Source organism: bacterium, from assembly GCA_013360215.1.
Lineage (GTDB): Bacteria > CLD3 > CLD3 > SB21 > SB21 > JABWCP01.
Map to the genome: position 1 here is coordinate 1 of JABWCP010000005.1, position 115,343 is coordinate 115,343.

101 protein-coding genes (1 of these 101 running past the window's edge) are annotated in these 115,343 nt (G+C 44.7%); 55 read left to right on the forward strand and 46 right to left on the reverse strand.

Going from position 1 to position 115,343, the window contains the following annotated elements:
- The 9 genes from thiL to HUU58_04590 form a co-directional block, all read right to left on the reverse strand.
- Window positions 1-620: thiamine-phosphate kinase (gene thiL, locus HUU58_04550; GenBank protein ID NUN44932.1), on the reverse strand; the 620-nt coding region annotated here is incomplete at its 3' end.
- A gap of 183 nt (window positions 621-803) precedes the next feature.
- Window positions 804-1,418 carry a hypothetical protein gene (locus HUU58_04555; GenBank protein ID NUN44933.1) on the reverse strand — a complete coding sequence of 205 codons (615 nt, stop codon included), beginning with the start codon at window positions 1,416-1,418 and terminating at the stop codon, window positions 804-806.
- Between the two features lie 78 nt (window positions 1,419-1,496).
- Window positions 1,497-2,609, reverse strand: a complete 1,113-nt coding sequence (locus HUU58_04560) for an ABC transporter permease (GenBank protein ID NUN44934.1) — start codon at window positions 2,607-2,609, stop codon at window positions 1,497-1,499.
- Window positions 2,610-2,611: 2 nt separating this feature from the next.
- On the reverse strand, window positions 2,612-3,712 hold the full coding sequence (locus tag HUU58_04565) for an ABC transporter permease (protein ID NUN44935.1): 1,101 nt from the start codon (window positions 3,710-3,712) through the stop codon (window positions 2,612-2,614).
- Window positions 3,709-4,464, reverse strand: a complete 756-nt coding sequence (locus HUU58_04570; GenBank protein ID NUN44936.1) for an ABC transporter ATP-binding protein — start codon at window positions 4,462-4,464, stop codon at window positions 3,709-3,711. The genes HUU58_04565 and HUU58_04570 overlap by 4 nt, the downstream gene beginning before the upstream one ends.
- A complete protein-coding gene (locus HUU58_04575) occupies window positions 4,451-5,371 on the reverse strand; it encodes an ABC transporter ATP-binding protein (protein NUN44937.1) in 921 nt (306 codons plus the stop codon). The genes HUU58_04570 and HUU58_04575 overlap by 14 nt, the downstream gene beginning before the upstream one ends.
- Window positions 5,368-5,766, reverse strand: a complete 399-nt coding sequence (locus tag HUU58_04580) for a hypothetical protein (protein ID NUN44938.1) — start codon at window positions 5,764-5,766, stop codon at window positions 5,368-5,370. Before HUU58_04580 ends, HUU58_04575 begins: the two co-directional genes overlap by 4 nt.
- Before the next feature lie 30 nt (window positions 5,767-5,796).
- On the reverse strand, window positions 5,797-6,684 hold the full coding sequence (locus HUU58_04585) for an HlyD family efflux transporter periplasmic adaptor subunit (GenBank protein NUN44939.1): 888 nt from the start codon (window positions 6,682-6,684) through the stop codon (window positions 5,797-5,799).
- A gap of 3 nt (window positions 6,685-6,687) precedes the next feature.
- Window positions 6,688-7,311, reverse strand: a complete 624-nt coding sequence (locus tag HUU58_04590) for a TetR/AcrR family transcriptional regulator (protein ID NUN44940.1) — start codon at window positions 7,309-7,311, stop codon at window positions 6,688-6,690.
- Between the two features lie 256 nt (window positions 7,312-7,567).
- Between HUU58_04590 and HUU58_04595 the strand changes: the two genes are divergently transcribed.
- From HUU58_04595 to queA, 6 genes are all read left to right on the forward strand, one after another.
- Entirely contained in the window at window positions 7,568-10,819 is a 3,252-nt protein-coding gene (locus HUU58_04595) for a hypothetical protein (protein ID NUN44941.1), read from the forward strand.
- A gap of 131 nt (window positions 10,820-10,950) precedes the next feature.
- Complete coding sequence (gene mqnC / locus HUU58_04600) at window positions 10,951-12,036, forward strand: dehypoxanthine futalosine cyclase (protein NUN44942.1); 1,086 nt, start codon at window positions 10,951-10,953, stop codon at window positions 12,034-12,036.
- Between the two features lie 100 nt (window positions 12,037-12,136).
- A complete protein-coding gene (locus tag HUU58_04605; GenBank protein ID NUN44943.1) occupies window positions 12,137-12,595 on the forward strand; it encodes a cupin domain-containing protein in 459 nt (152 codons plus the stop codon).
- An 11-nt stretch (window positions 12,596-12,606) separates the two neighbouring features.
- Window positions 12,607-13,569, forward strand: coding sequence for a CPBP family intramembrane metalloprotease (locus HUU58_04610; GenBank protein NUN44944.1), 963 nt, complete (start codon window positions 12,607-12,609; stop codon window positions 13,567-13,569).
- 137 nt (window positions 13,570-13,706) lie between these two features.
- Complete coding sequence (locus tag HUU58_04615) at window positions 13,707-14,807, forward strand: MBL fold metallo-hydrolase (GenBank protein NUN44945.1); 1,101 nt, start codon at window positions 13,707-13,709, stop codon at window positions 14,805-14,807.
- Between the two features lie 381 nt (window positions 14,808-15,188).
- A complete protein-coding gene (gene queA, locus HUU58_04620) occupies window positions 15,189-16,217 on the forward strand; it encodes a tRNA preQ1(34) S-adenosylmethionine ribosyltransferase-isomerase QueA (GenBank protein NUN44946.1) in 1,029 nt (342 codons plus the stop codon).
- Window positions 16,218-16,294: 77 nt separating this feature from the next.
- Here queA and HUU58_04625 read toward each other — a convergent pair whose 3' ends face one another.
- The 6 genes from HUU58_04625 to HUU58_04650 all read right to left on the reverse strand — a co-directional run bounded on the left by HUU58_04625 (window position 16,295) and on the right by HUU58_04650 (window position 20,772).
- The gene (locus HUU58_04625) at window positions 16,295-16,717 is read right to left on the reverse strand and encodes an SRPBCC domain-containing protein (GenBank protein ID NUN44947.1); all 423 of its coding nucleotides are present in this window, start codon (window positions 16,715-16,717) and stop codon (window positions 16,295-16,297) included.
- A gap of 72 nt (window positions 16,718-16,789) precedes the next feature.
- Window positions 16,790-17,434: an NAD(P)-binding domain-containing protein gene (locus tag HUU58_04630; protein NUN44948.1), complete on the reverse strand. Its 645-nt coding sequence runs from the start codon at window positions 17,432-17,434 to the stop codon at window positions 16,790-16,792.
- Between the two features lie 97 nt (window positions 17,435-17,531).
- Window positions 17,532-19,325: an ABC transporter ATP-binding protein gene (locus tag HUU58_04635; protein NUN44949.1), complete on the reverse strand. Its 1,794-nt coding sequence runs from the start codon at window positions 19,323-19,325 to the stop codon at window positions 17,532-17,534.
- Between the two features lie 34 nt (window positions 19,326-19,359).
- Window positions 19,360-19,584, reverse strand: a complete 225-nt coding sequence (locus HUU58_04640; protein ID NUN44950.1) for a DUF2798 domain-containing protein — start codon at window positions 19,582-19,584, stop codon at window positions 19,360-19,362.
- 15 nt (window positions 19,585-19,599) lie between these two features.
- Window positions 19,600-19,896, reverse strand: coding sequence for a hypothetical protein (locus HUU58_04645; protein NUN44951.1), 297 nt, complete (start codon window positions 19,894-19,896; stop codon window positions 19,600-19,602).
- Between the two features lie 21 nt (window positions 19,897-19,917).
- The gene (locus HUU58_04650) at window positions 19,918-20,772 is read right to left on the reverse strand and encodes an SDR family oxidoreductase (protein NUN44952.1); all 855 of its coding nucleotides are present in this window, start codon (window positions 20,770-20,772) and stop codon (window positions 19,918-19,920) included.
- Between the two features lie 134 nt (window positions 20,773-20,906).
- On the opposite strand from HUU58_04650, the gene HUU58_04655 reads away from it, so the two are divergent.
- Both HUU58_04655 and HUU58_04660 read left to right on the forward strand, forming a co-directional pair.
- Window positions 20,907-21,266, forward strand: a complete 360-nt coding sequence (locus HUU58_04655) for a helix-turn-helix transcriptional regulator (GenBank protein NUN44953.1) — start codon at window positions 20,907-20,909, stop codon at window positions 21,264-21,266.
- Between the two features lie 5 nt (window positions 21,267-21,271).
- Window positions 21,272-21,775, forward strand: a complete 504-nt coding sequence (locus tag HUU58_04660; protein ID NUN44954.1) for a GNAT family N-acetyltransferase — start codon at window positions 21,272-21,274, stop codon at window positions 21,773-21,775.
- A gap of 195 nt (window positions 21,776-21,970) precedes the next feature.
- Here the strand turns inward: HUU58_04660 and HUU58_04665 are convergent, their stop codons facing one another.
- The 5 genes from HUU58_04665 to pepE all read right to left on the reverse strand — a co-directional run bounded on the left by HUU58_04665 (window position 21,971) and on the right by pepE (window position 28,779).
- Window positions 21,971-22,834 (reverse strand): universal stress protein, encoded by an 864-nt coding sequence (locus HUU58_04665; protein ID NUN44955.1) that lies wholly within the window; start codon window positions 22,832-22,834, stop codon window positions 21,971-21,973.
- A gap of 85 nt (window positions 22,835-22,919) precedes the next feature.
- Window positions 22,920-24,404 (reverse strand): ammonia-forming cytochrome c nitrite reductase, encoded by a 1,485-nt coding sequence (gene nrfA / locus HUU58_04670; protein NUN44956.1) that lies wholly within the window; start codon window positions 24,402-24,404, stop codon window positions 22,920-22,922.
- 15 nt (window positions 24,405-24,419) lie between these two features.
- Window positions 24,420-25,046, reverse strand: coding sequence for a cytochrome c nitrite reductase small subunit (gene nrfH, locus HUU58_04675; GenBank protein NUN44957.1), 627 nt, complete (start codon window positions 25,044-25,046; stop codon window positions 24,420-24,422).
- A 610-nt stretch (window positions 25,047-25,656) separates the two neighbouring features.
- Window positions 25,657-27,696 (reverse strand): S9 family peptidase, encoded by a 2,040-nt coding sequence (locus HUU58_04680; GenBank protein NUN44958.1) that lies wholly within the window; start codon window positions 27,694-27,696, stop codon window positions 25,657-25,659.
- Window positions 27,697-28,077: 381 nt separating this feature from the next.
- The gene (gene pepE / locus HUU58_04685; protein NUN44959.1) at window positions 28,078-28,779 is read right to left on the reverse strand and encodes a dipeptidase PepE; all 702 of its coding nucleotides are present in this window, start codon (window positions 28,777-28,779) and stop codon (window positions 28,078-28,080) included.
- 119 nt (window positions 28,780-28,898) lie between these two features.
- Here pepE and HUU58_04690 point away from each other — a divergent pair, with 119 nt between their 5' ends.
- From HUU58_04690 to HUU58_04725, 8 genes are all read left to right on the forward strand, one after another.
- Window positions 28,899-30,452, forward strand: coding sequence for a hypothetical protein (locus HUU58_04690; GenBank protein ID NUN44960.1), 1,554 nt, complete (start codon window positions 28,899-28,901; stop codon window positions 30,450-30,452).
- Window positions 30,453-30,591: 139 nt separating this feature from the next.
- On the forward strand, window positions 30,592-31,128 hold the full coding sequence (locus tag HUU58_04695) for an RNA polymerase sigma-70 factor (protein ID NUN44961.1): 537 nt from the start codon (window positions 30,592-30,594) through the stop codon (window positions 31,126-31,128).
- Window positions 31,129-31,254: 126 nt separating this feature from the next.
- On the forward strand, window positions 31,255-31,680 hold the full coding sequence (locus HUU58_04700) for a hypothetical protein (GenBank protein NUN44962.1): 426 nt from the start codon (window positions 31,255-31,257) through the stop codon (window positions 31,678-31,680).
- 2 nt (window positions 31,681-31,682) lie between these two features.
- Window positions 31,683-32,639, forward strand: coding sequence for a FecR domain-containing protein (locus tag HUU58_04705; GenBank protein NUN44963.1), 957 nt, complete (start codon window positions 31,683-31,685; stop codon window positions 32,637-32,639).
- Between the two features lie 157 nt (window positions 32,640-32,796).
- Window positions 32,797-35,367 (forward strand): TonB-dependent receptor, encoded by a 2,571-nt coding sequence (locus HUU58_04710; protein NUN44964.1) that lies wholly within the window; start codon window positions 32,797-32,799, stop codon window positions 35,365-35,367.
- Between the two features lie 2 nt (window positions 35,368-35,369).
- On the forward strand, window positions 35,370-36,302 hold the full coding sequence (locus tag HUU58_04715; GenBank protein NUN44965.1) for a DUF4249 family protein: 933 nt from the start codon (window positions 35,370-35,372) through the stop codon (window positions 36,300-36,302).
- Window positions 36,299-37,411 (forward strand): hypothetical protein, encoded by a 1,113-nt coding sequence (locus HUU58_04720; GenBank protein NUN44966.1) that lies wholly within the window; start codon window positions 36,299-36,301, stop codon window positions 37,409-37,411. Before HUU58_04715 ends, HUU58_04720 begins: the two co-directional genes overlap by 4 nt.
- Before the next feature lie 107 nt (window positions 37,412-37,518).
- Window positions 37,519-39,702 (forward strand): RNA-binding transcriptional accessory protein, encoded by a 2,184-nt coding sequence (locus tag HUU58_04725; GenBank protein ID NUN44967.1) that lies wholly within the window; start codon window positions 37,519-37,521, stop codon window positions 39,700-39,702.
- A gap of 72 nt (window positions 39,703-39,774) precedes the next feature.
- Here HUU58_04725 and HUU58_04730 read toward each other — a convergent pair whose 3' ends face one another.
- From HUU58_04730 to HUU58_04740, 3 genes are all read right to left on the reverse strand, one after another.
- Window positions 39,775-40,347 (reverse strand): NADH-quinone oxidoreductase subunit B, encoded by a 573-nt coding sequence (locus HUU58_04730; GenBank protein ID NUN44968.1) that lies wholly within the window; start codon window positions 40,345-40,347, stop codon window positions 39,775-39,777.
- Window positions 40,348-40,380: 33 nt separating this feature from the next.
- On the reverse strand, window positions 40,381-40,986 hold the full coding sequence (locus HUU58_04735; GenBank protein NUN44969.1) for a superoxide dismutase: 606 nt from the start codon (window positions 40,984-40,986) through the stop codon (window positions 40,381-40,383).
- A gap of 79 nt (window positions 40,987-41,065) precedes the next feature.
- Window positions 41,066-41,479: a YjbQ family protein gene (locus tag HUU58_04740; protein NUN44970.1), complete on the reverse strand. Its 414-nt coding sequence runs from the start codon at window positions 41,477-41,479 to the stop codon at window positions 41,066-41,068.
- Window positions 41,480-41,567: 88 nt separating this feature from the next.
- Here HUU58_04740 and HUU58_04745 point away from each other — a divergent pair, with 88 nt between their 5' ends.
- Window positions 41,568-42,455 (forward strand): DNA-3-methyladenine glycosylase 2 family protein, encoded by an 888-nt coding sequence (locus HUU58_04745; protein ID NUN44971.1) that lies wholly within the window; start codon window positions 41,568-41,570, stop codon window positions 42,453-42,455.
- Window positions 42,456-42,461: 6 nt separating this feature from the next.
- On the opposite strand, the gene lepB (HUU58_04750) is transcribed toward HUU58_04745, so the two are convergent.
- From lepB (HUU58_04750) to HUU58_04840, 19 genes are all read right to left on the reverse strand, one after another.
- Window positions 42,462-43,214, reverse strand: a complete 753-nt coding sequence (gene lepB / locus HUU58_04750; protein ID NUN44972.1) for a signal peptidase I — start codon at window positions 43,212-43,214, stop codon at window positions 42,462-42,464.
- Between the two features lie 25 nt (window positions 43,215-43,239).
- The gene (gene lepB, locus HUU58_04755; protein ID NUN44973.1) at window positions 43,240-44,175 is read right to left on the reverse strand and encodes a signal peptidase I; all 936 of its coding nucleotides are present in this window, start codon (window positions 44,173-44,175) and stop codon (window positions 43,240-43,242) included.
- Between the two features lies 1 nt (window position 44,176).
- Window positions 44,177-44,662 (reverse strand): pantetheine-phosphate adenylyltransferase, encoded by a 486-nt coding sequence (gene coaD / locus HUU58_04760; protein ID NUN44974.1) that lies wholly within the window; start codon window positions 44,660-44,662, stop codon window positions 44,177-44,179.
- Window positions 44,659-45,228, reverse strand: a complete 570-nt coding sequence (rsmD, locus tag HUU58_04765; protein NUN44975.1) for a 16S rRNA (guanine(966)-N(2))-methyltransferase RsmD — start codon at window positions 45,226-45,228, stop codon at window positions 44,659-44,661. Before rsmD ends, coaD begins: the two co-directional genes overlap by 4 nt.
- A 62-nt stretch (window positions 45,229-45,290) precedes the next feature.
- The gene (locus HUU58_04770; GenBank protein NUN44976.1) at window positions 45,291-46,277 is read right to left on the reverse strand and encodes a hypothetical protein; all 987 of its coding nucleotides are present in this window, start codon (window positions 46,275-46,277) and stop codon (window positions 45,291-45,293) included.
- Between the two features lies 1 nt (window position 46,278).
- A complete protein-coding gene (locus tag HUU58_04775; GenBank protein ID NUN44977.1) occupies window positions 46,279-47,358 on the reverse strand; it encodes a hypothetical protein in 1,080 nt (359 codons plus the stop codon).
- Between the two features lie 24 nt (window positions 47,359-47,382).
- Window positions 47,383-47,922 (reverse strand): hypothetical protein, encoded by a 540-nt coding sequence (locus tag HUU58_04780; GenBank protein NUN44978.1) that lies wholly within the window; start codon window positions 47,920-47,922, stop codon window positions 47,383-47,385.
- A 3-nt stretch (window positions 47,923-47,925) separates the two neighbouring features.
- On the reverse strand, window positions 47,926-48,456 hold the full coding sequence (locus HUU58_04785) for a ComEA family DNA-binding protein (GenBank protein NUN44979.1): 531 nt from the start codon (window positions 48,454-48,456) through the stop codon (window positions 47,926-47,928).
- Between the two features lie 27 nt (window positions 48,457-48,483).
- The gene (dnaJ, locus tag HUU58_04790; protein NUN44980.1) at window positions 48,484-49,620 is read right to left on the reverse strand and encodes a molecular chaperone DnaJ; all 1,137 of its coding nucleotides are present in this window, start codon (window positions 49,618-49,620) and stop codon (window positions 48,484-48,486) included.
- Window positions 49,621-49,775: 155 nt separating this feature from the next.
- Window positions 49,776-50,309, reverse strand: coding sequence for a hypothetical protein (locus HUU58_04795; GenBank protein NUN44981.1), 534 nt, complete (start codon window positions 50,307-50,309; stop codon window positions 49,776-49,778).
- Between the two features lie 40 nt (window positions 50,310-50,349).
- On the reverse strand, window positions 50,350-52,800 hold the full coding sequence (locus HUU58_04800) for an ATP-dependent Clp protease ATP-binding subunit (protein NUN44982.1): 2,451 nt from the start codon (window positions 52,798-52,800) through the stop codon (window positions 50,350-50,352).
- Between the two features lie 219 nt (window positions 52,801-53,019).
- Window positions 53,020-53,865 (reverse strand): sigma-70 family RNA polymerase sigma factor, encoded by an 846-nt coding sequence (locus HUU58_04805; protein ID NUN44983.1) that lies wholly within the window; start codon window positions 53,863-53,865, stop codon window positions 53,020-53,022.
- Between the two features lie 32 nt (window positions 53,866-53,897).
- Window positions 53,898-54,161 (reverse strand): EutN/CcmL family microcompartment protein, encoded by a 264-nt coding sequence (locus HUU58_04810; GenBank protein NUN44984.1) that lies wholly within the window; start codon window positions 54,159-54,161, stop codon window positions 53,898-53,900.
- On the reverse strand, window positions 54,158-54,520 hold the full coding sequence (locus HUU58_04815; GenBank protein NUN44985.1) for a cupin domain-containing protein: 363 nt from the start codon (window positions 54,518-54,520) through the stop codon (window positions 54,158-54,160). Before HUU58_04815 ends, HUU58_04810 begins: the two co-directional genes overlap by 4 nt.
- Window positions 54,520-54,789, reverse strand: coding sequence for a EutN/CcmL family microcompartment protein (locus HUU58_04820; protein NUN44986.1), 270 nt, complete (start codon window positions 54,787-54,789; stop codon window positions 54,520-54,522). The genes HUU58_04815 and HUU58_04820 overlap by 1 nt, the downstream gene beginning before the upstream one ends.
- A gap of 6 nt (window positions 54,790-54,795) precedes the next feature.
- Entirely contained in the window at window positions 54,796-56,547 is a 1,752-nt protein-coding gene (locus HUU58_04825; GenBank protein NUN44987.1) for a diguanylate cyclase, read from the reverse strand.
- A gap of 116 nt (window positions 56,548-56,663) precedes the next feature.
- A complete protein-coding gene (gene ptsP / locus HUU58_04830; GenBank protein NUN44988.1) occupies window positions 56,664-58,442 on the reverse strand; it encodes a phosphoenolpyruvate--protein phosphotransferase in 1,779 nt (592 codons plus the stop codon).
- On the reverse strand, window positions 58,443-58,709 hold the full coding sequence (locus HUU58_04835; protein ID NUN44989.1) for an HPr family phosphocarrier protein: 267 nt from the start codon (window positions 58,707-58,709) through the stop codon (window positions 58,443-58,445).
- A gap of 34 nt (window positions 58,710-58,743) precedes the next feature.
- The gene (locus HUU58_04840; protein NUN44990.1) at window positions 58,744-59,724 is read right to left on the reverse strand and encodes a polyprenyl synthetase family protein; all 981 of its coding nucleotides are present in this window, start codon (window positions 59,722-59,724) and stop codon (window positions 58,744-58,746) included.
- 340 nt (window positions 59,725-60,064) lie between these two features.
- On the opposite strand from HUU58_04840, the gene HUU58_04845 reads away from it, so the two are divergent.
- Genes HUU58_04845 through HUU58_04855 form a run of 3 tightly spaced genes read left to right on the forward strand, consistent with a single transcriptional unit; the run spans window position 60,065 to window position 61,896 of the window.
- Window positions 60,065-60,589: a dihydrofolate reductase gene (locus HUU58_04845; protein ID NUN44991.1), complete on the forward strand. Its 525-nt coding sequence runs from the start codon at window positions 60,065-60,067 to the stop codon at window positions 60,587-60,589.
- A 56-nt stretch (window positions 60,590-60,645) separates the two neighbouring features.
- Window positions 60,646-61,134, forward strand: a complete 489-nt coding sequence (locus HUU58_04850; protein NUN44992.1) for a DinB family protein — start codon at window positions 60,646-60,648, stop codon at window positions 61,132-61,134.
- An 18-nt stretch (window positions 61,135-61,152) separates the two neighbouring features.
- Entirely contained in the window at window positions 61,153-61,896 is a 744-nt protein-coding gene (locus HUU58_04855) for an enoyl-CoA hydratase/isomerase family protein (protein ID NUN44993.1), read from the forward strand.
- Between the two features lie 131 nt (window positions 61,897-62,027).
- Here HUU58_04855 and HUU58_04860 read toward each other — a convergent pair whose 3' ends face one another.
- Window positions 62,028-63,689, reverse strand: a complete 1,662-nt coding sequence (locus HUU58_04860) for a hypothetical protein (protein ID NUN44994.1) — start codon at window positions 63,687-63,689, stop codon at window positions 62,028-62,030.
- Window positions 63,690-64,097: 408 nt separating this feature from the next.
- Between HUU58_04860 and HUU58_04865 the strand changes: the two genes are divergently transcribed.
- The 14 genes from HUU58_04865 (at window position 64,098) to HUU58_04930 (ending at window position 89,623) form a co-directional block, all read left to right on the forward strand.
- Window positions 64,098-66,977 (forward strand): hypothetical protein, encoded by a 2,880-nt coding sequence (locus HUU58_04865; GenBank protein NUN44995.1) that lies wholly within the window; start codon window positions 64,098-64,100, stop codon window positions 66,975-66,977.
- A gap of 14 nt (window positions 66,978-66,991) precedes the next feature.
- Window positions 66,992-70,519: a caspase family protein gene (locus tag HUU58_04870; protein ID NUN44996.1), complete on the forward strand. Its 3,528-nt coding sequence runs from the start codon at window positions 66,992-66,994 to the stop codon at window positions 70,517-70,519.
- A gap of 128 nt (window positions 70,520-70,647) precedes the next feature.
- Complete coding sequence (gene ettA, locus HUU58_04875; protein NUN44997.1) at window positions 70,648-72,321, forward strand: energy-dependent translational throttle protein EttA; 1,674 nt, start codon at window positions 70,648-70,650, stop codon at window positions 72,319-72,321.
- A gap of 299 nt (window positions 72,322-72,620) precedes the next feature.
- Window positions 72,621-75,089, forward strand: a complete 2,469-nt coding sequence (locus HUU58_04880) for a T9SS type A sorting domain-containing protein (GenBank protein NUN44998.1) — start codon at window positions 72,621-72,623, stop codon at window positions 75,087-75,089.
- 144 nt (window positions 75,090-75,233) lie between these two features.
- Window positions 75,234-76,748, forward strand: a complete 1,515-nt coding sequence (locus HUU58_04885) for a polysaccharide biosynthesis C-terminal domain-containing protein (GenBank protein NUN44999.1) — start codon at window positions 75,234-75,236, stop codon at window positions 76,746-76,748.
- Between the two features lie 29 nt (window positions 76,749-76,777).
- Window positions 76,778-77,677, forward strand: coding sequence for a hypothetical protein (locus HUU58_04890; GenBank protein ID NUN45000.1), 900 nt, complete (start codon window positions 76,778-76,780; stop codon window positions 77,675-77,677).
- Between the two features lie 34 nt (window positions 77,678-77,711).
- Window positions 77,712-80,519, forward strand: a complete 2,808-nt coding sequence (locus tag HUU58_04895) for an insulinase family protein (protein ID NUN45001.1) — start codon at window positions 77,712-77,714, stop codon at window positions 80,517-80,519.
- A gap of 186 nt (window positions 80,520-80,705) precedes the next feature.
- The gene (locus HUU58_04900) at window positions 80,706-81,845 is read left to right on the forward strand and encodes a hypothetical protein (GenBank protein NUN45002.1); all 1,140 of its coding nucleotides are present in this window, start codon (window positions 80,706-80,708) and stop codon (window positions 81,843-81,845) included.
- Between the two features lie 47 nt (window positions 81,846-81,892).
- On the forward strand, window positions 81,893-82,882 hold the full coding sequence (locus tag HUU58_04905; protein NUN45003.1) for a hypothetical protein: 990 nt from the start codon (window positions 81,893-81,895) through the stop codon (window positions 82,880-82,882).
- Between the two features lie 27 nt (window positions 82,883-82,909).
- Entirely contained in the window at window positions 82,910-84,496 is a 1,587-nt protein-coding gene (gene pckA / locus HUU58_04910) for a phosphoenolpyruvate carboxykinase (ATP) (GenBank protein NUN45004.1), read from the forward strand.
- A 117-nt stretch (window positions 84,497-84,613) separates the two neighbouring features.
- The gene (locus tag HUU58_04915) at window positions 84,614-85,516 is read left to right on the forward strand and encodes an MBL fold metallo-hydrolase (GenBank protein NUN45005.1); all 903 of its coding nucleotides are present in this window, start codon (window positions 84,614-84,616) and stop codon (window positions 85,514-85,516) included.
- On the forward strand, window positions 85,507-86,322 hold the full coding sequence (locus tag HUU58_04920) for an MBL fold metallo-hydrolase (GenBank protein ID NUN45006.1): 816 nt from the start codon (window positions 85,507-85,509) through the stop codon (window positions 86,320-86,322). The genes HUU58_04915 and HUU58_04920 overlap by 10 nt, the downstream gene beginning before the upstream one ends.
- A 42-nt stretch (window positions 86,323-86,364) precedes the next feature.
- On the forward strand, window positions 86,365-88,497 hold the full coding sequence (gene metG / locus HUU58_04925) for a methionine--tRNA ligase (GenBank protein ID NUN45007.1): 2,133 nt from the start codon (window positions 86,365-86,367) through the stop codon (window positions 88,495-88,497).
- A gap of 4 nt (window positions 88,498-88,501) precedes the next feature.
- Complete coding sequence (locus HUU58_04930; protein NUN45008.1) at window positions 88,502-89,623, forward strand: hybrid sensor histidine kinase/response regulator; 1,122 nt, start codon at window positions 88,502-88,504, stop codon at window positions 89,621-89,623.
- 66 nt (window positions 89,624-89,689) lie between these two features.
- Here HUU58_04930 and HUU58_04935 read toward each other — a convergent pair whose 3' ends face one another.
- Window positions 89,690-92,848, reverse strand: coding sequence for a hypothetical protein (locus HUU58_04935; protein NUN45009.1), 3,159 nt, complete (start codon window positions 92,846-92,848; stop codon window positions 89,690-89,692).
- 176 nt (window positions 92,849-93,024) lie between these two features.
- Between HUU58_04935 and HUU58_04940 the strand changes: the two genes are divergently transcribed.
- From HUU58_04940 to HUU58_05015, 16 genes are all read left to right on the forward strand, one after another.
- Window positions 93,025-93,849 (forward strand): DUF3473 domain-containing protein, encoded by an 825-nt coding sequence (locus tag HUU58_04940; GenBank protein ID NUN45010.1) that lies wholly within the window; start codon window positions 93,025-93,027, stop codon window positions 93,847-93,849.
- An 80-nt stretch (window positions 93,850-93,929) separates the two neighbouring features.
- Entirely contained in the window at window positions 93,930-94,229 is a 300-nt protein-coding gene (locus HUU58_04945; protein NUN45011.1) for a hypothetical protein, read from the forward strand.
- A 4-nt stretch (window positions 94,230-94,233) separates the two neighbouring features.
- Window positions 94,234-94,938, forward strand: a complete 705-nt coding sequence (locus tag HUU58_04950; protein ID NUN45012.1) for an SDR family oxidoreductase — start codon at window positions 94,234-94,236, stop codon at window positions 94,936-94,938.
- On the forward strand, window positions 94,877-95,659 hold the full coding sequence (locus HUU58_04955; GenBank protein NUN45013.1) for an MBL fold metallo-hydrolase: 783 nt from the start codon (window positions 94,877-94,879) through the stop codon (window positions 95,657-95,659). Before HUU58_04950 ends, HUU58_04955 begins: the two co-directional genes overlap by 62 nt.
- Window positions 95,660-95,679: 20 nt before the next feature.
- On the forward strand, window positions 95,680-96,663 hold the full coding sequence (locus HUU58_04960) for a ketoacyl-ACP synthase III (protein ID NUN45014.1): 984 nt from the start codon (window positions 95,680-95,682) through the stop codon (window positions 96,661-96,663).
- Between the two features lie 50 nt (window positions 96,664-96,713).
- Complete coding sequence (locus HUU58_04965; GenBank protein NUN45015.1) at window positions 96,714-97,901, forward strand: SDR family oxidoreductase; 1,188 nt, start codon at window positions 96,714-96,716, stop codon at window positions 97,899-97,901.
- Window positions 97,898-99,679, forward strand: coding sequence for an HAD-IIIC family phosphatase (locus HUU58_04970; GenBank protein ID NUN45016.1), 1,782 nt, complete (start codon window positions 97,898-97,900; stop codon window positions 99,677-99,679). The genes HUU58_04965 and HUU58_04970 overlap by 4 nt, the downstream gene beginning before the upstream one ends.
- A gap of 1 nt (window position 99,680) precedes the next feature.
- Window positions 99,681-99,926: an acyl carrier protein gene (locus HUU58_04975; protein NUN45017.1), complete on the forward strand. Its 246-nt coding sequence runs from the start codon at window positions 99,681-99,683 to the stop codon at window positions 99,924-99,926.
- A 4-nt stretch (window positions 99,927-99,930) separates the two neighbouring features.
- On the forward strand, window positions 99,931-101,292 hold the full coding sequence (locus tag HUU58_04980; protein NUN45018.1) for an AMP-binding protein: 1,362 nt from the start codon (window positions 99,931-99,933) through the stop codon (window positions 101,290-101,292).
- Window positions 101,292-101,813, forward strand: coding sequence for a GNAT family N-acetyltransferase (locus HUU58_04985; GenBank protein ID NUN45019.1), 522 nt, complete (start codon window positions 101,292-101,294; stop codon window positions 101,811-101,813). Before HUU58_04980 ends, HUU58_04985 begins: the two co-directional genes overlap by 1 nt.
- Before the next feature lie 6 nt (window positions 101,814-101,819).
- Window positions 101,820-102,866 (forward strand): alkaline phosphatase family protein, encoded by a 1,047-nt coding sequence (locus HUU58_04990; GenBank protein NUN45020.1) that lies wholly within the window; start codon window positions 101,820-101,822, stop codon window positions 102,864-102,866.
- Between the two features lie 19 nt (window positions 102,867-102,885).
- Entirely contained in the window at window positions 102,886-104,601 is a 1,716-nt protein-coding gene (gene sulP, locus HUU58_04995; protein ID NUN45021.1) for a sulfate permease, read from the forward strand.
- Between the two features lie 259 nt (window positions 104,602-104,860).
- Window positions 104,861-106,930 (forward strand): DnaJ domain-containing protein, encoded by a 2,070-nt coding sequence (locus HUU58_05000; GenBank protein NUN45022.1) that lies wholly within the window; start codon window positions 104,861-104,863, stop codon window positions 106,928-106,930.
- Between the two features lie 139 nt (window positions 106,931-107,069).
- Window positions 107,070-107,912 carry a DUF3078 domain-containing protein gene (locus HUU58_05005; protein ID NUN45023.1) on the forward strand — a complete coding sequence of 281 codons (843 nt, stop codon included), beginning with the start codon at window positions 107,070-107,072 and terminating at the stop codon, window positions 107,910-107,912.
- Between the two features lie 38 nt (window positions 107,913-107,950).
- Window positions 107,951-108,346, forward strand: coding sequence for a large-conductance mechanosensitive channel protein MscL (gene mscL, locus HUU58_05010; GenBank protein NUN45024.1), 396 nt, complete (start codon window positions 107,951-107,953; stop codon window positions 108,344-108,346).
- A 70-nt stretch (window positions 108,347-108,416) separates the two neighbouring features.
- The gene (locus tag HUU58_05015; protein NUN45025.1) at window positions 108,417-109,028 is read left to right on the forward strand and encodes a hypothetical protein; all 612 of its coding nucleotides are present in this window, start codon (window positions 108,417-108,419) and stop codon (window positions 109,026-109,028) included.
- A gap of 2 nt (window positions 109,029-109,030) precedes the next feature.
- Here HUU58_05015 and HUU58_05020 read toward each other — a convergent pair whose 3' ends face one another.
- Window positions 109,031-109,459 carry a hypothetical protein gene (locus HUU58_05020; GenBank protein ID NUN45026.1) on the reverse strand — a complete coding sequence of 143 codons (429 nt, stop codon included), beginning with the start codon at window positions 109,457-109,459 and terminating at the stop codon, window positions 109,031-109,033.
- Window positions 109,460-109,615: 156 nt separating this feature from the next.
- Between HUU58_05020 and HUU58_05025 the strand changes: the two genes are divergently transcribed.
- Genes HUU58_05025 through HUU58_05035 form a run of 3 tightly spaced genes read left to right on the forward strand, consistent with a single transcriptional unit; the run spans window position 109,616 to window position 112,186 of the window.
- Window positions 109,616-110,086 (forward strand): PaaI family thioesterase, encoded by a 471-nt coding sequence (locus HUU58_05025; GenBank protein ID NUN45027.1) that lies wholly within the window; start codon window positions 109,616-109,618, stop codon window positions 110,084-110,086.
- 2 nt (window positions 110,087-110,088) lie between these two features.
- Entirely contained in the window at window positions 110,089-111,099 is a 1,011-nt protein-coding gene (locus HUU58_05030; GenBank protein ID NUN45028.1) for a prenyltransferase, read from the forward strand.
- Window positions 111,089-112,186 (forward strand): VWA domain-containing protein, encoded by a 1,098-nt coding sequence (locus HUU58_05035; GenBank protein NUN45029.1) that lies wholly within the window; start codon window positions 111,089-111,091, stop codon window positions 112,184-112,186. Before HUU58_05030 ends, HUU58_05035 begins: the two co-directional genes overlap by 11 nt.
- A 34-nt stretch (window positions 112,187-112,220) precedes the next feature.
- Here the strand turns inward: HUU58_05035 and HUU58_05040 are convergent, their stop codons facing one another.
- Window positions 112,221-113,777: a DUF4384 domain-containing protein gene (locus tag HUU58_05040; protein NUN45030.1), complete on the reverse strand. Its 1,557-nt coding sequence runs from the start codon at window positions 113,775-113,777 to the stop codon at window positions 112,221-112,223.
- A gap of 158 nt (window positions 113,778-113,935) precedes the next feature.
- Between HUU58_05040 and HUU58_05045 the strand changes: the two genes are divergently transcribed.
- Complete coding sequence (locus HUU58_05045) at window positions 113,936-115,261, forward strand: TolC family protein (GenBank protein ID NUN45031.1); 1,326 nt, start codon at window positions 113,936-113,938, stop codon at window positions 115,259-115,261.
- A 17-nt stretch (window positions 115,262-115,278) separates the two neighbouring features.
- A protein-coding gene (locus HUU58_05050; GenBank protein NUN45032.1) for an efflux RND transporter periplasmic adaptor subunit crosses the window boundary here: on the forward strand, window positions 115,279-115,343 show its 5' portion. Its footprint extends 1,018 nt past the window's final position; 65 of the gene's 1,083 nt are visible here — the first part of the coding sequence; the start codon lies at window positions 115,279-115,281; its stop codon lies off the right edge, out of view.

Below are 115,343 nucleotides of genomic sequence, written 5' to 3' on the forward strand. Positions count from 1 at the left end.
ATTTGCGCCCATTCCAGTCGCGCATCCGGTCTGCAGTGCCGTTGCCAGGCATACGCCGGTTTTTTCTTTAAACGATCATAAAACATCAACCCGGCAGCCGATCCTCCAAGATCGCCGGTTACCGCGATCACGTCCCCGATACGGGCATCGCTGCGAAGCCATGGTCTATTTCTTTCAGCAACGTTTCCGATTAAAGTAACCGTTATCGAAAACGCAGAACTGCGCGAAATGTTTCCGCCGACAATTTGTACATTATAATTCCGGCATGCTTTTGTTATCCCGCGATACAACGCATGTATACTTTTAGTACGCGTCTGCGAATCCATTTGAAGCGCGATCACTGCAAATGAAGGGTCTGCACCCATGGCCGCGATATCACTGACATTGACGGAAATACTTTTATAGCCAATATCTTCAAACGTCATATATCGCCGGTCAAAATGAATCCCTTCGACCATTGCATCCGTCGTGATAACTTGTTGTTTTGCCGATGACCGCACCCATGCCGCATCATCGCCTATGCCGCAAAGAACATTTTTTCCGGCCGGATAGCCCGACTCCAGAATCGCGTGTAACTGACGAATCAGGCTAAATTCGTCGCCCGTTTTTTTTGATTTCATCAGGCGGCAATATACGGGTAGGGGCTTTTTATAGCAATTATTTTATGCGTTTTAAAGCAATAAAACCGATTAAAAATCAACCCGTTAAAAGTCGTGATTTCCCATAAAAAAACGCGGGCTCGCCTGAAATGATGGGTGAGCCCGCGTACGTATTCTCGAGATGGGATCCGAGTTCAGTAAAAATTAATCAAGGATATAATCTATCGTACCGATAAGCTGTTCAAACTCCTTACTGTATTTGTCCATCGTGGTTTGAGGGCCGACCGCTTTGAGAAACCAAGGACCATTGGGCGCCTCGACGATAGCGGCCCACATCGCATAACCCGGCGTTTCATCCACCGGGCCGCCCATTTGACCGGCCACACGCGGTTTCATATAATTACCGCTCACACGAACAATCGTTATTTTGAGTTTGTTGTTTTCTGTATTTTTGATTACGGCTTTACTTTGAGTATCGCTGCCGTCCGGTTGTTTAAACTGCCCGTACCAACGCGAAAGATTGGCATCAACGGATCCGCCGGCACCGGGAAAATAAGACAGTACAAGTTCCGCGTCATCTTCCGGTTTACTGCCGGGAAGACGGTACTGCTCCTTACGCATCGAATTGGTCGGCGTTTCAGACTTCCAAACTTCAGGGGCTTTAAAAACTACATGGCCCGGCGCATTCATATCAATATTTGCATGCGGATTTCCGGCATGGGGATTACCTGCGGGCGCATTTTCGGGAGCCGGTTTCGGCCCGGGTTTGCAACTCACTATCGTCATTACGAATACAACAAAAATCACTATGTACTTCATAAGCTAACTCCAAAATCATTTTTCTTTGTGTGCATTGAGAGTATAAACAAAATTGAGGATTGGAAACAAGTATTATCGTTAATCACTGGTTTTACGATAACGAATGACAGCCAATGTAAACATAGTGAAAGCTAAACCTATCAACGCGGAAACATAAGGAATTATATCCTGCAGCGGCGCGCCTTTGAGCAACACCTGCCGCAGTATGCGAATAAACAACGCTACCGGATTGATCCACATGGTCTGTTGCGCCCATAGCGGCATACTGTCAAGCGGCGTAAAAAGCCCGCCCATCAACATAAAAATCACCATAAAGAACCATGCGATAAACATCGCCTGCTGCTGCGTTTCTGTAACCGTCGAAATAAAAAGACCCAGCCCCAAAACCAATATCAGATAGATAATCGTGATGCCAAAAACCAGCGGTAATCCGCCGAGCATCGGCAAATCAAACACTAAGCGGCCAATAACCAACCCCATAGCCAATTCAAATAATCCGATGATGAGAAACGGTAGCAGTTTTCCTATGATGAATTGATGTTTTTTTATCGGCGTTACGTTGATTTGTTCGATCGTACCGATTTCTTTTTCTCGCACAACGTTCATGCCTGACAAAAACAGACCGATCATCGTTACCAATGCCACAAGTATGCCGGGTATCATATAATGTTTATAATTCAATTCCGGATTATACCAATTTCTGGCGATTATTTCGATGCGCTGCGTCGTGCCCTGAGTCGGCTGAAAAGGCACGGTCTGTCTCGTAAAATCCTGAATGATCTGAGCCGCATACGACTGAATCACGCCGGCCGTACTTCCGTCTTCGGAATTGATCACCAGTTGCAATTTCGCCGTCGCTCCCGTGATCACATCCTTTTCGAAAAAAGCTGGAATTTCAACGATCAAACTGGCTTCGTTTTTTAAAACGGATCCTTCCGCTTGCGCATAATTGGTCGGCATGTCCGTGAGAATAAAATGATGCGTTGACGTAAAACGCTCGATCAGTTGCCTTGACAAATCCGATCGGTCGCGATCGACGATTTGAAATTTTACATTCTTCACATCGAATGTCGCCGCATTGGAAAGTATCAACAGCTGAATGAAAGGCATAACGAAAATAATAGGCAACATACCTTTGTTCCGAAAAATCTGAAGAAACTCTTTACGCAAAATAAATCGAATCGTCCGCATCGTCACTCCAATCGGATTTTAAATTTTCGCGCACTGATGGTCATGAGTAAGAGTGTCATACCCGCGAGCACCAGGGTTTCTTTCCACAGATATTCGATACCAACGCCTTTGAGCATGATACCTTTGACGATAATGAGAAACCATTTAGCCGGAACAATATTGCTAAAAATCTGAAGTGGCACCGGCATACTCGAAACCGGAAAAATAAACCCGGAAAGAATAATAACGGGCAGCATCAGTCCGGCCAACGATGCCATCATAGCTACCTGTTGTGTACGGGCAATCGTAGAAATCAGTAACCCAAGCGATAAAGCCGTCATGATAAAAAGTAACGCCTCCGCGTAAAAAAGCGCGTAACTGCCGCGAAACGGCACTTCGAAAACAAATCGTGCCAGCAAAAGAACTGTTGAAGTATTGACCAAGGACAACAATAAATAAGGCAATACTTTTCCGACGATGATCTGTATCGGTCGCAGCGGGGAAACCAATAAAATCTCCATCGTTCCGAGTTCCTTTTCGCGAGTGATGGTGATGGAAGTCATCAGTGCGGATATCAGCATCAGCAAAAGCGCAATAAGCCCCGGGACAAAAAGATATACGCTGCGCATCTCCGGATTGAAAAGCATTTTTACTTCAGTGACTATCGGCGTCAAGGCATGCGGATTAAGATTCGCCGAATAATCCCGGATAATGGAAGTCGCGTAGGCCGTCAACGTCGTAGCCATATTGGGTTCCGTCGCATCGGTGATCAGTTGTATATTCGCTACACCTTCGTGATACAAACGCGCGGTAAATTGCGGTTCAAAAACCACAGCCATCTTTACGTCGCCGGTTTCAAATGCCGGCGCTATTTGATCGTCGTGCGTCAGTGTTTGAACATTTTGAAAATAACCGGATGATAAAATTTTTTGAGTGATTTCCTGTGAACGCGCATCGTGGGCATGATCCAGTATGGCAATGCGCGCATCATTGATTTCATTACGAATGGCAAAGCCGAATAAAATCATTTGAATGACAGGCATACCAAAAAGAATCAATACCGTTCGTTTGTCGCGAAGGATGTGAAAGAATTCTTTGACGATAAATGCGCGAAAGCTTTTCATAATTCTTTACTTTGCTGCGGTCTTGCAAGGCGGATAAACACGTCGTTCATAGATTTTGCCTCAAACGTTTGCTTCAATCCGCGCGGCGTGTCCAGCGCAGCCATGCGCCCGTCCACCATGATCGACACGCGATCACAGTACTCCGCTTCGTCCATATAGTGCGTGGTTACAAATACGGTGACACCGCGATGCGCCGCTTCGTAGATCATATCCCAAAACTGACGCCGTGTGATCGGATCCACACCACCGGTCGGTTCGTCTAAAAAAACGATGGCCGGATCGTGTAATAATGCCACCGAGAAAGCCAGCTTTTGTTTCCATCCCAAAGGCAACTCGCGCAGCATAGTCCTGGCTACATCATGCATGCGCAGACGATCCAGTAGCATTTCGCTTTTGGTACGTATCGCCGCGTCGGATAAACCGTAAATACCGCCGTAAAAGGTGATATTTTCCTGCACGGTCATATCTTCATACAGCGAAAACCGTTGACTCATGTAGCCGATATTTTTTTTAATGCTCTCTGTTTGCGTATAAACATCATACCCGGCGACTTGTGCCGTACCCGACGTAGGCGCCAATAATCCGATGAGCATTCGCATCGCGGTGGTTTTACCGGCCCCATTGGCGCCCAAAAAACCGAAAATTTCACCGCGACCGACATCAAACGTAATCGCATTGACAGCGATAAACGAACCAAAGCGTTTAGTCAAATCACGAACCGTAATTGCCGCATCGGATTTATTGGGTTTCATGTTGCTCCATCAATGCCATAAACGAATCTTCGATGGTCGGTTCGGTGCGCATCACTTCGACATCATCAAATCCCTCCGTCCTCAGTTCATCACGTAATTGCTGTTCGGAAACCCCGGGACGCCGATCCGTGTAATGCAAAAATTCGCCGAACGGAAAAATAGATTGTGTTTCCGCAGATCCGCGCAAATGCTCCATCAAAAGATAGGTCTTACGACTTTTGATCGCATACAGCGGCGAACGAAATTTTCCCACCACATCGGCCGGTGTGTCGATATCCAAAATTTTACCGCTTTGAATCAATGCGATACGATCACAAAGCCCGGCTTCATCCATGTAAGGCGTGGATACGATGATGGTAATACCTTTGGTCTGGAGCCGTTTGAGCATGTGCCAAAACTCTTGCCTTGAAACAGCGTCAACACCCGTGGTCGGCTCATCCAAAAAAAGAACTTCCGGCTTGTGTATCAACGCGCAACTCAAGGCCAGTTTTTGTTTCATGCCGCCGGACAGCTGGCCTGCGCGGCGTTTTTTGAACGGTTCGATCTGAACATAGATGTCGCGAATGAGATCGTAGTTTTCCTGAATAGAGGTGCCAAAAACCGATGCAAAAAATTGTAGATTTTCTTCTACACTGAGATCCTGATACAACGAAAAGCGACCCGGCATATAACCTAATCGTTTGCGCAATTCCCTGAAGTCGCGAACAACGTCCAATCCGCTCACGGTGGCGCGGCCTTCGTCGGGTATCATCAGTGTTGTCAGAATGCGAAATAACGTACTTTTTCCTGCGCCATCCGGTCCGATAAAACCAAAAAGTTCTCCGGCTTTGACCTGAAAACTCAGGCTTGTAATCGCTGACGTTTTGCCAAATCGTTTCGTGAGATGATCCGCTTCGACCGATATCATAGTTTGGTATTATCCGCTTGGTTTTTCACAAAAACATAATACCCGATCAGAGAAATAATGCCCCACACTATCCATCGGAAGCCCATCGCTGCAACGGTTCTTTTTTCGTAGGCCAAACCCGATGCGATATGTATTCCTAATAAAACAAAAATCACACTCGTCGTAATAAAGATGTAAACGCTTAGTTTGTAGGCTACGCGCGGATCAATCCACACATACAGACTTGCTGCGACATAGATAAAACCTGAAAAAAAATTAAACCAGACAACCCAAGGTATGACTGTTCCGAAAACACCCGCATTAAAAAAAATGGCAGCGCCGCCCGCCGTGATGGTCGCCAGTCCAAAGATGGCCGCCGACAACGAAATAAGTAATTTTGTTATTAACGGTTTCATTTTAAAAAACTTCTAATCATTCACCTGACTTTATTGAAAATACATTTCGCCCGGCATCCCGATTTTCAAACTGCCATCGTTTTGAACTTTTACTTTGATGGCGTACACCATATTGACGCGTTCCTCTTTGGTCTGAATAATCTTCGGTGTAAATTCCGCCTTAGAGGCAATCCAAATCACTTCGCCTTCGAGCGAGCGATTGTCCGTAGCGTTGTCATCTATCGCGACTCGCACTTTTTGACCTATTTTTACATGCGGCAGCTGATCACCGCTGATGTACGCGCGCAAATGCATCACACGGATGTCGGCAATTTTATAAAGCGGTTTGCCAAAGGATACGATCTCATACGATTGTACATATTTAGCCAATACGGTTCCCGATATCGGATTGATAATGAGACTTTTTTGTATTTGATCGTTGATCTGACGTATCTGCGCATCCAACCCGGCCAGTTCCGACAATACGCCGGCATTTTGTGCTTCCGTGGAAGCGATTTGTTTTTCGATCACACGCACCTGGCCTGTGATGTCATCCATTTGTTTCTGCGTCGCTACTTTTTCACGATAGAGATTCTCAATACGCGTTTTTTCCGTCATGGCCACACGGCGCTGCTCCTGCAGTACTTCCATTTGCGCAAGGACGTTATCTGATCGGGCGGCTACACTTTGTTTGGACGCGACCAATTGTATCCGCTTCAGCGCCAGTTGTGTGGTATCAATACATCCGACGCGTTGTTGTTCGGTCAAAGTGATCCCCTCTTCGACATCAAAAAAAAGCAGCTTTCCGCCGGCTTCAGCAGCAATCAAAGTTTCGACTGCTTCAAAATTACCGTACGCATCGGCCATGTTGTTTTTTTTGGAACACGCCGTCAGGGTTATTAAAAATAATGTGATCGTTATAAAGGTTTTCACATGCATCTCCTAAACCCGTAAACCATTGAGCACCAGCATGGTGACCTGCGCTTTACGGCGTTCTATAAATTCATTGAATTGTTTTTCGTCCATACTGAAAAAAAACTCGACCATCGGTTTGGCAACAAAAGGAAAAACACATTGGCTTAAAATACTAAGAAGCAATTGCTCCGGCTCGATCGGGATATAGCGTCCATCTTCGATGCCTTCGCGTATTTGACGTTTGATGACATCTAGCTTAGGTACTATACCGCGTTCCTCAAATATGCGCCGCATACGCTCGGGGTTGGTCGTCATTTCATGTAAAACGAAACCGGGAATGAAGCGATTGTTTTTTATAAAGTCGATATAGGTGTGAATCAGTTTTTCGATTTTTTGCTCCAGTGGTGCTTCGGAATTGATCATATGTAAAACGAGAGGAAAAAAACGTGAGATCGCCTCTTCAAAAACAGCTTGAAACAAACGGTCTTTGCTGCGGTAATAATAATGCAAAAGTGCTTTATTGATGCCGGCTTCGTCGGCTATTTCCTGCATCCGGGCGCCGTCAAAGCCTCGACGATGAAATATGGAACGAGCGGCTTTGATGATCTTGTTTTCTGCTGAATCTTGTTCTGTTTTTATGTTTTGATCCATTTTAAATATTGATAATAATAAACTTAAATTATTAATTAGATAGTTTAACTAAACAGTTAAATATATATTATAAACACAGCTGTGTCAAGTTTTTTATGTAGCAAACGCTAAAAAACTGTCTTTAGTGTTTATGTTTAATAAAACAATTTAGAAAATTCTATGAATCGGTCTTTCAAGTATAAAACATAAATTTTTATGGAAAATGAGGGATATAAATTATTATAATACCCCTATCCAAACCACTTTAAAACTTCTCATGACAAAATACGTTTGGCGGAGCCTGCTTTTTTTTGAAATTACCCTAATATCGCTGATTTGCAGCGTAACGGCACAGGTGCGTTTTGTTGATCTGGACCGGCTTTCCCTCGAAGAAGGGCTCTCTCAAAGCTCCGCTATCTGCATGCTACAAGACAGGCAAGGTTTTCTTTGGATTGGCACCGAAGACGGACTTAATCGCTACGATGGGTATTCCATTAAGATTTTCAAAGCCGATCCGGCAGATTCCGGTGCGTTACAAAATGCTTGGATAACTTCACTTTTTGAAGATCATACCGGTAATTTATGGGTAGGAACCCGCGGCGGGCTGCACCGCTACGATGCGGCACGAAACAAGTTTATTTCTATACCGCTGGATAATACCTCATTGTCTGTCTTTGCAATTACGGAAGATTTGCAACACCATCTTTGGGTTGGCACACAGCAAGCCGGGTTATTCAGAAAATCTGCATCAACGGCCGATTGGCGACAGTATCGTTTTGACCCTGCGGATCCCCGGTCTGTGAGCAGCAATGATATTTTTGTTTTATACACGGATGATATCGGCCGTGTTTGGATTGGAACACGAGACAATGGTCTCAATCGCTACGATGCGATGGCGGATAATTTTATTCGTTACCAACCCACTACAGGAAATCCCTATAGCATCAGCGGCTTATCCATTCGCAGCATCCGTCAGTATAAAACGGAAATCTGGATTGGCACACTCAATAACGGGGTCAATCGTCTTGATCCGCTTACCGGACGATTCAATTCGTATCAACCCGATGCTTCCAAACCCGGCTCAATAGCTCATAACAGTATTTGGTCCTTATTTGCAGACAGTAAAGGCATTTTGTGGGTAGGCACATTTGGCAATGGTGTTATGCAATATGATCCTGCCGGGGATAGCTTTGTTCAAATTCAGTCCAAACCTTCCTCAACACCGCGCAATGATCAAGTCGTAGTTTCTATTCTGGAAGACCGCAGTGGCATGATGTGGTTTGGCACTATCGGTGATGGGTTACGCAAATACCTTCGTATCAAAGACCGCTTTCAATTTATCAATGCACACCCCAATCCTAAACGCGGTTTACCGGATAATATGATCTGGTCACTGCACGAAGATCGGCAATCCAACATATGGATCAGTACTCAAAAAGGCATCACGGTCTATAACCCCAAAAAAGAGGTTTTTTCTCAATATACCAACCCGCGAAGGGAAGCGTGGAAGCTCGGCGAAACAGCCTACGCAATGGCACAGGACAGCAATGGTGTGATTTGGTTTGCGACGTTCGGAGACGGTCTCAAACGGTTTGATCCGCGCACACAGCGCATTTCAGCGTTTCAAGTTAATAAATTTTCGCCGGGCGGAATTCCTACAAATAATATTTTAGCACTATACGTTGACCACGAAAACGTACTTTGGGTTGGTACGTATGACGCCGGGCTTCTCCGATTAGAACCCGGAAACAGAACTTTCAAAGTTTTTAAGAAAAAAGAAAAAGATTCAACTTCTCTGCAAGACAATCAGGTGCGTACTGTTTTCGAAGACGCGCGCGGCGTTTTATGGGTAGGCACGGCGCAAGGCGGGTTACATCGTTTCGACAGAAATTCGTCTACGTTTAAAGTATATTCGACGCAAAGTCCGGGACTGAAACGTCTTCAAAATAATTTTGTCAGCGCCGTATCCGAAGACAAAGACGGTAGTCTGTGGGTGGCCACCTACGGAGGATTGCACCGGATGAACCGCGAGACAGAAACATTTATTTGTTACTCCGAAAAAAACGGACTCGCAAGTAACCAAATATACGCCTTGATCAAAGATCAGCGTGGCCGTTTTTGGATGACCACCAGCCACGGATTATCCGTACTGGATCCGCACGATGCCGTACCTGTATTTCGAAACTATACATCGCACCACGGCCTGCAAAGTGATGAGTTTAATATGGGCGCGGCGATTCGCAATGTATCCGGAACGATCATGGCCGGCGGTGTGAGCGGCGTGGTGATTTTTCATCCGGATAGCCTCGAAAGTAAAAAATACGATGTCCCGGTGGCTATCACGGCCGTGCGTGTTGCCAATCGCATGTTGGAGCACGAACCTTGGGATGACAAATATACGACGCTTCGGCATGATCAATCTACCTTGGCTTTTGAGTTTGCATCGTTTGATTTTTCTTTTCCAGAACAGAATAAATACGCCTATCGCCTTGAAGGATTTGAAACGGAGTGGTCCGATGCTGATGCATCACGACGTACGGTCAATTATACCAATCTTGATCCGGGAAAATATGTTTTTCAGGTACGCGGCACCAATAGCGACGGCCATTGGAGTGATAAAACGGCCGCATTTCGTTTTGAAATTCTGCCGCCATTTTATAAAACATGGTGGTTCGTCGGCAGCAGTATTTTTCTGATTGTGTTTTTAGCTATTCTATTTTATCGAATACGCATCCGCCGCATCGAAAATCAAAAGAACGAATTGGCACGCCAGATAACGGAGCGCACAAGAGAGTTGCGTGAAAAAAACAGCGAATTGGAACGCGTCAATGCGATACGAAACGAACTTCTGGGCATGGCTGTACACGACTTGCGTAGTCCTATCTCTGCGATACGAAATCTGGTTCAGTTTCACTTGGAAGCTTTAAAAAATCAAATTAACGATCGTGAAACAGATATGCATGATATGGAACGTGCGCTAAGTTTATCCGATCGCATCAGTTCGACATTAAATGATCTGTTGGATATTTCCGCTATCGAATCGGGCAAATTATCCATAAACAAACTCCCCGAGAATATCGAAACCATTATTCATGATGCGTTCGAGCTCAATCTTCGTGCAGCCGAGCGCAAAGGTACTACGTTAAAATCCGATATCGCACCCAACCTCCCCAAGATTCTTGTGGATCGTATTCGGATCGCCGACGTACTCAACAACCTCATCAGTAACGCCGTCAAATACACACCTAAAAATGGCCGCATCCGTGTCTATGCCGAAGTATCGGGCATGTTTATGCATATTCATGTCGAAGACAATGGCCAGGGCCTAACGCAGGAAGATTTATCCAGCGCTTTCAAAACATTCACGCGATTGAGCGCCACACCTACCGATGGTGAAACCAGCACCGGGTTAGGGCTGGCCATCGTAAAAAAAATAGTCGAACTCCACGGCGGTTCGGTCTGGGTGCGATCAGAAAAAAATAAAGGCTCGACATTTAGTTTTTCCGTTTCGCTCGAAGGACACCATTAATCCGTTCGGGTCGGCCTCTTTTCTGCGCGCCGCGTTACTTTGAAATCCTCCTTGCAATCCATTTCGGTTTTTTCTAATATGGCGCGTTCCAAGTTTCAAAAATAATTGAAACTTTAAATGAAAGCGAATTTATGCTGCAGAAGATTTTTGATAAAATCGAAAACAACGAACGCCTGACGTTTGAAGACGGGATGACGCTGTACGCTTGCAAAGAGCTACCGCTGCTCGGTTTCCTCGCCAACCATGTTCGCCAAAAAAAGCGTCCGGGCAATCAAGTCACGTATATCATTGATCGTAATATCAACTATACCAACGTCTGCGTTGATCTGTGCAGTTTTTGTGCTTTTTATCGCCCGATAGGTCACGACGAAGGTTACGTCCTTCCTACGGAAGTTATTGATGAAAAAATTGACGAACTTATCGCACTGGAAGGCATTCAGATCCTTATGCAAGGCGGACTGAATCCAAAACTCAAAATCACTTATTACGAAGATTTATTTCGTCATCTGCGCTCCAAATACCCTCAGATTTGGCTGCACTGCCTGAGCGCCCCGGAAATCCGCTACATCGCCAAAGTTTCGGGACTTACGCTGGATGAAACGGTTGCGCGACTCAAAGCCGCCGGACTTCAGTCTGTGCCCGGTGCCGGCGCAGAGATCCTTGTAGATCGTGTTCGCTCGGAAATTTCACGCGGAAAATGCGACACCCAAGAGTGGCTGGATGCGCATAGTATATTTCACAAACACGGCTTGACATCCACGGCGACGATGATGTACGGCCATGTGGAAACCCGCGAAGAGCGCATCGAGCATATTCTTAAAATCCGCGATCTTCAGGATAACAGTTTAAAAAACTACGGCCTCGGTTTTACCGCATTTATCCCGTGGAATTTCCAGCCGGATAATGTACCTCTCGGCAAAAACCAAAACCTGCGTACCACCACGACAGTAGAGTATCTCCAGACATTAGCCATTTCTCGCCTTTTGCTTGATAATATTGATAATTTTCAGGTGTCTTGGGTTACACAAGGGCAAGACATCGGCCAATTAGGCCTCAATTATGGCGCCAACGACTTTGGCAGTCTCATGATCGAAGAAAATGTTGTAAGCCAAAACGGTACCTCTTTTAACGTAACGGTGAAAGACATAGAAAAAATGATCCGTGATGCCGGTTATGAACCCAAACGCCGAAATAATCAATACACTTTTGTGAATTGATTGATCATAGCCTCTTCGCAATAGCATGTCACGTAACAAGCGGATTGTTTTTTGATTCCTAAATTAATTTAAAACCGGATTCACGGTTTATTTCCTTTCTATGACAAAACTCTCATCCGAAGATGTCCTCCGCATATTAGACTTGCAGCCGCACCCCGAAGGCGGCGCTTATCGCGAAACTTACCGTTCAAAAAATCAGGCAAATGTGGATCCGCAACGATCGGTATGTACGGCGATTTATTTTTTAGTACAAGCACATCAAAAAACAGAGTGGCATCGTGTCACATATGATGAAATGTATCATCACTACGCCGGCACAATATTGGATGTCCTCCTCATTAGCCCCGACGGTGTTTTTGAAAAACATAAACTTGGCGATGATTTAGAGACGGGTGCGCGACCGCAACTGTTGATTCCCGGTGGTTATTGGCAATCGGTACAAGCGCATGATTTTTGGGTTTTGGTAGGATGTACGGTCTCTCCGGGGTTCGATTTTTCAGATTTTGAATTATCCAATGAAGCCGCTTTAAAAAAGCAATTTCCTCACCTATCCTTTTGAAAGGTACACGTATGACCACGCAGGAAGTTTTTATCAACAAAAATTATCAGATGCGTGCAGGATGGCGCGTACTTATTTTCATTGTCGCTTTTATCCTGATCAGCATGCCATCCGTTTATCTGGGATTATTATTTACTAAGTTTCTTGAGTTCCCCAAAGAATACAATGAAATTATCGTAAAATTTTTAACCACTATTATCCCTTTAGGTTTATCATTTTTCCTCTTGAAAAAACTCGATAACCGCTCTACCGACTATCTTGGATTAAAAACGGATCGTGCCGGATTTATAGAGTTGGCGTGGGGACTTCTGATCGGTTTTGTAATGTTGACGATTGCGGTTCTAATACCGTACGCGATGGGTTACGTGACGCTTCAGTTCGCAGCGGAACCGCCTTCGTATTTTTTTAGCGGTCTGGCATTCAATCTTTTACTTTTCATCGTCGTAGGTTTTAACGAAGAAATTTTATTCAGGGGTTATATCTTTCAAGCTACCGGTGAGGGACTTGGGTTCATCAGCGCCACGCTGCTTTATTCTCTGCTTTTTGGTGCCGCTCATCTCGGAAATCCGAATGTCTCTGTATTTGGCATTATTAATATCGTGTTGGCCGGAGTCTTATTATCGCTCGCGTATATCAAAACACGTGCACTTTGGATGCCGATCGGCATTCACATCGCGTGGAATTTTACGCAGGGATATATTTGGGGGTTACCGGTGAGCGGGACGACGGTCATTCAACCAATGATCATCGCTCAGGAGATCGGACCGGACGAAATCACCGGTGGATCATTTGGTCCTGAAGGCGGCATCATGTGCTCGATCGTATGCATCGGCGCTTGTTTATTGATATGGAAATATTTCACCCCATCCGATGCGATGAAGCAGGTCATACAAGAGGCCAAAGCCGCTCAACCATTCAAACCCGATATCAGCAAATCCGCCAGTAATACTAACCCGGATAGCGAAGTTTCATAAATATTTTCAAGAAAACTATCCCCAAAAACCGCAGATGGGGCGACTAACCACCGTATTTACGTTAGATTGATAGGGAATTTTTTGTTTTACCGTTAAAAACAAAATGTACCCATAAGCTAACTTAAAGAGAGGTGGATATGAATCGAATTATCTTTTTTTTGGGAGTTTTATCTTTTTCGTCTTTTCTTTTTGCACATGACGGAGATATACACAAAGATTCTTCCAGTACGACCGTTCGTACGATAACCCATGTTGCTCCCAATATCTATATGATACGCCATCCGGACGCCCCGGACGGGTTTCCGCAAGGTAATACTACGGTTATCATCGGTGATCGCGAAGTATTGGTAGTGGATGCCTGCTACTTGCCTTCTTCAGCCAAACAAGATATCGAACAAATTCAAAAATGGACTTCCAAACCGGTACGTTATCTCGTTAACACCCACTGGCACTACGATCACACGATGGGCAACGGGACATACGCCGAGGCTTTTCCGGGTATTTCCATCATCGCGCATCACGAAACAAAAAAAATTATTCAGGGTTATAACCCGGGTTGGTTTGCCCGTTTTCCCAATCGTTCAGCGATTTTTAAAAGTGCCATCGAATCCGGAAAAGACGCCAATGGTAGCAAATTATCCGAAAGTGATATACGCGACTACAAAAAGTATCTTGACGGATTGACACCGGTACAAGAAGAATTTAGTAAGATCAAAGATCGCGCGCCCAATCTTTCGTTTGATCATGAGTTGACAATAGATCTCGGTAATCGTGAAGTGCAAATAAAACATCTGGGACGTGGAAATTCAGCCGGCGATATAATCCTTTATTTACCCAAAGAAAAAATCATCGTCATCGGCGATTTGATGGATCACCCTGTACCGTATCTGGGCAGCGGGTTCCCCGGCGAACAAGTCGAAACGCTCAACAAAATTGCGCAGCTTGATGCGGATACATTTATACCGGGTCACGGGAATATCCTCACCGGTAAATCCTATCTTTTCTTATTACGAGACTTTATCGCCGAAGTCGTCGCGGCGGTACGCACTGAAATCGAAAAAGTCGGAAACAACCCTCGGCTTATAGAGCAAGTCCGTGAGTCTGTTCACAAACGGGTTGATTTTACGGCATGGAAAAAGAGATTTGTCGGTGACAATAAAGAAGACGGCGATTTTTTTGACAGCTTCTCTGTTCAAGGCGTTTTTAACTGCGCTTTCAATGAGCTTGTGAGAAAATAATTTTTGGCACTCGTTTTATAAACCGGCTTATTCATACTCCGTAGAGGTTATGCGGTTAAGATATTAAACTCTGGACATTTCATGTTCATGGTTGTCTGTCAATCTTTAGCATAACCTCTATTGTTATAAAATTCTTCCCTCTCCATTCGCCACTCATATTCATAATTAGCTGCCATTTTAAGGGCCTCACCGTTTAGTTATACTGATTTAATAGGAAGCGAAATCACGTAATTTACGCAAACTATTGTAAAATCAACACTTTTTCAATTGACTTACCGATATTTTTTTGTTATATTCGCGGGTTGCGCTAGGAGTTTGATTTTTAATATTTTCAATAATTTAGCGCGTTGCAACAAACTATTCATTGTGTTTGAGGCTTTCATGAAACTTGCAGATTTTAAGTTTAAGTTACCGGAAAAATACATCGCGCAGTACCCGGTCGAACCGCGGGACAAAGCCAAACTTATGGTTTTGGATCGTAAAACGGGTGATATCGAAGATAAAATATTCCGCGATATTACGGAACACATCACAAAAAACGATTGCCTCGTTCTCAACGAAACTCGTGTATTTCCTGCCCGTTTGATGGCCCGCAAAGAAAAAACCAACGCTAAAGTCGAAGTGTTTTTGCTGCGCGAACTAGAGAACAATCTGTGGGAAGTGCTTGTCAAACCCGCACGCAAAGTGCGTATCGGCAATCGTTTGGTAGTTGACGGCGTCTATTGCGATGTTATTGATAATACGGTTTCCGGAGGTCGTGTTGTTCGCTTCATTTACCCTCAAGCCGATTTCCATAAATTTATAGACAAAGTAGGCCAGTGCCCCCTGCCGCCGTATATCAAACGTTCTGCCGAAGAAAGCGATAAAGAAGATTATCAAACCGTATTTGCACGTGTACGCGGCTCAGTTGCAGCACCCACGGCAGGCCTGCATTTTACCAAAGAACTGCTCGGACGCCTGAAACGTAAGGGTGTTACTATCGTACCGCTCGTGTTGCACGTCGGTCTAGGTACTTTCCGTAAAGTGCAGGTGGAAGATTTATCTCGTCATAAAATGGATTCGGAATACTTTGAAATACCGGAAATTACAGCGCGTGCGATCAATCAAACCAAAGATAAAGGCGGCAAAGTGATCGCCGTGGGTTCGACCGTCGTACGCAGCATTGAATCCGCCGTTACCTCGCTTAACCGCGTAAAACCACATCGTGGTTGGACTGATAAGTTTATGTATCCGCCGTATGAATTTAAAATCGTTGATAAAATGGTTACCAATTTTCATACACCGGAATCCACACTTTTGATGCTGGCCGCAGCATTTGGCGGGAAAGACAACATCTTCAAGGCATACAAAAAAGCGATGAAAGACAATTATCGTTTCTACAGCTTTGGCGATGCGATGCTGATCGAATAAAAAACTACATGTTCATGAAGATAAAAAACCCGCTTTTTGAGCGGGTTTTTTTATTTAAGCAAATATATACTAAAACATCAAACGGCGACAACGTACTTTGCAAAGTTATCGAGAATCGCTTGCCATCCATTTCTTTGCATATCAACGGGGTTCTCCTGTTCCGCATCAAAAACGCTAACGATTTTCGTGCTTTTTCCTGATTGAGAAAAATGTACGCGTACTTTCCTTCCGTCTTCCATCGTATAAGCGATCAATTCATGCTGTACCACTTCATCGTACGTGCCTGTGAAATCAAAGCCGAAACTGCCGTCTTTGGCTTCCATACGCGATAAAAAACGCCCGCCGACACGTAAATCATTTTCTGCTTTTGTTGTATGCCAGTCGTCCGAGGCCGCATTCCACTTAACGATATGTTCAGGTGATGTCCACACTGACCAAACTTTTTCTATAGAGGCTTGTATCGTAGCCTCTATAGTGACTTGCGTATATGGGTTTTGCATGAATTTGATCTTTCAAAAAACGTTGGTTATCTCATTTAGAACATGTCAGTTTGATAAAAAGTAACTGCGCTTTTACTTCTTCAAGAGTTTAAAGGCATGCATCCATGAATTGGATGTAAAACCCGGAATACACCATAATATACAGAGCGGTTCTATCGCGCGGGCGGCTTCGACTTTGCCCATATCCGCCCAATCCCAACCAAACTGAGTTAATATAGACGTGACTTGCGCTTTGGCTGCATCGTTATTACCACAAATGAACATGGTGGGCGTACCTTCCGCCATTTTGGGATTGACCATCAGGGCATTGCCAACACAACTAAAAGCTTTGACAAAATTGGCCTCCGGCGCAAGAACCTGTAATTGCTCCATCAATGATTCATTGGGTCCGGTAAAAAATTGCAATACGCCGTTGACCGGAGGAACTTCTTTGATCGGGTTATTTACATCAATCACTGTTTTGTTTTTTAGGTTGTTGATGCCGGCGCTTTTGACTGCATCTGCAGCCGCATGACCTTTTACGGCAAGCACGATCAACTCACCAAATGATGCAGCCGATGCCATACTTCCCACCTGAGCTTTATCACCGTTTTTGGATTTCCAGTCGGATAATTTATTTACGTCACGCGTTCCCATCATCACTTCATGACCATGTTTGATAAAACCACTGGCTAATACCTGAGCCACCTGACCGGAGCCGAGTACACCTATTTTCATATTAATTTCTCCATTAGTTAATAAACTTTTTAAAATCGTTTTTCATCATATTCCGCGATTTGAATTGTATCCAATATCGCGAAACTAATTTGTTTAATTAATTTTTTCGTGCCGAGTTTGCTTCCATCATATTTTTAACCGTCATATCGGATTTATTTTCTCCGATTTGTTGACGCCACATGGCGTAATACAGTCCTTTTTGTGCAAGCAATTCGTCATGTTTTCCGGCTTCCCCTATGCGGCCTTTTTCTAATACGAATATCCGGTCGGCATGCATGATAGTCGAAAGGCGGTGCGCAATACATATCGTCATATGTTCCTGACGATGTGAGATATCACGGATCGTATGCGTGATTTCTTCTTCTGTCAGCGAATCAAGACTTGATGTCGCTTCATCAAAAACCAACAAACGCGGACGACGTAATAGCGCGCGGACTATGGACAAGCGTTGTTTTTCACCACCAGAAACCTTAACGCCGCCTTCGCCGATAACCGTATCGAGGCCCTTATCGGCACGCGCCAGCAAACTGCCGCATGCGGCTTTATTCAAAACATCGAGACATTCCTGATCCGTTGCCTTCGGATTGACAAACAATAGATTCTCCCGTATCGTACCCGCAAAAAGCTGTGTATCTTGCGTAACAAAGCCGATCTGCTCACGCAGCACATCCAAATCAATCGTGTCGCCGCCATGGCCGTTATATCGTACGATACCGGACTGCGGTTTGTATAAACCGACAAGAAGTTTGACCAACGTTGTTTTACCGGCACCCGACGGGCCGACAAATGCAATCGTCTCGCCGCGATGCACCGAAAATGAAATTCCGTCCAAAGCATGGCGCTGCGCAGACTGATGTTTGAATACTACATTTTCAAATTCTAATTTTTCTATATCGGCGATCGGTACGGGATTGGCCGGTTTGGCTTCGCGCGGCGTGTTGAGAATATCTTCAAAATTTTTGAGTGACACCTCGGCTTCGCGATAAATATTGATAACGTTGCCTAACTCCTGTAACGGGCCAAATATGAAAAAGGAATAAATGAACAACGAAAAAAATTCGCCAAATGTGATCTCCTGTGCGAAGATCAGATATAACATGATAAATAAAATCGAATTTCTAAGAAAATTAACCAGGGTCCCTTGTACAAAACTCAAGCTCCGTATGTACTTCACTTTTTTGAGTTCCAGCTTCAGTATCTTTTTGGTTGTACCGTTGAGACGTTCGATTTCTTGCTGTGCCAATCCCAAACTTTTGACCAATTCGATATTGCGCAGGGATTCCGTCGTCGAACCCGCCAGTGCCGTGGTTTCTGAGACAATGGCTTTTTGGACTACTTTGATCTTTTTGCTAAGTACCGAACTCACCCAGCCGATAATCGGTATGGTAGAAAAGTAAATCGGAGCGATAACCCAATGCACGCTGATCGCGTATGCCGTCACGAAAATAATTCCAACCAATGTCGTAAATAAAATATTGATAAAGGCTGAGATCAGGCGTTCGACATCGGTTCTGACTTTTTGAAGTTTACCCAGTGTTTCTCCGCTGCGCTGATCTTCAAACGTGCTATAAGGAAGCTCCAGTGAATGCCGCAGACCGTCGGAGTATATTTGCGCACCTAATTTTTGTGTGATCGTATTGATATAATAGTCCTGAAAATTTTTGGCAACACGCGACACAAAAGCGACGCCGATCGCCGCGCCGAGTAATACGGATACGCCTTTGACAAACTCCTCAAACGAATAATCTTTGTAACGCGTCGCATATTCGTCGATCACGTGACGAAAAATCCACGGATCAAGCAACGAAAAAATCTGATTGACCGCTGCCAAAAACAACGCCAAAGCAACCAACTTCCAATAATTTTTCAGATACCCGATCAATAACTTCATAATCTCATACTTTCAATTAACTGACTTAGCAAAATTATTCTGTAATCATTTCGACCAGACGACGTATGCGCGGAACAGCTATGTACGCGACGGGAAAAGCCACTAAAAACGAAAAACCCCAGGCCTGAAGCCATAAATTGACATGCCACATTTCTACACCAAATGTGCGAAGTGTCATAACCAGTGACATAATGCAACTCAACGTCAGCGCCATAAAGAGGACGAATAACACTTGGGAATGCTTTTTGTTAAACTTCATACTTAGAATCCGCTTTTAATTGATCGAAAATAAGGTCGAACGCACTGTAGCTTTATTGTGAAAAGCTAATTCATAAATATCGAAGCGAAAATAATCATACAGTGGAAACGTAGCTAATATGTCAAACGCTTCCGAATCACTTTGAGCCCGGATGACAATCCAGAGTTTGGTACGATCGGCAGACAAAGCATAACTTTGTACAACCCGTTCTTCCAATAACCGATTGATCAATGTGCGCTGTTCCGGAATTTTGGAGAAAAACGCTTCATCGGGAAATTCTGGTAAAGATACATCCACCATATATTGATTCACTGTACACCTCCTGCATTATTTTTAAAACCGCGCCGCATTATCTTTGGCAAATTGCTCAAAACCTATCGGATCTTTCCCGGTCATATCGCGCGTCACATTTGAAATTTCAGCGGCGTACCCCGCTTTGTTGATCGCATGAAGCTCTAATAACCCGTCAATGGCCCAGTTCGGCATTTGCATTTCTATCATCGCTTTACGCGCCGCTTCTTCGGGCACGTCCGTGTAGGAAATGCTTTTGCCCGTTGCTTTGGAAAGTATCTTTGAAACTTCGTTGACACTCAATGCTTCGGGACCGGTGATCGTATAAGCTTTGCCGGCGTGTCCGCTGTGAGTTAATACATGCGCTGCTACGGCCGCAATATCACGGACGTCCACCCAACTTACTTTGCCTTCACCCAACGGCAGGTATATTACATCATTTTGAGGTGGAAAGAAATTGATAAAATTTTGCATAAACGAATTGGGACGCAGATGTGTATAAGGAATGCCGCTGGCTTCAATATATTTTTCAACTTCGCGATGCCAGCGCACCAAAGTAATACCCGGCTCGGCATCCGCTCCGGCGGCCGATAATTTGACGATGTACTGTACTCCGGCTTTTTTTGCTGCATCCACGATACGTTTCCCCATCGTGACGGATTCATCGGTAAACGGAGTAAGCATAAATAATTGCTTCACGCCACGGAGTGCATTTTCGATCGAAGACGGCAAAGTATAGTCTATGTGTACCGGCACTACATATTCGCTTGCTAAGGTTTCAGCTTTTTTTATATCACGGACTCCCGCTTTCACTTTGACTCCGAGTGTGGCGAGGTGTTTGAGTAATTGCGAGGCTGTTGTACCGGTCGCACCGGTGATGAATATCGAATTCGACATAAGTTTCTCCTAATAAATGGATTTATAGGTTGCCAATTAACAATGATAGTGTTAATTTAATCTTAAAGTTACCATTCGTCAAGTAAGCACTATAAAGTATTATAGTATCTAAAAGGATACTAATGGAGTAACACATGAAAAAGCAATTACCATTTTGTCCGGTCAATGCAACACTCAATGTGATCGGAGGACGCTGGAAACCGGTCATACTCAACCTCCTGCGCGAAGATACACTTCGGTTTAGCGCGTTGAAACGCCAAATACCGGGTATAACACAGAAGATGCTCACCCAGCAATTGCGTGAATTAGAACAAGATGGCATCGTTCATCGCGAGGTATTTCCCGAGGTACCTCCGAGAGTCGAATATTCGTTGACCGAATTTGGTCAAAGCTTAAAACCTATACTGAAAGCAATGTGCAGTTGGGGATCTGAACACCGGCGGTATCTGGACCGTAAATTGAAAGAAAATAGATCCGTCGAAGAAGCCGCATAAACACAATGAAACAACCCACACGACTACATAATTTCATCATCCGCAAGGCTAGCATTGAGGATGTACCTCTGATCTTAAATTTTATCACCGAACTGGCAGAATACGAAAAACTTCGTCATGAAGTCGTCGCAACGGAAGCTCTTTTACAAAAAAATCTTTTCGATAATAACCCAAAAGCTGAAGTCATCATCGGCGAATTGGATGGAAACCCTGTATGCTTCGCTCTATTTTTTCACAATTTTTCGACTTTTTTGGGTAAACCCGGAATTTATTTGGAAGATTTATACGTAAGACCCGCCGTTCGTAGCCAAGGAATAGGCCGTATTATGCTGGCTTACTTGGCAAAACTGGCTATCGAACGAGACTGTGGACGACTGGAGTGGTGGGTATTAGATTGGAATAAACGGGCCATACAATTTTATGAATCTATCGGCGCTACACCGATGGACGAGTGGACTGTATTTCGTGTTACCGGCAGAAACCTGGAAGAGTTAAAAAACGAATTCTGATCAACGGCTAATCTGTCATTTGATAAGCGTGAATCTTTCGTGAACAAGTAGAAAGTATTCTGAAATCTTTTACACTAAATATAACTACAGTGATAGATCAAAAGCGGATGTAATCTAGCGCTATTGTATATAGCAACTTGGTATGGCGTACTTGAAAAGCGGGTTTATTTTTCAGTCAGAAGGAGACGCGATAGCCTAGTTGTGCTGAACGTTATTTTGTTTTACTGAACGAAAAGTAACCACAGGTACCGGCGAATTATTGACCACTTCGGAGGTAACGCTGCCCATCAATACGCGCTTCAATCCTGTGCGTCCGTGTGTACCCATCGCAATAACATCAATTTCATTTTTGACGGCACATTCGATGATGCCGGCCCCTTCGGTATGCGCTTTGACCATCATCGTACGGTAAATCACACCCGTAATGTCAATCCTTGAAAGAAAACGCTCAAAATCATCCTGAATGCTTTTTTCCGTTTCGTTTTTATGCGAAACAGAAACATAAACGAGCGTCAATTCGCATGCAAAATCCCGTGCATAGGCAATAATTTGTTTCATCGTTTGACGGCACATATCTGAAAAATCAACAGGAATGAGCATTCTGCAAATATGGTTGGCATCACGTTTTTGGCGAATGGTCATCACGGGACAAGGCGCCTGGCGCACTATGCGTTCAGCATTGGAGCCGATGATCGCATTGATGCCACTTTCCCCATGCGTACCCATGATGATCATATCCGCCTTGATATTGCGCGCCGTTTCGACAATCTGATAATACGGCCTGCCGATCACCACGTGTTTATGTCCCACGACCCCGTGGTGCAAGCGCTGAATCGTATCGTCTAATTTTTTGTCGGCATAACTCGTTACATTATCCGATAACTGGTGCAGGTCGTTATCCCCGTAAGGCCCCATGGGGTTAAGCAAATACGTCGCTTCATCCACATACAAAAACTCCAGCGAAGCTTTATATTTTTTTGCGGTCAGTACAGCATATTCCAACGCCGCATCGGCGCAATCCGAAAAATCGGTCGGAAATAATATTTTATCTATTTTCATATCATAACTCCTGCCATCCTACCTAAAAATAGGATAACTCGTAAAAACACAAAACGACGCGTATCATGCTAAACGATGATAATGATCACTCAATTTTTGTGCCCATTTTGGCTTGTCGTTCGGTTGCTTTTTTATCCCATTCCGGCAAAACATTTTTTATAAACTCATCTTTTGCCGCTTTAAGTTTTGTCATGTCCAGACCGATAAACGCCTGCGCCTTTTCTTTCGTTGTGATATCAGGCATCGTGATCGGCCACGCTACGCCTTTGGCCATCAAAACCTGCGATAATAAAATCCGGGCTTCCTGTGCCTTTTGGATGCCTGCGCCTAAAACGCGCGCCGCCTCAAGCGGTGCATGAAACGAACCACCGTGACTCGCGGCAACATAGTCCCAGCGCCACTGTGCCTGGCGTATCAATTGTAACGCCGGCTTCATTTCATTCTCAGTTGCACCTTTTTCCCATGCTGTTTTGGCTTCGATATGTGCTTTGGCTAAAACGTCTTCCAGGCGTGAACGCACTTCGATCACTTTGTCCTGACGATCATTCACATTTTTTCGAAGCGTCTCTTCGCTCTCGCGATGGCACACCTGACACGAACCGGCGATATTGTTAAGCGGACTTTGGATTTTATGGTCGGTAAACTTAACGCCGCCCTGGCTACGGTACGGCATATGACAATCCGCACAGGATACACCGCGTTCTGCGTGAATACCTGTTTTGAAAATTTCGTAATCCGGATGCTGCGCTTTGAGCATCGGCGCTTTACTTACGGCATGTACCCAATCTACATGTTGTACCGAGTCATAATAAGACTCCATCTGTTCCGCCGTAAATCCCTTGTCCCAAGGGAAAGTCAGATACTTGTCCTCTTTTCCTTTAAAATAATACTCGACATGGCACTGTGCGCAAACCAATGAACGCATATCTTGATGATTTGATTTTTCCACATCCATACCGCGTCGTTTAAAAGCTTCGGCTAATGCAGGGCGCGTAATGCGAAGATTCATCGTCTTTGGATCATGGCAATCCTGACAACCGATGGGATTAACTATTTCATGGCCAAGATTATCCCATTTTTCTTTATAAAAATTGGGAGCGCCGCGTTCATTCATTACGCGCGGTACATCCGTGCTTTTGCATGTCCAGCACGTACCGGGCTGCGGAGCGCCGGTGCGCAAGGTTTTCCGAATATCTTCGACCGCATAATAATGACCGCGGGCTTGTTTAAAATCTTTAGAAAATGCATAACCGGCAAAAAGAATAACTACATTCGGATATTCAGCAAGTACATCGCGGGTTGCGCTCCCGCCATGTTTGCTGCGAAACGATGTATCTTGCGTACTCATATACGTTTCATATTCGCGCGGAAAATTTTCACCCCACACTTCATTGCGCGGTTCCCAATCAGCGATTGGTTTGACCATTTGAAACAATGTTTTCTCTTCACCGCGACGCTCCATCACGGTATTGGCAAACATGCCAACGAGAAACACAATGCCCACGGTTGCAAAAAAAAGCAACCAACCGATCCACGGCTTTTCCTGAACCGTTTGGATAATGTTTTTCATACTGTAAACCTCGATTTAAGGGTGAAGCGTAGTATCTAAATTTGTTTTTTGCGGATTTTTTAAAAACGATTCCATCCAATCCGGCATAACCTTGGCCAAACGAGGGACGCGTGCATAGGGCGTGGAGGCCAGGCTATTGACGCGACCGTGTGGCGTTTCACGGTGGCATTGCCAGCAAAGAAGGCCTTCACCGTGCCGAGATTCAGCATACGAAGTACGCCCCGCTGAAACACGTTCAGTAAGACTGTTGTGACAACGTTGGCAGTTTTCCTGCACAACCGCCGCTCCGGCTTCTTTGATCTGAATTACCTGCGGTTCCATGCGTAACGTAAACATTGTGGCGTGACGAAGCCCGTCTTGCGCTTTAAAAAAATACTTTCGAATTATATTATCGTGCGGAACATGACAGTCGTTGCATACCGCAACGCGTGCATGGCTTCCGTGTTGCCAGGTTGCAAATTGCGGCGCCATAACATGGCAATTGACGCACGTAGCCGGATCATCCGATAGATATGAAACAGCATTGGAAATTTTGAGAATCACCAATCCCAAGCCAAAAAGAATACCCATGAGAATTAAAACAGGGAACCGCCACTGATCAGGCGGTATAACCAGCACAATAAGTTCTCGCAGTTTTCTCATAATGCTCTGATTCCAAAAGCTTTTTATATAAAAAAGACAACACTATCTCAAATTTAACAGTAAATCTTACTGAAATCACACAGAGCACACCATGACAAAAGTCATTAAAATATTGATTTACGGGTCAGCTACGAAATGAACGAATATCAAAAAAAAACGATGTTTTTTTTATAACTGACAATTATCACTTACAAACCCCCATACTGTCAGATGATTTGTATATGCTTAAAAAACGAATAACATCAAAAAATAGAATCAATATTGGGCTTTTTTTGATTTTTCGAACTTTGAAATGCACTATTGGCGACGATACATTGCGTCAACCTGCCAGATAATGACGCGCTAGAACGTTGTAGCGCGGGAGAGGGAATATGCAAAGCGTTCTTCTTGTATACTAGAAAGCTCGCTGAGTCATCAGGATAAAAGAAAAAAGTATCAATCTTAAATCTTATTCACAACGCCTACGTGTGAAGTGATTGTTTTGAAAAAATCATTGCGGTCGTGTCGAATCAATACCTCCTCATACATGCCGCCCATTCGACTAACTCGGATGTATTCATTCGTTGACCGGTATTGTCGCCTCAGAAAGTCACGTATCGCTTGCGTTCTCTCACGGTGCCGGTTGGCGTAACCACTGATCAAACCATGTGTGTACAGTCTGGTACCATAAACGCCCGTTCTGCGGTTTGAGTATCCAATGTCCTTCGTCGGGGTAATACAAAAACTTGGAAGGAATGCCTTTGCGCTGCAATACTTGAAAAAGATTTACACCTTCGATAACCGGTACACGATAATCCAGTTCACCATGCACGACGAGCGTCGGTGTTTTAAAATTTTGCACATAGTTATACGGTGACCATTTTTCAAACGTCTCCCGATTAGCGCCTTCCCAATAAGGGCCGCCCATTTCCCATTCATCAAACCACATTTCTTCGGTGCCGCCATACATATTAAATTTATTCATAATACTTGCATGGCTTACAAAACATTTAAAACGATCCGTGTGCCCGTTCATCCAATTCATCATATATCCGCCGTAACTTCCGCCCGCCGCACCGATACGATCTTTATCAATGAAACTATAGGTCGAACAGATATAATCCATACCTTTCATCAGATCTTCGTACGGTTTGCCACCCCAGTCCATTCGTATTTCATCGGTAAACTGCTGCCCATAGCCTGTTGATCCGCGAGGATTGACCATCACAACGACATAACCGGGTGCAGCAAAAAGCATCGGATTCCATCGCCAACTCCATGTGTCGTTCCAGGCGTTTTGCGGTCCGCCATGCACCAAATACACTACCGGATATTTTTGAGCCGGGTCAAACTTCGGCGGTTTCACCAAAAAACCGTGTACGGGTGTATTGTTCGCTCCGATAAACCAAAATTCTTCAGGCGCGGCCATTTCCAATGCGGCTAACTTCGCTGTATTTACATTACTGAGCGGCGTACTTTTTTTTCCGTCCTCGCTTACGGCAAAAATTTCACTCGGCATACGCATACTACTCCGGCGAACAATAACCGCTCCTTGCGCTACATCCGACAAGAGGTCAAATGTTTTTGTGGTGATTTTTTTAGGTTCACCACCACTAACGGATATTTGAAAAACCGGATGGTAACCCTGATCCTCCGCATCAAAATAAATAGATTTGCCATCGCGCGACCACACCAACGTTCCGACCGAACGATCAAATTTTTCCGTCAGATTTTTCGTTTTTCCGGTGGCTACTTCATACAGTTTGAGATCCGTTTGATCCGCTTCATATCCTGCACGTTCCATCGAACAGTAGGCGATATACTTACCGTCTGGCGAATAAACACCATTATTATCTACGCCGGGACTAGTGGAAATTTTTTTAGGCTCACCGCCGATTACCGGCATCGTCCATACATCGTTATTGGTGGACCAGGCTATTTTAGGATCCGTATTCATCGTAAAAATGATCGTCTTACCGTCCGGCGAGAAACCAAAATCATGAGCACCGCCCAGATCAATCGGAGGCACATCATAGTCTCCTGCGATCATATCGGATATTTTGCCTGTCGCCACCTCCAAAAGAAGAAGTTGACTACGTTTACCGTCTTTAAACGAATCCCAAACGCGGAATGGCAATTTGTCAATGAGCTGCGCTTTGACTTTGCTGTTTTCGGCCGCATCGTTATGAGCGCGATTACAATCATCCGTTTCACAATCCGGAAACACATCCGACGTAAAGAGAATGTATTGGCCGTTAGGCGACCATACCAATCCGTTACCTGAAACCTGCGTGGAAAGATTCGTCACACGTTTTGGTTCGCCACCGTCCAATGCCATAGTCCATATTTGAAAACCACCAAGCCGATTGGATAAAAATGCTATAGTTTTACCATCGGGTGACCAGATCGGCGTAATATCTTTGGTCGGTGAAAAAGTCAACTGGCGCGAAGTTTTACCATCTACCGATGTCAGAAAAATATTGGAAGTATACGTATTGGATTCCAGCGAGTATTTACGCACGTTGTACAAGACCCAATTACCGTCCGGTGAAACAGCCGGTTCGTCCACACGCCGCAAATCTGCAAAAGCTTCGTATGTCAGAATTTTTTTATCCTGCGCGATTAAAACCGCAGAAAACAATGTTATCACTAATAAAATTTGACGTAGCATAATCTATCCTCATGTAATAAATGATATACTAAGTAGTACTTAAAAAATAATTTTAGTTTAGGCAAGATGCAAGTAGCAGCTTTACAAACGAGATGATTATGACTTGAGAATAAGCAAAAAAAAAGCGCCACAGAACCCATCTAACTGTGGCGCTTGCACGTTATCCCGAAACCCTAAAATCAGAATAACGAACCCTAAACCCAAAAAAGGAGAAAAATTTCAAAAAACTGAAGTTAAAATTCAAAAAACTGAATTATTTTAACTCTATTTTATTCTTAAGTTTATAATTTACAAATTTCGAAGAACATTCTCATTGCTTACACATATTATATAAACAATACTTATGCCAAAAACATCTTTGAGTAAAATCTTAAGATTTTATCAAAAACCTCGCAATAAAAAGCTGAGGTCGGCGCCCGTGTTATAGAGTTGAGGCGTATTACCTTTGGTAAACAATTTTGCTCCGTTTTTTCCTTTGAGAGTTAAGGTGTCACCCTCACGCCGAATGAGTGCACCCTCCCTGAGACCAAGCACTGGAGCATTATTGACTTCATGAAATTCCGATATACGCTGGTCACGGGTTTCACCCATATGTTGGGTCGAAGGATCAGGGTCTATGTAATGCGGATTAATATTAAATGGCACCAGATTGAGTGCTTCAAAACTCGGCGGATAAACGATCGGCATATCGTTGGTCGTCTTGATGGAAATAGTAGCCACATTGGTACCGGCACTTGCACCGAGATACAACATGCCGTCGCTTACGCGATGGCGAATAAGATCAATCAAATCCTCGTCATATATTTTTTTTAAAAGCCGAAATGTATTCCCTCCGCCGATGTGTATCGCTTCGGCTTCGGTTACCATTTTACGCGGATCGTTTTCGTGAATCCCGGTCACACGTATTCCCATCGCCGCATACCGATCCCTTGTTTTTTTTGTGTATGCATTCAGATCATCTAATGCGTATGGTACAAATACAATTTGTTTTATCGCGCCTAAAAAATCAACGATCTCCGCAGCCCAGTGATCTAGATAATTTTCACCAAAGTTGGTCGAATTACTGCATAATAATAACCGCATAAATAACTCCCTATAGTTATGGTCTGCCGAAATTAAGCAAAAATTCCGATTTACAAAAGACATCCGTCATGAATAGATGGTTACCTATACTTAGAAGAGAACAAAAAACGAGGGAAGTTATGTGTCGATTTATAACGCTATGTTTAATCAATTTATTATTTGTTTTTTCATCACTTCAAGCCGGCGATGGTGATAAAAAACCGCTCAGTGATGTATTGAAAGGTATTGAAAAAAAACATAATGTTGTTTTCTCTTATGTACCGGCTTTAGTACAAAATGTTCGCGTCAATACACCTTCCGAATCCGATAAACTCAATCGCCAATTGGATTATGTTTTTGCTCAAACGGATCTCACCTACCGTTTTATCGGAACAAAAGAAATAACGCTATTTAAAAAACCAAAAACCAACAGCAACATTGAAGCTACGGCGCAAGCGCGTTTGCAAGCCGGAAGATCACGTGCCGGTGAAGCGCTGAGTGCCCTGAATAAAACTTTGGATGGTGAACAAAAATCCGGCGACCACGAAGACGATTCATTACCGGCCGATACCACCGTAACCACCGTTAAAAATGAAACATCTCCTTCAGTCGTGACGCCAGCACCCATATCGCCACAAACCGAAGCGCAAAGCGTAACCGCTGAAAAAACGGAGCCGCAAGACTTGAAAAACCGAAGCGTTCGTAGTGAATTCTTGGGCATGGATTTCGCTCCCACAACACGCATCGAACCGGCTTACGTGCCCGTGCCGCTGCATGCAATTTCGATCAACATCATTTCTAATCGCCTTGTAAGCATTGAGGGTGTTGAAGTAGGGATTATCGGAAATTACGACCGGATGTATGTCAACGGATTACAAATCGCCGGCGGAGGAAATCGCGCGTATCTTCATGCACGCGGTCTACAGATCGCCGGAGGTTCCAATCAAACAGGTGATTTGTCCGGCGTTCAAATCGCGACCGTCAACATTGCAGACCAAACGAACGGTCTTCAGATCGGTGCAGTCAATATATCCAAAAAAGATCATTCCGGGTTACAAATCGGTGCGGGGTATAATCATGCCGAAAATGTACGCGGATTGCAACTTGCTTCGGTCAATGAAGCCGGTCATGTACACGGAATTCAGATCGCATTGGTCAATCGCGCAAAACAAGTCCATGGCGCACAAATAGGACTGTTTAATTTTGCAGACGAGAACAACGGGATTGCGCTGGGTTTACTCAATTTTATTCGCAACGGGCAACATCACGGACGTTTAGCGCACACCGAGCGCGGTTTCAACCATTTTTCTTATACTCACGGCAGCAAATATATGTACACGATATATGATGTAGCCGTTCGCCAACTTCGTGAACCTGCACAATGGGCTCTGGGCGGCGGTATAGGCGCAATAGTTTGGCCCGATCGGCGTTTATCACTCGCTATCGAGGCTACGACCCACCAACACAATAAAGATAAATTTTGGGAACACCGACTCAACATGGTAAACACATTAAAAATCACACCTACGATTAAATTACATAAACACCTATCCGTGTATGCCGGGGCATCAGCCAATGTATGGGTATCGCGTGCTGAAAACGGTTTTTCGGCACCGACGAATGCCTACAATTGGGATTATAAGCATACCACGATTCGTGCTTGGTGGGGTGGATTGGTCGGAATTCGTTTCTAGTCGATGCCTGAGCAATACAAATAATATGGAGTACGGAGGAAGACGAAAAAGATTCTGTACCCTTTTGTTTATTGACCGCTTTCTCATGTTGTGATATATTATTCTCGTCTCATGAAAACAAGGGAAACTCTACAGGGGTATGACCACCGAGGAAATTCATCTCTTAACCAAAAAAATTCGCAACTCTGATACTCTGGCTTTTCGTACGTTATTTGATTTTTTCCATCGCCCTCTTTATCATTTTGTGTTCTATAAAACCTACAATAGGGCACTATCTGAAGATATTGTGCAGGATGTTTTTATTCGATTGTGGGAAAATCGAATCAATCTTCGAGAAGATTTATCCATCAAATCCTATCTCTATACGATAGCCGTTAATCTTACTCTCAACAGTATACGTCGTCATACAATTCGTACCGGTGAGGGAATCGAAGATCCTGATACCCAACCGCACGAAGAAACACCTCTGTCTGTTTTGGAGAAAAAAGAATTTGAACAACTACTTAATGCTGCGATTCAAAAATTGCCCGAACAAGCACGTATCGTATTCATGATGAGTCGCTATGATGACTTATCATATTCAGAAATCTCCGAACGCCTTTCCATTAGTGTTAAAACGGTCGAAGCACACATAGGTAGAGCTTTGAAGCAATTGCGGGCTACATTAAAACCCTGACCCATTTCCGACACTTATCCTCATTAAAAACAAATTTGTAAAATTTTTTACTTCTGACTAAGGGTTTGTCTTGTTTAAAGTGTATGGTCTTTGGAGGTTGTTTAATTTACTAATCAGGAGGATAACATGAAAAGGGATTTTCTTTCGTACATATTTATTGTATCCACTTTCTTTGCACTGGCTAGCTGTAAAGATAAAGAAACAAAAGAACACGATGCCGCATTTTTGGGAACATGGATTTGGCAGGAATCCCGACACGGCGAAGGCAGCATGGATAGTGCACCTACAGAAATCGAACGGCTTGGTATATCCGGAGATTCATCCGTAATTACGTTTTACGCAAACGGTACTTTTTTTAATCAGCGTTACGAAGACGGTGAAGAAGCCGGCGAAGACATGATGCATTGGTACACCAATGGAGGTCGATTTTATGTTGATGATCGTGGCGAAGTCAATTCATTGGGATATTCTATTGCCGGAGATTCACTAAAGCTAATCGAATCCGACGATACCTCATGGAGCATAGAAATCTATATTAAACAAAATGAATAACCATGAGTGAAAATTACTATCACCAAGACGGCTTTATCGGCCGTTGGATCGCGGGTGCATTGACCGACGAAGAAAAAAAAGAATTTGAGCTATGGCAAAAAAACAACAACCATCGGCAAGAGTTTTTCAATGAATTAACAAAAATTCATTGGTCACAAAAATCCTTAGAGATCCCAAAGGCTTCCTCCGAGCGCATGTGGAGTGCTATCGCTGAAGCAACAACATCCAAACAGGTTTCACGAAGGTGGGTTAGAAACACAACGCAATGGGCTGCAACCATAGCCGCAAGCATTGTCATCTACTTTGGGTTGGAATCTCAATTCGCTTACAGAGAAATAACAACTTCAAAAGCACAACAAACCGAAATCGTATTACCCGACGGCTCTATAGCAAGACTCAATGGGCTATCTTCAATTCGCTATAACTCCTGGCGATGGCCGTTAACGCGCAGCGTCACTATGCATGGCGAAGTGTATTTTGAAGTGCAAAAAATGAAACAACCTTTTAATGTCACTGCTGAAAACCTGAATGTGGAGGTTTTGGGAACCAAATTTAATATAAGGGATCGTGCAGACCGCTCAGAAGTCGTCTGTTCATCCGGAAAGGTACGCGTAAACGCAAGGAACAGTTCAGAAAATACGATTCTGACGCCGGGTCTCGCCGTAAGTATGCATCGGGGGCATTTTTCTATGCCGTATTCTATAGATACGGTGCTAGTCGCAGGATGGTCGCAAGGAATATGGAACTATCAATCAGCGCCGATTTATTCGATCTTAAACGATTGGGAGATCACCTATGGACTAACCATTACTATGGATAGCATAGATACCAAACGCACTTTCACCGGATTGATCCACGGTTCATCCAGTCTTAGCGCTTTAACACAATTAGGATTATCCGCCGGTTTTGAAACCACAATCGTCAATGATTCTACTTTTTTTTTAAAACTTAAAAAATAAATTTTATTACTTCATGAACTTCTATCGGGTCTTTTTTGTAGCTTTTTTTTACACGATTTATCTAACTTTTGCTCAGGAGAAGGAGATTGCTTCTTCCTCTGCTCAAAGTGCCATATCTCTCAAACAAGCCGTCGCAGAATTGGAGTTACGGTACCATGTGCGATTTTCATATGTTGACCAGACCATAGCAAAATATACTGTCCGTACTCCGATCAAAGGCGATGATTTGCAACAATCCTTAGAGTATATATTGATCGGTAAACCACTCGCATACAAACGCATCGGAAAAAATATTATCGTTTTGTATGAAGACGACACAAAAAAGCAAGAAGCTTCAGGTCAGTTCACATCTGTTCGCCTAACGATCGTTGATGCACGTACGTCAGAGGGGATTTATTTTGCCAACGTAACAATCTCCGGTAGTCGTCGCGGGGCATTGAGCGATGCACATGGCCAAGCTGTAGTTCAGCACATTCCTTACGGGGATTACACACTCCGTATAACAGCATTAGGTTATTTGCCTTTGGACAAGGCGTTGCATCTTTCATCTCAAGAAATCTCTCTGGATACGATACGTCTCGAACCCAGCGACATTCGATTGGACTCCACTATCGTCTTTGGTGAAAGGGAAACATGGCGTGTCAGTGATCCCAAATTGCGCGTTCAACCCAGCGTCATCGTTATTGATCACCGAAAAATCAACTCAACACCGAGCGTTCTTGAGCCTGATCTTTTTAGAACCTTGCAAACACTACCCGGCGTCACCGCTCCCAACGATCTATCCAACGAACTGTATGTGCGCGGAGGAACCCCGGATCAAAATCTAATCACAATGGATCGCGCTATTGTATATCAACCATATCACCTTTTCGGTATAGCCGGTATATTTAATACTGACGCTATCGAACAAGTGAACTTTTCCACCGGTGGTTTTTCAGCACAATACGGCAATCGTCTGAGCTCTGTAATTGATGTACGCACTAAATCGGCTTCACCAAATAAGTTCTCGGCCACGGGTAATGTCAGTTTGCTCAGTTCCAAAATCACGATGGATGGTCAACCCAACAAACATTGGTATTACCTCGTTTCTTTGCGTCGGACCTATTTAGATTTTGCCACCAAAGCGGCGGTATGGTTAAAAATAGCTCCGGAATCAATCCCTTATTCTTTTTATGACGGACTGAGCAAAGTAGTGTACCGTCCGAATACACTGCACGAATTTGGAACTTCATTATTTTTCAGCCAAGATAAATTTTTTTCAAAGCACAGGGATTATGAATATGTCTTCAACGAATTTAATGTCAGTCGGAAGTTACCTATGTATAGCGTCGGCCGCCTTGACTATGGCTGGGGAAATTTAAATGCTGCTATTTATTGGGACTGGCAGGCGGGAGATCTTTTCCGATCGCGAGTTACGATCAGTCAATCCAAAGCTACAATCAAACTGGATGAAGACCTCTATTACGGGTATGACAGCGGTGCGCCAGATTCGATCCGTCGGCGGACAGATAGCCTTAATGCATTACAGGAAAAGCGTCCTTTTGATACGCGAAACTATATCGTAGATCGAGGGTTCGCATGGGATACACAATGGGAATGGTTAAATGAACACAGTATGTATCTGGGCGTTTCACTTAACTTGATCGAAATGTCCTATTACTGGAAAAACTTTAACGCACCACCGCATTATGTACAAGTGTTTTACGATTTTGCGCCGGACAGCTTTCGTTATCAGCGTCGCACAACTAATCTCGCATTTTATATCGAAGACATGTGGAAAAAAGGTGACTGGACGATCAAACCGGGTATTCGAATAGAACATTTTTCAAGCAACAAACGATCTCTATTGATAAGCCCGCGTACGGCGATTCGGTATGATGTCTCGCCCAAACTAGCGCTCAAAGGAAGCGCCGGCATATATTATCAGTCTCTTTTTACTGCGCGCGAGCGCGGCTATATCGGTTTTTTAGAAGTGCCTTTCTCCACTGAAAATCAGGTTGAAAAAGCAACTCACATCATTGCAGGTGGTGAATTTTTTCCAAATCCCAACATTAGGCTGACGGCAGATATCTATTTCAAACATTTTAATCGTCTTTACCGAAAAGACCGCTCATCGGATAGCCTTCACTTTGATGAAGGCGTCGGTGACGCATACGGATTAGAAATCACCTACCGGCGAATAGGCAATAAAATGAGTTTTGAGGCCGATTATTCTTTAGCCTGGGTTACACGCACATTTGACCAAAAGACATATGTCACTAACTATGATCAGCGTCATACATTAAATTTACTCTTCAGTTATCGCTTGCCAAAAAACTGGACTGTGGATGCACGATGGGTTCTAGCTTCAGGTCGTGCCTACCGACCGACGGAGTTTTATGGCGCTTTTGTTGACATTAATCTGTTCGATGGTAGTGTTGGAACATCGCCATATGCGTATGAATTTGGGCAAAAAAATTTAGATCACTTGGAGTTTTACGACCGATACCCCTTCTATCATCGTCTCGACATTAGCTTAGTTAAAACGATCCGATTTAACGCATGGACATTAAAACCTTATGTTTCCATTATCAACACGTATTACTCCAACAACCCTTTGTTTTATGATTATGCTACCAGTGGAAGTGTGATCACTAATGAACCTGATCCTCGCCGCTTGTATTATTCCAAACGAAAAGGTTACGGAGTTCCTATTTTGCCAAGTTTCGGAGCATTTTTCGAGTTCTAGTTATGAGAAAAAAATCGACAATAATACTGATGTTTGCTATTTCACTGAGTGCCGCATGTAATTCAAATCACTCCAATGAATTTCTGGGTGCTTTTGGTGTCTTGATGCCGTATGCCTCCGAAAATGCAACGGTCATAGTAACGCGCGCCTACAGCCAGGAAAACTATCAAGAATTTATACCCGAAGAACTTCTGACTTTGGAATCCAATGCCGAGGTTACCATTACGAGTGATTCGCAGAGCATTAGACTTTCGGAAGTGATACCAGGGCGCTATATAGATACAGCAGGAGTGTTAAAATATTTCCCCGGCTCCATCTATCGACTCGAAGTTCGAGCCGTGGACGGCCTGCGCATAAGCGCAGAATGTACGCTTCCGGGTGTACCGATTCCTGATCCGGAAATAACTCCCGATAGCTTTTCTGTCGCGATAGAAATGGATACAGTCCGCCGAGTCGTCTCCGGATATCCTTATCCTGTTTTGACGCCGCTATATTACCTTCGTTCTCCCAAAATACGATTTGATTGGAGTGATGTTATTGGCGCTGAAGCCTACTATTGGGAGATTGGTTCTGATACATCGTATCTTAAAGAATCTGATCAAGAATTTTTCATACCAAACTCAAAATTATTTCAGGCCGAAAAATGGATCACGTATTCATCGTTAGTATTATTTGATCACTGGGATTCTACTAGCTATAGAGGCATTTATAATAAGCCGGATAACCCCTGGACATGGAGCGGCTTCAATATCGATTCGGAAAGGGAGTTTGTTTATACATCACAACTCCGTATTACCGCCATAGACCGAAATTTCATTAACTATAAGGATAATCACAAATCTAACATCCGCGGTGGATACGGGTATTTTAGTGCCGCCACAAGGCATGAACGACCGATAACCGTCCATGTCAAATCAGAAATGAGGACACGATGAGCACTTTACGCCGTATCGTTATCATGGCATGTCTTTGCCTATATTGGACAGCTTGCAGTGAAGAAAAGAATCAATCCAACGACGATCAACAGGTGCCTCACTTTGAATGGGACCCCGGCTCTGCCGCCACAAGGCCAGTCGAAATAGCTCCGTATAGCGATGGTAATATCGCTATTCTTTGCGACCACTATGATCTTAACCGTTCAAGCTTGACTGGATTTGCTCCTGACGGAACTATTCGTTTCCAAAAACAATTACCTGCTTATTACGGGGTAGCAAACGAATTAGATTATAACAATGGTGTTTTTACCTTCGTTTTGAATCCCACAAGAGTTGGTTCAAATCCACTTTTCATGCAAGTAGACACTACCGGAAATGTGATTAATCAAAAGCAGTTTGTACAAACAGCATACACGTCTATGTATAAACTGAACAGCGGCGGCTATATGATAAGAGCAGCAACAGCAGATTCGTTTAAAAACAAAATCGGCAAACTGGATGACGATGGCGACATTTTGTGGGAGAAGGAAATATCGAGGAATTATACTACCCTTTATGTCGTGGATGATCGCGTATTCGTGAGTTATTTTAATACGGATAATACGTCATATTTTATGTCATCTTTTGATGAGTTTGGTAACGTACTTTGGACAACGGAACTTTCAACACTAGCTCAGCCACTGATATGCAAAATCGCAAATCAAGATTATCGAATTACCGGTCTGCTCTATAATCAATACAAGTATAGATTTGATCGTTTGACCATTAGTGTGATGGATCAAGATGGCGTTATAACACCGTTGGATACCATCCCATTAAACGGCACGTCAGATTTTTACGCGTTAGAGAGCCTGGTTGCCGGTGAGTTAGTGCTGGTAGGACGGTGGAGCGGTACTAGTAAACTTTTATTTATGAGGATTATGAACGATGGATCGTGGATTGATTCGTATATCGTTCCCGATTTGAATGATTTTACCCACTACAGAGTGCGACCTACCGGAAATGGCGCGTATCTTATTATGGGGACAACTTATCAGAGTTCGACGGGACTACCGACCGTTATGGTCTATAAAGTAGACGCATACGGAAATTATTTAGCGTTCGATTGATACCGCCTTGAATTTCTTCTTTCACTCTCGTATTATTGCCCGCCGAAAATAATCATTTTAAAATTATCAGGCGTATTTTCCATTTCTTAATCAGGAGTTTTGATCGCATGTCCGAACAGGAAATTCTGCGTCTCGTTGCCAAAGAACTCAATATCCCCGTCCAACACGTCACTTCAACCACCCAGTTGCTTGACCTGGAAAACACCGTTCCTTTTATCGCACGCTACCGAAAAGAAGTAACCGGCGGTATGGACGAAAATCAAATCCGGGATATACAGGATAAGATGACATACTATCGCGCACTGGAAGCACGTAAAGAAGTCGTACTCAAGTCTATCGAAGAACAAGGTAAACTTACCGACGAACTCAAAGCGCGTATCGTAGCCGCTACAATGCTTCAAGAAGTCGAAGATTTGTATCTGCCGTATAAACCAAAACGTCGTACCAAAGGTATTATCGCCAAAGAAAAAGGCCTCGAACCGCTCGCTTTCCAAATCCTTGCACAAGAGATTACAAGCGGCACCCTAGACGAATATGCCCAACCCTTCATCAATCCCGAAAAAGGAGTTACGACCGTCGACGAAGCGTTGCAAGGCGCACGCGATATCATCGCCGAGATCATCAGCGAAGATGCGGATGTAAGAAAAGATGTGCGCGAGTTTACACGTGAGAACGGCATCCTCGTGTCTGAAGTGAAAGAAGACCCCGAAAACGAATATGAAATGTATCATACATTTAGCGAGCCGATCGCCAAAATGCCTCCGCATCGTATCTTGGCTACCAACCGCGGTGAGCGCGAAGAAAAACTCCGCATCAAAATCACGGTTGACGAAGAAGCCTGTTGCAACATCATCGGATATCGCCACGTTAAAAAACAAAAATCTATTTTTCGTGATCAGGTTATCGAAGCCATCAAAGAAAGTTATTTCCGTTTGATCGCACCTTCCATTGAACGTGAAATCCGCGGCGAGTTTACCGAAAAGTCCGAAGAACATGCGATCGAAGTATTCGGAAGTAATGCGCGAAACCTACTTCTCCAAGCTCCCACCAAAGGCAAAATCATCATGGGCATTGATCCCGGATTTAGGACGGGATGCAAAGTCGCTGTCATTGATGAAACCGGAAAATACCTTGAGGGCGAAACCATCTATCCGCATGAACCGCAAAAAGACACCTTGGGCTCAAAGCGCGTTTTGAAACAATTCATCAGAAAATATGAGGTGACCGTCATTGCAATCGGGAACGGCACCGCGTCCCGCGAAACGGAATCTCTCGTTGCCGATCTGATCACCGATCTCAAAAAAGAAGATCCTCATCTGGAACTCGTGTATACGATCGTATCGGAAGCCGGCGCTTCGGTTTATTCGGCTTCAAAAATTGCACAACAAGAATTTCCTGATCTTGAGGCCTCGCAACGGGGCAATATTTCCATCGCGCGGCGACTTCTGGACCCCTTGGCCGAATTGGTCAAAATTGACCCCAAATCCATCGGAGTCGGCCAGTATCAGCATGATGTCAACCAAAAACGTTTGGCCGAACAGCTTACACATGTCGTGGAGTCTGCTGTAAACTACGTCGGCGTTAATCTTAACACAGCCTCCGCTGCTCTTCTGACGTACGTATCCGGCCTCTCATCCAAAACAGCCCAATCCATCATCGCACATCGGGATAAAAATGGAAAATTCTCACGCCGTGAACAACTTATGGATGTGACCGGTATCGGTCCGGCCGCATATCAGCAATGCGCAGGATTTTTACGTATTCCGGACGGCGATAATCCGCTAGATAATACGTCCATTCACCCGGAATCGTATGACGCCACACAAAAGCTGCTCAAAAAATTCAATATCGTCGACCCGTCAACAGCCGGAAGCCTGCTTGAACTGCAACTACGTAATGCAAAAATGTCTTTTGAAAATATCGCCGGGGAAGTCGGAGTCGGTGTTCCTACACTCAAAGACATTTTAGACAATCTTAAAAAACCGGGTCGTGATCCGCGTGAAGAAATGCCAAAACCCATTTTCAAATCCGATGTATTAAAAATGGAGGACCTGCGCGAAGGCATGATACTCAAAGGTACAGTTCGCAATGTCGTTGATTTTGGCGCTTTCGTGGATATCGGGGTTAAGCAGGACGGATTGGTACATATCAGCCATTTATCCAATAAGTATGTTAAAAACCCGATGGAGGTGGTGGCTGTCGGCGATGTGGTGGATGTAAAAGTAATGAGCGTTGATCTCAAAAAGGGACGCGTTCAACTCAGCATGAAAGAAGCATCACGCAGTTATTAGACCAACATTGCTTTTGCAAAATAAAAAAGGCTGCTTCGTTTGAAGCAGCCTTTTTATATTAAATCGTAAATTTCAGAATTTGCCTGTCGCTATTTCCGCTACCAGATCTTTACCACGACCTGCGATACCGACTTTATCATCGCCATACATACCGTCATCTTTGATATCGCGTGCGTAAGCCGCTTCGCGTTTGGCAATAAGTTTTTGAATTTTCATCACGCCTTCGATCAAACCTTCAGGACGTGGCGGACACCCCGGCACATATACATCCACTGGGATAAACTGATCAACACCTTGAATGAGCGTGTAGGTGTTAAAAAAACCTCCGGTCGAAGCGCAAGCGCCCATCGAAATACACCATTTAGGTTCAGGCATTTGATCCCAGATGCGTTTGAGCACAGGCATCATCTTGATCGAGACACGGCCGGAAACAATCATCAAATCAGCCTGACGCGGTGAAAAACGGATAGCTTCCGACCCGAATCGCGACATATCATAGCGCGGTCCGAGCGTCGCCATCATTTCGATCGCACAACATGCTGTACCGAAAGGCATCGGCCAAAGTGAATTGCGGCGGCCCCAGTCATAAACGGCTTCGACGGTCGTCAGAAGCACATTATCTTTGAGTTCTTTCGTGAGATCCATAAAGGATGTTTCCTTTTTTCGAAAATCTAAAACTTATTTGGCGTTCGCGAAGTTTTCGGCAACTTTGTTCCAGTTAACCACATTCCAAAACGCGGTGATATAATCCGGACGACGGTTTTGATATTTAAGATAGTACGCGTGTTCCCACACGTCTAATCCCAATATAGGCGCACCTTTAACTTCGGCAATATCCATTAACGGATTATCTTGATTGGGGGTAGAGCATATCGCCAATTTGCCTTCCTTTACGATGAGCCATGTCCAACCGGAACCAAAGCGTGTCGCACCGGCATTTGCAAATTGAGTTTTGAAATCGGCAAACGAACCGAATGCTAATTTGATCGCATCCGCTAATGCGCCCGTCGGTTCACCGCCTGCATTGGGACCAAGAACCGTCCAAAAAAGCGAGTGATTAAAATGTCCGCCGCCATTATTGCGTACGGCGACAGGGTATTTGGAAATATTTTTACAGATTTCTTCGATACTCAGATTTTCTTCAGGCTTACCGGCCACCGCGTTATTGAGATTGGTTACATAGGCAGTGTGGTGTTTGCCATGGTGGATTTCCATAGTCATCTTATCAAAATGAGGTTCCAACGCATCATGTGCGTACGGAAGCGAGGGAAGTGTAAAAGCCATTGTATATTCTCCTTGAGCTTGTTTTTTTTACTGGTCAATACTAATCAAAATCACCTTATTTTGCAATGTTTTTCCATGATCATAGTCCCATGATTTTGATCACAACGCGTTTTTTTCGCTGCCCGTCAAACTCGGCATAATAGATCTGCTGCCAAGGGCCAAAATCCAGCCGACCACCGGTCACCGGCACAATCACCTCATGATGCAATAGCAAGTTCTTTAAATGCGCATCCGCGTTGTCTTCGCCGGTACGATGATGAAGGTAATTCGGATTAACGGGCGCCAGATGATCCAGCCATTTGTCAATGTCCTTGATAAGACCATCTTCTGCGTCATTGACATATACCGCCGCTGTAATATGCATCGCCGACACAAGCGCCATACCCTCTTTGATCCCCGAAACGTTAAGCGCCGACTCTACTTCATCGGTGATATTGATATATTCTCTTCTTTGTTTAGTGTTAAACCACAGGTAGTGTGTATGAACTTTCACAAGGCCTCCTTTTTTAAAATTTCGTTATTCCATTTCAATTTCGCAAGAATCGGGTGGTTTTCAGAAATTGAATATCACATATTATCGCATGTTAAAACTCTACATACAACTTCCTCCCGACTTTTCGTTTGACGAATGCCTTGTTTTTCTGACTCGGTCTGATCGGGAAATACTGCATCGCGTTCAAAACAAATCGTTAACTAAAGCGTTTCGTATAGGCCACGAAACTTGTTTAACTACTATATCCGTTAAATCGGATAAAATGATGCTCCGTTTTGACAGAGACATCTCCAACGAAGCGGCGCGTCTTATTCGCTCAGAAGTTTCCGAATGGTTTGATCTGTCATGCGATCTTGCGAACGTTTATCGTCTTATGAAAAAAGATCCGAAATTATTCGCACTTACCAAACGTTTTCACGGTTTACGGTTGATCGGTATTCCCGATCTTTTTGAGGCTTTAGCTTGGGCTGTCATCGGTCAACAAATCAATCTGACTTTTGCATACACGTTAAAACAACGTTTGATCGATGTTGCCGGGCAATCGCTTACTCATGATGGATTATCTTATGGTTTATTTCCTGACCCGACCACCGTGGCTGATTTGAAGGTAGATACGTTACGAAAATTACAATTTTCAACGCGTAAAGCAGAATATCTTATTCATATCGCGCGGCAAATCGCCGACAAAAAAATCGAGAAAACGGCTTTGCAAAACCTCTCGCTTTCGCAAATAGTAGAGCGGCTTACGGCCGAACGCGGCATTGGTGCGTGGACAGCGCATTATGTGGCGATGAAGTGTCTTCGTAAAGCCAATGCTTTTCCTATCGGGGATGCCGGATTGCACCAGGCCGTATTTCGTATTTACCAAATGAAAGGGAAACCCACACTCAAACAGGTTGAGAAAAAATCAAAATTGTGGCAAGGATGCGAAGCGTATGCTGTCTTTTATTTGTGGCGAAGTCTGCAGGAAACATGAAGTGATTTAATGAATCATCTGACCCAAACGATCCCAACGAATATCAAAATTATCCTGACTTGCCGTGGACCAGTAAATCATTACGGCTTGCCCGATAAGATGGTCTTTGGGTACAAATCCCCAGTGGCGACTGTCATAACTCCGATCGCGGTTGTCCCCTAAAACAAAATATGAATCTTCCGGCACAATGACCGGCCCATAGTTGTCACGGCTACCGGCATCGCGCGGAAAAACAGATTCATATCCTTTATTACGAGGTATAATTTCCGGATCCTCAAATTTTAAACCCGGCGGTCGGATAATTTCCGAAAAATCTTTGCCGTCCACATACACGATTTTGTCTTTGATCTCTACTGTTTGACCGGGTAATGCCACAAGCCGTTTGATATAGTCTACGGTCGGATCGGGCGGAAACTTAAAAACAATCACATCCCCTTGTTTGGGTTCACGCACAGCCGGAAACTGATACTGCGCCAAATCTATGTCGGTAAAAATTAAGGGTATTGTCGCAGGTGTCTTTACACCGTAAATACACTTATTAACTAAAATGAGATCGCCGACGAGCAGGGTATCCTCCATACTGCCGGTCGGTATTTTAAAAGCTTGAACAAAGAAAAGTCGAACGATGATCGCAATTAAAACCGAAACGAAAGCAATCTGGAAAAGCTCGGTTGTTTTATTATGATTATCTGACAATGGTTTTTCCGCAACGTTAGATTCTTCCGCTGTAGATACGTCGGATGGCGATGTAATGTCCATATGTCCGGTCGGTTCTTGCATTTTTTTAGCGAATAATCGTTCCGATACGATGCCATTTGACAGAGAAAAAATTGAACATCATAAGTACCTTCATCGGGATGGACGATTGTTTAGCGGCATCCGTATTGGACCAATAAACCAGCATGCCTTGACCTGCAATGTGACTACGTGGCACCGGCCCCCAATAGCGGCTATCCAAACTGTTATCGCGATTGTCACCCATCATAAAAAAATAATCCTGACCGACCGTATAAAGAGTTGACTTAACGCCATCAACAGTCCATTCCCCGCCGCGCATCTCAAGTTTTTTTCCGTCCCGTAATGAAAGATACCGGACCAATTCATAATTTGTCAGATTCAGTTCAATTTGGTCACCTTTTTTTGGAACGCGGAACGGGCCAAAATTATCTCCGCTACCCATGTGGCGCGGAAAAACTTGCCCTTCGGAACGCTCGTAAGGATCAAAGTGAACACCCGGTAGGTCAAACTTTACAGATAATGCCTCACTATCAACAAACAAAACTTTGTTTCGCACATACAAAGTTTGACCGGGCGCCGCTACACAACGCTTGATATAATCCAATCCGTTCTGACTCGGCATCATTTCAGGGTGGGGGAAACGAAAAACTACGACATCACCTTGTTGCGGTTCTTTAAATGCAGGAAGTTGAAACTGTGGCAATTTAATATCCGTGAAGGGAATATTTTCCGGTGATTTGGCGCCGTAAATGAATTTATTAGCAAAAATAAAATCCCCGGGCAAGAGTGACACTTCCATCGAACCCGTTGGAATGGTAAAGTTTTGCACAACAAAAGTGATCGTGATATAATAAACGCATAGCGCCCAAGCAAACGATTTGACATTTTCCACAAGTCGCTCAGTAAAGGTCATTTCTTTTAGGGGTTTTCCGGGCACCGGATTGTTTTTTTTAGGCTCTTCTTTTTTTCCGAAAAAGGACATGCTACTTTTGCACTTTCAGTTTTTCTTTAATTCGTTGTTCTATAAAAGCCGGGACAAAACTTGATAAATCACCGCCGTATTGCGCGACCTCTTTTACAATAGTCGAATTCAGATACGCATATTTTTCGCCGGGCATAAGAAACATCGTAACTATTTGCGAATTGAGGCGGCGGTTCACGTGCTCCATTTGCAGCTCATATTCAAAATCCGAAATCACTCGAAGCCCTCGTATAAGCACGTGCACCTGACGACTGACCGCGAAGTCAACGATCAATCCTTCCGATGGCTCGCAGCGCACATTGGCTATATCTTTTGTAGCCTCAGTTATCATCGCTACGCGTTCTTCCGGTGAAAACAACGGCTTCTTTTTTGAATTATTGGCAACCGCGACAATAATCTCGTCAAATAATGTCGCTGCTCTTGCGATCACATCAAGATGCCCCAACGTGAGAGGATCAAATGTCCCCGGATAAATCGCACGTCTCATAGTTCATTCGCCTTATTCATTAAAAAACTCACGGCACTTTCGCCCCAGGTTTTTTGCTTATGCATCGTTAACCCATGCGCAGGCAACCACTCATTTTCAATTTCTTCCGGCGATGTTTCGATTACTAAAACGCCTCCGGGATTTAACCATTTTCCGGCGTCAATTTTTTTTGCAATCATGGCCCCGGTTCGCATCGCATACGGGGGATCAGCAAAAATAATATCATACTTTTTTACGGCAGCGGAGGATACGAATTCTAGCGCATCGCCCGTGATTACTTCAGTGTGTTGCTCAAACCGGCATTTTATTACATTGTTTCGCAACACTTGTATAGCCTTGGAATGAAGCTCCACAAAAGTAGACTTTGCCGCGCCACGACTTAGCGCTTCGATTCCGAGATTGCCAGTCCCTGCGAACAAATCCAAAACCTGTGTTTCGGCAATATCTATGATATTTGCCAAAATATTAAAAACAGATTCTTTAACTCGGTCTTTGGTCGGACGAATAGCCTCTTCATCGAATGTATTCAAAACCAAACCGCGTCGTATACCGGCTATAATTCGCATATAAAAAATAAAGCCGAAGGGCCACCTCGGCTATTGGATTTTCATAAAAACCGCATTGATAATTATTTTGTCTTCGTTGAGTCGGCTGATTCCGATTGGCGAGGCAGTAGAATACTATACTTCATAAAAATAGTATCCGGCACCGGTTTCTTCTTATCAGCCTTACGGCGTGCCGAATAATCGGCATATTGAATATCAATCTCACCGATTTCGAAGTTGAAACGCATTTCATTCAGCTTTGCCATGTATTTGAAGTAATCCGAAACCGACCCTTCAAGTTTTAACTCACCGCTGTGCGTACTCATGACTACCCCTTTGGAAGATGTCATTTTACCGTCTTGTAATATTTTCAATCCGGCATTGCGGGCACCGTCGAGGATTTTTTGTTTGGCTTTTTCCAAATCAAGATAGATTATTTTTAACGCGACTATCTCCGAATCACTCGGCGTCGAAACCGTTTTGAGTGTACCGGACATCGTACGTTTGAATCCCAAACCTTTGACTAACGATGTCGGTTTGATCGCTTGCGGTTTGGTTTCGTCTATGCTTTTTGATTCTAAAAACAAAACGGTAAAATCTTCGAGATCTTTCTGTGTTTTGCCAAACACGTCAAAAGCATAGTTACTTTCTTCCACACCGAGCGAAGTGAGATGCCATTTTTGCGAATTCGCAGACACTATCGAATCCGTCCTAAATAAAAAGCGGCGGTACCGCTCCTGATAGCGAATCGTGTTGTACATATACAGATTTCGGATTTTTTCCTGGCGCGCTTCTTCGGCCGCTTTTGCTGCCGTCTCCATATCTTGCTCAGGCAAAAGATGCAACGGCCCCGTATATTGCTCTAACCACGCCACAACAGCATAACGTTCCACCCAGCCGTATGTCAAACCGCCAACGAGCGCAACAAAAATCAAAATAATAAACAAAAGCCGTCGTTGGCTTTTTTTGGCCTCGATCGTTATCGTTTTGCCGGCCGACGTATCGGAATCCGTTTTTTCGTGCTGAGCAGGCGGCGCAAAATGATTTTCAAGCAGATTTATCTTGATCATATCAATCCATTAGAAGTTTGATGGCCGCTCCTACCGCTTCCGCATACACCGCATAATCCGGAGGCGCTATGACAACTTGCGATTTATTATCTTTTTCGTCGGCATCCGCAGATGCGGATTCGGAGTCTTCATTTTTTTCATGCGGCCTGAATTCAGCCGGGAGTTTTATTTTACGAAAAGGCTCAATTACCGAGGGATTAAAATCTGCTTCTATATATGGCAATACTTCTTGCGCAAGGTCATGACATAATATCAAACGCCCTACGACAGAATTGGTATTACCCGCCGTCGCATGATATGCCTGCATCATATTGGGTATATGCGCATTGATAAGCTCGCCTATTTTTTGCGGGGTACTTTTGGGCGAAACGGTAAACTGATATACGTGCTGCACATCGTAATCTTTGCACAGAAGTAAAGTCACTGAACCGATCTTGCATTCGGCCAATACCGTCATTCCGTGATATGAAATATCGTAATTCACTTCATAGGTAGCATGTGAACACAATATATCTACGTCCATGTTGCTGAACTGAATCTTGCTTTTATCAAGCACCGAACGCAAACTGTCGGCATAACGACGACGGATACCCACCATCAGCATAGGATCCATCGGTGCCGGCGATGTCTTCTCAAGCGGAACCGTATTCAAAATATATTGATCAAAATCGTCCGTAACTTGCTGACGAAATTCCCATTTGATATAATCCTGAAAATCGGACTCCGACCGCTCACTCTCAACCATAACCTTATGTAAGGTTACAAGGTTGGTATTTAAACTAATATTCATTCGTTTGGCGCGAATACCATTATCCTCAAGGCAGCCTTTGAGGTACGCAAAAAGACCTTGTACGTTACGTTCAACACCTTCAATGCCGGTACCAAACTTCATAGTCGTCTGAATGGTGCCCATTTTTCTGACCGAAAAACCGTCTTCCGAACGTAATATTTCTGCAAAATGAATCTGTTGCCCATGAAAACTCAGACCAAACGCGAGGTTGCGATATTCACCCGCTCGACGTGCATAATCCTGATCTATGGCATCATGATCCAGATCGCCTCGATCGCTTTGTATACTCATTTGTGACATACTATCAACGCTATCTCAGTAAGTAAGTTCTAGTTTTTCATTCCAAGTAACACGACTATCTATGACGGCCCCGATTCGCTGAATTTCCGAATCCACGGACGATGGTTTTATATGGATCGTCTTGCGGCCATCTTTCAAACCCGTTTCTATTATAAATTTTTGCCCGTTCATCGGATTGTCAGTCAAAGATTCAAAATACTGCTCGCGGTACGCCGCAGGCGTGACATCTTTGAAATACTCGCTATACTCGGGAAATCGCATCAAGGCTTCGATCACCGGAGTAAAAACTTCGTCTGAAACTCTGTCTTTTCCTTTTTTATTAACGAAATCGAATAATTTACCGTTATCGGATGTAAAAGACGAGTCGGAAGCAAAATATGCTTTTTGTACCGCCAACAAAGCCTTCATTTTAGCGCGTGTTAATCGAATTTTATTTCGATCTGCTTTCTCGGCTTGCACGGGCGAAACCACACTCCACACTAAAAAAACAAACAGCAAAACAATAATTGTTTTGAGAATATAATCCGTGATGCGTGTTTTAGGAATGGATGCCATAACTCAGTTAATATCTATGAATGGCCTAATTTTTTCAATGAGTTTCTTCCCGACACCTTTGACATTTTGAATATCTTCCAACTTAGAAAACGGCCCGTTTTTATTCCGGTATTCGATAATACGTGCCGCTATCTTAGGACCGACACCGGGAAGCGAACTTATTTCTTGCACATCCGCTTGATTGATTCGAACCACTCGTGCGGGCGCATCGTTTGTTTTTATTATAAACCGCTGGATCGAATCCCGAGCAACACCTTTACGGAATAATGTTTGCAACGTATCTTGGCGTGAAAACCATACTGAAACCGTGCTGTCATTTTCAGACTTCTGAGGATAAGGACGGGCCTTGCTCTTGGGATAAGGAACGGATGTAATTTCTATCGTGTCATCACGATACGTTTCTTTTATCAGACCGACCAATCCGCCCATCAGAGTTATTCCCGCCAGCACACAAAGAACAACGGCCTCCTGCCGTCTCAGACCAAAATATTCAAAAAATTTATAAGCGTTTTCGCCCCAATTCCTAAAATTCATCCCCCAATTCCCCCGGCAACGGCATAATTATGCCGTAAATGCTTCCTTTATTTTTTTAAAAAAACTCGTGTCATTACTATTCGGCGATCTAAAATTATCATAACCCATAAGTTCTTCGATAAGTCGGCGTTCTTTGTCGCTGATCTTAGAAGGTGTGTGTACGGCGACACGAATCAATTGATCTCCGGAACCGGAACCATTGAGATGCGGAATGCCTTTGCCGCGCATGCGCAGTATTTTGCCGGATTGAATACCTCCCGGAATCGTTAACTTGGCTTTTCCAAATAGTGTCGGCACTTCCACTTCATCCCCTAAAACCGCTTGAGGGAACGTGATATTTACGTTGAGCAACACATCATCACCGTGCCGTTCGAAAATTTCATCTTCAATTTCTTCGAGAACGACAATCACATCGCCCGATTCCCCTCCATGCGGTGCGGCATGACCTTGCCCCCGAAGCGGAATATAATTTCCTGTAGTGACACCGGCTGGAACTTTGACACTGATCACCGTTTCACCCATGGTCACTCCGTCACCCTTGCAGGTTGAGCAGGGTTTTTCAACTATAGTTCCCTGACCTTCGCAATTGCGGCACGCAGCAATATTCACAAATTGGCCGAATACCGATCGCGAAACTTGTCTTACCTGACCCGAACCGTGACATACACTACACGTTTTTCGCGATGATCCGGCGGCTGCACCACTTCCGTTACAGGATTCACAGGACTTGCGTTTACGAAGCTTTATCTTTTTAGTAACCCCTTCGGCGATCTCCTGCAGCGTTAGTTTCAACTTAACTTCCAGATCAGCGCCGCGATTGGAACGGCTACTGCGCCCGCGCCCACCGCCAAATGCATCACCGAAACCAAAGCCTTCGAAAATATCACTAAAGTGTGAAAAAATATCATTGATGTCGCTGAATCCTTGCTGACCCATGCCGCGCATACCGTCATGACCAAAACGATCATATTGAGCGCGCTTTTGTTCATCGCTCAACACGGAATACGCTTCCGCAATCTCTTTAAATTTTTCTTCTGCGGACTTATCTCCCGGATTTTTATCCGGATGATATTGCATCGCCAATTTGCGGTACGATTTCTTGATTTCATCCAACGAAGCGTTCTTGGAAACACTCAGCACTTCGTAGTAGTCGCGTTTAGCCATATTCCTTTATTCAAAAAAATGAATGTTAAATTCGGGTATTTAAAACTTACGTGCACCGTAAGTCTTCAAAGAAATAAAATCTTAGTAAGAACCGGTTATTAGATTAGAAGTTGAAAATCTTTTCATTAAGACAACAACCGAAGAACCGAACACCATTACTCCATAATAATATCTATGATTTTATCTTCGTTCAGATTAAAATGTTTATCCTTCTTTTCTCCATTTTCTTCGTACTCGACAGCAAACACCTTATTGTATTCATCTTTGAGCGTGATGATGCCTTTGACCGAAACCCCGCGCCCCTTGATGACGTCGAAATATGAAACCGCAATATGATCACCGTGATCCAAAGCTTCCAGTAATTCGATGATCTGGGCTACTTCCATAAACGTATTCTGCTGATTCTCATCGAGATCAATACTGATCGCTACGCGATCCAGTTTCACTATATCACCGACTTCAATATAAAACTCAATAGATTCTCCGGAACCTTCCTCTACAAGCACAAAAGAAGTGAAATCCGTCGCCACGTGGCTTACGCGCCCGGAAACAGTCGAACGGCTTCCATCCCAATCCACACGTTCGACGGTAGCACCATCGTTTACCGCTAACCCTTTGATAGCCACTTTGACCGCATCCGCATCCAACGCACCCGGACGCGTGTGTATTTTTTTCTTTCCAAAAAGCATATTTCAAAAACCTCCGTTATAAAGTACAATCATCTGACTTCTAAACTGCTTCGTGCGCCATTTCCACAAACGCCAATTCCCCATCACGCAGTTCAATAGACACAAGGCTTCCGTCCGAAAACTCACCTTTTAATATCTTTTCAGCAACAGCATCTTCGATATGTTTCTGGATTGCTCTGCGTAGCGGTCGGGCACCATACACCGGATCAAATCCTTTGGTGGCGACAAACTCTTTTGCCGCATCCGTCAGATGCAGTGTCATATTACGCTCTTTGAGTTTCTTACGAACGTCGTCCAGCGATACGTCAATAATACGAAGCACATGCTCTTTAGTCAGTGCGCGGAATACGATCACTTCATCAATACGGTTGAGAAATTCAGGATTAAAAAGCTTCTTGGTTGCCTCTTCTGCTTTGGCTTTCATACGCTGATATTCATCTTCACCGTTATCTTTGGTTGAGAAACCAAAACCGTCGGTCTTACTCATCTCCCGTGCGCCGACATTAGATGTCATGATAATCACGGTATTTTTAAAACTCACCTTGCGGCCAAGACTATCCGTGAGGATGCCGTCATCTAGAACTTGTAAAAGAATATTAAAAACATCCGGATGGGCTTTTTCGATTTCATCCATAAGTACGACGCTGTACGGTTTACGGCGAATTTTTTCCGTAAGCTGACCGCCTTCTTCGTAGCCGACATATCCCGGAGGCGGACCGACTAAACGGCTCACGGAAAATTTTTCCATATATTCCGACATATCAATACGCACCAACGCATCGGCATTTTCAAAAAGATAATAAGCCAATTCTTTGGCAAATTGTGTTTTTCCCACACCGGTCGGACCGAGGAAAATAAACGAACCGATAGGACGATTAGGATCTTTGAGTCCTGCACGGGTGCGGCGGATGGCGCGCGTTACCGACTGTATCGCATCATCTTGACCGATGATACGACTGCACAAAACATTTTCCATTTTGAGTAATTTTTCCGACTCGCTTTGTGCAACACGATTGACAGGAATACCCGTCATCATCGCAACTACGTGAGCAATCTGCTCTTCACCGACTTCGACGACTTGTGTATCCTCTTTCTTTTCCCATTCCTCTTTCGCCACGCGAAGCTGTTCCGTTAATCGTTTTTCGACATCACGCAACTCTGCGGCTTTTTCGAATTTTTGATTTTTTATAACAAAATCTTTTTCCGTACGAACGCGTTCTATTTCCTGCTCAAGCGCAACAATTTCTTCCGGCACGACGATATTCATAATGTGCGTGCGGGAACCGGCTTCATCCATCACATCAATCGCTTTATCGGGAAGATGGCGATCCGTGATGTAACGATCCGACAAACGAACGGCTTGCACCAGCGCTTCGTCCGTGTACGTGACGCGATGATGTTCTTCGTATTTGTGTTTTATTTGACGCAAAATTTCAAGGGTTTCTTCGACCGATGGGGGATCAACGATCACTTTTTGAAAGCGGCGTTCAAGCGCACCGTCTTTTTCAATATATTGACGATATTCATCCAGTGTGGTAGCGCCGATACACTGAAGTTCGCCGCGGGACAGCGCAGGCTTGAACATATTTGATGCGTCCAAAGACCCACTTGCTCCGCCGGCCCCGACGATCGTATGCAGTTCGTCTATGAATAATATCACTTCCGTGGTTTTTTCCAGCTCACTCATGATCGCTTTGACGCGCTCTTCAAATTGGCCGCGGTATTTTGTACCGGCCACCAGCGCACCAACATCCAGAGTTACGATTCGTTTACCCAAAAGCACACGGGGAACTTTTTTCTGAACGATACGCAGCGCCAGACCTTCGGCGATAGCTGTTTTCCCTACGCCGGGTTCGCCAATCAAAACAGGATTATTCTTTTTTCTGCGGGATAGGATCTGTGCAACGCGTTCGATTTCTTCATCACGACCGATGATCGGATCAAGGCGATTTTCTTCGGCATACTGCGTGAGATCACGACCAAAGTGATCCAGGGCAGGTGTCTTACTTTTTTTAGGTTCCGGTTTTTTGGCTGTGGGATTCGTAGGAGTCTGCGTTCCGCTCATGATATTGGTCAGCTCCTTTCTTACCGTTTCGTAATCAATGTTGAACATGGATAAAACCTGCGCAGCAAGACAATCTTTTTCTTTGATCAACGCAAGTAAAAGATGTTCGGTACCGATAACATCCGATTTAAAATTTTTGGCCTCCACGTACGTGGATTTCAAAATTTTTTCGGCTCGTTTGGTAAGCGGCGGATTACCGATGACCGTATTATCCGTTACCGGTTTTACCATATCTTCGATAGCACGTTTCAGTTTTTCTAAATCCATAGCCAGATTTTTGAGCACTTTGACGGCGACGCCTTCGCCTTCGCGAATCAAACCCAATAAAAGATGCTCTGTACCGATATAATCGTGGCCGAGCCGGATGGCTTCTTCCTGCGATAATTTTACGACCAGTTGGACACGGCTGGAAAAATTATTTTTCATACTGACTCCATTCTGAAAAGGCCAAATAACAAAACTTATTATCGTTATTTTGAGCACAATTCAAAAAAATATAGAGATTCGGGCTACATTAGTCAAGAAGTAATAATGTTAGAAAAATTACACACTTAGATGCGGGAAAAACCAATCATGAAACAACACAAAAAGACGATTAATTTGAAATCAGGGTAACAGAAAGAAAGATTGATGAAATTGTTTTAATTAACCCAAATAGTGCCGTAATACATGACTTCGCGAAGTGTGGCGCAGACGGCGAATCGCTTTTTCTTTGATTTGACGGACACGCTCACGCGTTAACTGAAAACGTATACCTATTTCTTCCAATGTCATCGGATGATCATTTTCGAGGCCGAAGTACAAACGTATCACTTCCGACTCACGTGCAGATAAACTGTCGAGCGCACGTTCGATTTCAATTTTCAAAGACTCGTTGACAAGATCGTGATCCGGCGGCGCCTGCTGCTCGTTTTCGATGACATCAATCAGCGTATTATTATCTGAATCGTAAATCGGTTCATCAACCGAGATGTGCCGTCCGGACATTTGTAACGTATCGTGTACTTCGAGCTCGGAAATTTCCAACTGCTCCGCGATCTCTTCGGCACTGGGTTCACGCTCGAATTCCTGTACCAAATCACTATACACGCGACCGATTTTATTAAGCGTTCCGATTTTATTGAGCGGAATACGAACGACGCGAGATTGTTCGGCAAGCGCCTGAAGTATGGCCTGACGAATCCACCATACGGCATAAGAAATAAACTTGAATCCGCGCGTTTCATCAAATCGTTTCGCGGCTTTGATCAGTCCGATATTACCTTCGTTGATAAGGTCATTGAGAGAGAGGCCTTGACCTTGATATTGTTTGGCTACGCTGACGACAAAACGGAGATTGGCTTTGGTCAGATGTTCGAGCGCCCGTTCATCACCCTCGCGTATGCGCTGTGCCAGCGCGATCTCTTCTTCGGATGTCAGGAGCGGTACCGCGCCGATTTCCTGCAGATACTTGTCAATGAGATCATTATTGTGTTCGACATAATGAGCCATAGACAACCTTCTTTCATTTTGTTGTACGATGGTTAACGATCTATACGGTCTACAATTCCTATAATTGTTGCATCGGTAGGCGCTTTACGATCCAGAGGGATCGGCGCCTCACCCGATGTTACATAATAAACTAATTCATTAGGCTGTCCGGCGCCTACCGAGTCGGTCGCCACGATCGGGCCGCCGACATGCTTCAATTCTGAATCCACCGGCTGGATGATCTGTAAACGGCACCCTTCGATAGAAGGATGTTTTTTAGTAGCCCAAACCGTGCCGATGATGCGCGCCATATTCATATATGCTGCAAATTCTCGCGTGTGCGTTCGTTTTTGAGATTCCCGGTATTTACGGTCGTTGCCGGCTCAAAAAGCATGATCTCCGTTTCTACGTCAGAAACCGGCCGGTGTTCCACACCGCGCGGCACGATGATAAATTCACCCGGATTGATGATTTCCGTTCGATCGCGAAATTCCATTTTCAAACAACCGCGAACCACGTAAAACATTTCGTCCTCATGATCATGATGATGCCAAACAAATTCACCAGAAACTTTGACTAACTTGACATGCTGACCATTCAGTTCGCCCACGATACGCGGATGCCATGTATCGGAAAAAGTTTCAAACTTATCCGCGAGATTAATTTTATTTGAGATCAAGGATGTACTTCCATTTTATCAACAATAGCCATAATAACCGCATCAACCGGCCGATTTTCTGTCGCTTCGGTTTGTCGTGCCGAACTGCCGGTGCAATACAGCACCACTTCACCGACGCCGGCCCCGACGGAATCGGCCGCCACCACGAAAGCGTCTTTTTCTTTGTAGTCCAATCCTATACTGCGCACAATCAACAGCTTCACGCCCGTGAGTTTTTGGTCTTTCCGTGTGGCCCATACAGAACCTATAACTTTACCTAGAACCATATATTCCTAATCTGCGCATGCAATGCGGCGCTCATTAAGTTTTTTAGCATTCACTAAAGCAACATTAGCACGGTGCATCAGTGCGTCGGCTTCAGTACCATCCGTACCATATGTAACCACACCGACCGTTGCGGTCAACGGAATCTCTTCATCGCCGGAATGAATCACCGCCGATTCGAGCGCGTTGAGTATCCGGCCTGCACATTCTACCGCTTCTTTCCTTTTACTTTCTACAAGTAACACCCCAAATCGGTCGTGACTCAAACGAGCAAGGTTATCAATAAGCCGTATCCCATTTTTTAAAATTTCTGTTATTTTTTCAAGCGCTAAATCACCGGCTTCTACACCGAAAGCTTCATAAATATTCTTGACATAGTCTACCTGAAAAACCAGAACACTAAACGAAGTTTCAAATCTTTTAGCGCGATGTATCTCGGACACGACGTTTTTCATAAACGTTTGTTCCTCCGTTGCCGTATTGCGTTCGCCTTCGTTTGCGTTTTTAGATAAATGCTGATCCAGAGCGATACGCGCCAATGCGAGTCCTGCGCTATTGCAGGCGGTTTCAAGAAACTGCACTTCATACACATCGTATGCGTTTTTTTGGCCTTGTTCGATCACCAGCACACCAAAACAATGGTCCTGATCACAGATCGGGATGACCACGACGGAAGCAAGGTAATTCAATTCCAATTCGCTGTTTACCGAAGTCCGGTCAATGGATGTCACATCGGATATATAAAGCCGACGCCGTTTCGTCATAACTTTTTCGATCATCGTACCGTCAAGCCGAACCATAGATTCTTTATCGTATACCGCGCTGCCACCGGCCTCCGCCAATCGTATTTCCTCCGCGCCATGTCGCAGCCATATATGCATACGATCAAAACGAAGCGTGTTTTGAATCTGTTCTTTCAGGCAAATCATCGTTTGCGTTTCCATACCCGCAAGGCTCAGGCGCTCGCTAAATTCGCGTAAACTCTGGGAAAGGCGGCGGAGCTTGTTTTTCATATACACGCCGTCAATACTTTGAATAGACAAAAGTATGAGGCGTCCGTACTGCTTGATCGCGTCAAACTCCTGTTCGGTTAACGCCGTGTCCGTAATACGATCCACGCCAAGGAGACCGAGCACAGCACCTTTTCGCATCAACGGAATAATCACCAAATGTTTAACGGGTACTGCGGTACGATAATACGGAACGGGCGTCGTACCGGGTTCGCGCAAATCCATAACAAGTGATTCCTTGGTTTGAATCACCTGATGAAACGGCGCATAATCGCCGTATCGAAACGATTTTTCAGGTATAAAATCACGGCTTTCACTTCGGAAACTTTGCGGTAAACATTCGCCGCTATCGTCATGGCATAGATACAAAAAGGTAGAATGGGCTTGCAATGTATCGTGCATGATAGCGATCACGCCATCCGCTGTCTGATTGAACATAAGCGAAGCCTGCGTATCATCCAGTATTTCCATCGCGTGATCTTCTTCGCGAACGATCGACCCGGAAGCGGTTTCCACGGTATGCGGGTGCGTGACGGGGCGTCGTATCGTATTGCCGGAGACTTTATATTTTTCAACCGGTTTTTCACGACGAGCGGCGATCCATCGTGCAGCTATCACAAAGGCGGCCAGAACGACAGCACCCATGATCAATGTAATGGCCGTATTAAAAAAAACCGACGCGAGGATGACTCCCGAAATGAAAACGAGGAGGAATGCCGAAATGCGCAGGACGTAGGAAGTAAAGGGCATTAGTTTATTTCAACACAATCTTGTGTTAGTTCGGCAAAACTTAACCCCTTTGCCTAAAAAAGTCAACGCATTTGCTGAAAGAAACGATGGGATTGGAATACGACAGAGAAACGGTTTTAACCTAGAATCGCTTTGGTGCGAAGGGAAACTTTTTTTTCTATTTCCGCCACATCGGACATGACCAGTATTTCCGATGCAAACGCTTCAGCTTCTGTTTTGGAAACGCTTCGGATTATCTTTTTGATTTTGGTGAGTACAGGAGGAAGCACGCTGAATTCGTGCAAACCCATACCCAAAAGAAGTATAGCCGCATAAGGATTACTGGCCATTTCACCGCACATAGCAACATGGATTTTGCGTTGATGCCCTGCAGCAATGGTTTGTTTTATGAGTCTCAAAATAGCCGGATGAAAACAATTGTACAGCCCGGATACTTTAGGGTTGCCGCGATCTACAGCCAGCGTGTACTGAACAAGATCATTCGTGCCAATACTAAAAAAATCCACCTCGGCCGCAAATTCCTGAGCCAAGATCGCTGCGCCGGGCGTTTCGATCATCATGCCGACAGGAATATTTTCATTGAAAGGAATATCTTGCCGTCGCAATTCCTGTTTGCATTGTTCGATAATGCGTTTGGCCTCCCGCATTTCACTCAAATTAATGACCATCGGAATCATGATTTCGACATTAAATTCCGATGAAAGGCGCAGCATGGCGCGAATCTGCGGAATAAAAAAATCCGGATATTCCAAAGCGATACGGATCGCCCGCCAACCGAGAAACGGATTGTCTTCGTGGACATAACCTTTAGCGGTGAGTATTTCCAGCGGAATTTTATCACCGCCGACATCAAATGTACGCATCGTTATTTTATGCGGATGGTTTTTTTCGGCAATACGTCGGTATTCGCGATACTGCGTCTCCTCATCCGGCAACTCACGCGCCGAAAAGAGCATATATTCCGTCCGATAAAGCCCGATGCCTTGCGCTCCGAGATGTAAGGCGTTTTCTACTTCTTCGGGAAGTTCAACGTTGGCACAAAGCGCAACTTCGTATCCATCGTTTGTGACGCACGGTAGTTTGGCCACCGTTTCCAAATCGGTTTCTTTTTTGGCGATCTGGCGCGATTTTGTTTTGATGCGATCAATGTCTTTTTTATCGGGATTGATGATCAGTTCGCCGGTATGACCATCAAGAAGCAAGGTATCGTCTTTGCTTATGATACCTGTCAGGTTGGCGATACCTACGATGGCCGGAATATTGAGCGAACGCGCAACGATAGAAAAATGCGATAATTTGCTTCCGGCTTCCGATACAAATCCTAATATTTTATTGCGATCAATACCCGCAATGTCGGACGGCTTGATCGTATCCGCGACGATGACCGATGCTTCAGGAATATCAAAAGAACGCTGCTGACCAAGCAAGTTGCCCAACAAACGGCGTTTGACATCCTCCAAATCGTTAGCCCGTTCGCGGAGATACTCATTATTGGACTTAAGAAAACCGGTTTTAAATTTATCCATCACGGCCGCAAATGCCGCTTCGGCATTCATTTTGACGGACTTGATATTTTTCAGCGTGCCGCGGATCATTTCCTGATCCTCGAGCATCAGAAAATGTGATTCAAGGATCGCGCTGTATTCTTTACCGTATTTGGATTTAGCGTCCCGGATAAGCTGATCCAGCTGCTCTCGTGTGATATCGAGCGCTTGTTGGAACCGTGATGTTTCTTGTACAATCTCGTCTTCGCTTTTGAGCGTGCGTTCGTGGATACGAAAATTATCGGCGTGAAGTACGTAGACCGGCCCGATCGCAAATCCGTCGGAAACACCCAACCCTTTGATGGCTAGAGACTCCGATGTTTCGGATTTATTTCGTTTGGTCGAAGGCATTTATTCTTCGTTGAATTTGGAAGCAAACAAAGCCGCGATCGCATCGGCCGCTTGCATTTCGTCGGAACCCTCGGTTTTTATTTTTACGACGCTGCCTTGAGCTGCCGCAAGCATCATGACGCTCATGATACTTTTGGCATTGACTTCAGTGCCGTCGCACGATAAAAACACTTCGGAATCAAACTGGCTTGCGGTTTTAACGATCATCGCCGACGGGCGTGCATGGACGCCGGCTTTATTGATAACGGTGATTTCCCTTTCGATCATGGATTCAGCGATGGTCCTCGGTGTGAAGCGTGTATCAGTTTTTACGCTGTCCGGCGCGGTGTGCGATAGCTACCAATTGGGCTTTGGCGCTGCTATCTTTGATGCGGTCCAGACTTTGAACGGCCGATTGGACATACTTGGCAATCGCCTTTTCCGTTTTTTCCTGAATACCCGTTTTTTGAATGAATTTTCTAAAATCTTCGATAACACGTTTGAGAATATCGGGGTCGGTGACATTCTGAAAAACGGAAAGAAAATCTTTGCCGTATTTATCCTGTACACAATGAAGCGCGATGTACGATTTTTTTCCCTCCATAAGATCGCTGCATATATCTTTACCCAGCGTCGCTTCATCCCCGATCACATCCAGTAAATCGTCCTGAATCTGAAACGCCATACCGCAATAATAACCGTAATCACGTAAAGCTTGCTCTTTTTTGAAGTCCGCTTTTCCGACTACAGCACCGATCTGGGCGGCGGCGGCAAATAAACCGGCGGTTTTCAGTTCGATCATTTTAAGATAATCAGTGAGTTTTATATCCGAACGTTTTTCAAACTCTTTATCCAATGCTTGGCCTTCGACCAATCCGATATAGGCATCCGAAAAAATATCCAATACACGAGGTAATACGGATTCAGGAGAACCATTTAATGATTTGAAAGCCAAAGCATGCAATAAGTCACCGGTGAGAATAGCGACGTTTGCATTCCATTTTTTATGTATGGTTTCCCGTCCCCGCCGCAAGTCATCATTGTCCATAATATCGTCATGGACCAGTGAAAAATTATGCAAAAGCTCCACAGCCGCTGCGGCAGGGAATGATTTTTTATAATTTTTTTCAAACAATGCGCAGGACAATACGGTCATCACTGCACGCATTCGCTTGCCGCCGCTTTGAAAAAGATAACGCGCCGGATCGTAAAGAGTAGTCGGATTACGTTTAGCTAAATAAACTTTGATCGCTTTGTCAATTTCTTTGACAATGGGCTCTGTCTTTAGAGGTGCATGTTTCACGGTTGGAGTCCTGAAGACGTGAACAGACTTTCAGAAAATCTAAATACTAAATTAAGAGAAATCAAGCGATAATTTTTTATGCGACACATTGTCTGTATAGCTGAAAAAATGTCCTTTTTTTTGTAACACTTTAATTAACAATAGTATGTGAATTTTAGTGCACTTTTAACAAAAGTTGCTTTTTTGCTGACATAATGTTGTCACCCACTGAAGATATATTGATTTCAATTGTTCACAATAAAACAACCGGGTTTTTTCATTTTAAGAAACAGTTTCTTTGAAATACCGTATCAAAGGTTAATTCCTGACTACTTTCCAAATTACGGAACACGTTTATTCCATGCCTAATCATGTTTTCATCGCGGCAAGCCTTGACGGTTTTATTGCCAAAACCAACGGGTCTCTAGATTGGCTTGATCGTATCGAAAATCCGGATCATGATGATTTCGGTTACGATGAATTTCTGAAAAAGATAGATGCGATCGTGATGGGGCGGGGCACCTATGACTTTGTAAAAAACATTACACCTTGGCCCTACAAAAAACCGGTATACGTTCTAAGCCGGAGTATGTCTCCACAAACACTCCCGAATCAAATTACGATCACTGATCGCTCGCCGCTCGAGTTGCAGCAGGAATTAAACCGGATGGGCTATCGCAATCTATATGTGGACGGCGGTAAAACGATTCAAAGTTTTATGCGGGAAAATCTCATTGACGAATGGACTATCACGCGAGTCCCCATTCTGCTTGGTGCCGGCATACCGCTTTTTGACAACACGCTTGAAAAAGAAACTTCTCTTGTTCACATTGCAACACGCATTTTTTCCAATGGCCTTGTACAAAGCACGTATAAAAAACAATAATGAAATTAGATGTACTTATCCCTCATATTTCTTAATTTAATTAAAAGGAGTCCGTTATGAATCCGCATTTGCAAGGTATTGTCGGTTGGTATGGTCACGAATCCCAATCTTCCGTAAGGATGATCAGCGCGATACCCGACAATAAACTTAATCAGAAAATTCACGATAAGTTCCGCACGGCCGGCGAACTGGCCATGCATCTCGGCGACACGGTACGTGATCTTACCGCTACTTTCAAAACCGGCGCCGTTGTGTTTACACCCGTCATTACCGCGACACCGCCTAAAACCGCCGATGCCGTCAAACACTATAATGACGCGATGAGCGAATTTATGGAAGCGAGCAAAAACTTTACGGATGCACAACTGAATAAAAATTATCCTTTTGAAATGGGCGGCCAAGTGGTTTGGAATCCCACGGGTATGGAATTGATTTCCGGTTATATTTGTCACGAAATACATCACCGTGCACAGATCGGTGTCGTGCTGCGTTTAGTCGGCGCTAAAGTACCCGGCATGTACGGGCCGACAGCGGACGATATGTAAAAAAAGGACGATACGGATATGATCGATGTTACGCAACACGACGGAATCGCCATTCTGCAAATGCAGCACGGCAAAGCCAATGCGCTGGATATCGAATTTTGCCATGCGCTTGCACACGCGGTGGATAAACTGCGGCATGTGGAGGTGCATGGCCTTATCCTCACCGGAACAGGCACGATGTTTTCTGCGGGTGTCGATTTACCTCGCCTAATCAAATCCGGGCCGGAGTATATCCCGGAGTTTCTTGCGGCACTTCATCACACCTTCGAAACACTTTTTACCTTTCCAAAACCGATGATCGCCGCCATCAATGGTCATGCAATTGCCGGTGGCTGTGTATTGGCCGCCTGTGCGGATTATCGTATCATGGCCGGAGGTCGTATCGGCGTTTCGGAATTGCGGGTCGGGGTTCCATTTCCAGTTTCGGCTCTGGAGATCATGCGATCCGTTGTACCTCAAAAATTTTTGAGCGAAGTATTGTACGACGCCAAAAACTATACTCCGGAAGAAGCAAAAACCGTCGGCTTGATAGATGCGATCACCGGTTCTAACGAACTCATGTCCGAAGCCCTCAAAAAAGTCAAAGCCTGGTCTGCTATTCCGGCTACCGCTTTTGCAATTACTAAACGGCAACTACAAGCCCCATACCTTGATCGTATTCACCACAATGCGATTGATACTTATGTCGTAAATCTCTGGAAAGAACCGGCCACGCTTAACGCAATCGGTAACTTCGTAGCAAGCACAATAAAGAAAACCTAATCTTAAAACATCTTACAAAAAGACCTCAAAACAGTTTTCTTTTTCAGATGTGATTTCATTTTATATCACGACTTGTTTTAAAGAGAAACTATTTTGAGGTCTATCTTTTTATCGGTTAAATCGCTGCAAATTTATTTTTGTAAATTCCAAATTTTGGTATAACCCTCCGCTTCTTCCAGTTTTTTTAATTCAATGATGGATTTGCGAAAAGCAGCCATCATATCTTCTTTGCGCACTACCCCATTGAGACTATTGGGATTGGATTTGACTTCTTCGGCATTAAACGGGGCACCTTTGCCGAGCACCGTACCGGTAACATATTGTGTGCCGACGAGATAACCATTGGGCGGTCCGAGCAACTGATACGTAAAAACCGGGTTAAGTACGACGTGATTATTTTCATCCGTCGAAATCTGCAAATCCAGCGTCGCACTGATCAAACCATCCACACCCAATTCGCGCATCAGACGTGCATCGGGCCGGTCGCTGGCAAAAGTGGATGAAACCGACTTGAGTATCGAAGTTAGCGACGTAGGAAGAAGGTTTTTGGTGTTTTTATAACTGCGAACAATTTTGACCTGCGTGTTTTTATCTTCGATCGGTTCCATCGCTGCATAGCCGGAAGCTTTCGTAACGCTTTCGACTGGAATCAACTCGATCTGATGTTCGTTTTTCAGTGCCGTTACAAAATCACTGTACATATTATCCAGCAGTTTATCCCAAAATTCGTCCGGTAACTGCGGAAATTCCAAAGTCGTAATTGTCGTAGTGGTTGTCGTGACTTCGACATTACCCATCGTTTGCGTTGAACTAGAAGATTTCACATCGCGATGATAAATGGTTCCGCGTACAGAAAAGGAGGCTAACGCAAATTTTTTGCCCATGGATAAAGCGCGCCCGTAATAGGCATTGGGTTTATTGGCGGTGAAAGAAAAACCCTTCTCTTCGCCTGTAATCTGTACATTGCTTTTGCTTGGCGATTTGCCTTTGACCGTTACCGGCTTTGTATCCCAGCTCGCGGATATCCCTTGATATCCACCGGTACCGGCATTGGGTGATAAATCATGTTCATAACGTTCGACACGAAGCCAACTGGCGCCTTCCCTAAAACTTGCAATGGAGGTACCGATCGCTTGATCTGAACTGGCCACGACTTGTGCGTTGACAAAAGCCTGGTGTGGTATGACGATTTTGTCTGCTGAACGGCAAACCACCACATCTACAAACGACGTCGTACCCATCAAGTCCATCAGCATGCCGACTTTATACATCGTACGTTCGGAACCTTTGGGATTTTCCATTTCCAGAACAAGATCCTGCGTAACGTCTATTTCAGCACCATCGGCTTTACCGTTGATAGATTTAATGCGAACGGGATATGTAGGTTTTATCGTAAACTCGGCCTTTTGACCCGTTTTAGTTTCGATCGTTATTTTTTTGGGTGAGGTATCGCCACTATCCACAAGTTTGGTATATGCACCAAAAGCCACGTGCGACATCGGTGTACCATCCATAGCTACGACGCCGTCTATTTTATACATCCCGATACCATGTTTTTTAAAATTCATCACCGTTACTGCTGAACGACCTTCTTTCCATGCTTCGCCCATATAGGAAGTTTCCGTGCTTTTGACGGCAGCAGGATAAAGATTGCTAATATAATACACCGTCGTACCGCAGGCTTGCAAATCCGTCGTGGACTGCGTCATCAGGTTGCCTGCAAGTTTGCCGAGTTGAGCGCAGCCGCTCAGAAATAAAAATACTGAAGCGAAAAGTAGAAGTTTTGTTCTCATAGATGTAATCCTGTGGTTTGATGAGTTATATGCCTAATTTAAGATTAAACATGACGGTACAGATAACTATTAGAAGCAATTAACATACCACAATGAAACACTACTATAACTCATTGATGTTTTTACAAATGAAAAAAGGATGACTTAGTTGGCGTTACATAAACGCGACTATATCGATAAATAGTCTGTCGCCTTCAGCAGACACTCATAAAAAACATTCCGATGTATATAAAAAACTCACTCTCCATCGAGCCGTATTGTATATATAAGTGAATCTGAAATTTTAAAAATATGTCTTTCAAAAAGGCGATTCATCCATTACTTTTAAACACCTCACGCATAATTTATAATTGATCCCCTTCTTTGCATTTCCTGATACCCAATATATCGGATTGAAAGGATCATCGTATGAAATCCACAATCGTATTTGTGTTGTTCTTGTCTTCCGTTTTATATGCTCAACGTACCGGTTGCGTGTCGGGCAACTGTGAAAACGGCGAAGGCACATACATATGGAGTTCCGGCACTACGTATACAGGTGAATGGAAAAACGGCAAACAACACGGAAAGGGTAAAACGACATGGAGCGATGGCGAGTGGTACGAAGGGGGGTACAACATGGGAGAACGTACAGGATGGGGGGAATTTCGATGGAAAGATAAAACCTGGTATCGCGGTAGATTTTTGAATGGCCGCATGAATGGTTATGGAGAATATCATTTTGCATCCGGAACCACATATACCGGACAAATTCGTTTAGGAAAATTTAGCGGCGTTGGCACAAAATTGAAAAACGATGGCACCCGCGAAATCGGATTTTGGAAGAATGATACTTATATGGGTTCACAGCGCCCTGTTTTGGTCGTATCATCACAAGGCCCTATAAAAAGCATTCAGGCTGCGATTGATTCGGCCACAGCCGGGGATGAAATCCTTATACGACGCGGCACATATAATGAGGCTATAGTAATCGACGGAAAAGAAAACATCACTATTCGCGGTGAAGGCGAAGCATGGTTGAAAGTTCCAACCGGCGACATCATTACCATCCGAAACTCTTCCGGGATCGCATTATTTAACATCAAAGGAATTCACGATACGCGCGATGAATATTTTGCCTGCGAAACTTCGGATGTGTTGGATATTGTACATTCCAAAAATATCATCGTTGCCCAATGTTTATTAGACGGATCCGGACAGATAGGACTCACGGGATACCATGTTGAAGGATTATTGGTGAGCCATACGATCGTACAGAACTGTATTTTCGGAGGCATAGTCCTCGAAAACTGCGCCAATACAACATTACAATACAATCTGATCATCGCACAAAAAGCCGCCGTAGACAAAGGCATGGATTGTATCGGTTTATCGCTTGTCTCTTGTAAAAATGCCGTCGTCAATCACAATACGGTCGCCAAACTCATTGATTTTAATCCGGTATGGATTCGCGATTCGGAATCTATACTTTTCACCAATAACATCATAAGCCACAATACACTTAACGCCGAAAATCAGAGCGGCTTGATGCTCGGCGAAAATCAAACTTTAGATTATCACCGAAATCTCCTTTGGGATAATAAAACCCGGGACGGCAAGGAGATTAATTATGATGCGTATGCTAAATCGTTTAAACCCCTAGATGACATAAATACCGACCCCTTATTTTTAAATCCTCAATCCAAACAGTTTGGTCTCAAGGCTTCATCGGGTGCGATAAATCAAGCAACGGACGGACTGGATATCGGCGCTGTCCAAACCAAACATCGCGGCAACCTGACGCCTAAAATCGCCGATCAAACGCCACCGCTAATAGTGTGGTCTGGGCAAAATTTTACAGATAAACAAAACATCACATTGCCGGACAGTACGATAAAATTTTCCGGACGACTGACGGATAACACGGAATTAGCAGGCATGATCATTGGCAATAAAACTGTATCTTTAAAAACGGACGGAACTTTTAATTCGGAAATCGCTTTAGAAGATGACATGGGCATGATACCTGTACGCGCATGGGATATCTTTGGAAACGCGACCTACCTTGATATATTTTATCAAAAAGCATCAACACCTACGGCATCCGTCCAAACCGGAAGTGTGCCTCAAACTATAACCGCAAGCCGGCCTACAACTTCTTCATCGGCAGTAAAACCTTCTTCCGCCGCACCCAATACTTCGACCGTAACTGTAACCTCCGATTGCAAAACTTCGGATGAATGCATTGAGCGTTCGTTTAAAGCGCAATCCATCGAAGAAGCTGTTTTATACGCCGAAAGTGCCGTACGCCTTTTAAAACCGACTGATGAAGAGGTAACTCAAAAAATGGCATATCGTATTCGCGCTGAAACATACTTGTATCAATTCAAAAAAAGTAACGATGCGGCGCTTGTCGAAAAAATCGAAGCGGATTTTGAAAAAGCCATCAAGTTAGACCCTCAGGACGGTGTGCCGTATATAGGACTCGCAAAACTCTATGAAGCACAAAGCCAAGAATTGATGGTTGAAGATCAGTTTGCACGCGGGCTGCAAGCCAATGCCAGTCCTGCGCTATTATATTATGAGCGTTCCCAATATTATATACGACAAAAAAAAGAATCGGCGGCTGATGAAGACTTAGACAAAGCCATAGAAATGCTGGGCGGAACTTCATATAAAGACGGTGTATATAAGATAACCGCCGGCGATCCTTCCGTCACCGACAAGGGAAAATTTAACATGTATTATACCCGCGCCGAACGCCTTGTAAAAAAGAAAGATTATCAACGCGCGTATGCGGACTTGTCGCAGGCGATCAAGTTTGATCCTGAGAATAGCAATGCGTATTGGCTGCGTGCAAAAATCACCATTGATGTCGATCCCTACTACAAAAAACCGGAGCCGGCGCTGGCCGATCTCAATAAAGTGATCGAACTTTCACCGGATTTCGCCGACGCCTATTACTGGAAAGGCCAAGTGTTGCTGGCCAATTCACAAACCTATAAGGATCACAACATAACCATACAAACACTGATCAAGGCTTCCGAACTGGAACCGACTTTTTCGGATGGGTATGCCTATGCAGCGCACCTCTGTCTTGTGCAAGAACGTAATGCCGAAGCCGAGCAGTTTGCCTTTCTGGCCGTACAAAAAACTGATAAGAAAAACGCATTGGGCTTGGCACACTATGTCTTAGGATATACATACTCGTATAAGCGTGATCGTGAGAACATGCTCAAGCATTTCCGAAAATCCGTCGAATATGGGTATGAAGAATCACAAAATGTTCTAAAAAGCATGGGGTATTAGTTAAGGTGTTTATTATGAGCCGATCATTTTTTCTTTTGAGTACAGGTTTAACCTTGGTTTGTTTTTCATTGTATGCACAAAATCTGTCGATCGAGCCACAGCTACAACCACCCGGAGGTGTCGGAGATATTGTATACAGCCCTGACGGTAAGTGGGTGGCGATAGGCGGGGCGGAGCTTCATTTGATGCATATCCCCTCTCAAAAGACAATGATGCTGACGCATCACAAAAAAAACGTATTAGATTTCAACTTCAGCGCGGACGGGCATTATTTGGTTTCGAGCAACCCCGACGGCAATATCTACATCTGGGATATGAAAAAAGCGGCTCATATAACCACGCTGACGGATACGGCTATTGCCCAAAAAGTCCGTTTCACTCAGGATGGCCGTCATATCATCACTTGCGGACATTGGGGGATCCAGTTTTGGGATTGGTCTCTTCAAAAAATCACCAAAACATATACGCTCATAAAACCCGAGGAGTGGTCGGAATTCAGTCGTCGAGGAAGCTGCATAATGCAAGAACATTATGCGATCAGTCCGGATGGTCAATGGGCGGCGGCGGCGGGTGGCGGTTCGTGTTGGGAATTTACGTCCACACCGGAATACGGTTCCAACGTTAAAATGCCTCGATATTTTGATCTCAGTTTTTTCAGGGTTATTAATCTAGAAACCGGCGAGGCGCTTGATCAAATTCGTATCCCGAAAGAAATCAATTGGAATGCTTTATCCCTCGGCAATAAAAAAATAGCCGTATCAGGTGAATTTCGTAAAGATGAAGCTTTAAAATACTCGATCCTTGTTTATAATCTTGAAACGCAAAGCATGTCTCGTCAATTGGATGCCGATACTAATCGCATCATCAATTTGACGCTGTCACCCGATGAAACAAAACTTGTGGGTGTTTCTTTGGTTGTCCGCGGGCTATTATCTGATAGAGGTAAGGTGTTTCTTTGGGATCTTACGAGGTCAAAACTCATCGGCGCCAACAAAATGGCCAGCCGAAAAGTTCATTTTTCAGCTGACGGGACATTAATGAGCAGCGGGTTTGAAACTTATCTGATTACGGCTCCCGTTCGATCGTTTCCAACAGGTATTTATATTACAGGAAGCGATTTTTCATCAAACGTATATCATTTTGATCTAGATGAAAATAACGCACGCATCGTTTTTTCGGATCGCGAACAAGTGAGGACGTGGGATCTTCGACGCGGTGTGATTGAAAGAAATTTTATCGGTGAAAAAGATCAGACCATTCGAGGAGTCGGATTTACATCAAGAGGCCTCATTGCGGCCGGCTTCCGGGGTACCATTACGCATTGGGATTCATCAGGTGCCACTAAGCTGGTTACGATGCAACATCCTGTACTCAATCTAAAAAACGTTACACGCATCAATGATTCCGTATATGCATCCTATGGGGTCGGCATCCCGAGCCTCAACATGGATACTATTCGTTTTTGGAATATCAATAACGGTTCCTTACAACATTTTATAACTGCGCATTATGGCCAGTGCAACGGATTACGTCTATCACCCGACAAAAAACTTTGGGTTTCTTTTGGCGGAGAGGAAAAAAATTCACCCAGCGGATCGGTTTGCGTGTGGGATGCGGTGACATGGGAAAAGAAATACGATCATCACATAGGTGATAAAACCGTCGCCGTTATTCAGGCATTGCTCTATCCTGATAATAAAACAGCCGTGCTTGCTACCGACGACGCCGAAAGATTAGTGATAAACTTAGAAACCGGAGTGATTAATCGTCGCATGAACGACAGCGGCAACTATGCTGTCACCATGGAATTGTCGCCGGATGGACGTACTTATGCTTGCGGCAACGGCGGACCGTGGTTATTGGGCAGCAAAGATCATGATATCCGTATCTACGATGCACAAACACACCGGTTACTGCGTGTACTCAAAGGTCATACGAACAAAGTCGAAAAAATTCAATTTACGCACGACGGACAACGGCTTGTAAGTTGCAGTTATGATGGAACGATTCGGTTTTGGAATTTGACCGACCAAACCTATATATCACTGATCGGCATCTCGGAAGACACCTACGCCGTGTTTGCTCATGACGGCAACTACCTCACATCCAAGCGAGGTCGCGACCTGGTTGCATTTCGGAGCGGCATGAAGATGATGACTTTTGATCAGTTTGATCTTGTGTACAATCGCCCCGATATTATTCTGAGCCGACTCGGATATACGTCATCCGAACATCTGGCTATTTATAAACAGGCGTACGAAAAACGTCGAGCTAAAAACCCGCCGGCATCGGCACAACTCATGTTACAAACCGATGCTCCCGATCTTACTATACATACCGATGCACCGCCGGAGGTTTCATCGCCCGATATCACTTTGCATATCCGTGCCAAGGATAAGAATAATATCCTCAGTACACTTAAGCTAAAAATCAATGATGTGCCGCTATATGGTCGCTCCGGATTAGATCTCCGAAGTCGGAATAGCCCTACGTATGAGGCCGATATCCCCATAACACTTAGCCTAGGCAAAAACAGAATACAAGTTTGGGTAACCAACGCGGCAGGCACCGAATCGATTCCTGAAACATTTGAAACCACCGTCACCGGATCGGCCGATTCATCGGACGTGATTTTAGTTTCTGTAGGTATTGCAAATTACAAGAACAGTGATTATAACCTCACGTATTCACGCAAAGACGCTCAAGAAATATCCGCCGTATATGAAGCCTTACAAAAAAAAACCGGCGGCGGTTTTGAAAAAATACTACTGCTTGACTCTGCAGCAACACGTGAATCCATCTTAAATATCCGTAAAAAACTTCTTACCACCAAACCCAATGATCGTGTTGTGCTTTTTTTTGCCGGTCACGGTTTACTGGACGCTAAAACCGATTGGTATTTTGCCACCTACGATACGGATTTTGACAACCCCGCCAAACGCGGCTTGGCGTACAGCGCGATCGAGGATATTCTGGATGGTATCCCTTCTCGCCGGCGTATCGTATTCATGGATGCGTGTCATTCCGGTGAAGTGGATACGGATTCGCCGATGCCGACCGCCAATGCCGACCGATCGGCCGCAACAATGGCTCGCGGCATAAAGAAAAAAATCGGCGATGGTGAAACCGTAACACAAGTTGTGAGTACACGCGGTTTTTTTTCTAAAAAATCGAAAACAACCGGGTTGCAAAATTCTTTTGAGTTGATGCGTGAAATCTTCGCCGATTTGCAAAACAGTATAGGCGCTACCGTTATTAGTTCGGCCTCGGGTACGGAAGTCGCACTCGAAGGCGATGCATGGAAAAACGGAGTATTCACGTTCACCATACTGCAGGGACTGGCCTACGGCAAAGCGGATCTAGATCATGACGGTACTATCCGGTGCACCGAACTCCAGGCGTACGTGATCGGAACCGTAAAAAAACTTACCGATGGCAAACAATCTCCGACGGCACGTAAAGAAAAAGCCTTTGATGATTTTGAAGTAACCCGTTTTTTATCACCGGTGGATCCTGCGGTGTGGCGTGTATCGGGTTACTAAGCATTATAGCCCCGCGTATTTCGGTCATCAGGATTCTTCCAAGGGTGTTGATTTTCTGCGTTCTAAGTGTAACTTAGGGGCGATTCAAAAAACACGGTATTTGTTTTTATCAATTTTAACGAGCGGATATGAGCGACAATAAGATTATTTTTTCGATGGTCGGCGTGGGCAAAGTGCACAAGCCCAACAAACAAGTGCTCAAAGATATATATCTTTCTTTTTTTTACGGCGCCAAAATCGGCGTACTCGGTCTCAACGGCGCAGGTAAATCTACGCTGCTTCGTATCATCGCAGGAACCGACAAGGATTACCTCGGTGAAATCACAGCACAGAAAGGCATCCCCTTCGGTTATTTGCCGCAGGAACCGGAACTTGATCCGAACAAAACGGTAAAAGAAATTGTCCAAGAAGCGGTTGCCGATACGGTAGCTTTGGTGCGTGAATACGAAAAAATAGCCGAACAAATGGCGGATCCCAATGCGGATTTTGATACACTTTTAGAAAAACAAGGTAAACTGCAGGAAGAAATCGAGCATAAAAACGCATGGGATCTTGACAGCCGCCTTGAAATGGCTATGGACGCGCTGCGTTGTCCGGAAAGCGACACACCCGTCAAGGTTCTGTCCGGTGGCGAACGTCGCCGCGTCGCCTTGTGCCGCCTGCTTCTGCAGGAACCCGATGTGCTCTTGCTGGATGAACCGACCAACCACCTCGACGCCGAATCCGTGTATTGGCTGGAACAACATTTAGCTCAATACAAAGGCACTGTCATTGCTGTCACCCACGATCGTTATTTCCTCGATAATGTCGCCGGTTGGATACTCGAACTCGATCGCGGCGAAGGTATTCCTTTCGAAGGCAATTATACCTCGTGGCTTGAACAGAAAAAGAAGCGCCTTGAAGTCGAAGAAAAGCAGGAATCCAAACGCCAAAAAGCTTTGGCTGAAGAGTTGGAGTGGGTGCGAATGAATCCCAAAGGTCGCCACGCCAAAAGTAAAGCACGTATTTCGGCGTATGAAAAAATGGTCAATGAACAGAATGAAAAGCGTAACGAAGAAATGGAAATTTTCATTCCACCCGGACCGCGCCTCGGCAATGTCGTCATCGAAGCAAACGGCGTTGGCAAATCCTACGATGATCATTTGCTTTATGAAAACATGAACTTTTCGCTGCCACCCGGCGGTATCATCGGCGTGATCGGACCCAACGGTGCGGGTAAAACCACATTATTCCGTATGATTACCGGTGGAGAAAAACCTGACGCCGGCTCGATTCGAATCGGCGAAACCGTCAAACTGGGGTATGTAGATCAAAATCGTCCACTGGATCCCAATAAATCGATTTGGGAAGAAATCAGCGGCGGCGAAGAAACGCTGATGCTGGGTACCCGTGAAGTCAATTCGCGTGCCTATGTAGCGCGATTTAACTTTAGCGGTTCGGACCAACAGAAAAAAGTCAGCATGTTATCCGGCGGCGAGCGCAACCGCGTTCACCTTGCCAAGATGCTCAAAGAAGGCGCCAATGTACTGCTACTTGACGAACCTACAAACGATCTGGATGTCAATACACTGCGCGCACTGGAAGAAGCGCTTCTGGAATTTGCCGGATGTGCCGTGGTGATTTCCCACGACCGTTGGTTTCTTGATCGTGTAGCGACGCATATCTTAGCATTCGAAGGCGACAGCCAGGTAGTTTGGTTTGACGGAAATTTTTCGCAATATCACGAAAACTTCAAACAGCGCATGGGTATCGACGCCGATCGCCCGCACCGTATCAAGTATAAACCGCTAATGCGCGGATAATATCAGAATTTAAGATTACATAGAATGTTTGAGCCCCGTTTGAAATTCAGATGGGGCTTTTTTTTCTTGCCTTGGCGTTTAGATTCGCTTATACTAAAGAGTTAGAAGGGAAATCGTTTTTAGGGGTACAAAGGGAATGTATTATATCGTATTTCGCAATTAATCCCATTTCCCATTCATTTTTCAAAACAAACACAGCACATGTGTGTGATCGTGTACTTATTACACTCATATAGTCGTTTGGATTTTTTCGTTTCTCTATACTAATTAACCATGTTTCACAAAATGAGGAGTAGGGCATGAAAAACCTTACAAAAAAACTAATTCTTACATCGCTGATGGCTCTCATGGCTTTCAGTTCCGCCTTCGGGCAAAACGGTACTTTACGGGCAAAGTTCGTGAAAAGTACTGATGGTTCGCCGGTAACGGATGCGACATTTTCCGCCGTATTGGCCTCAAATAATCAAAGTTACGGTGTACGGACGCCAAATGCTCAGGGTGAAATGGAGTGGTCATTACCGCCTGGAAACTATTACGTAAAACGGCAAACAGGAAACTATGTTGCCACCAACTCAGTTACGGTTACCTTATTAGCAGGGGAGACAAATTCAACACTCGTGACCAATCCTACATCTCTTACCCCGCTCGCCTTTTTACGCGCTAAATTCGTGAAAAGCACAGATGGTACGCCAGTAACCGATGCAACATTTACCGCAGTATTAACCTCCAACAATCAAAACCAAGGTACGCGCACACCAAATGCTCAAGGTGAAATGGAGTGGGCATTACCTCCAGGAAATTATTATGTAAAGCTTCTAACAGGATACTACGTTGCTACTAATTCTGTTACAGTTACTTTAGTTGCCGGAGAAACTAATTCTTCGCTCGTAACCAACCCCACTTCTTTGACCCCGAGTACCATCTTACGCGCTAAATTCGTGAAGACCACCGATGGTACGCCGGTAACCGATGCGACATTTACTGCAGTATCAACCTCTAATAATCAAAACCAAGGTACACGTACCCCAAATTCTCAAGGCGAAATGGAGTGGGTATTAGCTCCTGGAAATTATTATGTAAAATTACTAACAGGTAACTACGTTGCAGCCAACTCTGTTACGGTTACTTTAGCCAACGGTGAAACTAATTCTACTCTTGTAACCAATCCGACCCAAATAGTTCCTAAATCTATAATCAGAGCCAAATTCATTAACAGTCATGACGGAAGCCCAATAACAGACGCAACTTTTCGTTTTTTTGATCAAAACGGCAATTATTATACAGCACAAACGCCTGACGCCAACGGAATTATCGAGTCAATGGTTTCACCGGCCAATTTTCGTGTGCAGTTACATTCAGGTCTTTATGTTGCATACACCAGCGGGTCCATTACCGTCGAGCCGGGAACCACAAATACCGCCTTTGTCGATACGGCACGTGTTCTTACCCCTCTGGGCGTCAAAGCGCATTTTGTCAACTCCAACAATACTGCAGTGATTAGCGGAAAAACCGTCAAAATCACAGATGGTTCTAATAATACAGTGGCCACACAAAACACCAACGCCAATGGCGATGTGTTGATACAGCTTGCGCCCGGCTCATATACGATGAAAGCCTTTGATAACGACGTCAATTATCAAACTCAAAACATCCCTATCACCATTACGAGCAGCGCTCTCTTGGATAAAGGCACCATTAATATGGCGCAAAATGTCTTCGCCCTTTCTTTTGACGGTGTCGGCGATTACGTGGATGCAGGCAATGATGCAAGTCTTGGAACGGTTACGTCGGCTATTACTATTGAGACATGGATACTGCGAAAAACCGGAGGAAGCAATAGCCAACACGTCATCAGCAAAGGTGGCGGCTGGGGCAATACCGGATTCAATCTGCACTTTTATTCTACAGGCGGAGAGCCCAACATGCTGCGTTTTGAAGTAAGAGGTAGTGGTGCTCTTATTTGGGATTTTTACAATGTTGTCACTAATATCGGTTATGATCAATGGCACCATTTAGCGGTAGTTTGGGATAAAAACACAATGCCAGCTCCTAAGGTAATTATTGATGGCACACTTGTGTACAATGCCAGCGGGGATTACACAGGCACTATTAACGCAAGCTCATATAATCTATTTATCGGGCGTAACAGCGGGATCAACGGAGGCGATTTTAAAGGTAATCTTGATGAAGTTCGCCTGTGGAATGTCGCTCGCACGCAAGCGGAAATTCAAGCTTCAATGAGCACTCATCTGTCTGGTTCTGAGTCCGGTCTGTTAGCTTATTATAAAACCGACGAAGGTACCGGATCTCTGATCAACGACATTGCCGGAGCTAATAGCCAGGGCGCTTTGATGGGAAATACGTCTTGGTTATCCACGACCTTCCCCCATATCTCAGGCACCATGACAAAAATTTTGGCCGGCATTTTTTATGAATCAGCCTACACGGACACTACGGGCGAAATGAAAAAAGACTTGAGTACGATTCCTATGGAATTTGGCTTAGAATCCAACTTCCCCAATCCGTTTAACCCGACGACGACGTTGCGTTATGCGCTCAAAGAAGATGTGCGCGTCAGTCTGAAGGTATACAATCTTCTTGGTCAGGAAGTGCGTAACCTCGTCAATGAGTATCAGTCAGCCGGGTTCAAAAATGTGCTTTGGGATGGCAAAAACAATCAAGGCAAACAAGTACCGAGCGGTGTCTATATTTACCGACTTGAAGCCGGTAGCTTTAAAATGTCCAAGAAAATGAATCTTATTAAGTAGTCGTATTCTATATTATTATACCAGCCCCATCCGCTTATGCAGATGGGGCTTTTTTTTGTCTGTTTTTTTTGTTATGAATGCAGCAAATGTATTTCAGGAACGCCTTGATACGGCGTTCTTTCATCTAAAGAGTATCATTCGTTTTTGACATCCCAATCGTCGCAACACCACAAAGAAACCCGCGAAGTCGCCCGTGGGGCTTTTATCAACCTCATCGGCAATTTCGGCAAACTATCTCATTTTGCGTTTGATCTGATCGCTACGCGTGTGCTCGGGCAAACTCTTTTCGGTTACTTCAGCACGACATGGCTTTTGATGCACTTATCATTCATCGTGTGTTATTTCGGCGCACACCGGCTGGTGATTGATTTTGTCGTACGCTATAAAGATACCGACGAAGACGAATATTATAAAAGCATCCTTGGCTATATCATCCTGAGTTTAGGGCTCAGCGCTTTCTTAGTACTCAATGTCTATCTTTTCGCCGATCATCTAGCCGCTTATATGGGCAAACCGCCCGTCGCCGACTATATGAAAATCATGGTATGGTGTGCACCGTTTTACTGTCTTACCACCATCCTCATGACCGCCACACGCGGCCTCAAAATCATGAAACTTTGGGTTTTTATTCGCAATGGATTTGAACCGTTGGTGGATCTGATTCTGCTTCTCGTCGTGTTTTTTGTTTTCGGTTCGATAGCCGCACCGTTCTGGGCCAAAATGATCGCATTTACGCTCGGTAGCGGGTTATCGATATATTATTTTAGAAAACATTTTTCGATGCGGCGGATTTTTTCACATCTTCCGGATGGTTCGACTTGGAAACGCATTTTTTCTTTCGGCTTCCCGGTGATGTTTGCCGATTTTATTTCAGTAGTCATCCTTAAAGTCGAAATCATCCCGCTCAGTATTCTCGTGCCGAGCGCACAAGTCGCCGTTTTTCAGGTCATCCTCAATACCGGCAACACCATGCGTAATATACCGCAAGCGATTGACCCTATCATGATGCCGGTCGTGGTCGCCATGCGCCAGCGCAATGATATGCGCGCCCTGGAGGGTATTTTTGCTACGCTGATTCGCTCAAGTCTTTTTTTGGCCTGTGGCTTTTTTGTTCTTACGACGATTTACGGTGATTTTTTACTGCGTATATTTGCTGACGAATTTGCTTATGCCGCCGGCGCATTATCTATCGTATGCTTCGGTATGATGATTCATACCGTTACCAGCAACATTGAACCCGTCCTTGTCATGTCGGGGTATCCTTATTTGAATTTATTTAACAATGTATTTCTTGTTGCTGTGAGCATGACCCTTGATTTTATACTTATACCCACGTACGGGATATTTGGTGCGGCCATCGGCAATCTGACCGGATGTTTGTTAACTGCGGCTTTGCAAATCGCCGAGGTACACCTCATACTCAAAATACATCCTTTTCGTCGGGATCTTCTTCATATCGTATGGATTGGTCTTGGATGTTATATTATTTTTAAAGGCTTGGATTTTCTTTTTCCGGCGTGGACCGATCTTTTGATTTACGATATAATATGTGTTTGTATTTTTACGGCGTTTTATCTTTATGTCGGATGGAAACTGTTTTTACACGATGAGGAACGTATCTTGTTTTCATCCATGATACACAAACCCCAATCCGAATAGTCACCGTGTTTTATAAAAGGAAGTAACCGATGAAAATCACCGCCTTTTTTTTATTTGTTTCATTCTCAGCTTCGCAACTATTCGCGCAAGCTGCGGAATCCAAAACTACTGTGGCCGTACTGCCGCCGGATATTACCAAAATTGTAACTAGCGCCGCGACCGGCTCATCGGAAGTCAACGCCATTGCCGATGCACTGACTCAAAAAATCGTTTCGACGCTCGTTGGGTTAAAACGAATCGCCGTCGTAGAACGCGCGGCAATGGATAAAATTCTTAGCGAACAGGATTTCCAAATGTCGGATCTCGCCGCTGAAAATACACCGGTACGATTGGGGGAACTGATGGGCGCGGATTTTCTGGTTATTTTGCATCTCTATCAGGCACAGACGACCCTCGTCACTCAGACCGAAGAAGAAAAACAAACCTGGGGTGATCGTGGTACGCAGTATAGCGGCCTTCTAGAATATGGCATCCGCCTTGTGCAAGTATCTACGGGCGAAGTAACTACCACCAAAAACCTAAAAGGCGACACGGGATTTCTCGCTTATACGACCACGACCGAAGCACTATCGAACGCACTGAATATGAGCAGCGACAAGCTGAAAGATTGGCTCAAAACATCGTTTCCTGTGCGAGGGAAAATTTTTGAAATTCTAAAAGAGAAAAAAGGCGAGGCCGTGTCCGTAGCGATCACTTGCGGCAGCGCATCCGGTGTACGAAAAAACGATGCCTTTAAAGTCGTCGAATATACAGAAGTCGAATTGGATGGGAAAAAAGTAAAACGCTCCAAGGATATCGGCAAAATCAAAGTCAGCAAAACCGAATCCGACGGTATTTTTTCTACATGCGAAGTCATCAACGGCGGTAAAACCATAACATCAAAAATGAAATCAGGCTCTCAATTAGATGTGATATTAGTCAAAGATTGATCTTATAGATATGTAAAAAATAAAGGACATGATCATGCAACGAAGAACGTTTGTTCTGCTTTTTTTATCGCTTAGTCTTACTTCGCTTTTCGCACAAACCGGCGAAACGATACCCATGGATCCTGCGGTACGCAGCGGCGTATTGTCCAACGGTTTAAGATATTTTATCAAAACCAATGCGCGCCCAGAAAAACGTGTGGAATTGCGTTTGGCGGTCAATACCGGCTCCATCATGGAAGATGACGATCAACTTGGTCTGGCGCATTTTGTAGAACACATGGCTTTCAACGGTACGACACATTTTCAAAAAAATGATTTGATCAGCTATTTGCAGTCGGCCGGCGTCAAATTTGGCGCACATATCAACGCGTATACGTCGTTCGATGAAACCGTGTACATGCTTACACTACCCAGCGACAAACAGGATATTATTCACAACGGATTCCTCATTCTGGAAGACTGGGCGCACGGCATCACATTTGACAGCCTCGAAATCGAAAAGGAGCGTGGCGTTGTGATCGAAGAGTGGCGTACCGGTATCGGCGCTCAGCAGCGCATGCGCGATCAATATTGGCCCAAATTATTTTACGGTTCGCGTTATGCCGAACGTATGCCGATCGGAAAAAAAGAAATTCTCGAAAAATTTTCCCACGCTTCGATCAAACGTTTTTACAAAGATTGGTACCGCCCCGAACTGATGTCCGTCATCGCGGTCGGCGACATCCAACCGGACTCCATCGAATATCTGATTCGCAAGCATTTTTCAAATATTGCTACGTCGGATGCCAAAAAAGTGCGCCCGCGTAATGATTTTCCCGTACCTCCGCATAAAGAAACATGGACTGCCGTTGCGCGTGACAAAGAAGCGCCCAACACAATGGCCCAGATTTTTTACAAACACCCATCCCAAACCGTACGTTCAGTTCAGGATTATCGTACGTCCCTATTGCGTATGCTGTACACCGGGATGCTCAATAAACGTATGGAAGAACTGACTCAGCAAGCCAATCCTCCTTTTGTTTTTGGCGGAGCTTTTTATGGTAATTTTATGCGTGCCACGGATGTGTATGCCGTGTATGCGGGTACGGGCGAAACGGCTCTGGAACGAGGACTCCTCGCCGTACTCATCGAAAATCGTCGTGCACAGCAGCACGGTTTTTCTCGCGATGAAATGGAAGATTATAAAAAAGAAATCCTTTCGAACTATGAATCTTCATACAATAATCGCGACAAAGTGCTTTCTTCATCCCTTGCCGATGAATTCGTAGAATATGCCCTTACCGCAGAAGCCGCACCCGGCATGGCATGGGAATACGAGACCGTTAAACGTCTTCTTCCCACGATCACCGTTGATGAGATTCATGCTTTGGCCGCCCAATGGATTACCACGGAAAATCGTATCGGCGTCGTCACCGCACCCCAAAATGAGACCGTAAAACTTCCCGACGAAGCGCGTTTGCTTGCGCTAATAGACTCTGTAGCAACGATCCAAACAGCACCGTACGTATATAAAACCGTACAGGTACCGCTTTTAGCTACGTTGCCCCGTCCCGGCAAAATCGTCAAAACAAAAACACTCAAAGAAATTGCCGCTGAAGAATGGACGTTATCCAATGGAATGAAAGTGATTTTGAAACCGACCACCTACATGACCGATGAAATCAAATTCAGCGCATACAGCTTTGGCGGATGGTCGCTTGGTGCACCCTCTCAGGATATGTCTGCTATTTACGGCATGGCACCACTGGGTGAAGGAGGCATCGCTGAATTTTCTAAAACCGATTTGGAAAAAATTCTATCCGGCAAAAATGTATCCGTTTCGACAGGCATTCGCATGTTGAGTGAAACCATATCCGGGCAGTCGCTTAAAAAGGATATGGAAACTATGTTCCAACTGATCTATCTCAACTTTACTGCACCGCGATTGGACACTACGGTTTTTTACGCCTTGCTCAGCCGGCAAATGGCCTACATCAAAAACCTGGACAACGATCCCCGCTTTGTGTTTAGCAACGAACTCAATCGCGTTGTCAGCCGAGATCATCCCCGTGATCCCTCGGTTTTGCGGCGTGAACGTTTTTCAGAAATCAATCCACAAACGGCATTGGCGATATACCTTGATCGTTTTGCCGAAGCCGGCGATTTCGTAATGACGATCGTCGGCAGTTTTGAGATCGAGACGATGCGACCTTTTGTCGAACGTTATTTGGCCGGTTTACCTACGACCGGACGTAAAGAGACATTCAAAGATCTCGGAATTCGCAGGCCGGATCGGAATATGGATACCACGATTTATCGCGGTGTAGATCCGCGTGCTCAGGTCAATATGCAGTTTCACGGTGCTTTGAAAAAATACGACGATCTTTTTTTATTGCGCGCTACGGCAATGCTTTTGACCAATAAACTCATCGAAAACCTCCGCGAAGACAAAGGCGGAGTGTATGGCACAAGCGCCAATGCGTACGCCAATAAATATCCGGTATCTAATTACGCCGTGATCATCGGTTTCTCGTGCGCACCGGAGCGATTAGATTCCCTGATCGGTGCAGTGCACGAGGAGATTCGTAAATTAGCCGAAAATGGTCCGGCCGAATCCGATGTAAACAAAATCCGTGAAGCATTGCGCCGTGATCTGGAGCGGAATCAAAAAGAGAACGCTTACTGGTTACGATGGATCGAAAACGCTTATTACGAAAACGCTTCCATCAAAAACATTACTCCCGAAGCACAGGAAAAAATGATCCGTCGTTTATCGGCAAAAGATATTCGCAAAATCGCTCAAAAATATATTCAAAACGGCCACGCACTGATTTTTAAAATGCGGCCGGAGGAAAAAAAGTAACATGCGCCGGACAGACTTTGTCAAGTTATGACATACTCTTGATAAGGCGTCACGATGCGCATATATTGATAAATATAGTAATGTAACACCTGCTTATCGCGTTGCAATCAACATGACGATGAATTCTTCGATGAATTCATATCTGTTTTAATCAGCCCAACCGATAAGCTCACATAGATTCCGCTCATGCTTTCAAAAGTCATCGGCCAGGAGGCCGCTAAAAAACAGATACTCACGGCATTTGCCAACGACCGCATGGCACACGCCTATCTCATTGCCGGCGATGAAGGATTGGGTGCCGAAGAATTGGCACTGGAAGCAACACGCTTTATACTATGCAAACATCCGGATCGCGAACGATGGGAACCGTGCGGAGAATGCGCCAATTGTAAAAAAATGGCGACCCTGCAGCATCCCGATGTGCACTATTATTTTCCGGTGATGCGGGCCACCGAAGAAGATGAACAGCGTCGTTTATTGGAAGAAAAAACGCGAAACCTATACGCCCGGGTTCGCATCGCCAATGGCAGTATTCCTATCGGCGACCCCGAAAATCCGGAAGTCAATTCGATTCGCGGGCTCTCCCGCGCGATCAGTTTGCGTTCGTTTGAAGGCGAACTCAAAATTTTTATTCTGACATTTATCGAAGATATGCACGCGGAAGCAACCAATGCCGTTCTAAAAATCCTTGAGGAACCGCCGGCATCCACGTTATACTTTCTCACCACGACCAATATTCACAGCCTGCTACCGACGATCATATCGCGCTGTCAGATCGTCAAACTGCACCGCCTCACGGATGATCAACTATTAGACGGTATCCGTCGCCACCACGATGTAGCTGAAAACCAGGCCAAATTCATTAGCCGACTGGCCAACGGTAACTATTATCAGGCCAGTGAACTGATCTCCGGAGACTTTCCGCGAAAGCGTGAAGCCATGCTGGAGTTCTTATTGGCAGCGATGTCTAATAAATCAGCATCCATCCAGACGATCATCGAACAGTGGAACGAAGAGGCCGAAAAGGATAAGAGTTTTTATACGGACATTTTAACGATGTTGATAACCTGGTTTCAGGATGTCGTGTATATGCGCGAATTGGGTGAAGACAAGTCACTCATAGATCGCTTTTTGATCAATGAAGATAAAACTGAACGACTTGAAAAATTCATCAAAGCTTTTCCCCGTGTTCGCGTCGAAGAAGCTCTGTCTGAAATCGAAAAAGCGGTTGACCTTATAGGGCGAAATATCTATATTAACCTAATTTTAATGAATTTAGGGTTGAATCTTCGTTCCATCGTCAACCCTTCATCCGGTAAATCCTAAACCAATATGGGAAATAGTCGCCGGTAAAACGGTGATTTATATATTTTATGCAAAATCCTATTCAGGTTGAGTTTAAAGCCAACCGCAAGGAGATCTTTCTCAATAAGAACAATCTGGTCGTCAAAGTCGGCGACCACGTTATCGTGCAATGCGAAAACGGCGTTGATATGGGTAAGGTCGCTCTGACTCACGAACAAATACCCGAAGATCTCACCAAAGACAAAGAATTGCGCCAATTCATCCGGGTTGCTAATCCGGATGAAATCAGCAAATTGGCCGATAACCGCAACGAAGAAGAAAAAACCAAAGCGGTCGTAAAGCAAAAAATCATAAAACACGGCCTTAAAATGAAACTGGTGGATGCGGAATACCAGTTTGATCGTAAAAAAATCGTGTTCTTTTTCACCGCTGAAAAGCGCGTGGATTTCCGTTCTTTAGTCAAAGATTTGGCCGGCGAATTTAAAACCCGCATCGAGTTGCGGCAGATCGGTGTGCGCGATGAAGCCAAACGTGTTGACGGTTACGGTCCGTGCGGTAAACAGCTTTGCTGTTCGGGGCATTTGACCGAATTCCAGCCGATCACCACGGAGTATGCTAAAGATCAGGGCTTACAACTCAATCCTTCCAAGCTGACAGGATTGTGCGGACGACTCAAGTGTTGTTTGGCATACGAACGTGATTTTTATGTTAATACGTTATCTCGATTTCCGGGTGTCGGTTCTCCGATCAAAACCAAAAAAGGCCGCGGTGAGATCAAACATCTTGATATCATCGGCAACAAAGTCCACATCAAACAAGACCATGATAACGAATGGGAAACGCTCACACTGGAAGATGTCGCCGACATTCTCGGCATTGACATGAGTGATATACATGGTTGCGGCAGCGGTTGCGCTTCGGGCGGCGACGGTTGCCAAAGCGGTAAATGCAATACCCACGATCACGTGGAGGAAGGCACGATGCAAAATCCGCTCAAAGATTTTATGGAAAATGATCCTTTTTTTGACCAATACAACTTTCCGCGTCCGAAAATCTGACAGCGGAACTCGATAATCACTTAGGAGATGGATATTCCAATGACTACTAACAATGAATTAGCTCACCTTGGTATTGTTAATACCGGTACAATCCACAAAAATCTTTCGGTCAGCCAATTAGTCGAACTTGCAATCAAACGCGGCGAAGGTCAGCTTGCATCCAACGGTGCACTTGTGACCAATACGACACCGCACACAGGCCGCTCCCCCAAAGACAAATATGTCGTCGAAGAGCCGACCAGCAAAGACAAAATCTGGTGGGAAAACAACAAAAAAGTTTCGCAAGCTCAGTTTGATGTGATGTTTAACCGCATGCGCTCTTATCTGCAAGGTAAAGACGTATTTGTGTTCGACGGCTTTGCCGGCGCCGACACTAAAAATCGTTTGTCCGTGCGCGTGATATCGGAAAAAGCATGGCATTCGCTTTTCGCTAAAACTCTTTTCATTCGCCCTACGGAAGCAGAATTGGCCACGCATCATGCCGATTGGACAGTGATTGATGTTTGCGGTATGCACGCCATACCGGAATTTGACGGTCTCGGCACGAAGACTTTCATCATGCTCAATTTTGAAAAGAAAATCGTCCTCATCGGCGGTACACATTATGCCGGCGAAATCAAAAAATCGATTTTCACGGTAATGAATTATATTCTGCCCGAGCGCGGCATTTTCCCCATGCACTGCTCGGCCAACAGCAACAAAGAAGGCGAAGTGACTTTGTTCTTCGGTTTGTCCGGTACCGGCAAAACCACACTCTCGGCTGATCCGCTCCGCCGTCTTATCGGTGATGATGAGCACGGATGGTCCAACGAAGGCGTCTTCAATTTTGAAGGCGGATGTTATGCCAAGACCATCAAACTCTCCAAAGAAGGCGAACCGCAAATCTGGAATGCTATTCGTTTTGGTTCCGTACTGGAAAATGTCGTTCTCAAACAAGACGGTACGCCGGACTATGACAGCGCCGCGATCGCTGAAAACACGCGCGTCACTTACCCGGTCGAATACATTGATAACTGCATCATTCCGGGTATCGGCGGACATCCTAAAAATATTTGTTTCCTCGTTTGCGATGCATATGGCGTACTTCCTCCGATCAGCAAACTGACACCGGCCCAAGCGATGTATCACTTCTTATCGGGTTATACGGCCAAAGTCGCCGGAACGGAAGCCGGTGTGACAGAACCGACGCCGACCTTCTCTACCTGCTTCGGCGCTCCTTTCTGGCCGCTGCATCCTAATGTATATGCCGAACTCCTGCGTAAAAAACTCAACGAACATAACGCTACCGTATGGCTGGTCAATACCGGCTGGAGCGGTGGCGGATACGGTGTCGGCTCACGTATGAAGCTGAGTTACACACGCGCATTGATCAATGCTGCGCTATCCGGCAAACTCAATAACGTGAAATACAATAACGATCCGGTTTTCGGCGTGGCTGTACCGGAATCATGCCCTGATGTACCGGCTGAAATCCTCGTTCCTAAAAACACGTGGAAAGATAAAGCCGGTTACGATGCCCAAGCCAAAAAATTGGCCGATCTATTCATCAAAAATTTTGAAAAATTTGCCGATAAAGCTTCGGACGACGTTAAAAAAGCTGGTCCGAAAGCGTAATATCGTTTTTTTTGAAATGAGATACATAACACCACGAATATTACCGTTTGCGTAACAAACGTGTAGTATTCGTGGTTGATTATAAATAATCAACAAAGCCGGGAGTACACGGTGGGCATGAAGTTTACACTGCTTGGAACACGCGGTTCGCGTCCGATATTGACGCCGGACCGGGTTCGCTACGGCGGAAACACAACAGCCTTCAAAATCACGATTGACGGTATGCAGCCAATCTATATTGACGGCGGCACAGGCATCTATCGTGAAGGGGTTACGATTTCCGAACAGCACCCTGAAGGATTTCATGCACACTTTTTTATCACGCACACGCACTGGGATCACATTCTCGCATTCCCGCTTTTTGCACCGTTATTTAATAAAAACACCAAAATTTCCATATCCGGCCCGCGCTCTGAAGAATACACCATCGAAGAACTTTTCAAACTTCAGCATGCCAAAGGTTTGATACCGATTCCTTTTTCACTGGTACGCGATAAGATCACTTTCCACGAATTGCATCCCGATCAGACGATCCCGCTTGAAAAAGCCACCGTCAAAACCGTGCAACTCAATCACCAGGGATTGACGCTCGGCTATCGGATCGAACACGGAGGAAAATCGGTTTTGATCATCACCGATCATGCGCCGATCGAAAACAATCATCTCGGCGTTTTGATGAAAGCCTGGAACAAAGAAGACTTCACAAAAACAGAAAAAGAATTCTACGAAAATCTGGTTCGCTTTTGCACCGGAGCCGATATCATGCTGCACGACACGCACTTTACCAAGGAAGGAATTAAAGGTAAAGAAAACTGGGGGCATTCGACACCCGAAATGGCTGTCGATCTCGCAGTCAAGGCCGGCGTGAAAAAGATCATACTCGGGCACCATGCCCCGGAAGATACGGACACTCTTGTAGAGCAAAAAATCACTTCGGCCAATGACTATGTAAAATCCATCGGAAAAGCAGGCGCTATCGAAGTGGTGGCCTTGCGGGAGGGAACGGAAGTATGGGTTTAGAAGTCACGTTTTACGGTACGCGCGGCTCGATCAGCGCGACACACGAAGATTCGCTCAAATACGGAAGCCATACGGCATGCGTGGTTATTTCCAGCGGAGAGCGCAGTGTTATTATTGATGCGGGTTTTGGTATAGGATTTTATTCCGACCATCTTAAAAACAAGATGGGTGAATTTCACCTTTTGATTTCCCACTTTCACTGGGATCACATTCAGGGTCTCAACTATTTCGGCGCTATGCACCACCCCAAAAGTATCAATCATTTTTATTCGCCACAATCGAATGACAAACTCAAAGAAGTGATGGATATCTACTTTGACGGTTCCTACGGCCCTTTCAACGGATGGCAGCAACTCAATTCCAAGCTCGAATTTCATCAGCTTACGCAAGATATTGAGATCAACGGATTTCAGATTTCATGCCGTGCACTCAACCATACCGACCCCTGCTTCGCATACAAAATCAGCGACGGCGGTCACAGTGTAGTGTACGCCAGCGATCACGAAGCCATTGATAATTCCGTCAATCGTGAATTTATTACCTGGGCCAAAGGCGCGGACATGCTCATTCACGACGCGATGTACCTGGATGAAGAATACGCGCAACGTGTCGGTTGGGGGCACAGTACATTTGATATGGCTTGCCGCAATGCGCAGCAGATCGAGTGTAAACATTTATTACTCACGCATCACGAACCGATGCGCACCGACCGTGAACTGGATCGTATCGAACTGCGCCTCAAAGAAAAATACAGCGACTTGCGCCTCACCTGCGCACAACAAGAAGTCGTTTACGTAACCAAATAATTTTTTAGATTCAGACAGTTTGTTTTTCCTACGGAGTTAGCTTTGCCTACCGACACATCGTTTAAACGCATTCTTGTGACGAGTGCGTTACCTTATGCCAATGGTCCCAGTCACATCGGACGCCTTACCGGCGCATATCTCCCGGCTGATATATATGTTCGCTACCAACGCCTCATGCGTCGCGATATCGTTTACATTTGCGGGAGCGACGAACACGGTGTGCCCATCACGATACAAGCGGAAAAAGAAGGGGTTACGCCTCAAGCCCTTGTAGATCGCTATCATGCGATGATTCAGGACGAGTTTTCCCGTATGGGCATCAGCTTCGACCATTACGACCGCACATCCAATCCGGTTCATCACGATACGGCGCAGAAAATTTTTCTCGACTTGCTTGAAAAAAATCTGCTCAAACGCAAACCCGAGATGCAGTGGTATGATGAACAGGCCAAAATGTTCCTCTCGGATCGGTATGTCGAAGGAACCTGCCCTGTATGTCAAAACACGGATGCCCGCGGCGATCAATGTGAAAAATGTGGTACGTATTTGAATCAAATGGATCTGATCCAACCGCGCTCCAAAGTCACCGGCACTACTCCGATCGCCAAAGAGACCACCCATTTTTATTTGCCGATGGGCGAATTTCAATCCGAACTGGAAAAATGGATATCTAGCAAGTCTCACTGGAAAGACAATGTCATCAACTACTGTAAAGGATGGTTTGCACAGAAACTTGGCGACCGTGCCATTACACGCGACATTGATTGGGGTGTACCGGTTCCCAAAAAAGACCGTAAGAACAACGTCATCGAAGGTTCCGATAGAAAAGTAATCTACGTCTGGTTTGAAGCGGTATTGGGTTATATTTCTTCGACCAAAGAATGGGCAAAAAAAGTAGGCCAACCTGAAAAATGGCGTGATTATTGGCAAAAGGACGATACCCAACTCGTGCACTTCATCGGCAAAGATAATATCGTATTTCATGCGATCATGTTCCCTATCATCACGATGGCCTACAATCAAAGTAAGACATCGGGCCGTTTGGTTTTAGTTTCCGATGTACCGGCGTGCGAATTTCTCAATCTGGAAGGTAACAAGCTTTCGACCAGTCGTAATTATGCGGTTTGGGTAAAAGATTATCTTCAAAAGTTTCCTCCGGATCTTTTGCGTTACACGTTGACATCCAATCTTCCGGAAAACAAAGATTCCGATTTTTCATGGAAAGATTTTCAGATTAAAAATAACAGCGAATTAGCAGATATTCTCGGAAACTTCATCAATCGCAGTTTGTCCTTTACGATTCGAAACTACGACAACAAAGTCCCGTCGTGCGGCACGCTTACGACTATGGATGAACAAATGCTTTCCGAAATCCTGGCCGCGCAAACCGAAGTCGGCAAATTTATTGAAGAATTTCGTTTCCGCGATGCGTTAAAACGTTTTATGGATTTGGCACGCGCCGCCAATAAATACTTTAACGATACGGAGCCCTGGAAAAAAATCAAAACCGAACCGGAACGCGGCGCTACGGTTTTGTGGGTGAGCGTACAAGTCGTACGCGCATTAGCCGTGATCATGCATCCTTTCTTGCCATTTACCTCTGAAAAAGTATGGCAAATGCTCGGTTTGTCGGGCCTAGTCAAAGAACAGGATTGGAATACCATCGGCACCTCGCGAATGGACACCGGCCACGTGCTCGGCAAAGTTGAAATTGTTTTCCCTAAAATCGAAGATGGTGTGATACAAAAGGAGATAGATCATTTGAACTCAATGATCGAACAAAAAACGACAGAAAGTGCGCAGTCCAAACCGGTTGAAAAACCGAAATCCGAAAATGAAGCGGTCACTGCAGCGCAAATAAGTATTGATGAATTCGGTAAAGTCGATATGCGTTCCGCCAAGGTGCTGCATGCCGAAAAAATCGAAGGCACAACCAAATTACTCAAACTCCAGCTCGATCTTGGTTTTGAAAAACGTCAGGTTGTGAGCGGTTTGGCGGAGTATTATAAGCCTGAAGAATTGATTGGAAAAGACGTGATCATCGTCGCCAATCTCAAACCGGTGAAAATACGCGGCGTTGAATCCAACGGGATGATCCTGACGGTCAGCGACGGCACCACACTGAAAATACTATCCCCGGAGGCCGTCATGCCCGGCGGACTGCGCGTCAAATAAATCCATGAGCACTCACGCCAAAATACTGGTCGTCGAAGACGACTTCCAAAACAGACAATTAATTCAGATTTATCTGAGCCGGATGAATTTTGACGTGACACTTGCGCCCAATGGTTTTGCTGCGATGGAAAAACTAAAAACGTATAAGCCCGATCTCATCATCAGCGATATTTCGATGCCGTACATGGACGGTTTCGAATTATATAACAACGTAAAAGCCATACCCGATCTTCGCAGCATTCCATTTATTTTTCTCACGGCACATTCCGACGCCGACAAACGTCGCTATGGTAAAGAAATCGGTTCGGATGATTTTTTAACCAAACCGATCGAACAAGAAGATCTGGTCGCCTCTATTCGCGGCAAACTCAAACGCGTAGAAGAGATTCGCTCCAGCACCGAAGCGGAAATGCTGACGCAAATCGATCAACTGAAACGAGAAATCCTTTCGACGATCACACACGAAGTCAATACTCCGCTTTTTATCATCAAGCTTACAGCCAATCTTTTGCTTGATGAAACCATGGAGTTTAAACCCCATGAGCTGCAAGAACTTCTTCTTCGCATCAAAAAAAGCGGTGAACGCCTAGATGCCCTGCTCAAAGATTTCCTGATCACCGTACGCATTGCAGCCGGTGATGCAAAATCTGAATACAAAGAAGCCAAACAAGATTCTGATATCAACTTCATCGTTGAGCATCTCGTACCGCAGTTCAAAAAGCGGGCGGAGATCAAACAACTAAGAATCCAATCTCAGCTAGAACGGCATTTGCCGGGGTTACAACTCCATGTAGATCAAGTTGCCGATGTGGTGGAGCGCTTATTTAGCAATGCCTATAAATTCACTCCGCCCGGCGGAGAAATTCGTATTCGCAGCGGCAAAGACCACGACTATGTACGTTTGGATATCGAAGACACGGGCATAGGCATTCCGGAAGAGCAGTTAGATCGTATTTTTCACAAATTCTATCAAGTCAATCGCGCTGAAATGGAACAACAAGGTGCCGGTCTCGGTCTTGCCATTGCGCGTGATCTTACAGAAATCAACGGTGGGCGTTTGGTAGTAAAAAGCCATGAAGGCATGGGCAGCACATTTAGTCTATTATTCCCGATCCATGTGATATAAGAACATTCGTTTTTTATCGAACCTCTTAAGTACTATTTATTTCTTCCCCGTAATTCTTCTATGCGACTACGATAACACCGACGGCGATGAAGACCTACGCTCTACAGGCAACATCAGTATAAATTTCGCACCCTGATCTTGACAGTTTTCAAACCGTATCCCACCCTCGTGTTTTTCCATGATCCCGTAAGTCATAGACAATCCCAATCCTTTTCCGCGCCCTACATCTTTGGTTGTAAAAAAAGGATCGAATATTTTTTGGCTTATAGCCTCAGGGATGCCCGTGCCATAGTCGCGAATTCCCACATACACATATTTACCGTCGGTGCTTGTTGAAAAGTCCACCCGCGCATCGGTTGCTTGCGATTGTATCGCATTGAGCATGACATGATAAAACGCCTGCTGCAATTCGGACGGATAACACAAAATTTGCGGTGTCTCCCGATAATCCTTTTTGATCTGAACCTTTGGATACTGGATAATTATAGCATCGACCGCACTATCCAGACATTCTTCCACGGATTTAAAATCCTCTTTCGCTTCATCCAGTCGAACAAACTTCTTTAACGTTTTGACGATAACCTGTACCCGCTGTACTCCGTGCCGCGTTGATACAATCGCCGAATGAATATCATCTTCAATTTGAGTCATTTCTAGCGCCTCTTTGTCGTCCAGTGGTCCGGCTTTAGCTTTTTGCGCCAGCTCCGTTAAACGGCGAAGATCTTTTTCCAGCAACGGTAAATTACCGTAAATAAAGGCAATCGGATTATTAATTTCATGCGCCACGCCGGCTGTGAGTTCACCTAGAGCAGAAAGTTTTTCCGCTTGGATAAGCTGCGCTTCGGTAGTGCGTAGGGTTTGTAATGTTTTTTCAAGTTCTTTTTTTTGTTTGATCACGTCTCGGCTTTTACGCACCAAATCTTTGGTGCGATCGCGCACCAGCATTTCCAGCTGGCGCGCTTTTTTCCATAAATGATAGGTTCGCCACCGGTAGGCGCCGGCCGTCACGGCGATAAGCACCAAACACGATATCGCTACAAACCACGTCTCTTTCCAAAACGGGGTCAACACTTCCAAAACCACATCCGGTCCGCGGTATTGTCCGCCGGGTGTGATGGCTTTGCTTTTTAACCTATATATCCCCGGCGATAAACCCGCATATTGTATCACGCCTTGCGAGGAAGACTCCGACCAAGCTTCGTCAAAACCCTCCATAAAAAAACTGTACCGCACATCATTCTCATAACGGTAAGATATCGCCTTGATACGAAACTGGATTTGTTGAACTCCCGGCTCAATACGCAGAATCCCATTGTGTCGTTGGGGTTTACCTTGGACAAGAATCTGATCCACCAGTACTGGAACAGAATTTCCGGACGCAAACGGTTCGCTGAAATCTGTACGCACCAACCCACGACTCGTGCTGATCCAATACACAGAATCGGAACTTTTCATGATCGAGTATGGCGTACTTCCTTTCCGGAAAAATCCGGAATGGCTGTCCCAATGCATCCATGATTCATTTTTTCGGCTCATAACATCAATACCGCCGGCGGTACAAACCCAAAGGGCCGTCGTATCCGGTTCGAAAACAGAGTACACAATATTATTTGAGATACCGTTATCGGTAGTATAAACGCGTACGTTTTGTCCATCCCAGCGTGCAAGCCCCGCGCCTTCGGTACAAAACCACATCATGCCCGACGCATCACGGTAAATCTGACCTACAGATTGAAACGGCATAACACCGGGTAAAGACCATGATTGTACTCGCAGCGAATCCTGATCAGCTGCCAACACATAGGCACCGTGTGATGTACCAACCCATATCGCCCCTTTTTCATCGCGCATAAGAGTATAAACCATCATTTGATCTGTGAATGTCGAAGCATGGATACGTGTTACTCGACCATGTCGATGACGATAAAGCCCAGCGGATGTGCCGATCATTACATCTTGTTCGTCCAGAAACAAAAACGATGCAATACTTTGACCTTCAACCGATATTTCTTTTTGTTTTAGCAACGTTTTCCCGTCAACAACAAAAACTGCTATTTCGCTGTCATTAACTAGAGCCAATCTGTTTTTTCCGAGAGACACACCTTCTTGTATCGGCGTACTACCATACAACGGTAATGGCACTGCAGGATGTTGCGCATTGACATAAAAAAGACCAGCGCTGGTCAGCATATAAATAACTGTCTCTGATACGGCTATGGATTTATAGACTTGAATTCCGGGATTATTATGAGGAATGAAATACGAAAAACGTAAACCGGCGAAACGCGAAAGACCATTGTGAGTGCCAACCCAAATATGCCCCTCATGATCGCTAACTAACGGTATGGTCAGATTATTGGCAAGTCCTTTGGTTTCATCAATAACTTCCATCGAAACGACGCGTGTACCTGAAAACCGAAGTCGTGTTATACCCAAATCGGTAGCCGCCCAAAAATTACCGGTGGGATCAACGATCATTCGGTAAAAACTGCGTTTCGTAAATCCTTTTGGTAAATCTTGTGAAACAAACGAAGGGGAATCCGATTGAGGGTCCGTCAAACTTATACCGCCCCGAAAATGTAAAGCATACAAGTGTGATGAATCACGTAAGAACAAACCCCGTACAATCGGAAAAGGAGTCGGGATATTTTCTAATGCCGTTCCTTTTTGCATCCACACGCCTTGATCCGTTGCTATCCACAATCTATTATCCGGATCACGCAATGTCTGGTAAACCATTTTTCCCTGTAAGCCATCCATCGGCACCAACGAACTCGAATCATCTGTGAAACATGTAAATTTGTATGCTCCGTTTTCCGTACTCAAGATCATGGATTGATCGGCCTCGATATGAATGTGACGAACAGACAACTGCGTTAACCATGCGCGTATCTGCCATCCGCTGCGGGTCTTGTGAAAACGATTGATCCCTGTACGCGTGCCAACCCAAACGTCGCCGGATGAATCCTGAGCAACAGACCATACACGGTGATTGATCAATCCATGGGTTTTGTTAAAATTCTGAAAGGTTTGTCCATCGTAATAACTCAACCCGTCCACGGTGCCAATCCACATCGCATAGTTGCGATCAACAAAAATTTCAAAAATAGTATTACTTGGCAATCCGTCAGACGTGGAATAGTTTTTTATATAATATTGCTGCGCAAAAAGATTGCTTACAAAAACCCACCAAAAGAGGGTATGTCTGATAAAAAAAGGCGGCATAGGATGTGTATAAGAAATGTGATTGCAATTTAATACCAGAGACTATCGAATGACAACAATATTTATTTTTTTTTGTAAACATACTCTATAAATAGAGTACCGTAATCTCCGGTTGATTCGCTAAACCAATTCTCCTATCTTAGGCCGATTTAATAAAAAAAAACGGCGAAACCATTTTGGAAAAATATTTTCTTTTCAGTATTGATCTCGAAGACGTTCGTTTTTGGATGACCGAAGGCAAAAAGTACCGCGAACGCGTCCCGGCCATGACGGAGCGTTATCTGAAATTTTTGGCCCAACATCGCATGACGTGCACTTTTTTCGTCGTGGGCGATGTCGCAGAAGCCTACCCGTCCCTAATCCGCGAAATCTATTCCGCAGGGCATGAAATTGCTTGCCATACGCATCGGCACATACCTCTTGACCAACAAACACCGGAAACATTTCGCGATGACCTGCTTCGCAACATGGACGGACTTCACAAAACGGGCGTGGAGACCCTGAACGGATTTCGCGCACCTATTTTTTCGTTGACCAAAAAAACACAATGGGCTTATGAAATTCTCATCGAGCAGGGTTTTACGTATTCCAGTTCAGTACTGCCTGCGACCAATCCCTTGTACGGTTGGCCGGAATTTGGAGCGGCCTTTCGCCGAATGCATGATCGCATCTGGGAATTGCCGATCACTCTTTTTCCTTCGCGTTTTATTTCCGTCCCATGTGCGGGTGGTTTGTATTTTCGCACATTGCCTTTGTGGATGACGGCGCGCGCCTTTCGTCATCACTGGAATCAATCACGCCCGGTGCTCAGCTATTTTCATCCTTATGATATTGACACCGAGCAGGAGCATTTCATGCATCCGGGCTTAAAAGACAACCGGTTTTATAACTGGGTGATGTATCAAAACCGCGGCACGATGCTTGATAAAATAGATACTATCCTTGCCGACGGGGCAACAATTATTCCTTATCGTGATTATATCAGCCGGCATCTTCAATGACTATAATCGTTCATTGAAAAAGCCGCTCAAAATACGTATGATAGGTTTCCGTTTTTCAGTTTAGCAATATTGGAGTTTGAATGAATACCGAACAGGTTTTAAACGTTATCCAGGAGTCGTTTGACAGTCTTACGCGCAGCGGGTTGATCGCTTCGCAAGTACAGGTAACACCGGATCTTGTAATTCTCGGCAATGGATCACCACTGGATTCGATGGCTTTTGTTACATTGTTTACCGATTTGGAAGAACGCATCGCGACGGCTTCCGGCAAAGACATCTTTCTTGTGTTAGATGAAATCGAAGGTTTTAATATTAATAACCCGTTTCTGTCAGCCGAAACCATAGCCGGCTACATCGTCGGCTTGATTCAAAAAGGATAACATCATGGCTACGCCGGTTATGATCATCACCGGTACCAGCAAAGGTATCGGCAAAGGATTAGCAGAATATTTTCTAAATAAAGGATACCGTGTTTTCGGATGCAGCCGAAGCGAGGCGACGATCACACATGCCGCTTATCATCACACAGCTTTGGATGTGAGTAATGAATCCGCCGTACGGCTATGGATTCGCACGGTGAAAAAAGAAGGCGGTCGTATTGATGTTTTGGTTTGCAATGCCGGTTTGGTCGAATCGGCGCTCCAGATGACGGTCACGCCCGGCGATGTACTCGAAGCCTATCTCAAGACCAATGTGGCCGGCACGTACTACGTATGCCGTGAGACAGCCAAGACCATGTTGCTGCAGAAACAAGGTCGTATCATCACGATTTCCTCTATCATGACGCGCCTTCATGCGCCCGGTACATCCGTATATTCGGCCACCAAAAGTGCAATCGAACAAATGACCAAAGTACTTGCCCGTGAAATGGCACCGCTCGGAATTACTTGCAACGTCGTCGCGCCTTCGATGTCGCCGACGGATGCGGCTAAATCGTTTGGCCCGGAATGGGAAAAAAATATGTTAGCCCAGCAGACCATACAGCGTCCTATCACCACAGACGAAATCGCCAATGTGATCTCATTTTATGCCGCGCCCGAAAGCGCCTGCATCACAGGCCAAGTCACTTATATGGGTCTTGTGGACTGACCTTGGACGAAAGCGCGAATACGGCATGGAAGGCATTTACGAATATATATTAGACGGTTTTAAAATCACGGAAGTCGTGACGGATCCGCTGTGGAAAGAAAATTGTTATCTTATCACAAGTGCATCCGGCGAACAAGCGTTGATTGATCCCGGTTATGATGCCGATCGTTTAGCGGATCTGATTTCCCAAAACGGGGACCGCGGACTGACTTGGGTTTTGCTGACCCACGCCCATCATGATCATGTGGGCGCTGTAACTCCGATTTGTCGTATGTTTTCCATTCCGGCCTATTTGCATAAAGATGACCATAAATTAATACGGCATGCACCGATGTATGCGATTCGTTTCGGCCGTCAACCCATTCCGATGCCGCAGCCGGTCAATTTTTTTGAGACGCCGCACGTATTTGAACTGGGTGCCCTCGCCCTACGCGCACTGCATGTGCCGGGCCACACCAAAGGCGGCGCGGCGTTCGTATTGGGTGACGCCCTTTTTACGGGCGATACACTAATGCACAAACATGTCGGGAGAGCGGATTTACCGGGCAGCGACATGACTATGCTGAAACAGTCCGTGGATAAACTGCTGTCCGAACATCACGATACGGCACGTATTTTTGCAGGTCACGGAAAACCATGGACCATCGGTGAAGCGCGCGAATGGTGGGCATCGGCAAAAAATGAACCCGGCGTACATGATCATTTTGATACATTTGCTTAACGTAACACGATAAAATATTCATGGGTATAGGCATTACCGGCGTAGGAAAATATATTCCTTCCAAAGAAATCACCAATGAGCAGGTCGAAGCGTGGACCGGAGTATCGGCCGCCGATATTATTTCTAAAATCGGCGTTACCAAACGATTTGTCGTCGAAGCGCACGAAACCGCATCGGGCATGTCCGTCGAAGCGGCCCGACAAGCCATGGTTATGGCGGGTATCACTGCCGATCAAATCGGCCTGATTATTTGTGCGACCTTCACCGGAGATTATCTGTGTCCGGCGATGGCATGCCGCGTGCAAGAGCAACTCGGCGCTAAAAATGCGGGCGCTTACGATGTTATGGCCAATTGCACCGGCTTCCAAATCGGCTTGGCCAATGCGGCCGATCGCATGACCCTGGATTCTTCGATAGCCTATGCTCTCGTGATCGGTACTGCGCTGCAATCCCGTTTTATCAACTGGAAAGACCCCAATTCGGCTATTTATTTTAGTGACGGCGCCGGTGCAGCAATACTTGCGCGTGTACCGGAAGGATATGGTGTACTCGCCTCGGATATTATGGCCAACGGCAAAGTGTACGACGCCGTGCGCGTTCGCGGCGGCGGATCAAGCTACCCACTGCGAACGGAGAATGTAAACGATGTACTTCCGTATTTCGAATTAAACGGCCTGGAAGTATGGAAACAGGTGGTGCAATTTCAACCCCGCGTCATCATGCGTGTGCTTGAAAAAATTTCCAAAAAAACCGATGCCGTCGATTTTTTTATTTTTCATCAGGCTAATCTTCGGTTAATCGAATTTCTCATGGCCAAGATGAAGCATCCCATGCATAAAACGCAGACCAATGTGGAAACCATAGGCAATACCGGCGAAGCCTCGATGGCTATCGCGCTTTGCGATGCCGTACTTGCCGGCAAATTGCAACGCGATCAATTGGTCGTGATTTCCGGCGTCGGTGCCGGATTTATTTTCGGCGCGACAGTTCTGCGCTGGTACTAATAAAAAACGTGCGCTCTGATTTATTTTGATTAACTTACCCTTAAAAAAACATGCCCGACTACACACAGATACAAATCGGCGACAGCGCTGAAATTCGCCACACGATCACGGCAAGCGACATTGAAAAATTTGTCGCTCTGACCGGCGATGATAACAAAATGCATGTGGATGAAAACTTCGCCGGCCGCACCTCATTTAAAAAACCGGTCGTACACGGCATGCTCGGAGCATCCTTTATTTCAACAGTAATAGGCACCAAACTTCCGGGTGACGGTGCATTGTGGTTTTCTCAAAGTTTGGAATTTCTACTGCCGGTCCGTATCGGAGACGAGATCACCGTTCGCGCTGAAGTCCTGCGTAAAATAGATGCCGAACAAATCATCGAATTGCAAACGGATATCATCAATCAGCACAAACAAAAAGTCACCACCGGGAAAGCCAAAGTCAAAGTGATCGCTCAGGAAAAACCTTCCGTAGTTGAAGAAACAACCGTGAGAAAGAAAGTGGCGCTGATCATCGGGGCTACCGGAGGTATCGGTCAAGCCACATGTCGTATGCTTGCAAAACAAGGTTTTGATGTCGCTGTACATTATTTTTCCAACGAAAAAAGAGCTTTCGATCTTGTGGCTTCTGTTAAAAACGAAGGTCGCGCAGCACATGCATTTAAAGCAGATATTTTCAAACCGGAAGATATTCAACATTTGGCCGAAGATGTAACACGGAAACTCGGGACCGTAACGGTTTTGGTCAATGCGGCTACGGTGAAAATACCGGCCATCAAGTGGGCGTCGGTCGCATGGGATGATATCACCCAACAGTGGGACATCAATGTGCGGGCATCATTTTACCTCTGCAAAGGCATCATCCCGCTGATGGAAAAGCAAAAGTACGGCAAGATCATTTTGCTAACTACGATGTACACGGAAAGTACACCGCCGGCTGAACTCATGGGTTATGTTACTGCCAAATATGCGCTCAACGGATTTGCCAAAGCGTTGGCGGTAGAAATGGCGCCAAAAAATATTACAGTAAATCTCGTTTCGCCCGGCATGACCGATACGGAACTGGTAGCCGACGTACCTGAAAAAGTAAAACTATTGAACGCCATGAAAGCACCGATGAAACGGCTTGCCCAATCCGAAGACGTCGCCGGCGCTATCGCTTACCTGGCGTCCGATGCGGCAGATTATATCACCGGAGAGACGATCCGCGTCAATGGCGGTCAAACGATGTTATGATGATCCCCGAACGCCTTACAGACATCACGCTTCCCGATACGCTTTCGGAAACCATTGCTCTGGTAAATCATCTCGACCATTTAGAAAAAAAACCGGAGCAATCCGTACGCATTCATATTTTGCGTAATTTTACGATCGAAGGCATTGAACCTTTTCTCAAGTTTTATCACTACCAATCCGGCATACGCCCTGAAATCAGTTTCGGGAATTACGACAATGTCCGGCAGGAATTGTTAGATAAAAATTCCTCGTTGTATCAGCGCCATCCGGACATCGTCGTGCTCGGTCTCGTACTTGAGACTTTGGATACCAACCTGCGTACATTCGGATGGACTGCAGACCGCGTCATATCGGAAATCGAATCGTTGCTGGATACGGCTTTACAAAACACACAAGCATTGCTTGCCGTTAACACATTCGTGCCGCCTTGGGATTCCGAATGGGGCATGTACCGATCACCGGACGCCGCGGAACGTTTTGAAGAAGTACAACGAATAAACCGAAAGATCCGTGAACGCGTGCGTCGCGATCCGATGCGGCTCTATCTGATGGACTGGGAGCGCTATCTTATTCGCCTGGGTGAAGAAGCGGCTATGGATTATCGTTTTTGGTACACGTCCAAGGCACCTTTTAAAAAAGATTTTATGTCTGCGTATGCCTTCGATATCGCCAAACTCAGCCGCGGATTAAAAGGTAAAACCAAAAAATGCCTCGTTCTTGATTGCGACAACACCCTTTGGGGTGGGATTATCGGCGAAGACGGCGTGTCGGGTATTAAACTGGACCGCGACAGTTTTCCCGGACGCGTGTATCGCGACTTCCAGCTTAATGCGCTCGCTTTGTATGAGCGTGGTATTCTTCTTACGCTCTGCAGTAAAAACAACGAGGCCGACGTGTGGGAAGTTTTTGATCATCATCCGGATATGGCGCTTCGGCGCGAACATATCGCGGCTTGGCGTATCAACTGGACCGATAAAGCAACGAATATTCGTTCCCTCGCGGAGGAACTGAATATCGGTCTCGACAGTTTTGTTTTTGTAGATGACAGCCCCGCCGAATGCGAGCTTGTCCGAACGATGATCCCGGATGTCACCGTGCTTCAGGTTCCTCAAAAATTATACACCTATCCGCCATTTGTGATACGATCCGGTTTTTTTGATGCGTTGCAGGTAAGCTCAGAAGACAAAAATCGCACGCGCATGATGCACGAAGAATCCATGCGACGCGTCGAAGAAGCACGCTATACTTCCATTGATGATTATTTAGCCTCCCTTCAATTGTACGCTACCATCCACGAAGCCACAACCGATGAGATACCGCGCGTGGCGCAGCTGACGCAAAAGACCAATCAATTCAATGTTACCACACGGCGTTATTCCGAAGCACAAATCACGGCTTTTGCTGAAAACCCGGATGCTTCGGTATGGACTATGCGTGCCGGCGATAAATTCGGTGATTTCGGTTTGACGGCGGTTATCATCGTGACGCGTAACGGCGATACGGCCGAGATGGACTCTTTTTTACTCAGTTGCCGCATACTCGGACGCAAACTGGAAACGGCATTTGTTCGGCACGTCATGGCGGCACTCACACCGCGCTGGAGTATACGCACATGGCAAGCGTACTACATACCGACTAAAAAGAATGGTCAAACTGAAAAATTTTGGGACAGTTTCGGCTTCCGACCGACGCCACAAGCGGATCGAAGTGTGAAATATACGATAGACGCGTCGGCACTGGATACGACACCCATTCCGTTTATTTCTTACAGGAGTTAATATGGCTAAGACGACCCATGACATAAAAAAAGTTATGGCGCGGATTTTTGAAGTAGACCCCTCATCGCTGCACGACACTATACGTCAGGATGAAGTTGAAAACTGGGACAGTTTACGGCACATGAACCTCATACTCGGTCTCGAAGAAGAATTTGGCGTAGAATTTACCCCCGAACAAAGCGTCGAGATACTGAGTTTGCCGCTCATCAAAGTTACACTACAAGAACTGGGAGTTACTTTTTCGTAATCGTATGCAGTCCATTCAAACCATACTCCGACGACTCACAGAAGCACCCGACAAGGAAGCGCTGTACTGGAACGATCGTTTTTTTTCTTATGCGGAATTAAACACCGCTATAGCCGCGTGGGAACCTGTTTTGAAAGACAACGGGGTCGGCCGCGGCACTGTTTGTGCTTTTTTAGGTGATTATTCACCGCAGACGGCGGCACTCATTTTTGCGTTGATGAAAGTCAAAGCTGTGATGGTTCCTTTTACATATGCGATCCAACGCGAAATCGAAGAATTCAAAAACATTGCCGGTGTCGAATGTATGTTCCGTTTTGCTCCGGACGACACATGGACCTTTGAAAGGTACAATGCCGTTCCGCGGAACGCGTTGATTGAGGATTTTATGCAGCGCGACGTACCGGGGCTGATCGTATTTTCAAGCGGATCAACCGGCAAACCTAAGGGTATTTTGCAGGATTGCGAACGTGTCATGCATAAATTTGTCGAAAAAAGACCGGGATGGCGTACACTTCTTTTTTTGATGATGGATCACTTTGGGGGATTTAACACATTTTTATCATCGTTTGCTTACGGAGGTACGGCCGTTTGTCTTCCGGATCGCAATCCTGATACCGTGTGCCGCATCATACAAACTTCACGTGCGACACTCTTGCCCACGACACCGACATTTATCAACCTTCTTTTGGCATCACGCGTGTACGGGCAATACGATCTGTCTTCGGTCAAAATGATTACCTATGGTACGGAAGTCATGAATGCCGCAACTCTTTCGAAAGTCCGCGATATTTTTCCTAATGCGCAGATCAAACAAACTTACGGTCTTTCCGAACTCGGCGTGTTGCGCTCGCAATCTGAAAGTGATGATTCCGTGTGGGTCAAAATCGGAGGTGCCGGTTTTGAAGTAAAAATCGTCGATAATATTTTGTGGATTCGGTCCGAAGCCAATATGGTCGGCTACCTCAATGCGCCCAGCCCTTTTGACAACGAAGGATGGATGTGTACCGGCGATCAAGTTGAGGTGCGCGGTGAATACATGCGTATCCTCGGTCGCAAATCGGAAATGATCAATGTCGGCGGTCAAAAAGTTTTCCCCGTCGAAGTCGAGAACGTTTTAATGGAAGCCGGTAATGTACGCGAAGTCAGCGTTTTCGCGAAACCCCATCCGATCATGGGTCACGTCGTGCACGCCAAAATCACCCTGCATGAACCGGAAGACACACTTCTTGCTACGGAACGTCTTCGCAAATTTTGTCTCGAGCGTATGGCAAAATACAAAGTACCGGTTAAATTTGTTTTTGTAGATAACAACGAACAACATAACGCGCGATTCAAAAAAATACGCCGCGATTCGGAGTCTTCCTAGTGAGTTCATTCTTCCTGCGCCCGTCTTTGTTGAGCGATGAAACGGCCATTTATAATCTTTATAACCGGGTTGCCGCTATACGCGGAGGACTTGCTCGTGAAACGCATGAAGTCACTTCCGATTATGTTCACCATTTTCTATCACGAAGCATCGCAACCGGTTTATCCATCATCGCAATCAATGAGAACGAATGCCTTGGTGAAATACACGCCTACAGACCGGGCATTAAAGTATTTGATCATGTTTTGAGTGAACTCACGATCGCCGTTGACCCGAAGGCACAAGGTCTGGGTATCGGAAAACAACTCTTTACGACTTTTTTAGACACCGTCCGCACAACCATGCCGAACATATTGCGCGTAGAACTCATTGCACGCGAGAGTAATTCTAAAGCCATACGCATGTACGAAAAACTCGGATTCGTGACCGAGGGTCGTTTTGAAAATCGTATTCGCAGTGTGGATGGTGGTTTGGAAGCGGATATACCGATGGCTTGGATGAATCCTAACTACAAAGGTTGACCGTTCGTGAAAAAAGTAAAACTATGGAACGCTTTAATTTTTTTTAAACCAACCGCTGTCCTCTTTTTTTCCATTTTACTTTCTGCTTGTACACCACCGCCACCGATAGGCCCTTTGCCCGGCAAAACTCCGGATTCATTTCGTATCGCTTTCGGTTCTTGCAATAAAACATTTCTTCCCCAGCCGCTATGGAATCCGATCAGGACTGCCCAACCCGATCTTTGGATGTGGCTCGGTGACATCGTTTACGGTGATCGCGGCGGAATTGACACCATACGATGGATGTACAATTTTCAAAAAAAACATCCGGACTACGCCGCGTTACGACAAACCGTACCGGTGATCGGAATTTGGGACGATCACGATTACGGTGTCAATGACGGCGGCAGCGAATATGAACACAAAAAAGAAACCCAACGTCTATTGATGGATTTTTTGGATGAACCCGCTGAAAGCCCTCGGCGCTTGCAAGAAGGTATTTATACGTCGTATCGCTACGACAAGCTCAATACCCGCATAAAGCTCATACTTCTTGATGAACGTTCATTCCGTGAAGAGCCGCGTGCCAACAAGGATATACTCGGCGATAAACAATGGCAATGGTTGTACGGCGAGCTCTTCGGAGATACGACGGATATCACATTGATCGCTTCTTCCAGTCAAATTATCCCCAACGATAATTACGCGTTCAATGAAGTGTGGCAAGATTATCCGGCTTCAAGGGACAAAATTTTATCCTGGCTCAAAACGGTGCCGGGCACCGTATTCATTGTGAGCGGTGACCGACACTATGCCGAAATATCTCAAATCGAAAACGGCCGAAATAATGGCCGATCGACATTGACGGAGCTTACGTCCAGCGGATTGACACATACCAAAAATTATACGCTTTATAGTTTACTGCCGATCGAACCTAATTCACACCGCGTCGGTGATTTTTACGGCGGACTGAATTTTGGCGTGATTGACATTGATGCCGTACAACGTAAAGTTTTCGGTTACGTGTGCGATCACGAATCCATGATACGTTTACAACTGGTTATCGATTACTAAAAACACTTCCGCAGGTTCCATGTTACGACCTAAATTACTGGATACGCTGAAAGACTATAATCGCGAACGCTTTATTGCGGATCTGAGCGCAGGCACTATAGTCGGCGTGGTAGCTTTACCGCTCGCCATAGCTTTTGCTATCGCATCGGGCGTTTCACCGGAACGCGGTTTATACACAGCGATCATCGCCGGTTTTTTGATTTCATTTTTAAGCGGCAGCAAAGTTCAGATCGGCGGCCCGACCGGGGCTTTCGTCGTGATCGTATATGGTATTGTAGAAAAATACGGCATTGACGGATTGATCATCGCCACGATCATGGCCGGGGTGATATTGATTCTAATGGGGCTTGCTAAATTTGGCGGCCTTATCAAATATATTCCGCATCCGATCATCACCGGTTTTACATCCGGTATCGCCGTTATCATCTTCTCAACACAAATTCGAGATTTTTTCGGCTTAACAATAGACAAAGTACCCGGTGATTTTGTAGAGAAATGGGCATCGTATATTGAACATGGATCCTCCATCAATTTTTATGCGTTTGGTATCGGCATCGCTACCCTATTAATTATCGTTTTTTGGTCACGCTTTTCACAAAAAATCCCGGGCTCATTGGCGGCTTTGATCATTTCGACGTGTGTCGTTTATTTTTTTCAATTGCCCGTAGATACGATTCATACCCGCTTTGGTGAAATTCCGTCTTCATTACCTGCGCCTATTTTCCCCAATATTCAATGGTCTACGATCACAGCCCTCATTATGCCAGCGACGACGATCGCTTTACTGGGCGCGATCGAATCATTGCTCTGTGCTGTTGTTGCCGACGGTATGATCGGTGACCGACATCGCTCCAATATGGAACTCATCGCGCAAGGCCTCGCCAATATAGTTACACCTTTTTTCGGAGGCATCCCTGCGACGGGCGCCATCGCACGTACGGCGACCAATATCCGCAACGGAGGCCGGACACCGATCGCCGGTATTATCCACGCGCTGATCTTACTGATGATCTTGTTGATTTTTGGGAAATGGGCAGCTCTTATTCCTTTGCCTTGTCTGGCAGCCATCCTGATTTACGTTGCGTATAATATGAGTGAACATACAGCGTTTATGGCTATTATTCGCGGCCCTCGAACGGATGTGATCGTTTTGCTTACTACGTTTGCGCTGACCGTATTGGTTGATCTTACCGTGGCCATCGAAATCGGGATGATCCTCGCCGCATTTTTATTTATGAAGCAGATGGCCGACGTTACACGTATTCAGGTGATCAAGTCTGATTTGGATGATCATGACGAGCCCCCCGACACACAAGCTGTCAAGGACAAACGCATACCCCAGGGTGTGCAGGTTTTTGAAATCAACGGTCCGTTCTTTTTCGGCTCGGTTTATAAATTTCAGGAACACTTTGATTTTGCCAGACGGCACACGCGCGTATTGATTCTTCGCATGCGTGCCGTGCCCTATGTTGACGCGGGAGGGCTTCACGCGTTACGTGAAATGATGAATCATTGCCGAAAAGATAAAGTTTATTTCTTGATCGCCGAGATACATACGCAACCGCTCATCGCCGTCGAGCAATCCGGCCTGATGCAAACCATGGGCGAAGATTATTATTTCGGCAATCTTGACGAAGCCCTGGCGGCAGCCGGCGAATTGATAAAAGCACAACCGGCTGAAAACACGGAATCTTTGCATCGTTATATGCATGAAATCCGTGAAGGCCAAAAGTAAAAACAATTAGATTTTGGCCCGTAAAACGACGAATTTGATCCTAACCACAATAAAAATCTATCCCAAAGGAGGCCGATATTATAAATGATCCTCCTATACAGAGGAGTATTGTATTTGATTTTTAAATTTCATAAAAACTTACAGTCTTTCTCACCTTCATTAATTTGATCTCCCCGACAATCAATGTGGTAAAATAAGGTCTGACTATAGAACACAACAATTAATGTTTTTTCAATTGTTCAAATTATGAGGGAAAAATATGACAATCGAAGATGCTCTAATAATACTCGAAATTAATGAACCACACCCCAATCTTAATCAGATCAAGTCCGCTTATCGTGTTCTTGCTAGAAAATATCATCCGGATAAAACCGGAACAAAAGATGCATCAAAATTCATCTTAATCAATGCAGCATATGAGCTACTGAAAGATCACTTTGCTTTTGGATATTCTTCCTATGAACACGAAAAATGTGACGCAGAATTTGAAACAGAAAGTGATATATCTGCGCGATTGCGCGAAATTGAGAAAGCTTTTGAATTATTGCAACGAAGTTATGAAGAGTATCACAATGCGGTCTTTGCAAATATAGAGAATCAAATAATTGAAGTGCTTAATAGCTACACAACCAATTCTCAACTTAAGAATCATTTTCCTAGTTATTTTTCTGACGTTACAACGAATGGGTTACAAAATATCGTTGTTTGGTTTAATGAGAATTTTGCAAGCATGGCAAAGTCTTATGACACTTGGATTAACGGATATTTGAAATCTGTATACGAGCAGCTTCAGGCTCAAGAGACTGCGCTATGGCGAAAATCACCCTTTTTAAGAAAAACTATTAAAATTAGTTTTTTTGTTAGTTTGATTAGCGTTCCAATTGGAATCTATTTAAATAACAATCTACTACTTTTGTTGTTTCCAATTTACTTTGGAATACCCGCCGGCATAATTAAGTATTTCCGTTCAGTCAGATCGAGCTTTAGTATAGAGGAAAGAGTTATTAGATTAGATCATAATAAATTCAGGCTCTCTCCAGAACAAGCACAACTTTATGTAGGTGAAGAGGTATCTCAAAAAGAAACTTCTCAACTTGGAGCTGTAAGCGGTGCAGCTCTTGGATTGGCTGTTGGCGGACCGATTGGAGCTGTCATCGGAGGCGCGCTGGGAGGCCTTTTCGGTAGCATGTTTGGTGAGTCACTTGATGAACTTAAAAACAAAGTATATTCTCAGGCAAACATCAGACTTGTTGAGATCAATTCATTTATTTTAGAAAGATTGAACAATGAGATACCAAAAATTTATTCCGAATTAATAAATTCAGTAAAGGAAAACTACTCAAAGAATAAAAAAAACGCCGTTAATCTTTTGTTGACATACAATACTACTTATAATAAGACGCATGCCTATAAAATCGAAAAAGACCACCCAATGATAAATATTGACTTTACGGACATGATATATGTAGTCTTACTTGCCTGTTTTTTCTTATCATTCACAGTATATATTTCTGAGAAGAATAGTTTACGCAAGCTATCATTAACAGCACCATCAACCGTTGATGTTAGAAATAATCTCCAAAATGAAGTAATGAGTTTCATTTCTACCCATCTTAATTTTGAAGCCAAACAAGAAATTGAATCATATATAAATGATTACGAAGAGGTTGTTGATTATTATTCAACATCAAAAGTGACAAAAAATCAAATCAAGCAACTCAAACTGGCATTTTACAAAAAATGGCCGATGGTTTCATACAACCTTGATCGCAAAACGTTTCGAATTAATGAAGAAGGTGGTCAAATTCGAATATTCTTCAATTATCATTTTATTGTTGGAAATGACATTGAAAAAAGGGAGGGGGTAGCCGAAAATGAAATGGAAATTTATTTCAAGAATGGAGTAATAAAAATCATAGCCGAAGAACAAAAAATATTACACACTGAGAACAAAACTACAAAGAACGAAAAGTACATTGAACCTATCGATAATTACTCAATTAACTTTCGAGATCCAAAAGAGGTAATACGAGCATTTTATCTCTTTGTTGAAAAAAAGAAACCAGGTGAAGCTGTTTTGCTTTATGCTGAGGCTAAGAAAGAAAAAGTAAATAAAAAACTTATTGATGCTGTATCTACAGACACAGAATACTACAAAATAGAATCAATGATTGTTAACTACGAAAACGATGTTGAATGTGAAGTTAGCGTTTATCTTTTTCATAAAAAACATAACGCTCAAGAAGAGTACTGGGCTATTAATGTCAAATTAATTAAAGAATCTGATTTATGGAAAATTTGGAGCACTCCGGGAAAACAAATTTATTGACTTGCAAACTATTATTCGGACGAGAGAGTGCAAGCAACTCGCCTCGCATCATAGAAGTTCATAGTTCATATAAAACTAAACATCATGGATGATGATTTTTCAATAAATTAGTAGTCATTTAAAAATTAAGGAAATGCCTATGACGTCTAAATTTACACTCTTTGCGTTGGTAATGGTCGTTTTTGCGCAAATGACTCATGCACAGGATACAACATGGCAGCGTGGCGGTGCAGCCAGTATCAACTTTAGTCAGGTACAGCTCAAGGATTGGGGCGGCGGCGGCGATAACTCGCTTGCGCTGAATTCACTTTTGAGCTTGTTTGCTAATTATCACTTTGAAAAAACGCGCTGGGAAAATTCTTTGGAACTGGGTTACGGTATCGTCAAACAGGGCGATGCCGGTACACGTAAAGCGGATGATAAGATCATTTATGTGTCCAAATACAATCGCGATTTCGTTGGCCCGTGGAAATATTCGGCATTATTGGATTTTCGTACACAATTTGCCAACGGCTATGATTACAGCGTACCCGATTCGTTACGTAAACCTATTTCCAAATTTATGTCGCCGGCAGCGCTCACCATCGCACTCGGTGCGGACTATCGTCCCAACGATAAGTTTTCAGCACTTATATCTCCCGTGACGGGCAAGGCAACTTTCGTTCTCGACAAGCGCCTGTCTGACCTTGGATCGTTTGGCGTAAAAAAGGGTGACAAAGTTTATACTGAATTCGGTTGGTTTATCAACAGTGTTTACAAAACGCCCCTGATGACCGGCATTGATTTTACATCCAAAATAAACATGTTCTCAAGTTACAAAAAAATCAAAGAAGTTGATGTCAACTGGGAAAACCTGATTCTGATGAAGGTGAATGAATATGTCAGCGCCAATTTGACGGCACAATTTGTTTACGATAAGGATGTTTCCAACAAATGGCAGATCAAAGAAGTTTTTGGCGCCGGACTACTGTACAAATTTTAACCGCTCGGCCAACATAACGAGGAGAATATCGTATGGGTATGATGCAGGAATTTAAGCAATTTGCTTCGCGCGGCAATGTTGTCGATCTTGCCGTAGGTATCATCATCGGCGGTGCTTTCGGAAAAATCGTTTCATCGGCCGTGAGCGATCTGCTAATGCCTCCGCTCGGATGGATGATCGGCGGGCTCAGTTTTACGGATTTGAAATTTACGTTCAAAACGGAGTTGCTTGATGTAAAACCGGTTACCATCAATTACGGAAATTTTTTGCAAACGTGTGTGGATTTTTTGATCGTGGCTTTTGCCGTGTTTCTTCTGATCAAAGCGATGAACCGCTTTCATCAGAAACAGGAAACAGCACCGGCTGCACCTCCGGCACCAAGCAAACAAGAATTGCTGCTCGAAGAAATCAGAGACTTACTCAAAAAGAAATAAAAAACTTGGACTCATTGTATGGGAGCGGATTCGTGCCGCTCCTCATATTTTAAAACGCTTTCGCAAAACTATGGAAATCCGAGAACTAACCGTTGACGATATCGCACAAGCGGCGCGTATCTCTGTCGAGTCGTTTGACGACTACAATATCGTTATGAGCAAAATGGGAGAAATTTATCTTCGGACTGTTTTTTTTCCCGCTATAGTTCAACGCCAAGATACGGGTGCGATGGGCGCATTCCAAGACGGGAAAATGCTCGGCTATTACTGTTATATGCTCGATTTCCATCGTTTTCATGCCGATCTGCAAAATAAGAACTTTTTTCGAAACGTCCGTTTTACGCTTTCAGCTATGATGCGCGGACGGTTGAGCATAAAAGATCTCTATAACGTATTTCGTGCCGGAGCATGGATTCGGCGTGAAACAGCCCATATACCCGTGCAAGTCGGGCCGGTTGCGGTAGCGCGGGACATCAAAGGCACTCCGACCGGAGGTATGGTGACTTTTACGGTTGTGCGCGCCGTATTAAAAAAGTTGCAACAACAAGGGATCAAAGCGTGTTGGAGTACCGTGGATTTACGCAATCCTTCCCAGCATGTATCTACCGCCGTCGGATTTCACGAAAAATCACGTATCAAGTTATGGGGTATCGAAGAAGCGCTGCACGTAAAGGAATTTTAATTTCAATGCGATTGTAGCCAATACATCGCACTGATGCTTTTTTCAAACATACCGTATTCTACGATATCTTGTTTTTCTAAATATGAAGCAATGGCCAAATGCAACAAATGCTGTTCATTAACAATGACGGCAAACGATTTCACACCGCATTGAGCCATCGCCGGAAGCCAAAACTGAAAGCTCCATTTCAGATCTTCTTTATTAATATTTTCAATACTGTTCAGATTCCAAATACACCGGGACAAGCTTTCCTTACGTACAAGAAACAATACCTGACGTAAAATCTGTTTATACGTTTCACCGGTTACAAGGTTTTTCCATTCTAACATGGCGGCATTAGCCTCTTCGTCTCTGTGAATAAGCGCCCAAGGCGAATTGATGAATAATGCCGACGGCCCGGCGGATGAATTTAATCGCAGTTGGTTTGTCATTGTATTAATATGGATCAAACCTCTCGGCGAAACAACCTACATCATTGTGTGGGTACACATAAATACGTTTTATGAATCTGTAGGTGAAAATTTGATTTCTAAACCAAATTACCATAGTTTTTTATGTTATTCTTATGTGCGCTGTAAACACACAACATGAAAAACCACAAAGACAAATATATCCATCACACACCGGTAACCGATGCGCTTTTCGCATTACTGACCGCTCGTTTAGCAAACCACCCGGCTAACAGTTTGCTTGGATTTTCTTTGGAAGAACTACGCGAGTTGTATGCCTGCCTGCGGCTTACGCACCGTGAGGCTATCACCAATGGCCCGCGAAGTCATGGTACGATCCACGGCGGCATCGTCGCTGCATTGGCCGATACGGCGGCGGCTTTTGCATTGTCCACCGCATTTGAGGGAAAGATGAGTTTTGCTACGGTGGACTTGCATATTACCTACCTTTCACGCGCTAAAAGTACTATCTTTGCCCATGCCGTCGTTATCCGTCGCGGCGCGCGAATCAATGTTTGTGAAGTTAAAATAACAGACGAATCCGATGCACTTGTCGCCACGGCGACGGTCAATTTTATACTGACTAAACCTCCGGAAACCAAATCATAACCATGCAAAACAACGATATAAATTCTTTTTTCCCTCCGTTTAAAGCCTGGTTTATGGTGTATCGAATTCTGGCGGTATTGGTATGGGCCGTATTGACCATTGTACTGAGTGCCTCGCTGGCGCTATATCAGACAGGAACGATTGATTGGGTCAATTTTTTACTTACAGCCGCTATCGCTTCTGTTGTCCAAGGATTCCCGGCACATATTGTCAACGAAATCACCGATTGGAAAAGCGGCGCCGACCAATATCGCAAACTCGGTGAAAAATCCGGCGGCGGAAAAGTAATAAAAGCCGGCTTGGCCACTATTACCCAATTATGGCATATTTTTGATGTGACCACGATTGTTGCACTTGGTTTGATGTTCGGACTGTCGCAACGCACTTCACCTGAAATTTTTTGGTTTTTCGGAATCGGATATTTCGTGTGTTTATTTTACACATTACCTCCGTTACAGTTTGCTTACAGACCTTTTGCCGGAGAATGGTTCGGCGGTTTTACAGGAATTTTTCTCAATATGACCGGCGCCTATTTCGTTCAGACCGGCCAATTGGATAGCGCTATTATTCTAATGGCCGTAATAACCGGATTGATTTATATCGCGATTATGATGGTTTTCCATTATCTCGACTACGAAAGCGATCGTCATGCGACGCCTGTAAAATGTACAACCATAGTCTTTCTCGGCTTAAAACAAAGCAAGTTCTATGTGCTTGGATTATTGACGCTGTCTTTCTTGTTATCTTCTGCTGCCGGTTGGATAATTCATCCGTTGTTTTATTTATTTAGCCTGCTTTCACTCGTTCATTTCGGCATTCATTATGTTTGTAATCCGTTCGAAGAAGCATCCATTCTAAAAACCGGAAAACGCCTAACCTACCTTATGATCGCTTTCACGGTCAGTATTTCGGTTGTTGTGCATCTGTATTTCATCGGTCTGATTCTTTTTACGGTTTTGTGTTTTGTACTGCATAAAAAATTTGGAAAATTAGGTCCCTCTCATGCGGTTTGAATATTCACAATTTATGCCGGGACCGTCGAATCACAAAATGAAGTTCGACGATCTGATGAAAATCTTTAATCAGCTCTTACTGCTAACGGACGGTGACGTAAGCAAAGCTCTGAGCTATATGACGCAGATCGATCGTCAGTATCATATCTTTAACGAAGATATGGATTTTCAGAAATTTTATGATCGTCTTGTCCAGGAAGGGTATATCGAAGAATCCCAAGATGGCAGCGCTCCCGTCCTTTCGCCTAAAGGTGAACGGAAAATCCGACAGGATTCTCTGGACGAGATTTTTTCATCTCTCAAAAAATCGCCCGGCGGCATGCATGAAACGAATCACACGGGCGAAGGCGTTGAACGCTTGAGCGAAACCAAACCTTATCAGTACGGCGATCCCCCGTCCAATATTGATTTTATGGCAACGATGAACAATGCCATGAAACGAAAACGCGGAGAGGACATCGAACTTCGTGAAGATGATTTTGAAGTGTATGAAACCGAACACAAATCTACCTGCGCTACGGTATTGGCCATTGATATCAGTCACAGCATGATTTTATACGGTGAAGACCGCATCACTCCGGCCAAAAAAGTGGCTTTGGCGTTGACGGAACTTATACTCACGCGTTATCCCAAAGACAGTCTAGATGTGATTACGTTTGGCGATGAAGCAGCACAGATTGATCTCGAAGACATTCCCTATATTCATGTCGGCCCTTATCACACCAATACCAAAGAAGCGCTCCAGTTGGCAAGGCAAATCCTGCGAAAGCGACGCAATCAAAACAAGCAGGTTTTTATGATTACCGACGGGAAACCGTCATGTATTCGCGAAGAAGGTAAACTGTATAAAAATTCGTTTGGTTTGGATCGCAAAATCGTCAATCAAACGCTCAACGAAGCGGCACAATGCAAAAAAGATAATATCGTGATTTCGACATTTATGATCGCCGATGATCCTTACCTGACACGCTTTGTAGATACACTCACCAAAACCAACAAAGGCCGTGCGTTTTATGCAGGCCTCAACGAACTCGGGCAATACATATTCGTGGACTACATCAAAAACCGAAAAAAGAATGTTCGATAGTTTAGGATGAAATCGAAAGTGCTGCTAAACTAGATTATTTTGCGATAGTAGTGATGGTCAGTTTTTTTTCGGTTTGTTGAGGACTAGTGGAAGATGCCGGATCTTTCTTTTTGAAGCCGCGTGTACCATATGCCGCTTTTTTGGCATCTTTTTCATCCAGATACGCGATACCATCCACACTGTACGTCTTCACTTCCGGTAGTTTTCCTACGCTGGCAACGACGACCATCATTTCAGCACCAAAAGGTCCCGTACATTCAAATTCACCGGGTATTTCAACGACCTGATTGGCCTTAGCTTCATCTATATAATGATCATCATATAAAAGTGTTCGTGAACCGTCAGCAAAATTATACAAAATGCGTATGTGCGCAGCGCGATTGGTTCGCACGTAGATCTTCATGATTTCACCTTCAGCAAAAAGAAGGTTTTCCGTGCCTTTGTTGGTCCACACATCCAACTGGATATCCGAACTGATCACTTCTTCTTCAGCAAAAGCCTTTTGGTCAGCTAAGGCCTTAAGCATATTTTCCGGTTTGATCGAAAGACCGGTTTTCTGAATATGCGCAATATCCAGCGTTACTTCTACGGCGGCCATGATGCGCCCGTTTTGAACATCGCGCAAACGACCAATTAGTTTGATGCGATCGCCTTGCTCCCAATAATTGCCCTCAAAAATACATCCCGCGCCGGATGCAATGACAAGATCACGGGTAATCTGAGATGATTTGGGTTGAAATCCGCGTGCCTGCCGTGCAACTTCCCATACCGCATATTTTTGAAATTGCGTCTCCAGTGCTTGTTGAAAATAACGTGCGAAGGGACTACTCATTTTCGAATCTTGATACGTCATCGGTGACACCAAAAACGATCCGGTCGTGCCGGATATTTGTTTGGATACCTGATAAGCAACGGCTCGTGCCGCATCTTCGACGGATGTAATGCTTTGCGCTAGAAGGCGATCTATGGTTTGGGCTATCTCTGTACGGGACGGGATTGCTTTATCCGGTTGAAAAACTTGGCTTTCGCGATGCACCACTGTCAATACGATCTCCGTTTCACGCAATGCTTCATACATCGGGAATAAACTCAAATAAAGTGCGGCAGCATCTTCTATTTTTTTTGATTCTTCTGCGGCCTTGGCTTGTGTAATGATCGCAGCGATATTCGAAATTAACGCCTCACGTTTTTTGTTGTACGTGGCGCTAAGTTCGGTTCGTTTGGCATACGCCAACACATGAACCAGTTTTTTATCTTTATATGTTTCTATCGAAATGCCCAACAATTGTAATCCGGTAGAAGACTGGGTAACCGAACTGAAATATTCCGCCGAATTTTTCCCTTGCTCTTCAAGCCTCGAAATTACCGTACTGCGCAGATCGGTTACGATCGAACCGGATAAGGCCGCTCGTGCATTATCTTCCGCAATTTTTTGTGCGTCCGGGTTTTGGGCAGAAGCGGAGCCGTATCCTACTATATAAGCAGATGCAGGAAATGCGGCTGATTTTCCGGGTTGAATAACCCAATCCGGCGCATCCCCGGCCAAAACAGCTTTTGTTAACAAAACCAGTGCGATCAACAAATAATACATGAGCGTACCTTTAAGGATGTTTTATAAATGTATTTCTGTAATCGGCTAATGTAAATAGTGAATTAACGATCTAAAAAACGGCGGAATAAAATACTTGACTTGGAGTTAAAAGTTTATTATATTACTATATGGTTATATAGTTAAGTTTAAGGAGTAGTATGAAAAGTTTATGTTTTGGAGTTTTTCTTTTGTTTGTGCTGGTCGGACAAGTCAAGGCCGGGCAGGACGGCACCCGATACACTCTCGACTCCGTATTACAAACCGCTTCGCGCCAAAATTATGATTTAGCTTCTGTACAAGCGGAAATGGATGCGATGAGAGCCGATTACCGAAAATCGTTGTCTCTTTTTCTTCCTCAATTATCGGTTTCGGAAATTTATACCCGCACCAATGATCCGTTAAATGTTTTCGGTTTAAAACTTAAACAAGAAATTGTAACTCAGGCGGATTTCAATCCGGTCACACTCAATCAACCTAAAGCTGTAGATAATTATACCACCAAACTGGAATGGCGGCAACCACTGCTGAATATGGACGGTTTTTTCGGTTTTCGTGCGGCATCCTCCGGCGTCAAAGCGATGGAAGAAAAAAGCAAACGCACATCTTACTATATCACCTATCAAGCCAAAATAGCTTATTACCAACTTTTAGTCGCTTTGCAAAGCCGTGAAGTTATTCGCAAAGCGCTTACTGCCGCCCAGACCGGTAGCGAGCAGGCGCGCAATTTTTATGATCAAGGACTGATCCGTCGCTCCGATGTACTTTTTGCCGAGCTCCGTTTAAAAGAACTGGAAGCTAAACAACTTGAAACAGAAAACATGATAGATAATGCGAATAATCAGCTCAAACTTCTGATGGGTTTGTCAGGCGATGAAGTGATTATTCCTACCGACACACTGGGCGGGCCATTAGCCTTAGAAATGACAACGCCACACGATATGACAAACCGTAGCGATATACGAGCCATGCGTTATCAGATGAGCGCACAGCGTGCCATGCAAAGTATGGCCTGGAGTAAATTTCTTCCCAGTATCAATGGATTTGCCACTTACGAATACAATGACGCATCCCTGTTCGGCCGGCAAGCTAAAAACTGGATGGTCGGCGCAATGCTGCGCTGGGATATTTTCTCCGGTTTCGACCAAATTTCCGCTATTCAGAAATCAAACGCGCAATACCGTCAAACCGAAACCGGTTATAAAAAAGCGCTGACGCAAAGTCAATATGACCTTAACGCGGCACTTCGTCAGTGGAAAGTTTCAACCCGCCAAGTCGTTATCGCTGAACAGGCCGTGCAGCAATCCGAAGAAAATTATCGTGTTCTTTCCGACCGCTATCATCAGGGTTTAGATCGTACAACGGATTTGCTGATGGCCGAAGCGGCTTTATCGCAAGCACGCCTCCAATTGATACATGCCCGGTTTGCCTGGCATGCTGCGATGTTTACGGTCGAATTACTCACCGAACAATCCATAAAAAATTAATATACACGAGGAAAAAAATGCAGAAATGTTTTATCGGGTTAAGTTTGTCCGTCATGATGATCGTTATGGTCGCATGCGGTTC

Excerpts from the sequence above, each read along its gene's own strand:
- HUU58_04650 (NUN44952.1), bottom strand. The coding sequence starts at position 20,772 with ATGTCGAATTCGATATTCATCACCGGTGCGACCGGTACAACAGCCTCG.
- HUU58_04640 (NUN44950.1), bottom strand. The coding sequence starts at position 19,584 with ATGAAGTTTAACAAAAAGCATTCCCAAGTGTTATTCGTCCTCTTTATG.
- HUU58_04580 (NUN44938.1), bottom strand. The coding sequence starts at position 5,766 with ATGAAACCGTTAATAACAAAATTACTTATTTCGTTGTCGGCGGCCATC.
- HUU58_04975 (NUN45017.1), top strand. The coding sequence starts at position 99,681 with ATGGCTAAGACGACCCATGACATAAAAAAAGTTATGGCGCGGATTTTT.
- HUU58_05030 (NUN45028.1), top strand. The coding sequence starts at position 110,089 with ATGCAAAACAACGATATAAATTCTTTTTTCCCTCCGTTTAAAGCCTGG.
- nrfH (NUN44957.1), bottom strand. The coding sequence starts at position 25,046 with ATGAGAAAACTGCGAGAACTTATTGTGCTGGTTATACCGCCTGATCAG.
- HUU58_04805 (NUN44983.1), bottom strand. The coding sequence starts at position 53,865 with ATGGCTCATTATGTCGAACACAATAATGATCTCATTGACAAGTATCTG.
- HUU58_04860 (NUN44994.1), bottom strand. The coding sequence starts at position 63,689 with ATGAGAACAAAACTTCTACTTTTCGCTTCAGTATTTTTATTTCTGAGC.
- HUU58_04680 (NUN44958.1), bottom strand. The coding sequence starts at position 27,696 with ATGCTACGTCAAATTTTATTAGTGATAACATTGTTTTCTGCGGTTTTA.
- HUU58_04855 (NUN44993.1), top strand. The coding sequence starts at position 61,153 with ATGATCGATGTTACGCAACACGACGGAATCGCCATTCTGCAAATGCAG.
- mqnC (NUN44942.1), top strand. The coding sequence starts at position 10,951 with ATGCTGCAGAAGATTTTTGATAAAATCGAAAACAACGAACGCCTGACG.
- HUU58_04590 (NUN44940.1), bottom strand. The coding sequence starts at position 7,311 with ATGGATCAAAACATAAAAACAGAACAAGATTCAGCAGAAAACAAGATC.
- HUU58_04730 (NUN44968.1), bottom strand. The coding sequence starts at position 40,347 with ATGGATCTCACGAAAGAACTCAAAGATAATGTGCTTCTGACGACCGTC.
- HUU58_04920 (NUN45006.1), top strand. The coding sequence starts at position 85,507 with ATGGGTTTAGAAGTCACGTTTTACGGTACGCGCGGCTCGATCAGCGCG.
- HUU58_04565 (NUN44935.1), bottom strand. The coding sequence starts at position 3,712 with ATGAAAAGCTTTCGCGCATTTATCGTCAAAGAATTCTTTCACATCCTT.
- HUU58_04785 (NUN44979.1), bottom strand. The coding sequence starts at position 48,456 with ATGAATTTTAGGAATTGGGGCGAAAACGCTTATAAATTTTTTGAATAT.
- HUU58_05040 (NUN45030.1), bottom strand. The coding sequence starts at position 113,777 with ATGTATTATTTGTTGATCGCACTGGTTTTGTTAACAAAAGCTGTTTTG.
- HUU58_04615 (NUN44945.1), top strand. The coding sequence starts at position 13,707 with ATGAATCGAATTATCTTTTTTTTGGGAGTTTTATCTTTTTCGTCTTTT.
- sulP (NUN45021.1), top strand. The coding sequence starts at position 102,886 with ATGTTACGACCTAAATTACTGGATACGCTGAAAGACTATAATCGCGAA.
- HUU58_04865 (NUN44995.1), top strand. The coding sequence starts at position 64,098 with ATGAAATCCACAATCGTATTTGTGTTGTTCTTGTCTTCCGTTTTATAT.
- HUU58_04820 (NUN44986.1), bottom strand. The coding sequence starts at position 54,789 with ATGGTTCTAGGTAAAGTTATAGGTTCTGTATGGGCCACACGGAAAGAC.
- HUU58_05035 (NUN45029.1), top strand. The coding sequence starts at position 111,089 with ATGCGGTTTGAATATTCACAATTTATGCCGGGACCGTCGAATCACAAA.
- HUU58_04915 (NUN45005.1), top strand. The coding sequence starts at position 84,614 with ATGAAGTTTACACTGCTTGGAACACGCGGTTCGCGTCCGATATTGACG.
- HUU58_05020 (NUN45026.1), bottom strand. The coding sequence starts at position 109,459 with ATGACAAACCAACTGCGATTAAATTCATCCGCCGGGCCGTCGGCATTA.
- HUU58_04905 (NUN45003.1), top strand. The coding sequence starts at position 81,893 with ATGCAAAATCCTATTCAGGTTGAGTTTAAAGCCAACCGCAAGGAGATC.
- HUU58_04895 (NUN45001.1), top strand. The coding sequence starts at position 77,712 with ATGCAACGAAGAACGTTTGTTCTGCTTTTTTTATCGCTTAGTCTTACT.
- HUU58_04655 (NUN44953.1), top strand. The coding sequence starts at position 20,907 with ATGAAAAAGCAATTACCATTTTGTCCGGTCAATGCAACACTCAATGTG.
- HUU58_04660 (NUN44954.1), top strand. The coding sequence starts at position 21,272 with ATGAAACAACCCACACGACTACATAATTTCATCATCCGCAAGGCTAGC.
- HUU58_04725 (NUN44967.1), top strand. The coding sequence starts at position 37,519 with ATGTCCGAACAGGAAATTCTGCGTCTCGTTGCCAAAGAACTCAATATC.
- HUU58_05025 (NUN45027.1), top strand. The coding sequence starts at position 109,616 with ATGAAAAACCACAAAGACAAATATATCCATCACACACCGGTAACCGAT.
- HUU58_04700 (NUN44962.1), top strand. The coding sequence starts at position 31,255 with ATGAAAAGGGATTTTCTTTCGTACATATTTATTGTATCCACTTTCTTT.
- HUU58_04835 (NUN44989.1), bottom strand. The coding sequence starts at position 58,709 with ATGATCGAAAGGGAAATCACCGTTATCAATAAAGCCGGCGTCCATGCA.
- queA (NUN44946.1), top strand. The coding sequence starts at position 15,189 with ATGAAACTTGCAGATTTTAAGTTTAAGTTACCGGAAAAATACATCGCG.
- HUU58_04770 (NUN44976.1), bottom strand. The coding sequence starts at position 46,277 with ATGATCAAGATAAATCTGCTTGAAAATCATTTTGCGCCGCCTGCTCAG.
- HUU58_04845 (NUN44991.1), top strand. The coding sequence starts at position 60,065 with ATGCCTAATCATGTTTTCATCGCGGCAAGCCTTGACGGTTTTATTGCC.
- HUU58_04825 (NUN44987.1), bottom strand. The coding sequence starts at position 56,547 with ATGCCCTTTACTTCCTACGTCCTGCGCATTTCGGCATTCCTCCTCGTT.
- HUU58_04870 (NUN44996.1), top strand. The coding sequence starts at position 66,992 with ATGAGCCGATCATTTTTTCTTTTGAGTACAGGTTTAACCTTGGTTTGT.
- HUU58_04810 (NUN44984.1), bottom strand. The coding sequence starts at position 54,161 with ATGAATATGGCGCGCATCATCGGCACGGTTTGGGCTACTAAAAAACAT.
- HUU58_04900 (NUN45002.1), top strand. The coding sequence starts at position 80,706 with ATGCTTTCAAAAGTCATCGGCCAGGAGGCCGCTAAAAAACAGATACTC.
- HUU58_04585 (NUN44939.1), bottom strand. The coding sequence starts at position 6,684 with ATGCATGTGAAAACCTTTATAACGATCACATTATTTTTAATAACCCTG.
- HUU58_04950 (NUN45012.1), top strand. The coding sequence starts at position 94,234 with ATGGCTACGCCGGTTATGATCATCACCGGTACCAGCAAAGGTATCGGC.
- HUU58_05045 (NUN45031.1), top strand. The coding sequence starts at position 113,936 with ATGAAAAGTTTATGTTTTGGAGTTTTTCTTTTGTTTGTGCTGGTCGGA.
- HUU58_04735 (NUN44969.1), bottom strand. The coding sequence starts at position 40,986 with ATGGCTTTTACACTTCCCTCGCTTCCGTACGCACATGATGCGTTGGAA.
- ptsP (NUN44988.1), bottom strand. The coding sequence starts at position 58,442 with ATGCCTTCGACCAAACGAAATAAATCCGAAACATCGGAGTCTCTAGCC.
- HUU58_04980 (NUN45018.1), top strand. The coding sequence starts at position 99,931 with ATGCAGTCCATTCAAACCATACTCCGACGACTCACAGAAGCACCCGAC.
- HUU58_04965 (NUN45015.1), top strand. The coding sequence starts at position 96,714 with ATGCCCGACTACACACAGATACAAATCGGCGACAGCGCTGAAATTCGC.
- HUU58_04610 (NUN44944.1), top strand. The coding sequence starts at position 12,607 with ATGACCACGCAGGAAGTTTTTATCAACAAAAATTATCAGATGCGTGCA.
- HUU58_04935 (NUN45009.1), bottom strand. The coding sequence starts at position 92,848 with ATGCCGCCTTTTTTTATCAGACATACCCTCTTTTGGTGGGTTTTTGTA.
- HUU58_04795 (NUN44981.1), bottom strand. The coding sequence starts at position 50,309 with ATGCTTTTTGGAAAGAAAAAAATACACACGCGTCCGGGTGCGTTGGAT.
- HUU58_04695 (NUN44961.1), top strand. The coding sequence starts at position 30,592 with ATGACCACCGAGGAAATTCATCTCTTAACCAAAAAAATTCGCAACTCT.
- HUU58_04690 (NUN44960.1), top strand. The coding sequence starts at position 28,899 with ATGTGTCGATTTATAACGCTATGTTTAATCAATTTATTATTTGTTTTT.
- ettA (NUN44997.1), top strand. The coding sequence starts at position 70,648 with ATGAGCGACAATAAGATTATTTTTTCGATGGTCGGCGTGGGCAAAGTG.
- HUU58_04605 (NUN44943.1), top strand. The coding sequence starts at position 12,137 with ATGACAAAACTCTCATCCGAAGATGTCCTCCGCATATTAGACTTGCAG.
- HUU58_04745 (NUN44971.1), top strand. The coding sequence starts at position 41,568 with ATGTTAAAACTCTACATACAACTTCCTCCCGACTTTTCGTTTGACGAA.
- HUU58_04665 (NUN44955.1), bottom strand. The coding sequence starts at position 22,834 with ATGAAAATAGATAAAATATTATTTCCGACCGATTTTTCGGATTGCGCC.
- HUU58_04595 (NUN44941.1), top strand. The coding sequence starts at position 7,568 with ATGACAAAATACGTTTGGCGGAGCCTGCTTTTTTTTGAAATTACCCTA.
- HUU58_04850 (NUN44992.1), top strand. The coding sequence starts at position 60,646 with ATGAATCCGCATTTGCAAGGTATTGTCGGTTGGTATGGTCACGAATCC.
- HUU58_05000 (NUN45022.1), top strand. The coding sequence starts at position 104,861 with ATGACAATCGAAGATGCTCTAATAATACTCGAAATTAATGAACCACAC.
- HUU58_04720 (NUN44966.1), top strand. The coding sequence starts at position 36,299 with ATGAGCACTTTACGCCGTATCGTTATCATGGCATGTCTTTGCCTATAT.
- HUU58_04780 (NUN44978.1), bottom strand. The coding sequence starts at position 47,922 with ATGGCATCCATTCCTAAAACACGCATCACGGATTATATTCTCAAAACA.
- HUU58_04635 (NUN44949.1), bottom strand. The coding sequence starts at position 19,325 with ATGAAGTTATTGATCGGGTATCTGAAAAATTATTGGAAGTTGGTTGCT.
- pepE (NUN44959.1), bottom strand. The coding sequence starts at position 28,779 with ATGCGGTTATTATTATGCAGTAATTCGACCAACTTTGGTGAAAATTAT.
- HUU58_04890 (NUN45000.1), top strand. The coding sequence starts at position 76,778 with ATGAAAATCACCGCCTTTTTTTTATTTGTTTCATTCTCAGCTTCGCAA.
- lepB (NUN44972.1), bottom strand. The coding sequence starts at position 43,214 with ATGGACATTACATCGCCATCCGACGTATCTACAGCGGAAGAATCTAAC.
- HUU58_04715 (NUN44965.1), top strand. The coding sequence starts at position 35,370 with ATGAGAAAAAAATCGACAATAATACTGATGTTTGCTATTTCACTGAGT.
- pckA (NUN45004.1), top strand. The coding sequence starts at position 82,910 with ATGGATATTCCAATGACTACTAACAATGAATTAGCTCACCTTGGTATT.
- HUU58_04880 (NUN44998.1), top strand. The coding sequence starts at position 72,621 with ATGAAAAACCTTACAAAAAAACTAATTCTTACATCGCTGATGGCTCTC.
- lepB (NUN44973.1), bottom strand. The coding sequence starts at position 44,175 with ATGTCCTTTTTCGGAAAAAAAGAAGAGCCTAAAAAAAACAATCCGGTG.
- HUU58_04575 (NUN44937.1), bottom strand. The coding sequence starts at position 5,371 with ATGATATCGGTCGAAGCGGATCATCTCACGAAACGATTTGGCAAAACG.
- HUU58_05015 (NUN45025.1), top strand. The coding sequence starts at position 108,417 with ATGGAAATCCGAGAACTAACCGTTGACGATATCGCACAAGCGGCGCGT.
- HUU58_04960 (NUN45014.1), top strand. The coding sequence starts at position 95,680 with ATGGGTATAGGCATTACCGGCGTAGGAAAATATATTCCTTCCAAAGAA.
- HUU58_04800 (NUN44982.1), bottom strand. The coding sequence starts at position 52,800 with ATGAAAAATAATTTTTCCAGCCGTGTCCAACTGGTCGTAAAATTATCG.
- HUU58_04945 (NUN45011.1), top strand. The coding sequence starts at position 93,930 with ATGAATACCGAACAGGTTTTAAACGTTATCCAGGAGTCGTTTGACAGT.
- dnaJ (NUN44980.1), bottom strand. The coding sequence starts at position 49,620 with ATGGCTAAACGCGACTACTACGAAGTGCTGAGTGTTTCCAAGAACGCT.
- HUU58_04775 (NUN44977.1), bottom strand. The coding sequence starts at position 47,358 with ATGAGTATACAAAGCGATCGAGGCGATCTGGATCATGATGCCATAGAT.
- HUU58_04955 (NUN45013.1), top strand. The coding sequence starts at position 94,877 with ATGCCGCGCCCGAAAGCGCCTGCATCACAGGCCAAGTCACTTATATGG.
- HUU58_04930 (NUN45008.1), top strand. The coding sequence starts at position 88,502 with ATGAGCACTCACGCCAAAATACTGGTCGTCGAAGACGACTTCCAAAAC.
- HUU58_04555 (NUN44933.1), bottom strand. The coding sequence starts at position 1,418 with ATGAAGTACATAGTGATTTTTGTTGTATTCGTAATGACGATAGTGAGT.
- HUU58_04970 (NUN45016.1), top strand. The coding sequence starts at position 97,898 with ATGATGATCCCCGAACGCCTTACAGACATCACGCTTCCCGATACGCTT.
- coaD (NUN44974.1), bottom strand. The coding sequence starts at position 44,662 with ATGAGACGTGCGATTTATCCGGGGACATTTGATCCTCTCACGTTGGGG.
- HUU58_05005 (NUN45023.1), top strand. The coding sequence starts at position 107,070 with ATGACGTCTAAATTTACACTCTTTGCGTTGGTAATGGTCGTTTTTGCG.
- rsmD (NUN44975.1), bottom strand. The coding sequence starts at position 45,228 with ATGCGAATTATAGCCGGTATACGACGCGGTTTGGTTTTGAATACATTC.
- HUU58_04625 (NUN44947.1), bottom strand. The coding sequence starts at position 16,717 with ATGCAAAACCCATATACGCAAGTCACTATAGAGGCTACGATACAAGCC.
- HUU58_04560 (NUN44934.1), bottom strand. The coding sequence starts at position 2,609 with ATGCGGACGATTCGATTTATTTTGCGTAAAGAGTTTCTTCAGATTTTT.
- HUU58_04705 (NUN44963.1), top strand. The coding sequence starts at position 31,683 with ATGAGTGAAAATTACTATCACCAAGACGGCTTTATCGGCCGTTGGATC.
- HUU58_04630 (NUN44948.1), bottom strand. The coding sequence starts at position 17,434 with ATGAAAATAGGTGTACTCGGCTCCGGTCAGGTGGCTCAGGTATTAGCC.
- nrfA (NUN44956.1), bottom strand. The coding sequence starts at position 24,404 with ATGAAAAACATTATCCAAACGGTTCAGGAAAAGCCGTGGATCGGTTGG.
- HUU58_04570 (NUN44936.1), bottom strand. The coding sequence starts at position 4,464 with ATGAAACCCAATAAATCCGATGCGGCAATTACGGTTCGTGATTTGACT.
- mscL (NUN45024.1), top strand. The coding sequence starts at position 107,951 with ATGATGCAGGAATTTAAGCAATTTGCTTCGCGCGGCAATGTTGTCGAT.